At 36.6% G+C, this 103886-nt stretch carries 68 protein-coding genes; 21 read left to right on the forward strand and 47 right to left on the reverse strand.

Annotation, left to right across the window (positions count from 1 at the left end; all coding sequences use genetic code 11):
* Positions 1 to 493: 493 nt before the first annotated feature.
* The 5 genes from ACP6PM_RS13300 to ACP6PM_RS13320 form a co-directional block, all read right to left on the reverse strand.
* Positions 494 to 1117: a ribonuclease D gene (locus ACP6PM_RS13300; protein ID WP_426585310.1), complete on the reverse strand. Its 624-nt coding sequence runs from the start codon at positions 1115 to 1117 to the stop codon at positions 494 to 496.
* 176 nt (positions 1118 to 1293) lie between these two features.
* Positions 1294 to 1545 (reverse strand): hypothetical protein, encoded by a 252-nt coding sequence (locus ACP6PM_RS13305; RefSeq protein WP_426585312.1) that lies wholly within the window; start codon positions 1543 to 1545, stop codon positions 1294 to 1296.
* A complete protein-coding gene (locus ACP6PM_RS13310; protein WP_426585314.1) occupies positions 1511 to 1849 on the reverse strand; it encodes a DUF6972 family protein in 339 nt (112 codons plus the stop codon). Before ACP6PM_RS13310 ends, ACP6PM_RS13305 begins: the two co-directional genes overlap by 35 nt.
* Positions 1850 to 1976: 127 nt before the next feature.
* A complete protein-coding gene (locus ACP6PM_RS13315) occupies positions 1977 to 3602 on the reverse strand; it encodes a calcium-binding protein (protein WP_426585315.1) in 1626 nt (541 codons plus the stop codon).
* A gap of 1724 nt (positions 3603 to 5326) precedes the next feature.
* A complete protein-coding gene (locus tag ACP6PM_RS13320) occupies positions 5327 to 6544 on the reverse strand; it encodes an HhoA/HhoB/HtrA family serine endopeptidase (RefSeq protein WP_426585317.1) in 1218 nt (405 codons plus the stop codon).
* A gap of 1288 nt (positions 6545 to 7832) precedes the next feature.
* Between ACP6PM_RS13320 and ACP6PM_RS13325 the strand changes: the two genes are divergently transcribed.
* Positions 7833 to 8690, forward strand: a complete 858-nt coding sequence (locus tag ACP6PM_RS13325) for an ABC transporter permease (RefSeq protein ID WP_426585319.1) — start codon at positions 7833 to 7835, stop codon at positions 8688 to 8690.
* A gap of 574 nt (positions 8691 to 9264) precedes the next feature.
* On the opposite strand, the gene ACP6PM_RS13330 is transcribed toward ACP6PM_RS13325, so the two are convergent.
* The 4 genes from ACP6PM_RS13330 to ACP6PM_RS13345 all read right to left on the reverse strand — a co-directional run bounded on the left by ACP6PM_RS13330 (position 9265) and on the right by ACP6PM_RS13345 (position 15079).
* The gene (locus tag ACP6PM_RS13330; RefSeq protein ID WP_426585321.1) at positions 9265 to 12255 is read right to left on the reverse strand and encodes an SAV_2336 N-terminal domain-related protein; all 2991 of its coding nucleotides are present in this window, start codon (positions 12253 to 12255) and stop codon (positions 9265 to 9267) included.
* A gap of 92 nt (positions 12256 to 12347) precedes the next feature.
* Positions 12348 to 13289, reverse strand: coding sequence for an AAA family ATPase (locus ACP6PM_RS13335; protein ID WP_426585436.1), 942 nt, complete (start codon positions 13287 to 13289; stop codon positions 12348 to 12350).
* The gene (locus ACP6PM_RS13340; RefSeq protein ID WP_426585323.1) at positions 13289 to 15004 is read right to left on the reverse strand and encodes a VMAP-C domain-containing protein; all 1716 of its coding nucleotides are present in this window, start codon (positions 15002 to 15004) and stop codon (positions 13289 to 13291) included. Before ACP6PM_RS13340 ends, ACP6PM_RS13335 begins: the two co-directional genes overlap by 1 nt.
* A gap of 3 nt (positions 15005 to 15007) precedes the next feature.
* Positions 15008 to 15079 carry a hypothetical protein gene (locus ACP6PM_RS13345; RefSeq protein WP_426585437.1) on the reverse strand — a complete coding sequence of 24 codons (72 nt, stop codon included), beginning with the start codon at positions 15077 to 15079 and terminating at the stop codon, positions 15008 to 15010.
* Between the two features lie 420 nt (positions 15080 to 15499).
* Between ACP6PM_RS13345 and ACP6PM_RS13350 the strand changes: the two genes are divergently transcribed.
* Together ACP6PM_RS13350 and ACP6PM_RS13355 are read left to right on the forward strand one after the other, a co-directional pair.
* Positions 15500 to 15838, forward strand: coding sequence for a hypothetical protein (locus ACP6PM_RS13350; protein ID WP_426585324.1), 339 nt, complete (start codon positions 15500 to 15502; stop codon positions 15836 to 15838).
* Positions 15839 to 16027: 189 nt separating this feature from the next.
* Positions 16028 to 16540: an EF-hand domain-containing protein gene (locus tag ACP6PM_RS13355; protein ID WP_426585326.1), complete on the forward strand. Its 513-nt coding sequence runs from the start codon at positions 16028 to 16030 to the stop codon at positions 16538 to 16540.
* Positions 16541 to 16742: 202 nt separating this feature from the next.
* Here ACP6PM_RS13355 and ACP6PM_RS13360 read toward each other — a convergent pair whose 3' ends face one another.
* The 3 genes from ACP6PM_RS13360 to ACP6PM_RS13370 all read right to left on the reverse strand — a co-directional run bounded on the left by ACP6PM_RS13360 (position 16743) and on the right by ACP6PM_RS13370 (position 21762).
* On the reverse strand, positions 16743 to 18554 hold the full coding sequence (locus ACP6PM_RS13360) for a protein kinase domain-containing protein (protein ID WP_426585328.1): 1812 nt from the start codon (positions 18552 to 18554) through the stop codon (positions 16743 to 16745).
* A 756-nt stretch (positions 18555 to 19310) separates the two neighbouring features.
* A complete protein-coding gene (locus ACP6PM_RS13365; protein ID WP_426585330.1) occupies positions 19311 to 19484 on the reverse strand; it encodes a hypothetical protein in 174 nt (57 codons plus the stop codon).
* A 376-nt stretch (positions 19485 to 19860) separates the two neighbouring features.
* On the reverse strand, positions 19861 to 21762 hold the full coding sequence (locus ACP6PM_RS13370) for a WD40 domain-containing protein (RefSeq protein WP_426585332.1): 1902 nt from the start codon (positions 21760 to 21762) through the stop codon (positions 19861 to 19863).
* A gap of 316 nt (positions 21763 to 22078) precedes the next feature.
* Here ACP6PM_RS13370 and ACP6PM_RS13375 point away from each other — a divergent pair, with 316 nt between their 5' ends.
* On the forward strand, positions 22079 to 22216 hold the full coding sequence (locus ACP6PM_RS13375) for a hypothetical protein (protein WP_426585334.1): 138 nt from the start codon (positions 22079 to 22081) through the stop codon (positions 22214 to 22216).
* On the opposite strand, the gene ACP6PM_RS13380 is transcribed toward ACP6PM_RS13375, so the two are convergent.
* From ACP6PM_RS13380 to ACP6PM_RS13395, 4 genes are read right to left on the reverse strand one after another with little or no spacing between them, the layout of a single operon-like run.
* The gene (locus tag ACP6PM_RS13380) at positions 22213 to 23541 is read right to left on the reverse strand and encodes a vWA domain-containing protein (RefSeq protein WP_426585336.1); all 1329 of its coding nucleotides are present in this window, start codon (positions 23539 to 23541) and stop codon (positions 22213 to 22215) included. The two genes, ACP6PM_RS13375 and ACP6PM_RS13380, sit on opposite strands and share 4 nt — an antisense overlap.
* 6 nt (positions 23542 to 23547) lie before the next feature.
* Entirely contained in the window at positions 23548 to 23970 is a 423-nt protein-coding gene (locus ACP6PM_RS13385) for a hypothetical protein (RefSeq protein WP_426585338.1), read from the reverse strand.
* A 40-nt stretch (positions 23971 to 24010) separates the two neighbouring features.
* Positions 24011 to 24496, reverse strand: coding sequence for a tetratricopeptide repeat protein (locus ACP6PM_RS13390; protein WP_426585339.1), 486 nt, complete (start codon positions 24494 to 24496; stop codon positions 24011 to 24013).
* A 57-nt stretch (positions 24497 to 24553) separates the two neighbouring features.
* Positions 24554 to 24994, reverse strand: a complete 441-nt coding sequence (locus tag ACP6PM_RS13395) for a hypothetical protein (RefSeq protein WP_426585341.1) — start codon at positions 24992 to 24994, stop codon at positions 24554 to 24556.
* A gap of 309 nt (positions 24995 to 25303) precedes the next feature.
* Between ACP6PM_RS13395 and ACP6PM_RS13400 the strand changes: the two genes are divergently transcribed.
* The gene (locus tag ACP6PM_RS13400) at positions 25304 to 25594 is read left to right on the forward strand and encodes a UPF0175 family protein (protein WP_426585343.1); all 291 of its coding nucleotides are present in this window, start codon (positions 25304 to 25306) and stop codon (positions 25592 to 25594) included.
* 843 nt (positions 25595 to 26437) lie between these two features.
* Here the strand turns inward: ACP6PM_RS13400 and ACP6PM_RS13405 are convergent.
* The 14 genes from ACP6PM_RS13405 to ACP6PM_RS13470 form a co-directional block, all read right to left on the reverse strand.
* The gene (locus ACP6PM_RS13405) at positions 26438 to 27877 is read right to left on the reverse strand and encodes a protein kinase domain-containing protein (RefSeq protein WP_426585345.1); all 1440 of its coding nucleotides are present in this window, start codon (positions 27875 to 27877) and stop codon (positions 26438 to 26440) included.
* Between the two features lie 640 nt (positions 27878 to 28517).
* Complete coding sequence (locus ACP6PM_RS13410; RefSeq protein WP_426585347.1) at positions 28518 to 30443, reverse strand: cation:proton antiporter; 1926 nt, start codon at positions 30441 to 30443, stop codon at positions 28518 to 28520.
* An 801-nt stretch (positions 30444 to 31244) separates the two neighbouring features.
* Positions 31245 to 32198, reverse strand: coding sequence for a glycosyltransferase family 2 protein (locus ACP6PM_RS13415; protein WP_426585349.1), 954 nt, complete (start codon positions 32196 to 32198; stop codon positions 31245 to 31247).
* Between the two features lie 420 nt (positions 32199 to 32618).
* Positions 32619 to 32924, reverse strand: a complete 306-nt coding sequence (locus tag ACP6PM_RS13420; protein WP_426585351.1) for a substrate-binding domain-containing protein — start codon at positions 32922 to 32924, stop codon at positions 32619 to 32621.
* On the reverse strand, positions 32917 to 33705 hold the full coding sequence (locus ACP6PM_RS13425; protein ID WP_426585438.1) for a substrate-binding domain-containing protein: 789 nt from the start codon (positions 33703 to 33705) through the stop codon (positions 32917 to 32919). The genes ACP6PM_RS13420 and ACP6PM_RS13425 overlap by 8 nt, the downstream gene beginning before the upstream one ends.
* Before the next feature lie 266 nt (positions 33706 to 33971).
* The gene (gene mglC / locus ACP6PM_RS13430; protein WP_426585353.1) at positions 33972 to 34979 is read right to left on the reverse strand and encodes a galactose/methyl galactoside ABC transporter permease MglC; all 1008 of its coding nucleotides are present in this window, start codon (positions 34977 to 34979) and stop codon (positions 33972 to 33974) included.
* A 55-nt stretch (positions 34980 to 35034) separates the two neighbouring features.
* Positions 35035 to 36549 (reverse strand): sugar ABC transporter ATP-binding protein, encoded by a 1515-nt coding sequence (locus tag ACP6PM_RS13435; RefSeq protein WP_426585355.1) that lies wholly within the window; start codon positions 36547 to 36549, stop codon positions 35035 to 35037.
* A gap of 249 nt (positions 36550 to 36798) precedes the next feature.
* Positions 36799 to 37827 (reverse strand): galactose/glucose ABC transporter substrate-binding protein MglB, encoded by a 1029-nt coding sequence (gene mglB, locus ACP6PM_RS13440; RefSeq protein WP_426585357.1) that lies wholly within the window; start codon positions 37825 to 37827, stop codon positions 36799 to 36801.
* Between the two features lie 326 nt (positions 37828 to 38153).
* Positions 38154 to 38330 (reverse strand): hypothetical protein, encoded by a 177-nt coding sequence (locus ACP6PM_RS13445; RefSeq protein WP_426585358.1) that lies wholly within the window; start codon positions 38328 to 38330, stop codon positions 38154 to 38156.
* A gap of 96 nt (positions 38331 to 38426) precedes the next feature.
* Positions 38427 to 38756, reverse strand: coding sequence for a XisI protein (locus tag ACP6PM_RS13450; RefSeq protein WP_426585360.1), 330 nt, complete (start codon positions 38754 to 38756; stop codon positions 38427 to 38429).
* Positions 38744 to 39160: a XisH family protein gene (locus ACP6PM_RS13455; protein WP_426585362.1), complete on the reverse strand. Its 417-nt coding sequence runs from the start codon at positions 39158 to 39160 to the stop codon at positions 38744 to 38746. The genes ACP6PM_RS13450 and ACP6PM_RS13455 overlap by 13 nt, the downstream gene beginning before the upstream one ends.
* A 109-nt stretch (positions 39161 to 39269) precedes the next feature.
* Positions 39270 to 41351: a thioredoxin domain-containing protein gene (locus tag ACP6PM_RS13460; protein WP_426585364.1), complete on the reverse strand. Its 2082-nt coding sequence runs from the start codon at positions 41349 to 41351 to the stop codon at positions 39270 to 39272.
* Between the two features lie 468 nt (positions 41352 to 41819).
* Positions 41820 to 42137, reverse strand: a complete 318-nt coding sequence (locus ACP6PM_RS13465) for a hypothetical protein (protein ID WP_426585366.1) — start codon at positions 42135 to 42137, stop codon at positions 41820 to 41822.
* A 526-nt stretch (positions 42138 to 42663) separates the two neighbouring features.
* Entirely contained in the window at positions 42664 to 42921 is a 258-nt protein-coding gene (locus ACP6PM_RS13470) for a hypothetical protein (RefSeq protein WP_426585368.1), read from the reverse strand.
* Between the two features lie 107 nt (positions 42922 to 43028).
* On the opposite strand from ACP6PM_RS13470, the gene ACP6PM_RS13475 reads away from it, so the two are divergent.
* Positions 43029 to 44600 carry a hypothetical protein gene (locus tag ACP6PM_RS13475; protein ID WP_426585369.1) on the forward strand — a complete coding sequence of 524 codons (1572 nt, stop codon included), beginning with the start codon at positions 43029 to 43031 and terminating at the stop codon, positions 44598 to 44600.
* A gap of 898 nt (positions 44601 to 45498) precedes the next feature.
* On the opposite strand, the gene ACP6PM_RS13480 is transcribed toward ACP6PM_RS13475, so the two are convergent.
* The 5 genes from ACP6PM_RS13480 to ACP6PM_RS13500 all read right to left on the reverse strand — a co-directional run bounded on the left by ACP6PM_RS13480 (position 45499) and on the right by ACP6PM_RS13500 (position 51495).
* The gene (locus ACP6PM_RS13480; protein WP_426585371.1) at positions 45499 to 45918 is read right to left on the reverse strand and encodes a late competence development ComFB family protein; all 420 of its coding nucleotides are present in this window, start codon (positions 45916 to 45918) and stop codon (positions 45499 to 45501) included.
* 678 nt (positions 45919 to 46596) lie between these two features.
* Complete coding sequence (rbsK, locus tag ACP6PM_RS13485) at positions 46597 to 47517, reverse strand: ribokinase (protein ID WP_426585373.1); 921 nt, start codon at positions 47515 to 47517, stop codon at positions 46597 to 46599.
* 113 nt (positions 47518 to 47630) lie between these two features.
* Positions 47631 to 48056: a FeoC-like transcriptional regulator gene (locus ACP6PM_RS13490; protein WP_426585374.1), complete on the reverse strand. Its 426-nt coding sequence runs from the start codon at positions 48054 to 48056 to the stop codon at positions 47631 to 47633.
* 83 nt (positions 48057 to 48139) lie between these two features.
* A complete protein-coding gene (gene feoB / locus ACP6PM_RS13495) occupies positions 48140 to 50470 on the reverse strand; it encodes a Fe(2+) transporter permease subunit FeoB (protein WP_426585376.1) in 2331 nt (776 codons plus the stop codon).
* A 416-nt stretch (positions 50471 to 50886) separates the two neighbouring features.
* Complete coding sequence (locus tag ACP6PM_RS13500; protein ID WP_426585378.1) at positions 50887 to 51495, reverse strand: FeoA family protein; 609 nt, start codon at positions 51493 to 51495, stop codon at positions 50887 to 50889.
* A 1631-nt stretch (positions 51496 to 53126) separates the two neighbouring features.
* On the opposite strand from ACP6PM_RS13500, the gene ACP6PM_RS13505 reads away from it, so the two are divergent.
* The 3 genes from ACP6PM_RS13505 to ACP6PM_RS13515 all read left to right on the forward strand — a co-directional run bounded on the left by ACP6PM_RS13505 (position 53127) and on the right by ACP6PM_RS13515 (position 58057).
* Complete coding sequence (locus ACP6PM_RS13505) at positions 53127 to 55052, forward strand: heavy metal translocating P-type ATPase (protein ID WP_426585380.1); 1926 nt, start codon at positions 53127 to 53129, stop codon at positions 55050 to 55052.
* A 975-nt stretch (positions 55053 to 56027) separates the two neighbouring features.
* The gene (locus ACP6PM_RS13510) at positions 56028 to 56204 is read left to right on the forward strand and encodes a hypothetical protein (RefSeq protein WP_426585382.1); all 177 of its coding nucleotides are present in this window, start codon (positions 56028 to 56030) and stop codon (positions 56202 to 56204) included.
* 74 nt (positions 56205 to 56278) lie between these two features.
* Positions 56279 to 58057: an iron uptake porin gene (locus ACP6PM_RS13515; protein ID WP_426585384.1), complete on the forward strand. Its 1779-nt coding sequence runs from the start codon at positions 56279 to 56281 to the stop codon at positions 58055 to 58057.
* A 482-nt stretch (positions 58058 to 58539) separates the two neighbouring features.
* Here the strand turns inward: ACP6PM_RS13515 and ACP6PM_RS13520 are convergent, their stop codons facing one another.
* The 3 genes from ACP6PM_RS13520 to ACP6PM_RS13530 are packed head-to-tail and all read right to left on the reverse strand — an operon-like array spanning position 58540 to position 61898.
* On the reverse strand, positions 58540 to 59853 hold the full coding sequence (locus ACP6PM_RS13520) for a diguanylate cyclase domain-containing protein (protein ID WP_426585386.1): 1314 nt from the start codon (positions 59851 to 59853) through the stop codon (positions 58540 to 58542).
* A 3-nt stretch (positions 59854 to 59856) separates the two neighbouring features.
* The gene (locus tag ACP6PM_RS13525; RefSeq protein ID WP_426585388.1) at positions 59857 to 60249 is read right to left on the reverse strand and encodes a response regulator; all 393 of its coding nucleotides are present in this window, start codon (positions 60247 to 60249) and stop codon (positions 59857 to 59859) included.
* Between the two features lie 29 nt (positions 60250 to 60278).
* Positions 60279 to 61898 (reverse strand): sensor histidine kinase, encoded by a 1620-nt coding sequence (locus tag ACP6PM_RS13530; protein WP_426585390.1) that lies wholly within the window; start codon positions 61896 to 61898, stop codon positions 60279 to 60281.
* A 704-nt stretch (positions 61899 to 62602) separates the two neighbouring features.
* On the opposite strand from ACP6PM_RS13530, the gene ACP6PM_RS13535 reads away from it, so the two are divergent.
* A complete protein-coding gene (locus ACP6PM_RS13535; protein ID WP_426585392.1) occupies positions 62603 to 63859 on the forward strand; it encodes a hypothetical protein in 1257 nt (418 codons plus the stop codon).
* A 726-nt stretch (positions 63860 to 64585) separates the two neighbouring features.
* Here ACP6PM_RS13535 and ppc read toward each other — a convergent pair.
* Both ppc and ACP6PM_RS13545 read right to left on the reverse strand, forming a co-directional pair.
* Positions 64586 to 67681, reverse strand: coding sequence for a phosphoenolpyruvate carboxylase (ppc, locus tag ACP6PM_RS13540; RefSeq protein ID WP_426585394.1), 3096 nt, complete (start codon positions 67679 to 67681; stop codon positions 64586 to 64588).
* A gap of 2066 nt (positions 67682 to 69747) precedes the next feature.
* Positions 69748 to 69978 carry a hypothetical protein gene (locus tag ACP6PM_RS13545; protein ID WP_293094740.1) on the reverse strand — a complete coding sequence of 77 codons (231 nt, stop codon included), beginning with the start codon at positions 69976 to 69978 and terminating at the stop codon, positions 69748 to 69750.
* 825 nt (positions 69979 to 70803) lie between these two features.
* Between ACP6PM_RS13545 and ACP6PM_RS13550 the strand changes: the two genes are divergently transcribed.
* The 4 genes from ACP6PM_RS13550 to ACP6PM_RS13565 all read left to right on the forward strand — a co-directional run bounded on the left by ACP6PM_RS13550 (position 70804) and on the right by ACP6PM_RS13565 (position 77873).
* The gene (locus ACP6PM_RS13550; RefSeq protein ID WP_426585400.1) at positions 70804 to 74019 is read left to right on the forward strand and encodes a DUF1574 family protein; all 3216 of its coding nucleotides are present in this window, start codon (positions 70804 to 70806) and stop codon (positions 74017 to 74019) included.
* 476 nt (positions 74020 to 74495) lie between these two features.
* Positions 74496 to 75467, forward strand: coding sequence for an HpcH/HpaI aldolase/citrate lyase family protein (locus ACP6PM_RS13555; RefSeq protein WP_426585440.1), 972 nt, complete (start codon positions 74496 to 74498; stop codon positions 75465 to 75467).
* A gap of 10 nt (positions 75468 to 75477) precedes the next feature.
* Positions 75478 to 76230 (forward strand): SDR family NAD(P)-dependent oxidoreductase, encoded by a 753-nt coding sequence (locus ACP6PM_RS13560; RefSeq protein WP_426585402.1) that lies wholly within the window; start codon positions 75478 to 75480, stop codon positions 76228 to 76230.
* A gap of 140 nt (positions 76231 to 76370) precedes the next feature.
* The gene (locus ACP6PM_RS13565; protein ID WP_426585404.1) at positions 76371 to 77873 is read left to right on the forward strand and encodes an MmgE/PrpD family protein; all 1503 of its coding nucleotides are present in this window, start codon (positions 76371 to 76373) and stop codon (positions 77871 to 77873) included.
* Positions 77874 to 77928: 55 nt separating this feature from the next.
* On the opposite strand, the gene ACP6PM_RS13570 is transcribed toward ACP6PM_RS13565, so the two are convergent.
* Positions 77929 to 79038 (reverse strand): AbrB family transcriptional regulator, encoded by a 1110-nt coding sequence (locus tag ACP6PM_RS13570; RefSeq protein WP_426585406.1) that lies wholly within the window; start codon positions 79036 to 79038, stop codon positions 77929 to 77931.
* A gap of 662 nt (positions 79039 to 79700) precedes the next feature.
* Here ACP6PM_RS13570 and ACP6PM_RS13575 point away from each other — a divergent pair.
* The gene (locus ACP6PM_RS13575; RefSeq protein ID WP_426585408.1) at positions 79701 to 82421 is read left to right on the forward strand and encodes a zinc-dependent metalloprotease; all 2721 of its coding nucleotides are present in this window, start codon (positions 79701 to 79703) and stop codon (positions 82419 to 82421) included.
* Between the two features lie 607 nt (positions 82422 to 83028).
* A complete protein-coding gene (locus ACP6PM_RS13580; RefSeq protein WP_426585410.1) occupies positions 83029 to 84162 on the forward strand; it encodes an agmatine deiminase family protein in 1134 nt (377 codons plus the stop codon).
* Between the two features lie 210 nt (positions 84163 to 84372).
* On the opposite strand, the gene ACP6PM_RS13585 is transcribed toward ACP6PM_RS13580, so the two are convergent.
* From ACP6PM_RS13585 to ACP6PM_RS13595, 3 genes are all read right to left on the reverse strand, one after another.
* Positions 84373 to 85017 carry a hypothetical protein gene (locus ACP6PM_RS13585; RefSeq protein WP_426585411.1) on the reverse strand — a complete coding sequence of 215 codons (645 nt, stop codon included), beginning with the start codon at positions 85015 to 85017 and terminating at the stop codon, positions 84373 to 84375.
* A 1046-nt stretch (positions 85018 to 86063) separates the two neighbouring features.
* Positions 86064 to 87305: a polysaccharide deacetylase family protein gene (locus ACP6PM_RS13590; RefSeq protein ID WP_426585412.1), complete on the reverse strand. Its 1242-nt coding sequence runs from the start codon at positions 87303 to 87305 to the stop codon at positions 86064 to 86066.
* Between the two features lie 1253 nt (positions 87306 to 88558).
* A complete protein-coding gene (locus tag ACP6PM_RS13595; protein WP_426585414.1) occupies positions 88559 to 90097 on the reverse strand; it encodes an Ig-like domain-containing protein in 1539 nt (512 codons plus the stop codon).
* An 816-nt stretch (positions 90098 to 90913) separates the two neighbouring features.
* Between ACP6PM_RS13595 and ACP6PM_RS13600 the strand changes: the two genes are divergently transcribed.
* The 3 genes from ACP6PM_RS13600 to ACP6PM_RS13610 all read left to right on the forward strand — a co-directional run bounded on the left by ACP6PM_RS13600 (position 90914) and on the right by ACP6PM_RS13610 (position 97236).
* Entirely contained in the window at positions 90914 to 93856 is a 2943-nt protein-coding gene (locus ACP6PM_RS13600; RefSeq protein WP_426585416.1) for a glycosyltransferase family 39 protein, read from the forward strand.
* 796 nt (positions 93857 to 94652) lie between these two features.
* The gene (locus ACP6PM_RS13605) at positions 94653 to 94889 is read left to right on the forward strand and encodes a photosystem II protein, Psb35-related (protein ID WP_426585418.1); all 237 of its coding nucleotides are present in this window, start codon (positions 94653 to 94655) and stop codon (positions 94887 to 94889) included.
* Between the two features lie 943 nt (positions 94890 to 95832).
* Complete coding sequence (locus ACP6PM_RS13610; protein WP_426585420.1) at positions 95833 to 97236, forward strand: pentapeptide repeat-containing protein; 1404 nt, start codon at positions 95833 to 95835, stop codon at positions 97234 to 97236.
* Between the two features lie 238 nt (positions 97237 to 97474).
* Here the strand turns inward: ACP6PM_RS13610 and ACP6PM_RS13615 are convergent, their stop codons facing one another.
* A complete protein-coding gene (locus ACP6PM_RS13615; protein WP_426585422.1) occupies positions 97475 to 98197 on the reverse strand; it encodes a pentapeptide repeat-containing protein in 723 nt (240 codons plus the stop codon).
* Positions 98198 to 98322: 125 nt separating this feature from the next.
* Here ACP6PM_RS13615 and ACP6PM_RS13620 point away from each other — a divergent pair, with 125 nt between their 5' ends.
* A complete protein-coding gene (locus ACP6PM_RS13620) occupies positions 98323 to 99249 on the forward strand; it encodes a cobalamin-binding protein (RefSeq protein WP_426585424.1) in 927 nt (308 codons plus the stop codon).
* Positions 99250 to 99910: 661 nt separating this feature from the next.
* Here ACP6PM_RS13620 and ACP6PM_RS13625 read toward each other — a convergent pair.
* Positions 99911 to 100423 carry a hypothetical protein gene (locus tag ACP6PM_RS13625; protein WP_426585426.1) on the reverse strand — a complete coding sequence of 171 codons (513 nt, stop codon included), beginning with the start codon at positions 100421 to 100423 and terminating at the stop codon, positions 99911 to 99913.
* 1006 nt (positions 100424 to 101429) lie between these two features.
* Complete coding sequence (gene trxB / locus ACP6PM_RS13630) at positions 101430 to 102791, reverse strand: thioredoxin-disulfide reductase (protein ID WP_426585428.1); 1362 nt, start codon at positions 102789 to 102791, stop codon at positions 101430 to 101432.
* A gap of 156 nt (positions 102792 to 102947) precedes the next feature.
* Between trxB and ACP6PM_RS13635 the strand changes: the two genes are divergently transcribed.
* Complete coding sequence (locus ACP6PM_RS13635) at positions 102948 to 103751, forward strand: pantothenate kinase (RefSeq protein WP_426585430.1); 804 nt, start codon at positions 102948 to 102950, stop codon at positions 103749 to 103751.
* Positions 103752 to 103886: the final 135 nt, after the last annotated feature.

Below are 103886 nucleotides of genomic sequence, written 5' to 3' on the forward strand. Positions count from 1 at the left end.
GTTGTTTTCAGTTTGAAAGAGACCTCTCCCCCAACCCCTCTCCTACTCCGAGAGGAGAGAAGCTCCCCCTAGGGGGTCGGGGGGTTAGGTTTTACCCAATGATTGTGGGTAAAGAGCGAGTCAATGAAGACCTCTCCCCCAACCCCTCTCCTACTCCGAGAGGAGAGAAGCTCCCCCTTCTCTTGCAGGGAAGGGGGTCGGGGGGTTAGGTTTTAGCCTAGACGCGCTAGACGTTGCATCCAAGGTCCCTACAGGGTTTGCTAATGTTGGGTTTCACTATCGTTCTACCCAACCTACATTTCTATACCCAAGTCATTGCGACTGTAACGGAGTGGAAGGAAGCAATCTCAGGGGTGCGCGGAGATTGCTTCCTATCGTCGAATGACGATTGTTCAACCGGATTTTATATAACGTTCCTACAGGTGTTGCTAATGTTGGGTTTCACTATCGTTCTACCCAACCTACATTTCTGGTGTTGTCTATAAAAACATTATTAATGCTCAAAAATATCCTTATACTGTAATAAATCTAATCCCACAAACACAGGTAAACATTCAAAACATTGCTGTGCTAACTCCCATCTTTCCTCACGTTTTAACATCCCAATTAACTTCTCCCTAACACTCAATAAATACCGCACATCATTAGCAGCATAACTTAATTGTTCCTCTGTTAAATTCTCTGCATTTCCCCAGTCAGAACTTTGAGCAGATTTATCTAACTCTACTTTTTCTAACTCCATTACTAACTCTTTTAAACCATGTTTACCTGTATAAGTTCGTGCTAACTTACTAGCAATTTTTGTACAGAAAATTGGGGAAACTTTAATATCTAAATGATGCTGTAACATTGCTACATCAAACCTGGCAAAATGAAATATTTTAACTACGCCAGTTGCCTCCATTAATTGTTTTAAATTCGGCGCTTCTTGTTGCCCTTTTTCAATACGAATAGCTGTAACTTTGCCTTTATTATCACATAACTGGACTAAACATAAGCGATCGCGCGATGGTAATAATCCCATTGTTTCTGTATCAACTGCAATACTATCAGCTTGCAAATAATCAGATAACATAGCCTCGGTTAAATCGCGATCGCATACTTGAAAATCACTCATTACTCACCTAATAATTACTAAGATTTTTCTAGACTTAGCAATTATACATTAGAAAGTAACAAGTATTGGGTGCAGAAGGCCAATGATTTTCCATTGCTTAAAAATTCATGTATACCAGTCGCCATTACTGGCAGCGATCGCTTTTTGGATAGGTAAAAGGAGATCGCCTTATTTCCCTAAATTAACTCCGAAGCTTTAAGTCGTCCTTCCAAAGGTTCGTACTCATCCTCCAGCAACCAAAACTGAGCCTCATCATAATTATCGCTCTGAAAAATCAGACGATAGCCTTCAGCAGGATCGTAAATGTGACACCTTCCGTCTGAAGCACCGAGCAACAAAAGTAGATAAGGAGGAGACAAAGCAGGATCTATCCATACTTCGCTAAATTGCCAATTATCTTTTACTAGGTCGAGTTCTGGGGATAACATGGTATTGGTTTTTGTCATTTATTTTGATTTCGCCATAATAAAGTGCAATGCGACTACCGTCAGGACTAATTCTATAACCAATGGGTTCTGCAAACAGCATTCCATAGCGGTCATATCCCCTAACAGTATCAGTAAACTCTCCTCTTTCAATTATAGTCCGAGCAACCTGGTTCATAGTAGCTTCATCATTAAATACATGAGCTGCACGTCCTTTTCTCAAAAGTCTTTGCATTTGAGGAGTATCTGGCAAATGCTTGGCAACCTGTGTGGAGTCAAGAACAATTGGACGATTAATTCCGCTCATTTAATTCGTTAATTGGTTTCTCTTTGTAATGATTATAGAGGATAAGTAGGTCTTTGATTTCAGAACTTCACGTTCTACTACTACTACAAATTCCCGACTTCTTGGCGATCGCTATCCCTAACTCCTTCTAAATCACAATCAACCCACTTTGAAGCTCCAACTCCGTCACCCCAAGCACAATAGCAATTAAATCTCCATCTACAAAAATTCCCGTACCTTCTCCCGTACCTACAGAAGCAGGTCCTAAAACAATTCCATCACCACCAAATGCAATTATCCTATCATTTTCCAAATTATTCATATCGGTAATTATTGCATAGTCACTACTACCAGCAAAACTGTAAAAAGCAACATTGCTATTACCCAAAACAAAGGTATCAGTTCCCGCACTACCACTCAAAAAATCAATCTCATTTTCTCCAGACTCACGACCTGCACCAATAATAAAATCGTTACCCAACCCCCCAATAATAGTATCATCGCTCAGGTCTCCACTGAGAGTATCATTCCCCTCTCCACCATCAATAAAATCATCATCCTTACCACCAAATATTAAATCGTCACCCTCTCCTCCACTCAACTCATCATTACCCAACTCTCCTAGGAGAAAATCTAAATCAAAACCACCATCAATTAGATCGTTACCTTTTCCTCCACGAATAGTATCGTTACCTGAGTTACCTTCCAGACGGTCATTATCTCTGTTGCCGAAAATAATATCATTCCCTTCATTGCCAAAAACACTGTCATTAGCTTCATTACCCAAAATACTGTCGTTTCCTATCCCACCTTCTAGGCGATCGCTATCTTCATTACCAAAAATACTGTCATTACCGACATTTCCAAAAATAGTATCGCTGCCAACATTACCACGGAGACTATCATCACCAACACCCCCATCTATTTCATCGCTACCTGTATTACCCCGGATAGTATCATTCCCTTCACCACCACGGAGACTATCATTATCTTCATTTCCCAGAATACTATCATTACCACCTTGCCCATCAATAGTATCTATTCCAACATTGCCAAAAATAGTGTCATCATCTATTCCCCCAACAATACTATCACTTCCCGAATTACCAAACAGACTATCATTAGCTGCTTGCCCATCAATAGTATCATTGCCACCAAGGCCAAAAATGGTATCACTATTAAGAGTACCTTGAATAAATTGAGGAGTATTATTACCAATAATTGAACCTGGAGGAAATTCACCTTCGGGGAGAAAAGGAGGCTGAGTCGGAATATTTACACCATCTATAATGCTAGAACTATTAACATCAATTCTGCCATTTTCTAAGGTGACAGAACCAGAAATTGTAATAGGTTGATTTGGCTGTAAATCTAATGCTATGGCATTAAATTCATCTAATAAATTAATAAAGTATATTTGACCGTTAGAGTTGAGAATAAATTGATTATCATTAACTACAAAACCAACAGTTCCAGAGATAGTTTGTAGACCGACAATTGGTGGTGGTGGTCTTGTACCATCCGGATTAATTAGAATTGTATTAATTAGGTTAAGTCGGTTATCTTCTATGTTGACAAAACCTGTTACTCTAACTAATTGACCAACCTGTAAACCTAAGATTGAAGTATTTAGTTCATCTATGAGGTCAACAAAAAAGTTTTGACCATTATCTGCCGTCAGAATAAAAGTATCGTTACCAGTAATAGAAAATATTGTTCCTACTATTTCTGTTAATGTTAATTCTAACTGGGAGATGGTTCTGATGGTTATCATAATTGATTATTTGAGTTCATTCTCTTCTGAAACTTTTGTAGGGAAGTTCCATGGAACCTCCCTACTATTTTTATTGAGATATATAGCCTTCCTAAGTCATATGTAAAAAAGGGTAGAGATGGTATATTTATCCATTATTTGATTCCCAAAGTTTATGAAACTACAGGTTCAATAATTAATAATTAACAATTAATAATTAATAATTACCTCTTCTTAAAAAAAAGAGGATTGGTTAAAAGGAAAATTTTTTCTCCTTGAAAGAAGAGGCTTTAAACCTGATTTTTTCGGTAATTTTATGAAATTTAGGATTGCTATATTTTGTATGTAGACGTAAAACAAAAGCGAAATGTTTCATCAACTATCAAATATAGATAAGTAGATTATCCTGAAAATGTTTTTGGTGAGGGGAGGTAAGAATAAAAAATTTTTTTTGAGGTTTAAGAGTATTATTCAAAAACTTCTTTCCTTGAGCATAACTTCCTTATGCCTCTTGTCTTATAAGAAGGATAAATTTTAACGCCGACTCAGTTATTAATTAATAATTTTTCAGGCACAAACTATCATTATTAAAACATTAGATATGGTGAGTTGGATTAAGTAAAAAAACTATAATTATTTTTGGGTGATTCTACAGTTTAACCCAACCTAAAGGGCGTAGTTGCGTGGCACAGCTAAAAGTGTGCATTAATGTAGTGCCGTGTCAAGACTAAAATTGTGGTTTAGGAGCAAGCAACCTAGAAGACCTCTCCCTCAACCCCTCTCCTGCTTTTGAGAGGGGAGAAATCCCCCCCTTCCCTTGCAGGGAAGGGGGTTCGGGGGTTAGTTTTTTTTTACCCACATTTTCAAGCTTGACACGACAGTAGTGGACTGACACACCTAAAATAGTGCATTAGCTTTTTTCGTCTCGCACCCCATAACCCCATCTCCCCATCACCCCATCCCCCCATTTTCTAATGCACAAAATTAGCTGTGTCAGTTTAGTAGTGGACCGTTTCAGCTAAAATAGTGCGTTAGATTTGTCATTGCGAACGACAGTGAAGCAATCTCCAGACACTTTTCTATTGCAACATTTAAGATGAAACAGTCCAGTAGGGTGCGTTAGACAGCTAAAATCTAAGATTTGACAGAAATTTAACAATCTGTCGTAAGACACCATTTTAGATGTTCAGGTCTAGTAGTAGACTGACACACCTAAAACTGTGGAATAGATTTTTGTTTCTAGGTGTCTTTTTCTCCCTACCCTCCCCACCCTTCCCACACTTCCCACACTCCCCATCTAACGCACCATTTAAGGTGTGGAGCGTCCAGTAGTGGCGTGACACGCTTCAAATCTTGCAATAGTAGGGGCGAGTTCCGTGTCAAATTAATGAGGTTCAAGCATATTCAAATGAACCCAACCCCAAGGATATAATGCACCGTTTTAGATGTGTTCGTTTACTACAATATTAAGTAGATGAAAAAAATTATTTGTGTATCTACTAATCGGCTATAATCACAATTCTCTCTTGCTTATATTCTCCAAATATTCAATTAATTCTGTCGAGCTACTGATAATATCAATGTCATAAAATATGGCTACATTCTTGAATTATATGAAGTCCGGTTATACAGTTATCCTATTTGCTACTTCCCATCAATATAGACCTTACTCGATATACTCTTAAATAATTTCCTTGCTTAAATTATACCTTTTTTTCTAACTTATGACTTATGACTTCTTCTCCCTACTCCCCTACTACTGATTCGACTGACTGAGGAAAAGCATCAGGTTTAACTAAAATTTTGGCAATTTTTCGATTACGAATTACTTCTACTGCTAAACTCTCCCCAACTAAACTTTTTTCTACTTCTTGTTGAACTTCTATTGGACTTTTAACTGCTACTCCTCCTACTTTTTGAATCACATCTCCTTGACGTAAACCAGCTTTTTCTGCGGGAGAATTTTCTATAACTCGCGTAATTACTACACCTTGATTATCCTTAATTTTAGTCTCCAATTGTCTATTGATTTCATCCTTTACTTCCGGAGTTAAATCAACCATTGAAATACCTAAAAATGGATGTTCTACTTTCCCATACAGAAATAATTCATCAGCAATTCTTTTTGCCGTTTCTATCGGAATAGCAAACCCTAATCCCTGAGCATCCGCTCTAATAGCTGTATTAATACCAATTACTTCACCTCGATCGTTCAAAAGTGGCCCGCCGGAGTTGCCAGGATTAATTGCAGCATCTGTCTGAATAAAGCGAACTCGTTTGTCTGGAATACCTACTTGGGAACTGGTACGACCAATAGCACTAATAATTCCCACTGTGACAGTATTGTCTAAACCCAGAGGATTACCAATAGCGATCGCCCATTGTCCCGGAATTAATTGTTCTAATTTGCCCATAGACACCTCTGGCAAATCTGTGGCCTCGATTTTAATTATCGCTACATCAGTCAGTGAGTCTACACCTTTAACCACACCCTCAAAAACTCGGCCATCTTTTAGTGTCACCTTAACGGTATCTGCTCCATCAACAACATGAGCATTTGTAATTAAGCGACCATCAGCACTAAGAATCACCCCAGACCCAGTACCACGCTTAGTTCTTTCTTCTGGAACAGGCAAATTTTCGCCAAAGAAACGTTTTAATAGAGGATTTTTTAAAGCTTCTGGAACTTGATTTGTTAACTTTTTAGCTGCATCAATACGGACTACTGCTGGACCTACTTTTTCCACTGCTTCAGCAATAAAATTATGGTTAGTGGAGGAAACTAGACCATTTCCAGAAGTTGCAGCAGATGGCCGATCTGTTTGCTGCTCGACGACAGGTATTGCATCAGGGTCTATAACCAATTTTTTAGCTTCGATATAATGATGACCCAACCATCCTGTCCCACCACCAATAGACAATAGAGAAAAATACAGGGTTAATTGTTTGAAGGATAAAGTCATTTGTTTTTCCGCTAGATAATCCTATTTTTAAATATTTGGATAGGAGGGAAGGGGGCGGATATTACCACATTCCCATTAACAAAAACAATTTACTTGTTTATTTATTTAGTCAGTTGAGCACTGTAGATGAAGACTAACAATAAAAAAAATCATTAATAGTCCTACTTTAAATTAGATTTAAAGTTAATGAGAGTTTGGCTCAACTGCCATTGTTTAGGTTGACTGGAAGTTCCCAGTGATTTTTATATTAATATCATTATACTTCTACATAATCAGGTACGTACTTTCTGGCAAATATCAATAAGATTTACTATTTTACCTAAAAAAATAACGACATAAATGTTGAGTCTATATCTGAAATTACCATGATTCATCAGTAATTCACCCCTAAATTGGCTTTTCATGGACTTAAGATTTTTTAATATTGATTAATTCTCAGTAATATCATGTCTCTTTTGAATACCCACAATAAAAAATTGAGGGAACAGGGAACACTTAACTGGGAACAGGGAATAGGGATAAATTTATCAGAGAAAAGATTTTTATTATGGCTAATTAATGAGACTTGATATAAAAAGATAAATCGATTTTAATTTTATACTAAAAATTGGCGATGAACTTGTTTGAGTATGGAAGAGAAAGATATATCTCCAATAGACATCTCTGAACAAGATATATATTTTTTGTAATAGTAGGGAATACTTAACTGGGAATAGGGAACAGTTCATTAATGAATAATGGATAATGGATAATTGATAATTACCTCGGGTTTTAACCGAGAGGATTGAATTATCGGAAATATTATTTCTTTTCTCTTGGTCGATTGGATATGGCGTTAACGAAGTGGCTCTGCAAGAGCGGGAAACCTCGCCATCCCATCCTGACGCAATGCTCCGCAAACGACCGCTTTTTCTCCTTGCTGATGAGAGGCTTTAAACCATAATTATTTAATTATTAATTATTAACAATTAATAATTCGGTAAGATATTTTCAGGAAAAAGGTACGGAAAATGATGAGTATTCCGAACTTTTACAACTCTAGCTTATGCTAAATCAAGGGTAAGTTTATTTTCTGGAGATATTTAATAATCTAATAATATTGTTTCTGAATAATTAGTAATCAAAAAAAAATTATATTTTCTACTCTCTTGTACTTTATTTCTCCTCTCTATTCCCTCTTCCCGATCGCGATTTATTTATCAGGATTCAACCAGACATGAGATAATATATTATCTAGTGTTATTATTTGAGTTATATTAAATAAAATAAGTAGAGTTAATCTTAGATTATGCCGAGTGCTATTACCAAAAATCAGAAACAACAATTAACACAAATAAAATCAGAACATCAAATCCTGAATAAAATCTTTTCTATTGATATAATTGCTCCCATAATCTTAGGGATTATTGTATTACTCACATGGGAAATTTCGGTACGAGTAATGAATATTCCTCCCTATTTATTGCCAGGACCGATATTAGTAGTCAAGACAATGATTGAGGAATGGAATTCATTATTTACTTCTTTGCTAATTACTATCAAAATTACAGTTGTTGCTTTGGCTGTAGCAGTTTTTTCTGGGGTATTGATTTCTATGTTATTTGCTCAGAATAAATTGATTGAAAGAAGTTTATTTCCTTATGCGGTAATTTTGCAGACTACTCCTATTGTTGCTATTGCTCCTTTGATTATTATTTGGCTTAGAGATAATACTTTTGCCGCATTAATTCTTTGTGCTTGGATTGTAGCATTTTTTCCAATTATTTCTAATACAACTTTGGGATTAAATAGTGTTGATAAAAATTTGAGCGATATGTTTAAATTGTATGGAGCTTCTCGTTGGCAAACTCTAATTTATTTGAGATTTCCTAGTGCTTTACCTTATTTTTTAGGGGGCTTAAGAATTAGTGGTGGTTTAGCATTAATTGGTGCGGTAGTCGCTGAGTTTGTTGCAGGTACTGGAGGCGCTCGTTCTGGCATTGCTTATCAGATTTTAATGTCTAGTTATAATTTGCAAATTCCGAGAATGTTTGCTGCTTTATTTTTGACAACTGGTTTAGGAATAGCTATTTTTGTGTTGTTTACATTTTTGTCAGATTTTCTGTTAAAAGATTGGCATGAAAGTGCTGTGAAGAAAGATGGTTAAAATCAAAGTATAAGGATTAACTGATAACTAACAATTACAGCGCTTTCCGTTGTTATAAGGTACACCCATCCCGTGCAAGATGTCCGCACTACAATATTTTTATCATTGACCCCATACATCATTTCTCCGAAATTTGCTGTATATCTACTCAGCAATCGTTTTTTTCTAAAAATCAAAACTTATTTTATCTGTTCTATCCATACCTACTTGACTGTTTCATCTTAAATCTTGCAATAGATGTAGGTTGGGTTGAGAGACGAAACCCAACAACAATCTTTCTCCCCTACTCCCTAATACACTATTTTAGCTAAAACAGTCGATTACTGGCGCGTCAAGCTTGAAAATGTGGGTTAAAAAACCTAACCCCCCAACCCCCTTCCTATCCCCTCTCCTTGCAGGAGAGAGGTTGGGGGAGAGGTCTTCTAGCTAAATTCACTATTTTCCTATTTTTTTAATTAAATAAAAGGTCATATATTTAGTATACAATCAAATCAAATTAAACATTGATTAATTATTTTCTATCTCAACAATTTGCCTCACCTATTCTACTTCTAATTCCAAAGCTGTAACAATATTATTTATTAGGAGTTGGAAAATCGTCAAAAAATTTTTTGTAGAAGTTTTCAACATTTTGTTTATTATAGTCAGGATATCTCTTTAACGCTTCATAAGCAATTGGATGGCGAGTTATTTGATATATCTTGCGTAAAGCAGGTTCAACTTCTTCTCGAACACTACTAATTGGATCATTACGCCACTTGTCAATTAAAATATCAATAACTGGTTTTGGATCGATATCTTTATTTTTTTCTGAAAGTTTTGATTGTAAGTTTCCTAATGCTCTAATAATATACTCCCGTGCTATCCAATCTCCACGTTCTATTTTTTTAAGTTTACCAAGTAGAAATTTTAGAGCTTGTAAATTACCTATCTTACCTAGTGCATCAGCAGCAGCAGCAACTATATTTGGATTTTCATTTTCTAGCACTTTTATCAAAGTGTTATTTGCATCATCGATAAGTTCTGTATTTTGGCAACTACCAAGAACTTCAGCAGCTTCAATTAATAGATCGACTACTTCATCACTGAAATTACTATCATTACTATGATGTTTTAAAATTTCTATAGAGCTTTCCATATCTATTTCCAACTTTTGTAATCGATCTGGATGCATTAGTTTCAGGTAGCGCTGCGCTTGTTTTCCTGGCAAATTATCTAGATCGGCTATTTTTTCTAAAGCTTGAGAAGCTGCTTCGCGTACCTGCTTAATAACATCTTGACGATTTGCTTGATTGAGAGCATCTACAATATCCGTAGTCGGTGCTAATCTTCCTAGAGTTATTGCTGCTTCTTGTCGCAGATAGCGATCGCTACTCTTGTTATTAAAATCTAGAGCTTTAATCAACTCTGGCACTGCTCCATTGGCGGTTGGGGAACCTTGTTCTCCCAATTCTCTTGCAACAGCAGCTCTAATATCTAGATCGTTGCTCTGACTCAAGAACTCTGTAAGTAACTCTGTTGCTTTCATTTTATCCAAGGGAACTTTTGGTAAACGTTTGGAGAGTATTTCACTGTAAAATCTACTAATTTCCCGATCGTTTTCACGTCTCCAGGTTCGGTCAACTTGGATAACCTCTGGAGGTGGAGAAGGCAAATTTAGTTGGTCTTTAACTTTATGGTAAATTTTTCCCAGCGATTCTTTTGCTGCATCTCGTACTTGACTAATTTCATCCTTACGAAGAGTTTGAATTATTGGTTCAACTGTCTGCAATAAAATTTCTTGAGTGATATTTGCCTCAATTATTTTTCCTAAAGCATCTACAGCAGCTTCTCGAACATAACGATCTGGATGTTTACTTTTTAATGGATAGAGAAAATCAGCCAACTTTTGGACTAGGACTCCAGGATCGTCGCGGATTAATAATTCAATTTCCTTCCATTTTCTTTGACTCAGTAATTCCTCCAAATTTTCCAGATCGTTAGGCAAACCCCTATTTCCTTCCAACTGTTGTAAAATCTCAGTCTTCAAGCGAGCAAACGAACGAAGTTGAGGATCTGGAGACCATACAAGAAGAGCTTTAAACTCCCGCGAAGATAAACCCCTACGTTGAGCGAGGAACTCAGAAATTTTTTCTATAACCAAAAGAGTCTGACTTTTAGGTACAGACTGTAGCAACAACTCCCGTACTCCACCATAAAATTCATAAATATAGTCTGCTTCTATTTTTTCTGATGACACCCGTTTGAACAACCTACTCATAAAAACTTCTGCCACATGAACCTGGTTAGACTGTGGCAACATCGTCTGCTGAATTAAATTAACTATAGGAAAACTGACTGGTGCACCTGCTATTAATCCTGCTAACCGACGTGCTAACTTGGAGGCAGTAGCACGAAAGCGACTTACTCTTCCCTCTGGAGTTATGCTTTCTTCGAGTAGTTTAAAGGCAGAAGGTTCAGAATCTACTAAACTAGGAGAAAATATAAATCCGGCAGTCGTGTTACTGCTAAAACCTGCTATGACGCTAGACCAGGTAGCAAGAGATTGAGCTTCGAGAGTAATAACTGGAACTTTGATCGTATCTTTTAACTCTTCCTCTTCTAGTTCATCATCAAGTTGCACTTCTGCTTTAAGTTGAGAATTAAAAGCTCCAGGAGTCAAAGCTCTTAATTGAACGGGAATGTCTTGATTTAAAGCAGTACGATGCCACAGTCTTTCTGGAAATAATTGTAGAATTGTAAGTATACCTTGACTCCCCCACAAACGTATTAGGGGATAGATGGAACCATCTCGCCAGACACTAGAAACACAGTCACTCACCAGTAATATCAAACGTTGTCCTCGTGGATCGATAATTTCTTTGGGGTTACGGGGGCGTTGTTGTTTATTTTTATTAATATTAGGAAATAGTCGCGCTTTCTTGCCATTCATTTCTAGACGCCACACTCGCACATCCCGAAACGCTCCATGATACTCCAAAAATTCCTGGAGTTCGCGAATAGTTTGTTTCCAAATAATTGTAGAATCACTTTGTTCAATGACTAACCCTAATTCTAGCCATTTTTGCGGTGCTGGTTTGAGAACAGGTAACCAAATGTTTTCATCGACAATACGTTTAACTGTAGCAGTTTCATTCAGTACCTGTTCTGTATAAGAAGGAATTTTCTGCATCAAAGGGCGAATTGCTCTAGCTAAGGCCAAAGTATTTCTCAAAGCAGGAGCAGCAGGAACTTTAATCGGTGTGTCAGTGATGCTTGCTGTAGACGAAGAGGGGGTAGAACTATAAGGGTATACTTCAGCAGTTTCTTCTGCTCTTGCGTCAGAAGGAGAAGTTTCTGAAGATGATTTTTTAGGTAAAGGTGCTTCTTCTTTTTGGGCTTTAGTAGGTGTAGATATCTGTTGTTGCTCTGTCTCCCCCATTTGAACTGCCAACCAAATAATTTCTGCCAACTCTAAACCAGTTAAGTCAGACTTAACTTTTTGGAGAATATTTAGCAAACGTTGTAGTTTTGATTCTGGAAAGTCTATTGTACTCTCAGGAAGAGAATCATAATTTTGTGTCATATAGCACTACGTTAATTAGTTAGGACATTGATAAATGCTTAAACTCACTCAGGAATTACTTCAGAATTCAGAATTCTAAATTGCGCGTAGCACTACAGTTCTTCAGAGTCGCTCAAATATTGGAGGATTTTTTCTGTTAACTTTTCTTGTTCAGAAGTAGCTGTAGACTTTTGCCTTGTCAATAGATAAATTGCATTGAGTAGTTGGTCTGTCGCTAACTGTCCTTTGTCCCGTAGTTTAATAAATTTGTCAATAATATACTTTGCTTTCTCAACAATATCTTCTCCTAAATGTGCTATAACAATCTCTGTTAGCTCATCTTTATTTGGTTCTTTCAAATCTAAGCGCAAACATCGTCGCAGAAAAGCAGGAGGAAATTCTCGTTCTCCATTACTGGTCATAACTACGAAAGGAAAAGCCTTGCATTGTACTTTTCCCAAACTAACATTAGCAAACTTTTGGTCGTGGGTTCTGACTGTAACTTCTTTAGGCAGGCGATCGCTTATCCGTGCTAGTTCGGGAATTTCAAACCACCCCTCCTCAAAAATATTTAATAGATCGTTAGGTAAGTCAATATCACTTTTATCTATTTCGTCAATCAAAAGTACCCGGGGGCGATCGCTAGAAATAAAAGCTGTTCCCAAAGGGCCTATTTGTATATATCTACCAATCTCAGATAGATTATCTTTCCCCTGAGCATCTTGGAATCTACCAATAGCATCATAGCGATATAATCCTTCCTGAAGGGTAGAACGAGTGGTAATATTCCAACGTAATACTTCTCCTAGTTGCAATTCATTGGCCACAGCGTAAGCTAAAGAAGTTTTACCCGTACCTGGTTTACCAGTCACCAGTAGGGGACGGCGTAAGTAAAGGGCAGCATTAACTAAATCTACTTCTTCTCCTGTAGATTTATATGTTGCCCCCCGTTTTTCTTGGCCTCTTCTAAAGTCGCGCCAGCTAGGAGGATCGGGCAGACGTTTAATACCGTCATGGGGTTCTTCAGTTCCTTGAAAGATTTTCCAGGATGTCATCATGCCATTGAATAGTTAATGTTAGGTGGAATACGATATGGGTTTTCCCAGAATAATGATATATGATTTCCAATATGTTCTGGTTGTTCTTGATTAAAAGCTATTTTACGCTGTTGTCTCACTTGTTCTGGTAAATCTTGAACTTTTACTTGAAAAATATTATTTATACATTCAACATCTTCTATAGTTTTTCTCAACCAAATAGTTATTGGTATTGCTGCTTTGTCAATTTGTTTAAAATCTTCAATAGAAAGAGTTTGAGTAAGTTTTAAAATTAAAGCTTGATCATCAAATTTGTCGCTCAGGCAAGAACTACAAGCATCATGAAATCTTTGAGACAAATTATTCCAAGTAGTATTCCATGTATTTCGGTAGCGCTTTTTAGTATACTTTCCTTCAAAACGTTTACTAGAACGAATAATAACTTGGTTATTAATGCCAACAGGTTCCAAATCTTCAACAGGTTCAATTTCCCAAAATTCTATTGCTTGAGTTAATAATTCTCTTGGTAGGAATAATTCAACAATAGTTGTTTGTTTATCATTCCTTTCCGGAACGTATTGGTCACTTTTATCCCACAAATCTTTGAGCAATTCCTTGATTTCTGCTAATGAAAAATCATCTTTTTTAGTATCTAATTTATAACATTTTTCAGCAGTTAGATAATTATATTCATTAAGATCGGGAATAAACCAAGCCGATACTAAATATCGTCGATCTTCATATTGTATACTTGGTTTAACATAGACCATTAGGCAACTTTGCAAATTACTGGTTGGCGGTTTTTCTATAACATTTTCTAAGTCTGTTAATAGTTGCTCTAGATTGTCGTAATTACTATTCCCCCATATTCTTAATTGTTGATAATAGTCAGAATTTTTAATTTCTGCTTCTATCAATAAACGAGCAACAAATTCTATCAGTGAGCTATAAGAATTTCTGCCTTCAGGTATCTCCAGAAGATAATCTATAATTTCCTTAATATTCTGAGGCTGACTGTATGGCCAGTCTTTTGGGCAACAATTAAGATAGGCTTTTCTAAGAATTTTCCAGTATTTTTCTTGTAAAGGAAAAAGTATATTGGTTAGTATAAGTTCTAGAGAAATGGTAGGAGGCATTTCCAGCCAAATCTTGCTTAAAGCTTCTGTAGAGATGGCTCGTCCTACCGTTCCCTCTGCCTCCATATTGGTAGCAATACCCAGAACAAAACCAGTTTTTTTGTCAACAACAGGTGCCCCACTATAACCTTTGCGTAGGCGATCGTTTTGATTGATTAATAACTTCCAAACTGTAATATTTTCCGAATAATTCTCAACAATTTGAGTTGCCAAAACCTTTTTATCTAAAGTTCCATAAACAGTTTCCTGAATATATTTTTTCTCTTCACCATAGAGATAATAACCTGCTATCTGAAAATTTATATTTTCTGCTTCAGATAAACTTGTTAGCTGTAATAATGGAAGCTCTAAAAGCCCTTCAACTCTTAATACTGCTAAATCAAATCCCCTTGTGTCTCCTATTGCTACAATTTTTGCCGGAATATTATTGACCAATATATTTTCCTGTCCACCCACGTCCTGAACAACATGGGCACAAGTAAGTAAATATGTATAATTTTTTTCTCTATAAAAAGGAAACCCAGTACCAATAACATTTTTCTTTCTTTCATCGACGCTGGAAATTAAAACAATAGATTCTTCTAACTGTCTATTCATTCTCTAATTTTTTTTCAGTTTCAGCACTAATTTCAAAGTTAAATTTACACCTGCTTTTCCTTTGGTAATGTAGATATTATCTTCTCCTTCAAAATTAAAACCTACTTCTACTTTAGCTTATGAGATTTCAATTCGTCTAGTGGCCATGTGTTTTATTAGTCAATTAGACTTTGATTCTAGCAAATATGAGTAATTTTCAGAATACTAGATATATTTCCGTTAATATTTAATTTATTTAGCGATCGCTTTCTTTTATAACAATCAACATTCATCTAAAAATATTCTCTCAAAGTATCATTCAATAATTGATAATTGATAATTACCTCTCCCTAAAAGGAAGAGGATTGAATAAAAGGAAAATATTTTCCTATTTCTCATTTAAAGGAGAGGCTTTAAACCTTAATTATTCGGTAACTTCAGAAATATATTTTTTTTTCTCCAATTAATACAGAGATTTTGAGTGCATAATTAAATCAAATTACCAAGGATAAAATTATGCTTCAAACTATCGGAGCAAGAAATATTACATTCTACGAATTAGAAACAAACTTTAATCTACACTTAGTAGAGGATGAGCAATTTTTCCGGAAATGGCAAGATAATTTACTAGAAATTACAGACTCAGAAAAACAACACCTTAACAGAGTTAAAGCAAGTTATTCTAACTTAAGAAAATATCCACCGATCTTAGAAAATACTGTCAAAATAGTTGTCTTATCTCCTCTATTAGATTTAGCCGGATTTTATTTACCAAAAAATAAGGGTATGCGCATCCCCTTAAAAGGGGATGAAAAAAATATTTACTTCATTATTTCAATCCCAATGGTTCAATAGGAGGTACTGATAACTGATAACTGATAACTGATAACTGAAATGACTTCCTGTTCCCTATCTCAAGACAAATAATGATAATATCAAGAAGTTCATTCATATAGTTTTCTTTATTTGTCAGTAAAAATGTCCCCAGAACAGTTTGTATCATCCAGTTTTTGGCGTGCTAAAATGAAGACCTACTTCAAACTTATGGACGTCGATAAAAATGGGGTTTTAACCCTCTCCGACTATGAAGAAATTGCAAATCGTTTAATTCAACTTCAAAGTGATTCATCAAAGAATGAAGAAATTCGCAAAATGTGTCGTTCTCTGTTTCAGAGTTTTATGGCTGGAGGAGAACCAGTTGATGATAATACTCAAATTACTGAAGAAGATTTAATCGTTAAAGTTGCAAAGATGGTATCATCAACTGAACCATCAGTACTTGAAGTAGGTAGAAAGAAAAACGAAATTTTTTTCGATATCATTGACACCGATAGTTCTGGACAAATATCTCGTGAAGAGTACCGAAAGTACCTAGCAATATACACTGGAGTAGAGCAACCTGACCATGCTAACCAAGCTTTTGATAGTATTGACTCAGATAAGTCAGGTTCTATTAGTCGTGAGGAGTTTGTCGAAGCTCATATACAATACTGGTTTGAACCTGGCGACGATCGAGAAAATCGTCCCCTTCCCTATGGACTATTAGTCGATTCATAGAACTTTTATAAGATATCCTTGTCACAACCAAAACCCTGTAGGGGCGATTCGCGTTTGCGGAGCATTCCGTAGGAAATCGCCCCTACTGTGGTCTACCGAAATGAAAACTACTGTATTATCCATAAATTATCAATTATTCTTCCCTGTTCCCTATTCCCTACTCCCTATTCCCTAGCGCGTAGCGCTATAACTGATAACTGTTTTACTCGCACCGCCAAATTTTCACAGTATTGTCACTACTACCACTGACAATAGTATTATCATCAGCACTAATCGCTACAGAATTTACATCCTTACAATGTCCGGTCAAAGTATCAATAACTTTTCCAGTTTCCATATTCCAAACTTTAATAGTTTTATCTGCACTACCACTAATCATTGTTTTTTTATCCAAACAAATTACCGACCTAACCCAATCAGAATGTCCGGTAATTGTTTTGATTAATTCACATTTTTCTACAGACCATAATTTAATAGTTTTATCGCTACTGCCACTGACTAAAACTTTACCATCAGGACGAAAAGCAATTGTATTAATATCTCTCTTGTGCCCAACTAATTCACTTATTAATTTACCTGTTTCTACATCCCAAAATTTAATAATATTATCGCTACTACCACTAGCAAGAATTTTTCCATCAGGACTAAAAGCAACTACATTTATTCCCCGAGAATTTTTAATACTGTACAAAAGTTGACAAGTTTCTTGATGCCAAATTTTAATAGTTCGGTCGTCACTTCCACTAGCAATAAATGCTCCATTCGGACTAAATGCTACTGGCATTGAAACAATAGAATCAGAATGTCTAGATAAACTACAACTTACTGTACCTGTAGCTAAATCCCAAATATTAATAACTCCACCAACATTACCAATTGCTAAGATATTACTTTGATGATTAAAAGCAATTGATAAGACTACATTAGAAGCTACAAAAGAGTCTAATAATTCTCCTGTAGATAACTTCCATAATTTAATTGTTCGGTCAAAACTACCACTGGCAAAAATTTGATTATCTGGGCTAATAGCAACGGATGAAACTGAACTTAAATGACCGGAAATAGTTTGAGGTTTTCCCCAAGAATAAAGATGTAATCCTGGTACATGAATAGTATCTTTGAGAGAAATTTTTGGCTGTGAAATTTTGAGTAAATTTGGTGGAGGTGGGGGTGGGGGTGGTAATTTACCAGAATTCAAATCTTTTAAAACATCTGCTGCAAATTGATAACGTTTGTTTGTCGCTTCAGCAATTAATTTATCCAGAATATTTCCCAGTTCTTCACTTACAGGATTATCGACTAAATAATCTCGCCATACCCATTTATTTTCTCCAGTATCAAATAGTTGAAATGGAGAAACATTGGTCAGTAAATAAATACAAGTTACTCCTAAACTATATAGATCGCTAGCAAAATTTGCTCTACCTTTGAGTTGTTCTGGGGCGACATATTCAGGAGTTCCGATGATTGTACCTGTTCTTAATAATGCTGTACCTGTTAACTCTTTTGCTGCACCAAAATCTACTAATACTAATTGATTTCTGAATCCAGTTTTATAGGCAGAATTAGATTGTAAACGACGAATAATATTTTCTGGTTTAATATCCCGATGAATAATTTTATGATAGTGAATAAATTCTATAACTGGTAAAAGGCTATTTAATAGTTCTCTAATCTGGTATTCTGAAAATATTCCTTCTGTTTCTAAGATTTGACCTAAGTTTTTTCCGGGGATAAATTCTTGTACTAAATATTGACAATAATCATCATGTAAGTTTGCTAATAATTCAGCTATCTGAGGATGTTTTCCTAAACTATCTAATCTTTCTGCTTCTTGTTCAAATAGTTGGATTGCTTTTTTTACATCTGCATCATTTTGTGAAATAAAATAAAACTGTTTAATTACACATGGTGGTTTAGAGGGTTTATCTTCATCCACTGCTAAATAAGTTTTGCTAAAGCCTCCTTGACCAATCATTTTGATGGCTCGATAGCGGTCTTTTAGTATTAACATAGAATTACAATTTAGACAGATTCTTATATCAGATAGGTTATTTTGATTTTTGCAGTTTTCTTTGAGGCAGCAAATCAGATTTTTTCTTGGTGCTAACATTGTATTTGTTGCTTTAGTAGTTAGTAACATTTTCTCAGCACGCCTGATAATTTATTGCTGTAAAGTATTTATAGCAATCTTAATTTTAATTGTGAGTTATCCAAATAGAGAAAAGTGAAATTCTCACGAATGATTTAGGATTGATATATAAAAAAATACGTTTTAAAATGGCGACTGAGTATCCAATATTAGCTATTTTCTCTAGGTGAGGTTAGATGGCAATTTTAGTTGGTAATTTTATGAAATTATCCCTGCCGTTTCCCACTCTAAATAAAGATTAAATTTAGGTACTTTTCAAATAATAAGTAGATCGGAACTATTGAGTGAATCTGGTATTCTTTGTTTCCTGTTTCCTACTACCTATAATTACTTATTTAGCACTGCCTAAATTTTTTATTTATAGCGTTTCTCTACTTTTTTCAAGTACACTTTTTTTCTGAATTTTCTCATCCCAGTTAAGTAGGTAGACAAAATTAACAGTATAATAATTAATTGCAGCAAGTAAATTTGCTAAAACCCTGACTGAATACTGTAGGGGTTTGTAGTAAGGTTTTGCAGACAAAAACCCTAGGTACTCCTACACTTCAAAATTAATTGGAATTATGACTAGGTACTTAAGCTATTACCTAAAACTTAGAACTTTTTAGCTTTTAACTTTTAACTTTTGACTTCTGACTTCTGACTTTTAAAAGGTACACTTTTTTTCTGAATTTTCTCATCCCAGTTAAGTAGGTAGACAAAATTAACAGTATAATAATTAATTGCAGCAAGTAAATTTGCTAAAACCCTGACTGAATACTGTAGGGGTTTGTAGTAAGGTTTTGCAGACAAAAACCCTAGGTACTCCTACACTTCAAAATTAATTGGAATTATGACTAGGTACTTAAGCTATTACCTAAAACTTAGAAGCTATTACCTAAAACTTAGAATTTTCTAACTCACCAGGATGAGAATTTTTATCTATATAGATAAACTCTAATGAAAAGGTATTTATACAATAAGTAAAATACTCTTTTTTTTCTTATTCCTAAAAAATTTATTTCTTAAGAGGGTGAATGCACAAGCAAAAATTAAGACAGCTATAGTGCTTAATCTTCGGTATGTTCCGTACCCACCCTACGCCTTTATTAAGAACTTGATTTACATAGGAATTTCTCTAATTTTTAACTTCTAACTTTTAACTTTTGACTTTTGATTTTTAAATTTGTTACTCCTGTCGCCAAATTTTAATAGTATTATCGCTACTACCACTAGCTAAACTCTTTCCGTCCCTAGAAAAAGTAACAGAATTAACATATTTTAAATGACCTTCTAAATTTCCGATTTCCCGACCTGTTTTTCCATCCCAAATTTTAATAGTTCCATCCTCACTACCACTAGCAATAATATCTTCTTGAGGACTAAAAGCTACTTGACGAACATCACTAGAATGTCCCTCCAAAGTTTGTAATATTTCACCGCTTTCTATTTGCCAAATTTTAATATTTCTATCCCGACCGCCACTAGCTAATATTTTCCCATCCGGACTAAAATCAACTGCATAAATATAATGTACTCCCTGATAATAATTACATAGATTTTTGACAGTATTACCTAAACTTAAATCCCATATTTTAATCGTATTATCTTCACTGCCACTCGCCAAAATTTTGCCATCTGGACTAAAAGCGATCGCTCGCACTGGACGTGAATGTCCGCTCAAAGTCATTATCACTTTCCCATAGTTAGAATCATAAATATCATCCCCCAGTCGCCAAACTTTGACATTTTTATCTTTACTCGCACTAGCTAAAGTTTTCCCATCTGGGTGAAAAGCGATCGCCGTTACTGCTCCAGAATGACCAAAATATTCTCCCCGACCCCAGTCACCGAGAATGCAAAGAAGTTTTCCCGTTTTAACCTCCCAAAGTCTAATAGTTTTGTCATCACTCCCACTCGCTAATATTTTCCCATCCGGACTAAAAGCAACAGAGTTCACATAACCAGAATGTCCGAACATACTCAAAATTTCTCTGCCACTATTTACTTCCCACAACTTAATACTTTCATCCTCGCTCCCACTCGCCAAAATTTTTCCATCATTACTCCAAGCAACAGAGCAAACCCATTTTTGATGACCGATGAGAGTATGTAGGCATTTCCAAGTTTGGCTCGCTACAGGTGCAGGTGTAACTTCTGGTTTTTGGAGAGCAGTTTTATCTTGAATAAGAGTCAAATTAACACTAGCATCTGCATTTAAAGTTTTCATAACTTCATCAACAGACTGATAACGACGGTTAACTGCATTTTCCACCAGTTTATCCAAAACATCACCCAATTTTTCACTAACAGAATTATTCTGTAAATAACGTCGCCACACCCACGCACCCTCACCCACATCAAATAATTCAAATGGGGAAACTTTGGTTAATAGATGCAAGCAAGTCACTCCCAAACTATATAAGTCACTGGCAAATACCGCCTTGCCTCGGTTTTGTTCGGGGGCAGTATATTCAGGAGTGCCAATAGTTGTACCTGTTTTGAGCAGTGCTGTACCGAGAGCATATTTAGCAGCACCAAAGTCTACCAATACTAACTGGCGATCGCTATTTTGACGGCGAATAATATTTTCTGGTTTGATGTCGCGGTGAATAACATTATGAGAATGAATAAACCCCACCACTGGTAGTAAATTTTTCAGTAAACCCCTAATTTCCTCTTCCTTGTAGGGTGTTTCAATTTTCAGCGCTTCAGCTAAGTTTTGTCCAGGGATAAATTCTTGTACTAAATATTGTCGCCCATCTTGAGTAAAATGGGCCATGAGTTCGGGGATTTGGGAATGTTTGCCCAACTGGTCTAACCTCGTAGCTTCTTTTTCAAATAATTCGGCAGCTTTGTTAATATTATTTGTGCCTTGTGCAGCGGGAAAAAATTGTTTAATGACGCAGTAGGGTCTGGAGGGTTTGTCTTCGTCGATAGCTAAAAATGTTCTGCCAAAACCTCCTTGACCAATTAGGTTTAAGGCGCGATAGCGGTCTTTAAGTAATAGTTTTGCACCGCAATTTTGGCAATATTTATTGAAGTCTGGGTTTTGGGGAATTTGACAGTTGGGGTTGAGGCAATAACTCATGCCGATAGGTTTTTAGCTAACGATTATATTTATTATATTTGCAGGATTTTTGCAAGTTTTTTCCTTACTATATAATAGTTTTTGTCAGGATTGGCTGAAATTAAGCATAAATTAATTTTTCTGTTTTTTTGATAGAGTGATGATAATCTTTATCCTACAGAATTGCTTGGCCTTTTATGGATCTTTTGAAATGATTTTGTAGAGTTTGAAAAAATGTTTGAATAGTACGAAAATATTACACAAAGAAAAATATCTATAGAAAAAAAATAAGAGTTGTTAAGTCAATTCAAAATAATGAATAAGACTGACTGAGATATTGGGTGAAATTTATCAAAACTACTCTGATATTTTTGACCGTATAACTCCTGGTATTTATTTGTTTAATATTGAAAATTATGATTTACTCAGAGAACGAATTTTCCCAAAGCAAGGAATAATTAATGTTAATGATTAGGGATTAGAAACGTTTGTAGCAGCAGCAGAATAATTTCGGTTAAAACCGTTTCTAACTCTGCCAAAATCACTAACTGAATATTTGAAAAAATCTTGACGCTGTTGAGGAGAAGTATCTGAAGACGTTCCTACTTTTCCAAGATTTTGAGCAAGTGATAATAATTTTCTCAGAGTAATCACATCATCCTCTATTGGTTCTGAATCTAAATAAGAATTAGCAGATTTAAGAACAGTAATGTGATTTTCAATCCGCTTTTCAGCAGTTTCTAAATCTCTTGCATAAAAGTCATCAAGGATATAGAAAGCTACTTCACTTGTCCATAAACCTAAAGCGTGTTCGGTTACTAAATCAGGTGGTAAATTTCCTGATGGTGATAAGGCAAGTTGACGCTTTTGATTTTGGCGCTTAAACGTATCGACATACTGTACTGTTGCTTCCCCAATCGAATTTAGATTTTTTGGTTCAGGAATAGCTAATTCAAAAACTATCCAATAGGTTTCACCTACTGCTAAATCTGGTACGAAAATTCGGATACCTTTTTCCTGAGTTATCAAGTCAGCTTCCGATTTAACTCCAAATTCTCTTTCTGCTTTTTCTTTCGCCTTTCTAAGATTTTTTAAGACTGCTCTTCTGGTAGGTTTGTCTTTTATTTCATCGTGACCATACAAGTAAATAATTGGAATATCTGGATCGATATCTATCTTTAACTGAACATTAATTGCTGCTAGGTATTCTCTTCTATTTAATTCATCTTTAAGGCTAACTTTAATATCATTTGGCTCTATCACAAAAGTAGATTTTCCTCCCGTAAGACCAGCTAAAGCTTCAAGTTCTCTAGTATTAGCGTCTGAACCAAAAGCAAAAGTTGATAAGCGGATATTCCCTCGTGTTTTTTTGTCTATACTTTGTCGCATTCTAATCCATTCAGTTTCTCCTGAAGTCGGATTTCCATCAGAAAATAAATAGATATGATTCAGAGTATTGTTACTTTCATAACGACTAATTTCGTCTATTCCATAGGATATTCCTATGTTAATATCTGTTCCACCATCAGCAGTTATACCGCTGACAATTCTACTAAATTCATTAATTTCAATTTTTCTAACTGGAGTTGCTTTTAATACAGTTTTTGGCTGTTCATTAAATTCTATTATGCCAATAACATCGTCTTTCTTGAGACTTTTGAAAATTTCCTTGATTGAAAGTTTCACGGCATCTAATTTTTCTCCTTTCATAGAACCACTTGTATCAATTACAAAAATATAATTAACAGGTGGAGATTCGCTTTTTTGATGTCCTGCTGGAGCTGTATCGGAAGTTTTCAAGGCAATTTATAAATAGTGAGTAGCTTTCTGATTCCGTTTTTGTTTTAGGGTAATTGGAGTTATTCCATAGCTAACTGCAAGAGAATTACCTAATTTGGGTAGTGGTATTTGTTCACTATTTAAGGCGATGAAGTCATCGAAGCGAATGTTTCTCTGTTCAATTAAAACTCCTTGTTCAATTAAGTCTTTAATTCCTACATTTAATCTTGTACCAAATTGATTATTTCTTCTAATAAATAATCCATTATGAGGTAATGGTTTGTTGTTGTTGACTAGAGGAAAATTAGGAGAAGGTCTAGCTAGATTAATCTGCTCTGATGTAGGAATATTTGGTGATTTAACTCTTGCTAAGCTTATCCATACTAAGAACCCCAATAAACCTAATAAAATTCCTGAAATTACAAGTATCTTAATTTGATAATTTTTCACTTTATTTATATTCCTATAACCTAGAACTTACATGAAATCTTTAATTGACTTGATACGGAGTTTTAGGAGAAGGACACAATTCATCTAATTTAGATTCAGTATTAACAAAATCCGAAAATACATTGTTATTTTCCAAGCACTTCAACCATTGATTTAGAGAGTCTGATACACCATAACTTTCCTTGGCTTTTCTCCTAGCTTCTTCTGTATTAGTTCCTCCTTTTAGTAACAATATTTTGATTTGTAGGACTAAACTAGGTTCGTGATTTGCTTGAAGTTCCAAAGCCTTTTCAACATAAAAAATCGCAATGGATAGATTTTGCCTAGCCAGAGAAACTTTTGCTTTCCAATACCAAGGAGCTGCTAATTTTGGAGCTAATTTTTTAGCTTTATTAAACTTCTTTTCAGCTAACTCAAATTCTCTATTGTTTAGTAATTCCTGCCCTTCTCTAATTAATTTGCTTTCAGGTGTTAAATTTTGGGGGAACAAATGAAAACCAATTGGTATTGAAAGTAAGCATAGCAATATAATCAACCACCAAAACGATTTTTGAATTGGCTTATGCTTACTTTTTTCTAGCAGTCAAATATTGAAAGTGGCACCCCTTTGGTCAATAGTTTGATTTTGAGCTACGTTAATAGCCTTTTGGATATTTTGGATAAAATTGTCAGGGTATGAATGCTCAGATTTTTTTACAGTTTCTTCTATCTCTTTAAGAACTTCAGAAAAATTCGGCAGAGAATTTTTTTCTGGTAAAACTGCCAATTCCTGCATTGATTGAGCTATTTTACTATTAGCTTGAGCAGTGGATTCTATTTCAAGTAAAACTTCACCATAGTCAATAGGTTGTTCAGGAGCTTTCTCTATAGCAACTACAGTATTTGGGGAATATTCTCTTAGAAATGCTAAAAATTGACTACTTTTGTTCCATAGAGCATCTCCTACATTTTCACCCGTTTTTTCTAAAGCTTTTGTAGCTATTACAGTTGCTAGAGCAATAGCAGCAGTTGTTAAAGGTTCCATAAATTTCCTTATAAATAGAATAAAAGATATTAGTTTTATCTTGATGCAATACCAATATTATAGGCTAAACCTAGCCAAGCAATTATAATTATGGATTGCAAGATTTATAAAAGCTCCTACAACGTAACGATGTCAGAATCCGGAAATACAGCAGTTTCCAAAGCTATGAGGTACAGTTGTTTTTCTTCTTTTCTCTTCCCTGTTCCCTGTTCCCTGTTCCCTGTTCCCTCAAACCTAAAATTTTGTACCTCATAACAACGGAAAGCGCTGTAAGAGAAAATTCAACTTGAGAATTAGGAGAATTTGAGGATGGCTTTAACAATTTCCGATGAAGATTTGGAAAATATTCAGCTCTCAAGTGAGATTAGAGAAAAGGCTTTACAAAAAACGAAAGAGGGATATGTAATAGCTTTATTAGAAGTGGGAGAAATTAGCAGTGGTAGAGCTGCAAAAATTTTAGGTGTTTCTCGGATTAAAATGATTGAAATGATGAATAAATGGAGTATTTCTATTTTTGATGAAGAGCAAAATTTGGAGGAATTACGTCAAGAAGTCGAACAAGCAGAATTAATTTTAAATTATTCGACGAAGCTAAAATGAATTAGCCATTAATTCTCCAGATGATTTTAGAAATGGTAATCCGAAAGGCATTATTGCAATAAATTTTATCGGGTGGCAACCATGATTAAAAATGACAAATAATATCGTGTTACTCAATCTCCAGCTCAAAAGTTTGAAGAAGCATTAGTACAATTAGTTAGAGCAAAATTTGGATAGTAGTCAAGAAATTCATCCACTTCTTTTAAAAGCTCAAAAAGAAGCTTTACAAAGTCAGCTTAACGAGCTTTATGAAGAGTTATTAGAAGATGAAACCTTTCTTTAAAAATCACAACAACACATTTCCAAAAAATTATCAATTATCCAGAAATAGAAACTTTTACCTGACTTCGGCAGCTCTATTGCGATATACGCAATAGGAAATTTTACTCAGATTTGCCAATTCTATTGAGTATGTGGAAATAAGCATTTTTACTTATTGCGGTATACGCAATAGGAAATTTTACTCAGATTTGACAATTCTATTGAATATGTGGAAATAAGCATTTTTACTTATTGCGATATACGCAATAGGAAATTTTACTCAGATTTGACAATTCTATTGAATATGTGGAAATAAGCATTTTTATCTATTGCGGTATACGCAATAGGAATTTTTGCCTATTTATGACTGCGGTGGTCTATTTCAGAAACGCTAATCACTCAATTGTGTAAACCTATATTCTGCTGAATTATTTTTTCAACTTAAAGGAGTGTTAATTGTAAAGCTTTATTAGTTAACAAGAATTGTAGGGAAATTCTATGGAACGTCCCTACAAGGTTTTGATTATGGCAATGTAATTCATCTATCTTCTTCCTTCTTCCTTCTTTCTTCTTCCTTCCAAACTACTGAATCAATTTCTCCCAAGCTCGCCATAAAATCTCAGCAGTTTCTACCGGACTATTTGGCAAACATTGCCTCGCCTTTTCCAAACACATTTGTGCTTTTTGCTCATCTCCAGACTTCCTAATTGCCAAACTCAACCACAACCAAACTATCGGTTGCTCCGACTGAATATCCAAAGACTTAAAATAACTTTCCACAGACTTTTCATATCTATTAAATTGATAAAACAAAACACCCAAACTCCGCCACCCTTGCCAATGATTCGGTTGTAACTTTACCGTCTTTTCATAACAAAAAATCGCCTCTTCATAACGTTTCAACTGATAACAAACCTCAGCCTTCTTATACCAAGCATCATAATTATGAGGTCGAATCTTAATAGCCCGGTCATAAGCAGCGATCGCCTCCTCAGTCTTCCCAAACTCCTGCATAATTCGACCTTTAATAACCTGCGGAATTCCCCCTAACATTTTTGTCAACAAAGAAGGATTATTAACTCCTGTTTGAGAAGCCGAAGCAGCAAAACTTTTCTGATATTTGACAGATTCTAATTCTGTTAAAACCTCTGCAACAGACTGATACCTTTGATTAATATTCGGAGCCAAAAGGCGATCGATAATTATTCCCAAATCTTCACTAATATTAGACTGCAAATATTGTCGCCAAAGCCACTTACCCTCAACCACATCAAACAACTCAAAAGGTGCAACTTGAGTCAACAAATATATACAAGTAACTCCCAAATTATAAAGATCGCTAGCAGGAACAGCCCTTCCCGCTAACTGTTCCGGTGCCACATATCCCGCACTTCCTATCATAGTTCCAGTTTTCCCCAGAGAAGAGTCCGTAATTACCTTACTCGCCCCAAAATCCACCAACACCAACTGACCTTTAATTTCTCCTCCACCATCAGGAAGCGTAATAGACTTACGCCGAATAATGTTTTCTGGCTTAATATCCCGATGAATGACCTGCCGTTCGTGAACAAACTCCAAGACAGGCAACAAATCCCAAAGTAACTCCTGAATCTGACTTTCCGTAAAAATTCCATCAGCAACCAATTCCTGCTCTAGATTTTGCCCATCAATAAATTCTTGGATTAGATATTGTTGCTCCCCCTGTTGAAAATGAGCCATTAATTCAGGAATTTGAGGATGTTGACCCAACTCATCCAGTCTAATAGCTTCCCGACGAAACAACTCAGCAGCTTTTTCCGCATTAGCACTATTTTGGGGAAAAAACTGTTTAATGACACACCTCGGCAGAGAAGGTTTATACTCATCCACAGCCAAAAAAGTTTTACCAAAGCCACCTTGACCGATAGGTTTAATAGCACGGTAGCGATCGCCCAATAGCAATTTAACTCCGCAGCTTTGGCAAAATCTATTTTCAGATGGATTATATGGCTTTCGGCATTCAGAGTTGAGGCAGTAGCTCATTTCAGTTATCAGTTAGCCTCCTATCGGAGGAACTACATTAACAGTTATCAGTTATCAGTACCTCTATGGAATAGGGAGGCTTGAAATACTGAAGTTGATTTTTTCATCCCCTTAAAAGGTGAGACTTCAGGGCAAACGCATCTAATTTGCGTATTCCTGTATATAGTGTTTTTAAAATTAAATGCACACTATATGTGGAAAGTATATTCTCAACAAGCGCAATAAACCGGGGTTTATTGATAATTACCCCCAATTTATTGACAAGATGCGTTTGCCCTGGGTGAGACTTCAGGGCAAACGCATCTTATTTTGAAGTTCTGACAGGGCAAGGATGTCAGGCTTATAAGTATTTATACTCATTAATTCTCTAAAGCTTAACGGTAGAAGCTTCCAGAATTTAGATGCGTTTGCCCTGGGTGAGACTTAAGACCTGATTTTCTGGTCATCCGTTTAACTTGAAAATTTAGTTATACTATGTCTCTTTGAATACTCAGAATAAAAACTTTTGGGAATAGGAATAGGAAGCAGTGGGAAATTTGTTTGCCTAGCATTCCGCACCGAAAAATACTCTATAGAAAATTTTCCATACTTCAATATTCAATCTCCCCACTTCCCCATCACCCCATCACCCCCAACTATATTATTTAGTTGGTATTTTTTCAGAGTCAGTTTCTAGAACTACAGTAGGAATAGGTACTTCTTCAACTGCCGGATGTCTTTCCATAGTTAAACCTTTCTGCTGAGAACCAGATAATCGTTTTAGAAGTTTAGGTTTCGGGTCATGTAGCAAATAAATAATCTGGTCGCCTGGTTGCCAATTTTCAGTAGCAGGTAATACTTGAAGACTTCCTTGCCGTTCAATCAAAATTGGCATTAACTCCCCTGCTCGAATAAGTGCCTGAAGGTGAGTCTTTTGAAACTCAAATCCTAATTTCTTCAGCACTGTTTCACCTAATTTCACCTCTTTGTCAGAGAGATATTGATTCCAACTTTTCAGATTTAATTCTGTACTAAATGCTTGTTGAACCTTATCTTTATTATTATTATGATTTTTCTGCTGGGGACTTTTCGGATAAACAGCTAATACCCTTGGCGGCTTAAACTCTTCTGCTGCTCTTTGAGCCAAAACTAAATTTACTTCCCCATTCTTAGTCATTGCTAAAAAAGTTCCTACTGATTCTAAACCAGCTTCTTCTAGCACATTAGTATCTAAGGCACTACTTTTGTATGTTTGTAAACCTTCTGTTTCTGCCTGTTTACAAGCCTCCTCATCTGTATCAATAAGTACCACTGATTCACCTCTATCCTTAAATATTTTTCCAATTAATCGAGATAGAGGATTTGAACCGACTATAACAGCACCTTTAGCAGCACTAGAAGTAATTCCTAACATTTGAGCCACAAATCTTGCGGTCAGTCCTTGACTAAAAACCGTCATCATAATCGTCAAGAACACTAAAGCTTTAATAGAATCACCACCATTGATACCTTTCTGTGTTAACAATATGGCAAACAGGGAGGAAACTGAAGCGGAAACTATCCCTCTAGGAGCGACCCAACTCACAAACATCTTTTGTCGCCAATTAAGCTGACTATTCCAAGTGCAAAGTAATATATTAAGAGGCCGAACCAAGAACATCAAGGTTAAAACTGTAAATACACTTCCCCAACCTAGAGCAACTATACTTGCTAAAGATAGGTCTGCTGCTAGCAAGATAAACAATACCGAAACAGCTAGCATTGTCAGTTGTCCTTTGAAGCGCTTGATTAACCGCAACTCTGGTATTTCAGCTGCCCCAACTACCATCCCTGCTACTACTGTGGTCATTAACCCTGATTCGCTACGAATTTGTTCTGCTAGGCCAAACATTCCCCAAAGAGCAGCTAAAACTACTAAATTTGCCAATTCTTCAGAGAGAAACTTTGCTCTTTTCAGACTAAATCCAAGCAGCCAACCTCCTGCTGCACCAATGATACTGCCCATTCCTAAGCGTACAACTAGGTCTCTAAATAATCCTACAGGGTCAGCACCTTCATTTAAAACTATATTAAGTACCAATACGGCTAGAATTGCTCCTACAGGATCGATGAGAACTCCTTCTCCCTCTAGCAAAGTAGCTACTTTTCGGTCCACTGATACCTGTTTGAGCAATGGTCCTACTACTGTTGGCCCTGTAACTACTACTAGGGAGGCATAAAGAAATGCGATCGGCCAAGGAAATTCTCCTAACCAATGAGCAGCCATACCTCCACCAATGAGTGTGACTAATGTACCTATGGTGACTAAGTTGCGGATACTGCCGGAAACTCTTCCTAATTCTCTTAGTTCTAAATTCAGGCCACCCTCAAACAGGATTAGAGCTACAAATAGAGAGACTACAACTTCCAGACCACTACCTAATAGATTTGGATGTACTAGGCCCAAACCATCTTTACCTACTAAAATACCAAACAGTAGCAAAAAGACTATTGCAGGTACTTTGAGATAGGCGGCCACAACTTGGGAACCTATGCCACTGGCTACTGTCAGGATAATCAGCAGAGTTATATTAAACGGTATTTCCATAAGCGTTTTTTCCCAGGCTTACCAGCTTTTTTTCTAAGGGATCAGATTTTGCCTCTGAAATTTTCTCTTTTAATTTTTGCTGGTTAGTTTGACTAGATTTTTTATAATTTAGGGATAAAGTTATTATTTTTTTTTTGTGATTAGTTCTTTATTTAAAACCAGGTTTTTTACATGAATTATTTACATAAAACAATTTAACTACCAAGGTTTTTACTTTTTCATTCGTTTGTTTTCTTGCCTAATTTATTTTTGTATATATTGGCTAATTTTTGTCCATCATTCTCCCAAAAATATATAAATCTCTTTTGTATTATAACTACTATTAAGCAAAGTGCAACTATGCCTAATTTTTCACTGTTGCAGAAATAGGAATAATCTCTACATATGATACCAATTTGATAAAATAATGTTACAAAATAGTGTTGATAGGGAACACCTGATATGGATATGTAGCGCAAATATTTATCCAAATGTTATAATATCAACAAAAAAAAGAATGTTACAAGTAATTTGAGTGATTGAAAGACTTTACACAAGATGTCTCTTTGACTAATTAAGTACCTAAAAATAATTAATTGCACAGTTCTATTCCCTGTAATACCTATATGATGAGGGTTTTAGTATTCCCAAAATTGCAATTAATTTTGTGTACCAACTTAATAAAGAGAGCCTGACTCTAAGCATTTCTTAGAGTCTATTCATCCTGCCCCCTGACTCCTGTAAGTCGCCAAGGAGACGGCTCCCCTACCTGACCTCTGACTAGCTCCAGCCATCTCTAAAATTTACCGAGAATTTGGTAATTTACTCGTTAGTAATTTTCTCCATTTTATTTCCAGATAACCGCCGATTTATAGAAGAAATTGCCCTCACAGGTATATCGGCAAATTGAGCTAAAATCAAATTCCAGAGATAGCCATATTGGGGATTATTTTTCAGTAACAAAAGTTCGGCAAATACATAAAATCTTTTAGTTCTTTTATATTCAGGAGGATTATCTTCTATTCTAATTTGTTCTGGTTTAGGAAGTATATGACCAATGATTTTTTCTTGTTCATAATACTTAGCTTGAATAGAAAGTCCAAGTAATCTATCCAAACACCAGAAAGGAAAATATTTGAACGGTCCAGACAAAATCATAGCATCTCTAATATCTGCCAAAGTTGCTTGTACTATTTCATTTTTCCATACCTTTTTATCAAAGTTTTCTGTATGACGTCCATGATGGTCTTTTCTTCCCCTCAACATACAAAACGGATCGAATTTATTATGCAAGGGAGCTATGGGTATTTCCACCATATAATTTGGTTTTCCCTGTAATTTTTGATCTCCCGTACTTACACCACAAGTCTTCATATCATCAATATTAGATACTGTCTCCCAAGGAGATTTTAATCCTGCTTCATCACCATATGTTACATCTTTTCTATTAAGTCTTAAAACCCAACTATCAGGGAATTTTGTAAAATATTGTTTGGTTATTTCTGCAATATCTGGATGGAGCAGTTCATCACAATTTACTGTTAAAATATATTCTCCTGAAGCATTCATTAGTCCAGTCATTCTTTGAATTATTTCTCCACGAAATGAGCTATTGATTTGCTGCATTCGGGAGTCACTAATTGGGAGTTTTTTCATTCCTGGAGGATGAACTAATATTAATTCTACATCTCCGTTAATTTTTAACAGAGATTCGATCCAATATTCGGGAAGTCCTTCTCTTGTAGGAACTACAATTGATAATATTGTTTGGGTCATTTTAGTTATCAGTTATTAGTACCTCCGCAATATCGGAGGCAAGAAAATCCGAAATTTCCTTATTTTATATCCCTTGAAAAGGGAGGTTATTCACCTTATTTCTTAGTCATACTTATGTATATATGAGCTAAGAGCTTTAAGTGCATTTTAGCAAGTCTGTGGAGCGTAAGTCAATAATTTAATTTTTGAGTAGTGTTACTTATATTTTTTAGTAGGGAATAAATGGGATTTGATATAAATTTTCTTCAAAGTCTTTCTAACCATTTTTGGAATGCTAAATCAACTAGAGTTTAGTTGGGAAAAAACTGGTTTAGCTACTAGGGAGGTGATTCAGAATTATATCTAGTATCCTCATTAATTGTGTTTTTTTAAAAATTTTAATTATAGCCTAATTTCGTTTTTTCGATTGCTTAATTATCCTTATGGACAAGTTCCTTGTATCCCTTGACAAAGCTGCTTTTCTGTAATTATCCCATCTTCAATCAAAATTTTAATATTATCTTTAGTGACAGATTTAGGTTCCAATAAAAGGGAGGAAATTCTTTTTCCTTTGCTTGTTTCTGTATCTCTAGAATTATTACTCAAATCTTGGGTATCTTTACCATTTCCTTTGCTTGTTTCTATATCTATATACTTATTAATCAAATCTTGGGTATTTTCACCATTACTCAAAGCCACAACTAGCTCGACAGTTTTTTCGGCAAGAAGTTTAGTTGGTTTATACATTGTTATTCCTTGTTATTCCTTGATAATCCTTGACAATATTTCTTGCACTTTGGGCACTTCCATCTTGTCCTGTTATCAGTATTTTACCTATTTTCTCCCCTAAAACTCCAATTATTTTATTTGCCATTCCATTGTTAGCAACAAGAATAATTTGGATATCATCTTGATACTTATTCAATAACTCCTGAACTTTTTGTGCTGCTTTTTCAGCATCCCAATTATCTATAAAATATTCAGTATCGCCTGAACCACTAGGAAACATCAAGTTTAATTTTTGATTCTTAAAAAAAGTCTCTAATCTGAGAAACCAACCTTTTTCTATTGCTTTAGTATTTGGATCTTTAATGTCACCATTAATCATTACTAAATTTGCTCTAGGGTTTAATTTATATATACCTGTTTGTCCTTTATTTAACTCATCGATAGCATACTTTGCTTGTAATTCGCCTACTTTTTGACTATCAAAAGAGATGTAAAAACGTAAGTCATTATCTTTAATCAAGCGGTCATAAGCAATTACTGGTACTCCCTCATTTTTAGCTTTTTTGACTATATTAATACCTTCTTGACCGTCTACAGGAACAACAATCAAAATACAACTTCCCCCTTTGAGAGCTAAGTCTGCTTGTTTTTCTTGTAAACCTTTTTTGCTATTAGCATTAAAATAACGAATAGTAGCACCTGGTATATTTTCAATAATTTCTTTTTCTAAGAAATGGCGATCGTTTTGTTCCCAACGTGCTGCTTCTGCTCCGCCACAAAATTTTAAAATGAATACAATTGGATTTCGAGTGCTTTGTGTTTTTCGTAGCTCTTAAACTTGAATTTTAAGCAATTATTTCTCGTATAATTATCGTTATAAAGCTACGATAAATAAAATACAGTGGATTTGATTTTACTGAGGTATAACTGTGGCGGGCAATATGCCCGTTCTACAAAAGTTTTATTATTAAAATTTGTACTTCATGTACTTGAAATAGGCTTAATTTTCGGGAGGTAAATTTATGAGTTATTGGTTTTTTGTTACCATCTAATTTTTAATAAAAGTCAACTTTTTCTCACATATTTTCTAATGTCAATTGCCACTGCACTAACAATAATTAATCCCTTAACAATATATTGTAAATAAGTACCTAACCCAATAAATGTCAGACCATATTCAATAACTTTGAAAATCAAGACACCTGTCACAACTCCTGATACACTACCAATACCTCCCGAAGTAGAAACTCCTCCCATTACACAAGCAGCTATCGCATCTAATTCATACATATTACCAGTATTATTAGTGGCACTACCAACACGACCTGCTTCTAATACTCCAGCAAATCCGTATAATAAACCTGCCAAAGTATAAACAATTAATAGATACTTAATAACACTAACACCAGAAACAGTTGCTGCTTCAATATTTCCTCCTATAGCATACATATTTCTGCCCAAAAGAGTTTTATTCCATAAAACCCAAGTAATTCCGATTACTATAGCTGCATAGATAATTAAATATGGAATTTCAAATGAACCTAAAATCAAATCACCTTGAACAAAAGTAGTAAAATTTTCAGATAATCTACCAACTGGTTGTGCCCCTAAAGGAGGACGATCAACATAAATTGAATTTAATCCATAAATTATAATCATTGTTCCTAATGTAGCAATAAAAGGAGGCACTTTAAAGATAGCTACAATCACTCCATTAACTAATCCAAAACAAGCACAAATTACCATAGTAAATAACATCGGAATTATTAGAGGTAATTCCACTAAATTTGGGTACATACGGTCAGGATAATCCGTTGCTTGTAATAATGAAGCTGAGAAAACTGCTCCCAATCCTACTATACGTCCTGCGGATAAATCAGTACCTTGAGTAATTAAGATTCCCCCAACACCCAAAGCGATAATAATTCGAGTCGAAGCTTGAGCTAAAATCAGACGAAAATTATTAACTGTTAAAAAATCAGGTGAAATGACAGTTATGACAATTAATAATAGGATTAAAACTAGATAGATGGCATTATTCATTACCCAGTTTGTAATTTGTTTTTTTTTCACAGCCAAATCTCTCTTAATTTCAGTTTATTATATTCCCTATTACCAGAGCAAAGTGCTATAAATACAACCCAGATAAACGTATAATTTCCTCTTGAGTCGTATTTTTTGCTTCCATTATATCTGCAACTCTACCATTGCTCATAACTAAAATTCTGTCAGTAACTCCCAATAATTCTGGCATTTCTGAAGATACCATAATAATTCCCATACCTTCATTAGCCAAATCATTCATTAATTTATATATTTCATATTTAGCACCCACATCAATCCCTCTTGTTGGCTCATCCAACATCAAAATTTTTAGTTTAGTTAATAACCAACGTCCAATTATTACTTTTTGTTGATTTCCTCCAGATAATTTCCCAATTAAAGTTTTTTGTGAAGGTGTTTTTACTTCCATTGAATCAATAATGTCTTGAGTGTGTTGTCGAATTTTTTTTTCCGATAGTAAACCATACCTATTCACATAAGAATTGATGTTAGCAATTGTGGCATTAAAGCTTACTGATAAGCTATCAAAAATACCCGTGCTTCTTCTCTCTTCAGTTACTAAAGCAAATCCCTGAGAAATTGCTTTATGAGTTGTAGAATTATCAATTATTTGACCATCTAAAATTATTTCTCCTGAACTTAATTTTCTGATACCAAATATTCCTTCAAGAATATCTGTTCTTTTTGCTCCTACCAGTCCAGCTATTCCCAAAATTTCCCCTGCTCTTAATTCAAAGTTAATATCCTTAATTGAAGGTTGAGTATAAGCAGTTAAATTTTTTACTTCTAAAATAACCCTACCTAGTTGACCAGATCTATGAGGAAATAAATTAGATAATTTTCTATTAACCATCATCTCTATAATTTCATCTTTAGTTAAATTTTGAGATGGTTTAGTTGCAATACAAAAACCATCTCTCATAATAGTAATTTCATCAGAAATCTCTAAAACTTCCTCAATTTTATGAGAGATATAAATAACTCCTACATTTTGAGTCTTTAATTGATTAATAATTGCAAATAAATCGTTTACTTCTCTTACGGTCAAAGATGAAGTCGGTTCATCCATTACAATAATTTTAGAATTAGAGGAAACTGCTTTAGCAATTTCTACCAGTTGCATTTCTGATATACTCAAAGAACTAACACTTCGTTTAGGAGCAAGTTCTATATTGAGCTTTTCAAAAAGACTTTGAGTATCTTTAAGACACTTTCTTGTGTCAATAAATATTCCCTTTATAGGATATCTTCCTAGCCATATATTATCCATAATATTCATTTGCCTGACTTGATTAAGCTCTTGGTGAACCATTGAAACACCATGCTTTAATGCTTGTTGAGGACTGAAAAAATTTACCCTCTTTCCAGACAAATAAATTTCACCTGCATCCAACTTATAAATACCAAACAAACATTTCATTAAAGTTGATTTTCCAGCGCCATTCTCACCAACTAATGAGTGTACGGTACCAGGTCTAACTTTTAATGTAGCTTGAAATAATGCTTGTACCCCAGAAAAAGTTTTAGAGATATTAATCATTTCTAGAAGATAACTAGGCTCTAATTTTTCTCCAACCATACTATTATTTATTCTAATATTAATGCTAATATTTTTGGATTTTTATCCTTTAGTTTGAGGGTAAGTATTCAGGTGTAGGGGTTGACAAAATTATCCCAATTACTCAGATATAGGAATTAGAGATAATTCGTGAGGACGAGACTGTATTGCTAAAGAAAGCGATATAGCTGTCGCTAGGCTCCGCCAACGCCTGAAGAAATCAAGAGCCGAGCGACCCTAAGCGCGACAAGACTGTATTACAGCAGAAGTCTAATTATAAGCTTCTTCTGCTACATTCAAATTATCTTTTGTTATCAAAATATAAGGAACTCGCACTGCTTTATTAGCATCTAACTTCCATTTAGTACCCTCTAAAACATCTTTACCTAAAGCAGTATTGAAAGCTAAATCAAATGTAGCCTTGCCGTGATTCTTAGCATCATTTAAAACAGTGCCAATTATTTTTCCTTCTCGAATTTTTATTAAAACTTCAGGTATAGCATCAACCCCGACTATTGGAACTACTTTGTTATCTTTAAAATATCCAGCTTTTTCTAAAGATGATAAAGCTCCTAAAGCCATAGCATCATTATTAGCAATTACAAACTCAATTTTATTACCATACTTGGATATCCAAACATCCATTTTATCAGCAGCCTTTGTAGCATCCCACATAGCTGTATCAATTGCTAGTTCTTCTACCCCAATACCTGCGTTTTTCACTTCATCAATAACATATTTAGTTCGTGCTTCCGCATCTGGATGTCCGGGTTCACCTTTTAATAAAACGTATTGAATTTTTCCATCTTTATTTCTATCCCATTGTTCTTTATTTTTATTCCATGAATCAGTAACTATTTTACCTTGCATAATTCCAGATTCTTTAGAATCAGTGCCTACATACCAGCTCTTTTCATAACTATTTAAAACTTCTGATTCTGGCTCTTTATTAAAGAAAATCACAGGTAAATTTGCTTTTCTAGCTTTTGCTATTACTGTTGTCGCTGACTTAGGATCGACTAAGTTAATTGCTAAAGCTTTGACTCCCTTGGCAATCATGGTATCAACTTGCTCAAGTTGCTTGGCTTGATTGTTTTGTGAATCATTCATAAATAATGTTGCTTTAGCATTAGCACTTGACTCAATATAGCGACGTACATAAGACATAAAGTTATCATCATATTTGTAAATAGTCACGCCTATCTTAGTCAAGTCTTCCTTGTTGTTACTTGATGTTTCTCTACAACCTGTAAATAATAAAGATATTAGAATTGAAACTATTAATAAACTCTTTCTCATCACAAAAACTCCTAAATTGTAACCATTATTAGCCTCAATTTATGATCCAGATTTAAAAATTGAAACTATTAATAATAATAAACTATTTTAATACTCATAAATTCCTATGCTTAAGTTTGACCAGAACCTAAAAAAAGGCCAATCTACTAATCAGATAATTCAAAAGTCTGTATTAAATCCGGAGGTGCTATTCTCTTTGTTGAGAGTAAGAATAACTTAATATTATTGACGAAGACTGAAAATTATGGTAAAAACACCATCATTCAAACATACCTCTCGTACTTAAAAATATAGTATAAAGTGCAAGTAGTCATTAGGGAATGATTCTAGCTAATTATCTGGCTCCATTGAGTATTTATGCTTAATATTTGACTGAGAATTTGACTCAAAAGAAATGTCAATGAAGGTGATTTATAATGTTCATAAAGAAAATCTTCTAATATTTCCTCACTAGAAAATTCCCATCTAGAACCAGTCTTTTTTAAAGATGCGTTACTCAACATAATTAACAATTAATAATTTTGATATCGGCGATAGCTTTTTGCTTACCATTAAGTTCAATGCAACTTCTCACTTTAAAATATGAGTTCTGGTATCGCTTATTCCACTGCAAATTCAGTAAATTGACGCAAATAGGGAGCTTTAAAAGCTAAAACAATATCTTTTTTAGGAACTCCAGCAGCTACTAACTCATTTGCTATTCCTATTTCAGTTCTATCCCTCTGAATCAAAATTTTATCCTCTTTTATATCAACATGAATAACACAGCCATAAACTCGTTTTTGCTCTTTCCATCCTAAATTAATTACTTGATAATGCTCCCGTTTTGTGTCAAAAATTAATTGTACTTCTGTGTCTTTATCTAAGTCATTACCTGAGTGTTTGGTCAAAATAGTTTGAACTAATTCTTGATAATTTATTCTTTCCATAAAACGATTTCCTCTTTCATCACTTCAAAAATTACTAATTTTAGTTGATGTTCAGCAATTAATTCTTGAATAAATTGATTGCTGAAAAAATCACTGTAGATATCTTGGCTAATTGCTAAATATAAAACTCTCTCTGGTTGTTTTTTTCTGAGAGCAGAACGATAACTAAGAAATTGACCTAAAGCTCCATAAAAGCTGGTTAAATCTGATGCACCAATAAAAGATTTAATCTCTACAGCAATCTTTAGACCATCTTTCTCTGCTCCTATAAATTTTTCTCCTGCTAAATCTATAAAAAAATCTAGCTCTTCTACTTTAATAAATAAAGGATCGTGAGTAATTATCCATCCCTCTTTTTCTAAGGCTGAACGAACAGTATTATGGAATATATCTTTAGCTGACATAGATTGTCACAAACTCAAAAATTTTATTTTATTTGCTTTTTTTTATTGAGTAGTAGGTGTTAAATTATTTATTTCACATAACACCTACTACCTAAAACCTAACACATTCTTATTTAGCCCAACGATTTTGACTTTGCTCTAAATGTTCCAATAATTCCTGTTTACTAAAAGAGGGTTTTTTACATATCAAACCTTGACAAACTAATCCCACAGAATTTTCTGGTAAATCAGTTTCTCTCTTATAAATAGCAGTAGGAAAATACTGAGTAATTAAATTAGAAATTTCTGCTTCAGAAGTTTTGACTAAAGTTTGATTTCTGTACCAGTCTAGGGCAACAAATAAACTGGGACAAGCTTGGGGAGATTTTTTCATTATGCTGCTAAAAGCTGTTAATGCTGACTCAGCTCGGTCGAGATAATGTAATTCTTCAGTTAGCAAAGATAGACGTACTAAATTAGTAATTGCTATGCCATTTGCTGCGGGAGTTGCATTATCAATATAATTGCGTTCTCGTAATATTAATTCTCCACTAACATCCGTAGGAGCATTATAATAACCTGCTGCCTCTAGACTCCACAAAAACTCATCAAATTCATCTTGTAATTTGATTGCCGTTTCTAACCAAAAATTAGGATTTGATGAAGTTTCTAAACTAATCGAAGCTTGCTGTAAATCTAGCAATGCTTTAATAAACAAAGCATAGTCTTCCGACTGTGCAATTACTGCAGGTTTACCCTCATAATTTAGCCGTTGAAAACGTCCATCAACCCACTGATTTTTGATGATGAAATTAGCAGCATTAACTGCTAAGTCTAGATATTTGGAATTCTTAAATACTGTGGCTGCTCTTGCTAATCCAGAAATCATTAAACTATTCCAGGCAACAATCATTTTAGTATCTGTTACTGCGGGAATTCTGCCAGGCCAGTTATTATTTTTTGCCTCTTGATTATTTGTTGCTGGTGGAAAAGTTTCTACATTAACTACATTAAAAGGTTGAACACCATAGCGTACTTCAAATAATTTAGAGAGAGAATTTTCTACAGTTTCGCTTAACTCTCCTACTTGCTTTCTTTGCAAGACAATTTTTCCTTCAAAGTTGCCATTAGATGTAATAAAAAATTGTTCTGATAGTTCAGATAATTCTTCCGAGGTTAAGAAATTTTCTAATTCTTTATAACTCCAAACATAGAAAGCTCCTTCTTCTGGTTCGACTTCATCTGGAGTAGTAAAACTATCAGCATCTTGGGAGGCATAGAAAAATCCGGCAGGTGCTGTCATTTCTCTTTTTAGCCAATTTACTGTTTCAATAATTCCCCGTTTAAAGGCTGGTTCTTGATATCCTGCACTCCATAAATTAGCTAAATATTCAACAATTTGACCGTTATCGTAGAGCATTTTTTCAAAGTGAGGAACTGTCCAAGTAGCATCTACTGTGTAACGATGAAAACCCCCCGCTACATGATCGTAAATTCCGCCTAAAGCTATATTTAATCCCCTTTGTAAACAAACTTCATTGTTGTTATATTGAGATTTAAAATTAAACTTTGTTCCCTGTAAAGCTGCTTCAGCATAAGGCATCATCGGAAAGCTTTGTTGAGAATAGCAATCGCTAATAATTCCTGTACTAACTTCTAAACCTTTTTGTAATACTTCTTCGCTTAAATCTTCTGCTTCTGGTAATAAAACTGACTTCCTTAAACCCTCTAACATTTCCGCTTTTAAAGAGTCAAGTTTGTTTTTTTCAAGGTCATAAAAACTCCGAATCTTTTGCAAAACTTCTAAAAAACCTGGTCGTCCGTAACGAGGTTCAATAGGGAAATAAGTACCACCTACAAAAGGTATTAAATCATCAGGAGTTAAGAATATATTTAACGGCCAACCACCCTGTCCGGTCAACATTTGTAATGCCTGCATATAGATGCTATCTACATCAGGTCTTTCTTCTCGATCTACTTTAATTGGTAAAAATTTTTCATTCAAATATTGAGCGATTTTATCATCAGAAAATGCCTCTCCTTCCATAACAGTACACCAGTGACAACTTGAATAACCAATTGATAGAAAAATAGGTTTATCTTGTTGTTTTGCAGTTTCTAAAGCTTCCTCACACCACGGCCACCAATCTACAGGATTTTCTGCGTGTTTGCGGAGATAAAGACTTTGGGATTTAGCTAAACGATTAGTCATATTAATGTTTCCTTTAATTACGGATATATTGTCAATTATCTGAGTGTTTTTAAGAATGGATAATCAACTTTGCTGAAGATTATAACGTATTTATATTTTTTTGGACTTGATTTAGATAAACTCTTATGATTGAATTCTAATGTTTACTGTTTATTTAATGATAAAAATGTTGTTGCTTGCCTTCTGTCTGCTGGGTGTCAAACTAGATATTTTTGATAATTATCTATTTTTCCTGAGAGGTAGTAGAAGATATTTTTGAGGCAAAAAAACATTCTTTGACTCAGAGAAATTTATCTTGACCTTAACTCTCACAGATTCGGGAAAATAAAAATGTTTTATTTTTTCTTTGTACCTGAGATAAGGAGTGTTTTTCCCACCGCAGCTGTGGAATTGTTTTCTCTTTTTCCACACAAGGAGTAGACCAGAGACTTTTCTCACAAAAATCTTCTTTTTCTCATCAGAATTTACCTAGACATTAACTTCCAAATATTCCGAATCATGAAACATTTTTACTTTTTGCTTCTCCTGGAGATAACTGCTGGTTTTCCCACCAAAGCTGTTTGATTTTTTTGTGTTTTTAGTCAGAGGGAGTACACCAAAAATTTGACTTACAAAAACATTCTTTGACTCAGATAAATTTATCTTGACCTTAACTCTCACAGATTCGGGAAAATAAAAATGTTTTATTTTTTCTTTGTACCTGAGATAAGGAGTGTTTTTCCCACCGCAGCTGTGGAATTGTTTTCTCTTTTTCCACACAAGGAGTAGACCAGAGACTTTTCTCACAAAAATCTTCTTTTTCTCATCAGAATTTACCTAGACATTAACTTCCAAATATTCCGAATCATGAAACATTTTTACTTTTTGCTTCTCCTGGAGATAACTGCTGGTTTTCCCACCAAAGCTGTTTGATTTTTTTGTGTTTTTAGTCAGAGGGAGTACACCAAAAATTTGACTTACAAAAACATTCTTTGACTCAGATAAATTTATCTTGACCTTAACTCTCACAGATTCGGGAAAATAAAAATGTTTTATTTTTTCTTTGTACCTGAGATAAGGAGTGTTTTTCCCACCGTAGCTGTGGAATTGTTTTCTCTTTTTCCACACAAGGAGTAGACTAGTGCAGAATGGCGGAAATAACTGACCAGTTACAAAACCCTAAAAGCCTTGCCAATCAATACTTTTGACTTCTGACTTCTGACTTCTGACTTCCGCGTAGCGGCACTAGAGACTTTTCTCACAAAAATCTTCTTTGACTCAGAGAAATTTATCTTGACCTTAACTCTCGCAGATTCGGAAAAATCAAACATTTTTATTTTTTCCTTGTACCTGAGGTAAGGACTGCTTTTCTACCGGAGCTGTGGAATTGTTTTCTCTTTTTCCACACAAGGAGTAGACTAGAGACTTTTCTCACAAAAATCTTCTTTGATTCAGATAAATTCACCTTGATAACTGAAACGACCTGAACTCCCAAATCTTCGGAAAAATGAAATATTTTTACTGGTGAGTTGAGTATAAATAAGGAGTGTTTTTCCCACCAGAGCGGTGGAATAGTTTTCTCTTTTTCCACACAAGGAGTACACCAGAGATTTTTCTCACAAAAATCTTCTTTTACTCAGATAAATTCACCTTGATAACTGATAACTGATAACTGATAACTGATAACTGATAACTGATATGAATTACTCAAGAAGAAACTTCCATAAATTCACTATGCAATTTTCTTTAGGAATGGGAATTGCGCCAATATTGTCAAAATATCTGAATCTCAACTTATCAGAAAATTTACTAGAAAATAAACTTAAAGAATTTTTTGCTTATCTCGACCCAGAAATTGATTTATTAATTCCGACATATTTGGGAAATGACCAAAGAAGATTTTATGGTCGTGGTACACCAGAAAATTTTCAAGTTATAGATAAATTTAAACTAGGAACAGGTGTAACTTATGTTGGTAAAACTAGAAAAGTATGGAGTGGAGCTGGATGGACAGGACAACCCACTATTACTAAAGATAGGGGAAAAACTTATTTAGTTATTGGCGGTTATGATTATCTTTTGCGCAAAATAGATGTCGCGAATAATCAGGAAGTTTGGCAATATAAATTTGATGATGTGATTAAAGGTTCGGGTACTATTTATATTGATGAAACTGCCAATGAAGAGAATCGCATCGTAATTTTACAAGGCAGCAGAACAGGTAGACCGAAAAAAGGAATTGCTCCTAGTTTTCGCGCTATTTCTTTTAGAACTGGCAAAGAAATTTGGCAACTTGATATTAGGAAAACCCGTAGTTATAGCCGCGATAATGATAGTTCTGCTTTGCTACTGGGAAATGGTTTAATTTTTAATGCTGGCGAAAATGCTATTGGTTATTTCATTAATAGTTCTACCAATAAAACTAAAATTAAATCTGGTATTAAGCAGCCAGAAATATTATCTGAACTGAAACTTTATGTAGATAGTGACCGGAAAAGACAAGGCGGAAATATTGTTTCTGAATCATCTCCTGCTAGACTTAATAATAAAATATTTTTAGCAGCAGGTTCCGGGCATATTTACGGTATTGATATTGAGAGTAAAAAGATAGTTTGGGATTTTTATACAGGTTCAGATTTAGATGGTACAGTCGCTATTTCTAAATCAGGTAAATTATTCTGTGCCATTGAGAAACAATTTATTCCGGGAAATGGTGGAGTGGTAAAATTAAATCCTAATAAAATACCCCAGGAAAGTGTCGAATGGTTCTTGCCTACAGGTAATATTAAATTTAATAGTTGGTTAGGAGGAATTATTGGGTCAGTAGCATTGAATGATGAATATAATAATTATGGAGAATTCCCGGCATTATTTGCTACCAATGCTATTGATGGATATCTATATATTGGTTCCCAAGATTTAACCACAGGAAATAAAGTTAAAGGACCTTTGAAAAAATTTAATTATGATACTCCTGTAATTGCGTTTAAGCAGAAAATCGGACCTTCTATTTCAACACCAATTTTTACTGATGGAAATAAATTGGTAACTGCTGGATACAATGGGGTTTATATGTTTAATCTAAATTGGGAATCTGCTCAATCTAATGCTCAAAATGCTTTGCCTAATAACAAGGGAGAATTTTTCCGTTTAATAGTAGAAGAAGTTGGCAAATTTGCTGGTAAAGTTTCTTTTGAATCTACTCCTATTGTTTGGGATGGAATTGTCAGAATTTGTGGTCGAGATGGTTGGTTATATAGTTTTGGTTGAAGCGGTTTGCCAGACGGTTTTTTTTTGCACATATCTATGGATGATTAATATTATGTTCGGTAGAACAGTTATAATAAGGCTTCGTAGTTTTGCTTTAGCCCCAATATTAAGTATTGCAAGGGCTAAAGCCCAACTACAAACAAAAACTTTATTATAAGTAATTATCCGAACATGATATAAGTTGAAATTCATATTTAAAAACCAAAAGAATAACCTCTCTAAAATTAGGGGGTTAACAAAAATAATTACCAGATTAAAAATTACCAAATAATTAAATTTTAAAGCCTATCTTTGCCTTTGCCAGGGGCAGTCTCCCTACAAAGAGAAAAAGAGAAAAAAATTATTTTTAGTTAATCTTTTTCTTTTTAAGGAGAGGTAATAATTAATTATTATACCTCTCCGGAAATTAAGATTTAAGAACCTTTTTAGAGAGACTTCAGGTGAATTATCGGAAATATCTATTGAACAAATGTGTAATACCAAGCATGAAAAAAGAATGTTACGCATAATAAGTGTGATTAAAAGACACGTGCAGGAGATGTCTCTTTGATAAAAAAGATAATTTCCGACCTAAAAAATGGTATTGAAGCCATTCATTCTGACTCAGTCCTCCTTTACGTCGCCAATCCGACAGCTCCCCTACCTGACTCCTAATAAATAGCCTAGTCATTTGTAGCAAACATTTATTAAATTGGTATAAATTGTCTCAATCTTATGCCTATTCACTTATTTCAATTTTAACTACCCGTGACATTTTGGCGATCGCTATAATAGATTACTTATGCAAGTGTAGCCCAAGTTTATGAAATTGGTATGAAAAATTCTTTCTGTAGAATTTGTCTGGTAGATGCCATCCCGTAAGCTGATAGCTGATAACTGATGTCTAAATCCTGACTGCTTATCTAGCACACCCTGGGCGATAGTAGCTACTATGATGCCAACTATAGTTTTGATTGGTACTTTTTTGAGTTTCTGAAGTAGGTTTTGCTGTTGAGGAAGATACTTTTTTGATTTCCTCCTTAAATAGAGGAGTTGATTTTCTGAGAATATCTCTTTGTACGGCAGCAAAAGCATGATGTACTACCAAAGCAATCTTTTTTTCATAATCTTTTTGGGCTTTTTTTATTTGAAACTGCAAACCTTCCTTACTAGAAGCATATAATGGTGGGAGACGATTTAGTGCATAAGTTTCCACATCAGCTCGCTTAATATATTTTGCCAACTTTTCAGGCAACAACGTCATTTTCCGATTTACTTCCTCTGCAACCATCTCTTCCATGATATTTAGATATTTCTTTTTAGAATTAGTCTGAATCATTTTAGTTCTCCTGTTTATTTTCAAATACTGAATATTTTTTTGTGTTCATTAATTCTATGTGTAATAATCTCAGCTTTTTCTGGTTGTGGCAGTGACCTCTGAGTAAAATTACGGTGATTTTTGGGAAGCGCTCGAGTGAGTCAAAAAGTATTGATGGAGTGAGTTATTCAACTACAACAAAGTGAAGCAAATTAATGATTTGGGGTGATGAGGATCACAATCTACAGATGCTCATACCGTTTCACGGAAGTTAGAAGTTAAAACTCAGAAGTCAAAAGTCATATTTGAATGGCTTAAAAGTTAAATTATATAGCAGAGTTGTCGCTAAATAAATTAAGACACAGCAGTAATACCTGATGTTTTTATCCATAAATAGCTAAAATTATCACATGACAAGGGTTTGCCAGTTTTTTTAGTTATAAAGCGACAAGTCTAGTAATTTCAGCTTATGATTTCACATCATCGGTTGCCAAGTATTTGTGACATTTTTAAAGTAAATTGGTATTAGAGAAACATTTTATAGGATTTGCCCTTAAAGTTAACATATTAACACTCAATAATATATGAATATTAAGTAAAGATTTCACCTGTTTTATGAAGAGTTGATAAAGATACTAAATGGGTTCTATAGAACTCATATTTGCCACGTGAAATGCTTCCAAACCTACCACCTAAAATCTAATACCTTCTTAAAAGAAAATTGTCAAATGTTTTTCTATCTGGCATCGCAGGTTGAGCGCCTGATTTCGTAGCACATAAAGCACCAGCAGCAGCACCCCATTTTATGGCATCTTTTAATGACAAACCTGTATCTAATGCTGCTGCTAAACCACCATTAAAAGCATCACCCGCAGCAACAGTATCGATCGCTTCTACTGCAAAAGCAGGTTGAAAAAATGTTTCTTCAGAAGTTGCACAAACAACACCCTGATCGCCTATTTTCACCACAGCATATTTCACACCACGCTGACATAATTCAATAGCTGCCTGAGTAGCAGTTTCTTGATTATTTACTGCAAACCCAAGCAGTTGAGTTGCTTCAATTTCATTAGGAGTAATAATATCGATCAAATCATAAAAATCATTGGGAAAATTTGTTGGCATTGGTGCTGGGTCAAGAATAACTTTAACTCCCATTTCTTGAGCGACTTTTGCTGCACTCATAGCAACTTCCACAGGAATTTCTAATTGTAAAAGTAAAGCTGTAGCATCCGGTAGCAAATTTCTCAGACGTTCCACATCTGTATTATTAATACTATGGTTAGCACCCGGAATTACAATAATACTATTTTCTCCAAGAGCATCAACGGTGATAACCGCCACCCCAGTATGAATATTCTCATCAACTACCACACCTACTGTATCAACATTAGCAGTTTGCAAACTTACTAGAAGTTGTTGCCCAAAACTATCATTTCCTACTCGCCCCACTATTTTGGTAGGAATGCCAAGACGAGCACCAGCAACAGCTTGATTTGCTCCTTTACCGCCACCCGCCGTCAAAAAGTTATTGCCATTAATAGTTTCTCCTGCCATCGGTAAACGGAGAGTAGTGGTTACAAGGTCGATGTTGATGCTACCAAAAATAATGATGCTCATATTTACAGCAATTTTCAAATAAATAAACTACAGCAACCAAAATAAATAGTTGAGGTCGTCAAAATCTCAGATTCCCTCTCAAGGAGAGGTAATAATTAATTATTAATTATTAATTATTGAGACTGACTTAACCCAACCCATTCATAAAATTCAATCATTTCTGACGAACAGTGGCAGCATTTAGCACATTTTTCTCCTTTCATCAGACGAATTCTTCCTTTATTAATTAGTCGTTTGAGTAAGGGACGTATAGCATCAGTATCCATATGAAAATGCAAAGCCAACTCAGCTAAGGATATCTTGCCACATTTTTCTAAATAACCTTGAATATCAGTTAAAATCATAATCAGGGAATAGGGAATAGGGAATAGGGAATAGGGGAAAGTAATTGATAATTTACAGTGGTTTTCACTTCGGTAGACCACAGTAGGGGCGATTCGCGAATCGCCCCTACTGAGTTTTGGTTGTGACGTGAGGTCATCAATCTCAGAAGCGTTGTATGGATAAGAATTGATTTGATTTTGGATTTTTGGAGACATCTATTGGGAATCCACAACCAATTGATTCTGTCTCCTGTATTCTACCTCCTGACTGATAACTGATAACTGAAATGACTCCTTCTTCAAGTAATTTGTTGCTGACTTCTTAACCGAACAGGTTGAGCTAATTTCATCATAACCAAGGTACAACCCGTAAATACCAATGAACCTACAATCCACATCAAGGAAAATGCAGGATGTTGTCCAAAGGTACAAACTTGATAGAAAACAGTGGCTACAATGTAGGCTAATCCTGTTGTCCACAAAGCCACAAACAGCATCCATCCAATATTAGTTTCTCGATAAACAGCCGCCGTTGCTGAAACGCAGGGGAAGTAGAGCAGCACAAATAACAAATAAGAAAATGCTCCTACTTTGCCATCAAACCGCTTCACCATTGCCCCAAATGTTCCTAACTGTACTTCCTGTTCCTCAGCCGCCGTTTCTACGTCTTGAGTATCTCCAATATTTAACCCCAGGGGATCGAGTAGTTGATTCGGTAAATCGGCTAAATTAGCGGGAATTGTAGCAAATGCTTCTCCAATACCTCCCCAGAAGCTAAAACCTTCTTCTTCAGTTTCTGCATCAGGATTATCTTCTTTAGCTAATTGTCCGTAAATCGAATCGAGGGTTCCCACCATCGCCTCTTTAGCAAAGACTCCAGTGAAAATTCCCACTGTTGCCGGCCAATTTTCCTCTGTAACTCCCATAGGACTAAAAATCGGCGTGACAGCTCGACTGGTGCTACTGAGAACAGATTGTTCGCTGTCTTGGTTCCCAAAAGAACCGTCCATACCAATAGAGTTTAACAATCCTAAAACTATCACCATCAAGACAATAACTTTGCCAGCTTTCCACAAAAATGCCTTTAAGCGTTCCCAGGTTCGGATTAAAACACCTTTAATTCGGGGTAGATGGTAGGGCGGTAATTCCATGACGAAATGACTTACTTCTCCTTTGAGAAGGGTATTTTTCATCACTACTCCTGTAAAAACCGCTGCCAAAATGCCCAACAGATAAAGTCCAAACACAATATTTTGTCCGCCGATGGGGAAAAAAGCTGCAGCAAAGAGAGCATACACGGGAAGCCTCGCCCCACAAGACATGAAAGGATTCATCATAATAGTCATTAGCCGATCGCGGGAATTTTCTAAAGTCCGTGTAGCCATAATTGCTGGAACATTACAGCCAAATCCCACTAACATTGGTACAAAGGATTTTCCTGGCAATCCCACTAACCGCATTAACCTATCCATCACAAAAGCAGCTCGCGCCATGTATCCCGAATCTTCCAGAATTGATAAAAAGAGGAACATAAACCCAATTACGGGAATAAAAGTGGCAACAGTTTGAATTCCTCCCCCAACTCCATCAGCTAAGAGAGCAATTAACCACCCTGGTATACCCATTCCTTCCAAAAGATTAGCTAAACCATCAACAAAAATCGTGCCCGCAGCAATATCAAAGAAATCAATAAAAGCAGCACTGACGTTGATGGTAAAGAGAAACATCACATACATTACTAAGAAGAAAATGGGAATCCCTAGCCAGCGATCGAGGACAATCCGATCTAAGCGATCAGAAGTTGTACTACTGGCTTCGCCAATGCGTTCGGTAGCTCCTTGAGTTAATTGGCGAATAAAACCATAACGGCTGTCAGCAATAATAATATCAATATCTTCCCCCAATACCTGATGGATTTGGCGACGATTTTTAACCACAATTTTCACCAAGTCTTCACCCCCTAATTCTGGGGCAACTTGGTCTTCATATTGCAGTAAATTTAAAGCTGTCCAGCGAGGTTCGACAATGCGTTTGCTACTGTGTTCAATAATGTAGGGAACCAATTCTGCTAAGGCATCTTCAATCACTGCTGGATAAGCAACATAGCTCGGCGAAGGACTGATATTTTTCACCAGTTCTCCCACCGTATCCAATAAGGGTTTGATTCCGTCTTCTCTAGCAGCATTCATCGGGATAACTGGACACCCTAACCGTTCTCGTAAGAGATCGGCATTGATGGAAATACCTCGGTCTTGGGCGACATCCATCATATTGAGGGCAACAATCATTGGTAGCCTCATCTCCATGATTTGTGTTGTTAAATAGAGATTACGCTCCAAATTCGAGCTATCAATGATATTAATGATTAAATCTGCTTCCCCAGACAGCAGGTAATCCCGCGCCACCAGTTCATCCATCCCGGTTCCCTCTTCTTCTACATCAAGAGAGTAAACTCCAGGTAAGTCTACTAGGGTAATTTCTTTACCTTGGTGTTGAAACTGACCTTCTTTGCGGTCTACAGTTACGCCAGGCCAGTTACCTGTACGTTGGTTGGCTCCTGTTAGGGCGTTAAAAAGGGTTGTTTTCCCACAATTGGGATTACCAATGAGGGCAATAATGGGTTTTAACATTAGTTTTGAAGATTAGAAGTGAAAACTTGTTTTTACAGAAAAATTTAGGTGTTGTTGAATGACTTGATGATTTACAGTGCTTTCTGTTGTTATGAGGTACACCCGTCGCGGGCAAGATGCCCGCACTACAAGATTTTTATCATTAAAAAATTGAGGGAACAGGAAACAGGGAACAGGGAGGAATTGATCGGAGAAAAGATTTTTATTATGGCTAATTAATGAGATTTGATATAAGTAGTCAGTAGTTTTTTTCCTATTAGATCGTCAAACTTGAATTTTCATCTGACTAACTCAAATATAAAATAATCCCTTTAAATTCCTGTAAAGTCAAAGTTTTAAGTCTATCAAATCTTATTTTTGACTTTTAACTTGCGCGTAGCTCCATACCTGCGGAATCCCAAAATTTAGCTACGCACCTAGACAACCTCAACTACTAAAGCATCTGACTCTTCTTTGCGTAAGCTCAGATGAAAATCTCTGACGAGAATCTCTACGGGGTCTCCCAAAGGTGCTACCCGAATCACCTTAAATGTTACGCCAGGAGTCATCCCCATTGACAACAGTTTTTTCTTATAGCCTCGTTTGACTTCGTTGTAACCCACAACTCTGCCTTCAGTTCCCTCTGGCATTTCTCGCAATAATATTGTCTTTGTTTGATTTTTCCTGTTTTCTTGGTCACTCACTAAAATGTTGTTAGCCATTCCCGAACCCACACCGATGCGGTTATCTTCTATGGCGACTAGAACCGAACCACTAGGTTGAGCGCTGATAATTTGCAATTGAGCCCCTGGATTTAATCCCATTCCTAAGAGGCGATTAATTCCTCCTTTTCCCTGAAAACCAACTAACCAAACCTTTTGTCCAACTGTTGTTTGTGATAGGGGATAGGAGTTATTATCCTTCACTGTTGCCCTAACTTCATCATCAATTTGACCATTACTCAACTCATTAAAAAAGTCAAATTTCCAATCTATGCGATTAGGAGAGACAATGTTTTCATCAGTTTCATTCACTTTCCAATCCATCTCAAGCTCCTTAAACCTAAAGTTTTGTAATAACTAATAACTTAATTTTGGTTTATTTTTTAATCAAATTTTTTTAGTTAAAATTTGAGATATTAAAAAAAGTTGTTAGTTATATAGAACCCACATTCCACAGGTTTTATCTAAAATATAGGGGTTTTAAAAAGTTAATACACTACTGGTAATGTATCAGTATTACTATTTATACTGACCGTTCTTAGAAACCTACAACTATCTGTAAAAATCTATGATTTTCTGATAGTCTGTTCTATTCCCTATTCCACTGGTAATGTAGGCACTCACCAGTTCACAGTCTGTCACGGTCGATACGTCGCCAATCCGACGGCTCCCCTAGCCCGCCATAGCTAAATTTAACGCTGCATTCAAGTCTCGAATAGATATAGACAACAGTTAAAAACTCTACCCATAGTGGTGCAGAATGTGGGATAGAAAAATTGCTAAAACTTCACATATAGCAATCGTTTATGGTATTTTTTATTCTTTAGATAGCTACAAGATTGACAGAGCAAAGGTTTTCGCAATTTTTATCGCTCTATAACACTCTATAAAGTGATAAGTCTATTAGTAATTAACTAGGGTTGACTACTCCCCTGGCTCTTGCCAAGGGGATTCTAAGTTGATACTACGCAACAGGATAAATCCGTGTTGCTCCGTCTGTTCTTAGCTGACCAAAGATACACTCTCTGGGGACAAGTCAAAGTGCCCCTACACAGTCGGCTTAAGTCTAAACTTAGCTTTCTGCTTACTTTATATGATGATATTTGCAGTTCCATTACAGTCTGCATTCACAAAACAATTATTACCACTCCTATACAAGCCACGCTGTCGTACAGGCAGTCGCTCATGGGGGAAACCCCCTTTGGCGGCGCTGCATCGCTTGATTCTTTTTCCTGACGGTTTCCAATCATTGGGTTTTTCACCATAATTAGGTAGATAGTCACCATCTAAAAATGAAGCAATACTTGTATAGCTTTCCTCAGTTTATTTAGGTAATTGTGGTAATTAATTTAACCTGAATTTCAATTAATTAAAACAATTCTTAATAATTAATTGATTTGTTTTTTCATTAATACCTGTCGATTATATTATCATAATTCATTAGAATATTTTCTCCAATTAAGTTAAGAAATGATTAAGAACTAGGGTTGATAAAGATGAACTTATCCAACTAATGGGGCTTATACCATTTCTCAAAAACTTTCCTACATTTTATTGAGTAGGGGAGTAAGTAGGGACGTTGCATGCAACGTCCCTACCGAAGAAGTAAAAATAGTAATAATTGACATTAACCAGCGAGTAATTATCAAAAAAGTTCCATGTGCCTGTCTAAATTACTTAATAATTGAAGTTCCACTCAAGTGTAGTATTAATGCATGATAATTGGTATTACATAAAACAGATCTTGAAAAAAATCTAGTAGAAACTATAGCAATATGATTTGAGTTGTGAGATATTGAAAACTTTTAGGGAACACTTAACACTTAACACTTAACAGGGAACAGAAAAGAAGAAAAAAACGTATCATATTAATATAATAATTGCTATATTCTATACTTTTAAGGAACATCTCAATTCTCACAACTGATTCCTGATTGCTATATCTTGAAACTCCTATGAATCAAAAAAATTTTTCTCTGCCTCAATACCTCCAACTTGCTCAATATTATCCAGAAGCATTTGCTGCGGGAACCTGTGCTGTACTGATTTTTTTTAGTTGGTTTTGTTTACAAATTAATTGGGTTGGTTTAGCACTATTAATTCTAGCAACAGCTTATGTAATTGGTGGTTATGAAAGTGCTAAAGAAGGTATAACAACTCTCTGGTCAGAAAAAGAATTAGATGTTGATTTATTGATGATTGTTGCTGCTTTGGGAGCTGCTGCTTTAGGCTTATGGCAACAAGAATATCACTTAATAATTGATGGGGGAGTACTAATTTTAATTTTTGCTATTAGTGGCGCTCTCGAAACTTTTGCTATGGAGCGAACTGAACGTAACATTCAGAAATTAATGGCTATTACTCCTGATACTGCCAGATTAATAGTCGATCGTCAAGAAACAGAAATTCCGGTTAATCAATTAAAAATGGGAGATTTTGTCTTAGTTAAACCTGGAGAACTTATCCCGACTGATAGTATTATTATTGAAGGCAGTAGTACCATTAATCAAGCTCCAATTACAGGAGAATCTATACCTGTTGATAAGACTGTAGGAGATGAAGTTTTTGCAGGTACATTAAATGGTAATGGTGTTTTAAGACTAGAAGTAAATAAATCTCCAGAAAGTAGTTTAATTCAGCGTGTAATTCGTTTAGTTGAACAAGCAAAAACTGAAACTCCACCCTCTCAGAGATTTGTGGAAAAATTTGAGAAAATTTACGCTAAAGTTATAGTTATCTCAGGTCTATTACTCGGAATTTTACCGCCATTTTTATTAAATTGGAGTTGGGAAACGACAATTTATCGAGCCTTAATATTTTTAGTAGTTGCTTCTCCTTGTGCTTTAATGGCATCAATTATGCCTACTTTACTATCTGGCATTGCTAATGGAGCTAGACAAGGAATTTTATTTAAAAATGGTGCTCAATTAGAAATGATGGGAGAAATCAAAGCGATCGCCTTCGACAAAACAGGAACTCTGACTACTGGTAAACTACAAGTTGTTGATATTATCCCTAGAAAAGGTAAGTCAGAAAATGAAGTTTTAGAGTTAGCTGCTGCCCTAGAATCTTGTTCTGAACATCCTATTGGAAAAGCTATTACTCAAACAGCAATTACAAAAAATATTCAGTGGCAAGAAGCAACTAATGTTAGAGCAAAAACTGGCGAAGGGATTACAGGTATTGTTAATAGTGAAATTATTATAGTAGGCAAAGAAAATTTAATTAAGTCAGAAGTAAATAACTTTAGTTCCCACTTTTTAGATGAAAGTAATCGCCTTCAAAAACAGGGAAAAACAGTTATTTTTGTCGCACAATCACAAGAAATTATTGGCTTAATATCTGTTGCTGATACTGTCCGCTTAGAAGCTGGTGAAATGATAAATCAACTCAAGTCTATGAATATCAAATCTATAGCTATGCTGACAGGAGATAATCAACAAACTGCTCATAGTGTTGCTCAAAATCTCGGTATAAATCAAGTCTATTATGAATTATTACCAGAAGATAAATTAACAGTAATTAAGCGCCTACAACAACAAAATAAAAATGTAGCAATGGTAGGAGATGGTATTAACGATGCTCCCGCTTTATCTCTAGCAACAGTTGGTATTGCTATGGGTAATGCAGGTAGTGATGTTACCTTAGAATCAGCAGATATTGTGTTAATGGCAGACCGCTTAGAAAAATTAGTAGAAGCGATAAATTTAGGTCGTCGCGCTAACCGTATTATCAAACAAAATATTACTTTTGCTATTGGGTTTATTTTCCTATTATTAGTCGCTAACTTTACTGGAAATATCAATATGCCTCTTGGGGTACTCGGTCATGAAGGGTCTACAGTTTTAGTCACATTAAGTGGTTTACGTCTACTAAAATAATAGTCATTAATGAATATAAAGCTTCACTATATTAAGATTTGTCAGCCAACTTACCGAATAATTATTAATTGTTGAAATAGCGACAAATTTTAACGCTTACCTACTGGCGTGTCAAGACTAGAATTGTGGTTTAGGAGCAAGCAACCTAGAAGATCTCTCCCCCAACCCCTCTCCTGCGAGGAGAGGGGTGAAATCCCCCCCTTCCCTTGCAGGGAAGGGGGTTGGGGGGTTAGGTTTTTTTAACCCACATTTTCAAGCTTGACACAGTAATACCAAATTGATAAATGTTTGCTACAAATAGCTAGGCTATTTCTTATAAGTCACGAGTCAGGAGTCAGAATAAATAGGTTTGATACCATTTTTTCTGTCTTAATTTATCTTTAATGAAATGAGAAAAAAAATTTACAGCCTTAGAAACAGAATCAGAATTAAAAAGACTTTTTTTCCAAGAATATAGATGGCCGTATCAAAGAAAAATTACAAGCACTTTACTGTTTAAAAACGAAAAAGTTATATACTATTGGACAGATAAGCAGGTACACAAAATTAATAATTAATTATTAAATAATTCAGGTTAAAAGCCTCCTTTTTCAAGGATAAAAAGTGGTCGTTTGCGTAGCATTTCATAGGATAGGATGGATGGGTTACCTAACCATATCCAATCTCCCCTTGAAAAAAGAAAATATTCCTTATATTCAATTCCCGTAGGGTTTTAACCAGAGGTAATTATCAATTATCAATTATCCATTATCCATTAATGAACTGTTCCCTGTCTCCTTTTTATATTTCCTTTACAAACAGTCTCTTATATTCAATTCCGTTATGGTTTTAATCAGAGGTAATTATCCATTATCCATTAATGAAACATCTATACAAGCTGAATTCTTTGCCTTCTAAAGATTGCAGAGAATTAGAATAGGTAAATAATTTTGTTTACGTACTTATAGCAAGCAATCCGATCTGAATTGTGAGATATTGTCAACTTTTAGGCAACAGGCAACAAGTAAAAAGCAAAAAGCAACAAGCAACAGACAACAAGCAACAGGCAACAGGCAACAGACAACACAGATGACCGAGATTTATTATCTAAGGATACGCTCGGCGATCGGGGTGAAACTAGACTACAGCGCTCAAACTAAGTTTTGCCTTTAGATGTCTTTCCCCTGCAAATTCCGAGGCAATTAATTTTTTAAACTTGACACTTCCAAATAAAGAGTTAATAATAAATGAATTCAATAAGTAATTATCTTCTGACAAGTCTTGCAAAGCAGTCAGTTAGGATATTATTTGCTTTTTATCCTTTACTAAGTAGGGGATACCACGAACAATTAATAGGTGTGATTCAAAAATTAATGAAATTATTTCTTAATAAAGCGAGAAAATATAGCCCCGTTATTCTGAGTACCACCTTATTTATAGCCAATCCTGCTCAGGCAACTCCTCCAATACAAATTGCCCAAGCATTTCGTCCCCTACCAATGGATGACCCCTCATTAGCAGTACCTAGCGTATCTGAGCTAGAAGCAGAAGAGCCAATAGATCAGGTAACATCTGTCTCCCAATTATCAGACGTGCAACCTACAGACTGGGCATTCCAAGCATTACAATCATTAGTAGAACGTTATGGTTGTATAGCAGGTTATCCCGACGGCACCTACAAAGGCAACCGCGCCATGACTCGCTTTGAATTTGCTGCCGGATTAAATGCTTGCCTAGACAGAATCACAGAATTAATTGCTGCAGCAACCAGTAACCTAGTTACCAGAGAAGACTTAGCTATATTGCAACGTTTACAAGAAGAATTTGCCGCCGAACTAGCAGCATTGCGGGGTCGTGTAGATTCTTTGGAAGCACGCACCGCTGAACTAGAAAGCAATCAGTTTTCTACTACCACCAAACTCAATGGTGAAGTTCTATTTTGGTTAAATGATACTTTTGGGGAAAGAGCAGAAGCCCGTGGAGAATCTTCTGGTAATGACAAAACCGAGACTTCTCTTTCTTATCGTGTCAGGCTAGAGTTTGAGACTAGCTTTACTGGAGAAGATTTGCTCTTTACTCGTCTACAAGCTAATAATCTTAATGAGTTGAGCGAACCAGACCTCACTAATACCTTAATGACTCTTGCCTCTATTGATGAGGGTGATGCTAATGATAATTTTGGTATTGACCTGATGTTCTATCAGTTTCCCATTGGAGAACGTGCCCAAGCTCTCATCGGTCCTATTGGAGTTGACCTAGATGACGTTTCTGTAGTTCTAACACCCTTTGCAGATGAAGGAGATGGAACTATTTCTAGATTCGGACGACGCAACCCAACAAGTTTCCGAGGTCCTGCTAATGCAGGTGTTGGTTTTAGCTACGCATTTAATGATAAGTTTCAGGTAAATGTAGCTTACTTAGCAGACGATCCGGCAAATCCGACTGAGGGTGCGGGTGCATTCAATGGTGCTTATAGTGCATTAGGTCAACTTGTGATTGAACCTAACGATAGCTTGGCATTTACTCTGGGTTATGTGCGTAAGTATTGGGGTGACGATGGGGTTGATATTACTAATGGTACTGGTAGTTTTAAAGCTCAAGACCCCTTCGATGGTGTGGCGACAACTGCTGATAACGTTGGGTTGCAAGCTCATTGGAGAGTGAATGAAAAGTTGGAAGTGGGAGGTTGGTTTGGTTCTACCTGGGCGCGACCAGAAACTGAGAATAGTGATGATGATGATATTACTATCATTAATGGAATGTTGTATTTTGCTTTCCCAGACTTATTGAGAGAAGGAAATCTTGGTGGTCTGATGGTTGGCGTGCCTCCTATTGTTACTGATGGGGGTGATGATGATGCCTTGAAGGATGATGATACATCTATACATATAGAGGCAATTTATCGTATTCAAGTTAATGATAATATCTCTTTGACTCCTGGTTTATTTGTGATTACTAATCCTAATCACGATGATGTTAATGATACTATTTGGGTTAGTACATTCCGGACTCAGTTTAGGTTTTAACTAAAATCGGCGATCGCTAACATAGTTAGTGGAATCGCCGATCATTTTGATATTATGGCCATCTCAAAAAAAGGATTACTTTAACATATTTAAAACCAAAGAGATAGGTAACTTTTCTTATCCTTTGATTGAAATGCAATGTAAAAATTCTTTGCTAATTATCTCAACTAATCTTGAGTTGTCCAATGTGCGGTTAAATTCCCATTTTCATCTTTTAACCAAATCATATATAGAGGTAATTATCAATTATCCATTATCAATTATCCATTAATGAAGCTGTTTAGATTTCATAGCTAGATTCACTAACGCCCTTAAAAATTTAAGTGGGCAAGCAAATACTATTCCTCTATCAAATTGGTATAAGCTGTTGCCTACCTCCACAATAAATCACAATCATCAAAGGACTACCAAATTTCATGGGCTAAAGCCCTACTAAAAGCTATATCATAACCGCGCTTGAGAAAAACTTTCTTATATTAGTCTCAACAATAATTGTTGCGCCCAGATTTCTTGGCTTGGTACAATACCGTATCAGCACTCCGAAGTAATGTGCTACTATCTAAACCATCCTCAGGATATAAGGCAATTCCAATACTAGTTGTTACCTTGAGACGATGACCTTCTAAGATAAATTCTGGCTGCATGCTTTGAATCAATCTCTGGGCAATCTCAATCACGTTTTCTCGAGAGCGAATTTCCGGTAAAATAATTCCGAATTCATCTCCTCCCCAACGGGCAATCAAATCAATTTCTCTCAAACAACCGACAAGACGCTGAGTAACACTCTGTAACAATAGATCTCCCACTGAGTGACCGAATGTATCATTAACCTGCTTAAACCTATCTAAATCGAGAAACATTATCGCCATAATTTGTGAACTTTCAGCAGCATAGGTAATAGCTTCAGAAAGTTTCAGATCAAATAAAGCTCTATTTGGCAGGTTAGTGAGAGTATCATGCAATGCTTGATACTCAATAGTTGCTTGTTTTTGCTTTTCTCTAGTCACATCTCGAAAAGTCAATACCTGACCAACAATTTTATCTGATAATTTTTGAGGCTGGGAATCATACTCAATAATCCTACCATTTTTTAATACTAATAAATCCCGTTGTTTAATATTCTCTTGCATAAGTAATGCTTGAAAAAGCACCGCATCTGCTTTGATCAAAGCTGCTAAAATCAAATCAACTAGCTTTTGACTATCATCTTTTGAAGTTGAAGCAGGTAGATGCCAAATTTCAGCAAACTTTTGATTAAAAATGACCACTTTTCCTGAACTATCTAGGACAAGAATGCCATTTGCTGTTGCTTCTAGGGTGGCTAATAGCAGTAATAAAGAATTTTCTAACTTAGAATTAATTTCCTTGAGCAGCGTATTTTGTTCAGCAAGTTTTTGTTCTTGAGCAAAGCTTCGTAAAGCTTCAGTAACAGTGAGTATTAGATCATCTTTATTCCAAGGTTTAGAGATGTAGCGGTATAAAGCACCAGCATTAACCACATTCGCTACCGAATCAACATCAGCTTGACCAGTAAGCATAATTTTTAACATCTTGGGATAAAGCTTGTGGAGTTCAATCAACAAACTATCCCCATCCATCTCCTGCATATGGTGATCGGAAATTATCAAAGGAATTTTTAAGCCCTCTGCTGTCAATTCTGCACAAAGAGAAAGAGCTTCTGCACCACTGTTAGCCAACTCAATGTTATAGTCTTTGCCAAAATTGCGCCTAAGTTGCCGCCCCAAAGTTTCGAGAATTATCAACTCATCATCAACACAAATAATGACTCCTTTCATATTTTACTGATTCAAAGCTTGATTAATAATTTGCTGTAATTCTTCCTCTGACCAGGGTTTGTCAAGGCAAGCATAAAGGTTGGCTTTTTTTCTAGCCCGCTCAATAGCCTCCTGGTCAGCTTGCCCAGTCAGCATCACGGTAATAACTTCAGGAAAGCGTTGATGAACTTGAGCTAAAAACACATCTCCTTTGGTATTAGGCATGAGCCAATCAGAAACAATGGCCAGAATTTGTACGCCTTCTTCTTCTAACTCATCAATCACATCCCAAGCTTCTTGAGCACTTTGGGCAACCTCATAAATATATTTGTTGCCAAAACCACGTTGGAGTTGTTCTTTGAGAGCTTTCAGAATGGGCATTTCATCATCAACACAAATAATTGCGGTCTCAGACATACTTAACCTTTCTAGATACTTTTAAAGATTTAACGGGAGCCTACAGGCAACCCTATATAAAATATAGTATCTCCTGGTTGGCTGTCCACTCTTATATATCCCTGATGTTTGTCAATAATTTTCTGGCAAATGTGAAGTCCCAAACCACTACCTTCACCCGCCGACTTGGTAGTAAAAAAGGCATCAAAGATTTTCGGCAGCAGTTCTGACGGAATACCTGCTCCAGTATCCTTAATACTTACTTGAATCCCATTTTCCTCTTGATGGGTGGTAATAGTCAGTGTCCCTCCTGACTCCATAGCTTGAATTGCGTTGTGAATTAGATTTGTCCAAACCTGAATCAGTTCGTCAGGATATCCCCAGATTTCGGGAATATCGTGATAATCTCGAATCAGATGGATATTCCGTTTCAGTTGATTGTGATAGATTTCTAGTACAGTTTCTAGCCCATTAACGACTTTGATCAACTCCTTCTGGCCATTTGGTTGAAAACGAGCATAGCTTTTGAGGGCAAAAATTATCTTAGAGGACCGTTCAACGGCGCGGAGAATAATCTGATTGTTAGAAAAGGAGGAAGCCAGGTTGTAGGCAAACTCGATCGCCCATTCTCCATGTTCACTTTTGACCAGGGGCAACCACAAATCAGTTGTTTCGGGAACCCCCATGTCTGCTAAGAGGTTTGCAATATATCGAGGATTTTCAATGTTATGCTCTTTAAGTTGAGCAGTAATTTTACGTTTGAGGGTACGAGTTTCCTGAGAAGCAATTGAAAGTCCGTTTTCGAGTGCTTGAGCAATTAGCTGAAAAAGGCTTTCTTCTGCTTGACAACTGAGACGTTGATGTAAATGGGGGATTTCATCTAGAACTTCTTTTAAAGCCTGATCGGTATTGTTTGCTGAGGCTTGAATTGCGCCTAGGGGATTATTAATTTCATGAGCTATGCCTGCAATTAGTTGTCCCAAAGCTGCCATTTTTTCTTGTTGAATTAATTGATTCTGTGTTAGTTGGAGATTAATTAAAGCAGTTTCTAATTCCTGATTTTTATTCAACAATCTTTGACTAAATTTATAGGATAAAATACCAATAACAAGGGCTGCCATTATTAAAGCAAAGGTTGTTCCTATATCGGCAAATTTTCGGGTCTGGTGATACTGCTTAATATAGACTTCTTCTAGTATTTCAATTTCAGCATATAGCTCATCAAAAATTTTATTAATTTGAACAGCACCAATCTTGTTGGCCTCTGCAATTTTTTTCTGAGAAATTAGCTGCCAAGAATCGTTAATTACAGTTTTATAATTTGTATATAAATCCCAGATATTCTGCAGATTTTCTTGTTGTTCAAGTTTCCTAATTTCTTCAAGAAGAGTCTCAGTGATTTCCTGCTTTTCCGGAAGTTCTTCAGTGAAACTTTCATCAATTTCACCTTTAGAAATACTCTCCCATTCTAGACAATTAAGTCCTCTGACTTGCTCCTTTAATTTAATTAAGAGTAATCTGGCATTGCTACTCTCTTGTGTCATCTGATTGAGTTGGTAAATCACAATCGCACTGGCGATCGCTACTATCATTGCCGAAGCAAATATAAATCCTGCTGATAATTTGGACTTGACCTGGCGTAAAGGGGAAATCTGTGGCATATTTAGCATATTTTAAAGTTTTGTAAAACTGTCTATAACATAGCAATCCTATCTTAGTTGTAACATTTTGATGGCGACGAGGAATCAGAATTCAGCTAGGTTCTCCGTTATATTTAGGAGATCGAAAAGTCATAATTTCAAAAGTTTTATGTGAATATTTACTCTTTTTAAATAATCAAAAAAATAAGTGATTAATTAAGTTAATTGGAGAGATTTTTCACTCATAGTTATAATTTTACCATCTGGGAAATTATCTACAGGGCTACCTAAAATAATGACGGAAAATCATAGTTTATTGTAATATAGCAATCAGGAATCAGATGTGAGAATTTTACTGCTCTCTAAAAATCTAAAATATAGTGGTTATAATCTTCAGAAGATACAGTTTTTTCCTTCTTCTCTGTAGCAATAGTGCCTGTTGCCTGTTGCCTAAAAGTGTACAATATGTCACAATTCATATCAGATTGCTATAGTGACTAAAATCTAAAAGCGGTAATGCTTCAAGGGAGTGAAATCTGGTAGATACCAGAAGTGGACAAGGTACATATATTCCTAGATTTTTAAGTGACAAATAGTTGTCTTGATTTCTTCCTGATTATTCCCAATTCCCAATTCCCAATTCCCAATTCCCTGTTCCCTGTTCCCTGTTCCCTGTTCCCTATCTCCTTTTTATATTTCCTGATACATTCAATCTCTAAGGAAAGTCAAATTTAGTGCTAAATCAAATTATGGAAGACATTAACGATCAAATTCTTAATATGGTAGCAGACTTTTTTGGAACTTTTGGACAAAAAGAAGCCTTCACTCTACTACTAGCAATGGACAGAGAAAAAGTCTACAACGACTTCTTAAAAGCTGAAGCTGGTTTTAATAGTTATAAACTAGCTATTCTAGATAAAGGCATTCAAAATTCTCCCTATCAAAACCAGGTAGAAAATTATCCAGAAAATTTAACAATGCTACCTAGTTTAGCAATCCCAGGGGCAAAAGCTTTTCCCCATGTTGGCGAACTGCCTAACATTGATGAAGAGGGTCTTAGCTTTATTCATCCTGATATTAAAGAAGCCTGTATTTGCCTAGGTGGTACTGCTGGCGGACCGTTTAAATCTTATTGGTTAGGTAGAAATTCTCTTGACAAATGTCAGTATTGGAGTTCTACTAAAATCATCGCAATTTTAAATGTAATTTGTTCTCTTGATAGTAATATTAATACCTGTCAAATTCGAGGGGATGGCAAAAATATAGACTTTAATGAGGTTGTAGAAGATGTAATTACTTATGCCAAAAAGGTAGGTAGTTCTAATGCCTTAGCTGCAATGTTTAAATGCTTCCAAACTTATGTTGGTTTAGAATCATGGTTGAAGGAAATCACAGGTAATAATCATACAGAATTTCAAGGTTTATATGGTGAAGAACCCTTTATTATGTCACCTGAAATTGTACAAGATAACCAAGTTTTATTAAGTGCAGCATCGGAAAGTAAAAAGCGAGAAGACCAGACTGGAGAAAATACTGTTGCTACCTACGACCTAACTAGAATTATATCAATGGTAGGATGGTATTATCATTTACCAGAACCAGCCAAACTACCCACCCCTCTAACTCCCCTCCCAGGAGGGGATGGGGGTGGGTGGGAAAATTTGCAACCTTTTATTCGTAATCTGGGTAAAGATACTGCTCGTTATGTGGATGTTGCTCTAGCAAAATTGGGAATTCAAAATAGTATTAAATCTCCTGTTATTTTATCTAAAATGGGTTTTGGGTATAGCAGCAGTCGTAAGCGTACAGAACTGACTTATACTTGTTTTACTCAGTTTGAATATCAGGGAAAAGTTAGGTCTATAGCTATGACTTTGCGTGGTGCAAAAGCGTTAGGAGATTTTGACACAGAAGCAGTAGAAATAGATGCTAGGATGGCAGCAGAAATAACAGAAATTCTCAGACGTTTAGTAGCAGATGAACTGGGATAAGGAAGTTAGAAGTCAGAATTTAGAAGTCATATCAAATCCTGTTAAACAGCTATAGATTGGTTAAGTCTTTAGGAGTCAGGAGTCAGGAGGAGAGAGAATTACAAAGATTTAGTAGTTATGACGATTGGAGATTTTTTTTATGTTCAATCAAGCGGATTTGATATTATTTTTGTAGAAACCAGGAACTGGGTTTGTATATATTATATCATGTCCGGTTGAATAGTTATAATTAAAGTTCGTAGTAGGGCTTTAGCCCGAACTATTGAAAGATGGGGCTAAATCCCTACTACAAACAAAAACTTTTTTATCACTGATTATCCGGACATGATATTTAGATATCTCACAATACTGACATCTACTCACACAAACCTGGTTTCTCTAAAGTCAGAATTGAGAATTGAGAAGTTGTTTTTGTATAAACCAGAAACCGGGTTTGTATATATTAGATATCTCACAATACTGACATCTACTTATACAAACCTGGTTTCTGGGGTTTGTATTACTGACTCCTGACTCCTCCCTTGTTTTCGTCCTTAGTAGCTGTTTGTAAACTCATAAAACCTCTCTCCAAACCTCTCTCCTACAAGGAGAGAGGCTTATTAACCCCCATTCCCTCCTTCCCCCCTGGAAAGGGGGTTAGGAAGAGGGACAGGGGGGTTAGGTTTTTAGGATTCATACTCTTCCCTCCTGACTCCTGACTCCTGACTCCTGACTCCTCCCTTGTTATCAACCTGTATTCCGCATACCAGCAGCAATACCATTAAGAGTCAACAAAGCACCACGCAATAACTCACTCTTACTATAACGAGAATGAATTACACCTGGTGTACCCGTATCATGCTGGCGCAGACGTTTCAGCAAAGCTACCTGCAACATACCCAGAGGAATAATAGTCGCATTTCGTAATTGTACAGAACGCTGTAGATCTGGATCTCCATCCAAAGGTCGCTGATGACCAGAAATTTGTAGCACTAAATCCCGTGTTAAACGATATTCAGTCGCAATTTGCTCAAACAACTGCTCAAACCGTTCTCGATCTTCTGGTTTAGATAATTCGCGCACATAATAATGAGCAATTTGCAAATCTACCTTTGCCAAAGTCATCTCCACTTTAGAAATGACAGTAGTGAAAAACGGCCACTTCAGATAAAAGTATTGCAAAAGTTTCAGGTGTTCTTCTGGTTCTTGTTCCACAAACTCTTGTAAAGCAGTTCCCACCCCATACCAAGCAGGCAAAAGGAAGCGACTTTGAGTCCAACTAAATACCCAAGGAATTGCCCGTAAACCAGAAATTGTCTTCTTCTTATCATTCTTCCGCCGAGCTGGACGAGAACTAATCTGTAGTTGACTAATTTCCTGAATCGGAGTAACTTGATAGAAAAATTCTACTAAATCCTCTTGTTCATAAATCAAATTTCGGTAATGGGTACGCGATCGAACCGCAAACTCCTCCATAATTTGATTCCAGCTTTCAATTTCATCAAACCCCGTATGCAGCAAACTAGCTTGAATCACTGCAGTAGTAACATTTTCTAAGTTAAACATTGCTAACTGAGGCAGAGAATATTTAGAAGCTAGTACCTCACCCTGTTCAGTAATCTTAATCCGCCCACTAATACTCTTACCAGGCTGGGCCAAAATTGCTTTATAAGCTGGACCGCCACCGCGTCCTACAGAACCACCACGGCCATGAAATATCCGCAAGGCAATGCCATACTCCATACCTATCTTATGTAAAGCTTTTTGAGCCTTATGAATTTCCCAGTTACTACTCAAGAACCCAGAATCCTTATTACTATCAGAGTAACCCAACATCACTTCTTGCAGATAAGGAGTTTCTAACTCTGAGTTAAATTGAGAATTGGGTTGTTCTTGCAATTTCTCATACCCACCAGCAAGTGCAGCTTGATATAGAGGCAACTTAAATAAATCCTGCATGACCCGGGGAGCATTTCTCAAGTCTTCCACTGTCTCAAATAAAGGAACCACCTGAATGCTACTCGCACCAGTTGCCGGATCGTAAAGTCCTGCCTCTTGAGCTAACAACAACACTTCTAATAAATCGCTAACATCCCGACTCATACTAATAATATAGGTTTGGCAAATTTCTTGACCAAACTCTACCTGCAGTTGTCGCAGCATTCGGAAAGTGTTAATGATTTCGCAGGTTCTCTCAGAAAAAGGTAACTCTGTGGGAATTAAGGGGCGACGAGTAGGCAACTCTGTTGATAACCACTCAGTCCGCTCTGCTTCCGACATTTCTATATAAGGTTTAGGCAGAATTTGTAAATATTCAGTAACTTCCTGAATTACAGCCTCATGTACAGAAGACTCCTGACGAATATCAAGTCGCGCTAAATTAAAACCAAAAATTTCTACCTGAGAGATCAGATTTTCTAAGTCACTAGAACTTAAACCAGTTTCTTCAAGGTTACGCTGAATTAGTTGTAATTCAGCCAAAAAATCAGCACTAGACTGATAAATATCTGTTGTTTCTCGACCTTGAGAGAGAACTTCTTTTGCTCTTTGAATTTCATCACCATTATATAAACGCCAGTTACGATCGCGAGTATTTTCTAAACGCTTTTTCACGTAAGACAACTTCAAGCGATAAGGTTCTTGCCGATAGCGAATTGCCCATTGCTCGTATACTTCAGACATTTGCAAATGGTCACGATCTAAGGAGTCCAGCAATTCTGGTAAAACATCACTCCAATGCAAAGACAAACTTAAAAGTTCTTTGAGGCGATCGACAGCATGAATATATTTATCCAATACTATCTGACGTTGATAGCAGGCAGTTTGCCAAGTAACTGGTGGTGTACAAAAAGGATTTCCATCACGGTCTGCTCCCACCCAGGAACCAAACTTACAAAAATTGTAACTCGGTGGTTTCAGATAAGGGAAAGAACTATGTAAGGCTTGCTTAAACCTACGATGCAGTTGGGGAGTAGCGTCAAACAGAACTTCGTTAAAATAATGAAGAGTAGTTTCTACTTCATCTATTACAGTAGGTTTAAATTGGTGTAGTTCATCTGTACGCCACCACAAAAGAATTTCTTCTGTTAACTGTTTCTTGAGAGATTCTGTTTCCCAAGATGAAACCAAAGAATATTCCTCTTCTTCATCTACCTGTAGTTCAGAAAAGCTGTCATCTACTTGATCGAGTTCTTGGAGAATTTTGGCAATGCGTCGTTGTTTTGTTCTAATTGTTCGTCGTACAATTTCTGTTGGGTGTGCTGTAAACACCAAACGGATATCTAAGTTATCAATTAATCGTTGAATTAATTGATATGGTACATTGAGAGTCTGTAGTAGAGGAAATAGATAATGAAATGTACCCTCTCCTTCTGGTTTAGTTCTGTTATCGTTCCATATTGGTATACTTCCAACCCGCAGCGAACAACTCTCACCATCCTTAGCTACATCATCTTTAAAGATTAGTTTTCCTGAACTATTGTTGTGAGAGTAAGCTAGTTGTTGAATTCTTTGTTCATAATGTTGTTCTACAATATTGATTAGCTGAAAATATAGAGCAAAAGCGCGGGCAGCTCGAATTGCATCTTTGAGTTCTAGTTGTTCAATCAGTTGTTCAATTTCTGAACCTATAAAGTCAGGAGCTTGTCCTTCTGGGGAATGAACCGAGCGCATCTTCTGGAGTATATCCACCAATTCTTGGCCACATTCTTGCCTTAGCACTGACTCCCACAAATCTTCAACTATTTTGATTCGATTACGCAGAAACCGATCCGAGGCTGTTATTGTGGCATTTTTGAACCCTGATTCTAGCATTGTCTGTTCTGAGTGTAATAGTGAATTCATATTACTTGTTCCTCCATAACTGCTAACATCAAAAATCAATGTATTTTTTGATACTGTTTCCCTCATTAGACGGGATTTAATAGTATCAATGTCTGAAAATAGGCTGTACTAATATTTTTTTGTCTAATCTATAGTTAATATCTCCTTATTGCTAATTAAATTTTCCCGATTCAACTTTATTAATAAAAAGCAAATTTACTTTCTGGTTCCCCGTGTTGCAGGAGAGGAGCAAACAGGGTAAGGCATAGGCTCAAGAGTAGTTATATCATGTCCGGATAAGAGCGTGATAAAAAACTTTCTCCTTTTCCTCCTCTTTATTCTTTCTTCTTCTTTCTTGCTTCTTCTTTCTTCCCTCCTGACTCCTGAGTTCTGACTCCTGATGACTCCGTCGTTTATTTATAAGTATTCAACCGGACATGATATTAGTCTTTATTTATAAATATTCTCTCAAATTTCTCTTAAACATCAAGAGAATAGTTTTTTTATACTGCTCAAAAATTTATCACATCACCTTAAGAAAATTTAAGCCATAGACTTACTAAATTTTATAGTATAGTGAAATACTGGTCTTCCAACAGCCAACATTAGAGATTACTGTATTAAAACACTTTTAAACTACATCACTTCACCAGTTTGATACTAATTTTGTTAATGTTTTCCTAATATTTGAGCTATTCTTCAGTTCTAGTTTTCTCCCGATCATCATAAATTTTCGGTAAGTGGAAAACCAGACCGTATCTTTAGTGCGTCATATATCATGTCCGGATGAACAGTTATACTAAATCCGGTTGAGAAAGAAGGTTTATTATGAGGGTAAGGCAGAAGGCAGACGGGAGAAGGCAGAAGGGTTAGAAGGATTTGGACAAACTAGCTTTTCATAACCGGATTTGGTGTTATAAATAATTAGGGAGTCCTCCGGAGGGAGAAGTGGTGGAAAAAAGAATATATCAGGAGCAGAAGGAGAAGAAAGTTTTTTTATCACTAATTAAGCGGACATGATATTACATTATCGAGGAGCTATGTGCCCAATTACTTCCGCACTTTATAGTGGGAGACTCCAGAATTATAAACTCCCTTTTGACGGCTGGATGGAAATGACTGGGGCAGGTTTTAACCCATAGTCAAAAATTTGTGATAATTTAAGATTTAACACACGAAGACATATGAATCATGGTAAGATCATCGTTATCTAATGGACGCTTCAGTTAAATGAGGATTAACTAAAAAGGTTTTCTGGTGCTTGCCAGCACTCTGTTTCCAACTGTTAGCACGTTGTACGCGACTAGGGAGTGAATCAACCAATCAATACTAAAAGTAGCCTCAATGGTATGCATGACTGGAGAGAGTAGTGGCAATTGATAAAAAAAATGGGTTTCAAGCCTTGCCCCAGAAAGGCAACTTTTGTTATAATTGAAGTTTGTGGAAATTCCTACCGAGCACCTGCAGTTAATATACCATTTCGAGCCGATGTGAAACTAAGCTTGGGCTAGCAAGAGAGAAAAATAATCAAACCCATTGCTAACGCGTTTGATGTAGCCCAGCGAAACGAAGGGAAATTGCGTTGTCCAACCTGGAAACACAAATAGACATCTCCGGAAAAGAGGGAATACTTAACTGGGAACACTTAACCCACCCCTAACCCCTCTCAGGAGGAGAGTAATTGATAATTTCTGGATGAGAATTGATTTGATTTTTAATTTTCACGCCTATGTCTAATAAAGTATTGTTTAATTTGTGCTAGTAGCACTACCCAAGGAAGCGTCAACCCCATTCAAAGATCGCGTCAAAAGGTGACGTAGTCATATATTCCTGTGGCGAGGCCACGGGGTGAATGTCAATTATTCACAGCCTATTGATTAAGATAAACAAGACTTAGGCACCAGAACCAAGAAAAACTGTTTTTTCGTAGATGTCTATATGTTTGTTCAAAATGAATGTTTGTTCAAACCAAGGATTTATCGTAGCACCCGGGTTTCGCCTTTGTAAGTCCTAATAAAAATCAAAAAAGAATCTACCTAGATACACAAAGTTAAAGTTAGTAAGAAATATAATAAAATCAAATAAAATTACAACTCAGATGGATTTTCGGGAAAATTAAGCATTGGTAGGCGATCGCCCCGGAATATTTCCTCACTATACAGTCCAATTTCTGATAATAACTCATTAATGGCTTTATTACCCAACAAACCCAGCAAAACAGGAGCAGTGGCCAAGCTGAGTACAATATCTGAGGATATTTTCCAACTAGGGGTTGTAAGTGTAGGATTTTCATAGGAATTTTCTCGAAAAGATTGCATTTGTATTACCTCATTGACATACTTTCCGACGTGACATCCTGCCAACGCTGACCTATAAGAGCTACAGTCACGGGCTTCCAACATCGCTGTTAGAAATTTGCCCTGCGCCACTTATCTAGGCAGAATGCCCCTGACAGCCTGACTTGACAGCCAATTTATTTCCCCCAGAGTCCCTGGGTACTAAGTTGATCACAGCCAAGTATTGACATCTTCCCGACTTTGCGCAACTGCGACAACGCGGGATTTCTAACCATCGCTGATTAGGGCTTTTGGCTGCCTCTTGCAGAGGAACTGCGCTAACAATGCACCTGCCTCCAAGGTCGAGCCTCTTTTCGGTCTTACAGTCGCTCCACAGTACGTCGCCAATCTGATGGCTCCCCTTGACACTGCTTGCCCAGCAGCCTTAATTTAATTACTATAGCACAATATTAGGAAAACCGCAAAATATGAGGTTTTCATCCCGACGCTCCCTTATCAGGAGAGCACAGCAGGCCTTCAACCAACGTTGAGATAAATTAGCCAAATAGATAGGTTTTTCAAGAGGTTAAAACCTTTTCTACTTATTACCTGTTCTCAAATTATACACGAAAATTATCCTAAAAGGACAGTAGCTCTAGACCAATTTTTTTGGCAAACAAGAAAAGCTGATGACTTAGTGCTAATTGGTATATATTTTATAGTATAATAATTTGCCTATAATTTTTAGCAATATTCTACTGATTTTAGCAAGAGGCTTTTCTTTATATCTATATGATACGCTACATTCCAAAATGTCACCAATGAATAGTTAGGCCAATCAAGGGAGTCTCCCAAACAAAGGAGAAGATGAAAGGGAATAAAATTATATCGACGGAAAATAGATCCCCCCTAGGAATTTGGGCACAAAAAGCCTTGGGAATTCCAGAGGTACAAGTACAGGTAAGATTGCGTGGCAATCATTTACATATTCTCTGTGAAGCCGAAAAATGTCCCGACATGAACTTTGCCCTAGGTCAGTTTTCCCAGGCGCTGAGTCAGATAGATATAGAGTCTCTACTACCTCCTAATCAACCTCGGATTTACCAGATGTTTCTGTGTGGCCGCACTTTAGGACGGAGGCGACCTGACTGGACAGTAAAACTTGATAGTAATAAGGTAGCAACTCAGAGTCAGAGGATAAATACTACGGCTAATTCGGATGATTCAGGAACTAATTCCCACTTAACATCTAATTATGTTTCTCCTCAAAATTACTTACAAAATGATCGTGGCAGTCAAACTTTACCTGAAGAAAAATTAACAAAAGTTGGTGCTGGGCAATCTTCTAAATTGAATATGCAGGATAATATTGCCTCTGAATTACTGTTAACTCCTCATCAGACTTCTGTCTCGACAAATGACACATTAAACCATGTCAACTTTTCATCACCACAATTAGATTCAGAAACCTTTTCTCCCACTGAACCAGAAAAGTCCAAATTAGAAACACAGCCAGATAACCTTCAAGAATCCGATCGATATCTACTTGATTCTCCCCTGACAGTTTCTTCTCAAAAATTAGCTGAATATGGCCATCCAGATGCAATTGCAAGTTATTTGAGTGAAATTTTAGGTGAGTTAGGGGTCTGTGTAAATGTCAATATTCGAGAAAGACAACTTAAGGAAAAATTAACAGAAACCACCCCAAAATCAGAGGATGCTGCCAAAAATACTAAATTGAAAACCCAAAAAATATTATGGGTATCCTGTGAAGCAGCTTATAGTCCCGATCCATCTCTATTGGCGGAACCAATTACCCAAAAACTACGAGACCTCAAGCTTAAAGATTTCCATGAAGCTTTAATTTCTCTACTTGTTCAGGGTGAAACTGCACCTGACTGGATGTTGCGGGTGGATCTAACTCCACCTAATTTGATGCTAAAGGAATGGGCAAGTTGGGGGGATGTGGCCGCCATTGAACGGTTGCTTAAACAAAAGTTGGCTACCCTTGCAGTGGATATTCGAGCTACCCTAAAAGAATCAACTTTACATTTATTCTGCACTAATACTAATAATTCTAACCAACAAGCTCCAAATCAACAGAAAACAAAAGCAGCGATCGCTAGTAAATTAGCAAAAATCCTACCAAGAGGTATCCAAGCTGCTACCATTTATGGTTGTACTCTTAATGAAACCAACCACAAAAAATCAGAGTCACCTCTATGGATAGACTGGTTAAATTTACCAGCATCGGAAAATCCCGATCTATCTGCTGACGCTAAAGTTTTGGCAAGTCAGGGAAACCATGAAGCTATTAGTTTTCTATTAAATAGATTAGTTAATCCCGACCTAGATCAAAGATTGCAAACAGGTGGTATCCGGGTATTAATATTACCGAAGCAAGAATTATTGCACGTTATGAGCGAAGCTCCTACCTGTCCTTCTCAATCTCAAATAGGACCTATTATCTCCAATTTCTTGCGTCAACTTAAAATTCCTGGAGTTAGTGGGGTTAGGGTTTACGGTCGTCGTGCTGGTCAAAAATTGCCTTTGTGGCGCTACGGGATTAATTTTACTGGGAGAAGTCGCCAGCGTTCTGAACAAACTCCAGAGTTTGCTGCTTCTACGGAAATGGATTTTTTATCGGGTAAAAAAGCAGATCGTGTTTTCCTCAAATTAGCACCACAAACGACTGAAAAAACTGACTCAAAATTGTTACTTCCTAACAAATACATACTTACAGAACAACTGTGTACAGGTATCCAACAATTACTTATTGGTTCTCGTTTATTTCTTCCTAATGAAGAAGAATATACAAAAATTACTAATTCATTAACATATAACACTCGTAGTTATGGTAAATGGGTTGCTGCTTTTGCTTATGCTGCTCTGGGTATTTTCTTGACAGTTCAAACTGATTTAAAAGTAGGTGCAATATTAGAACGAGTTCCAGATGTTTCGCGATCGGGAAATAGTTGTCAAGGTCCGAATTGTCAAACTCCTACAGAAGAAACTTTAGATGAAAAAGCGAATTCAGAATTGACGACCTATCCTACTTTTAATAGTCCGCAATTAGATGAACAATTAGTTCGTTATCAACAATATTTACAAGTAGAAAAAAAACCACCAGATATTTTAATAGTTGGCAGTTCTAGAGCATTAAGAGGAGTTAATCCGACAGTGCTTGAGGAAAGTTTAGCAAATTCAGGATATCCAGATTTAAGAATTTATAATTTTGGGGTAAATGGAGCAACTGCTCAAGTAGTAGATTTGATTGTACGTCAGATTTTACCACCAGAACAATTGCCACAATTAATTATTTTTGCCGATGGAGTTCGCGCTCTTAATAGTGGCAAAGTTGATAGAACTTTTGATATTATTGCCAGTTCTGAAGGTTATCAAAAAGTAGATGCAGGCACATTTATAATTGGGGATAATATATCAGAAACATCAGTTAATTATCGGATCAATAAATACAAACAAATATTCAAAAATATCGAAGAAAAAACCGAAGAAATATCAGTTACTTATCAGCAACGCGATCGCCTAAAAAGCTTAATCGTATCAATTATTAATAATCCGAAAAATTGGAGTTTTTTGCATCAGCAAGAAAACCAGGCATTAGCAGCAGAAGATTCTCTGGAGTTAGACGAATTTCAAGTAAATGGTTTTCTGCCAATTTCGATTAAATTTGAACCAGAAAATTACTATCAAAATTATGCTAAAGTTTCTGGTGACTACGATGCTGATTATGCAGACTTTCAATTAACAGGAAAACAAACAACAGCACTAAAAAATTTACTACAGTATACTAAGTCAATAGGGATTAATTTTGTCTTTGTAAATATGCCTTTAACTACAGCATATTTAGACGAAGTACGAACTGCTTATGAACAAAAATTTCAGGAATATATGCAGCAGTTATCTGGGGAATATGCTAATTTTGTCTTCCGAGATTTAAGCAGTGCATGGCCGGAAACTTATGGTAACTTTTCTGACCCTAGCCATCTGAATCTTTACGGAGCGATCGCTGTTTCTCAAACATTAGCTGAGGATAATATTATTCCTTGGCAACAACCTTAAATAGGGTTGGCTGAAAAAAGCAGAGTATGGAGTGTGGGAAGGGTGGGAGTGTGGGAAGGATGGGAAGTGTGGGAAGGATGGGATATCAAAAAATATAGGGATAATAAAGTTGTTTAAATTGAATAGGAGCAGTTCTTTTTAAGCATCTCAGATCGAGATGTAATTTCTTGTAGCATTCTTTTTTTCAGGAATGCTATTATATCATGTCCGGATCGGAGCGCGATATAACTCCGTTCCGCTTGCGCGACCAAAAAAGTTTTTGTTTGTAGTTGGGCTTTAGCCCGATTTATAGTTAGGGCTAAAGCCCAACTACAAGCTTTAATTATAACTATTCAACCGGAGACCACATTATATCAAATCCGGTTGAATAATTATTATAAAAAATATAATAACATTTATATTAAGATTAAGTTTGAGCAAAAGTAAAATGCAATGATACGATTATAGGTTTAAATTACTTGGTAAAGTAAAGGGTGATGAGAAAATTTTCTCTTGAGTTTATACTGTACAACCATAAGTTCAGCTTATCTGAAAATACTTATCAGTATCTAAAAGGATATTGCTGCGATAGCCAGTTTAAACCTGAATTCAAAAGAAGGTCCCATCTGTTTGTGCCCCTAAATCAGCCTAGATACCGAGAAAAAGTTGGCAATAATGAAGTGCCAGCAGATGGCTTTATCTGGGATTTAGAAGACAGCATTCCAACTGGTCAAAAGCAAGTGGCAAGAGATAGTATTGCCAAAATACCTCCCAAGCCGGGAATAGTTGAATACAATGTTAGAATTAATGCTGGCGATCCTCAGGATTTAAAAGAGGACATCAAAGCGATCGCTCAATTTCCCTTTGATTCTGTCACTCTTCCCAAAGGAGAATCGGGCGCCGAAATAGCCCGACTGATGGAAGCAATTGGAGAAGAGAAGAACTACATCGTTACAATTGAGACCATCGCTGGTTTCAATGCTATGGAGGAGATTGCCAAGGTTCTAAGAAAAGACCGGGATGCACTGGGTTTTGGGGTCGGGGATATGTCAACCGACATTGGTGTAGAGAGAATTTCTACCTGTGAAAGTCCTCTGTTCCAACAAATTTTAGGTACGATTGCCCTCACAGGCAAAAAGTATGGACTGGCCTTATTTGACAGTGTTTCGGCAAAATTTAACGATCCAGAAAGTTCTCGCACAGAAGCAGAACTCTCCTGTAATATCTTTGGTTTTACTGGCAAAAAGTGCATAAATCCCAAACAGTTAGAATCAATAAATTTAGTCTTTTCGCCCACAATTTCAGAGATTGAAGACCATCTAGCAACCCTAGAGTCTTTCTTGGGTAGCGACAAGACTAACGCTCATGTAGTCGGTGGCGAATATAAGGGAAAGCCCGCTTTTAAAGCATCCGATCGCCAAATCAAGAAATACTTGAGACAAGGTTATTTAACTCTCATAGACTCTTAACGCTGGAAACATGACTCAAACAAATTTAGAAGGTAAAGTGGCCTTGGTTACAGGTTCGAGCAGAAATATTGGTCGGGCGATCGCTTTGGAATTGGGGCGACAGGGCGCTTCTGTAGTGATAAACGCTCGTAGTAGTGCCCAGGAAGCCGAATCTACGGCTAAGGAAGTGGAGGCTTTAGGAGTAAAGGCCATACCGATCCTAGCCGATGTTAGTGATGAAAACCAAGTCCAGGCAATGGTAAAACAGGCTTCTGATGAAATTGGTCCAATTAATATATTGATCAATAATACGGGATTGCGGCGATCGCGCGCCATAACTGAGATGACAACAGAGGAGTGGCGCAGTGTCCTTGGAGTTAATTTAGATGCTCCATTTTTCTGTTCTCGGGCTGTCGTTCCTGGTATGATAGCTACTGGGTGGGGTCGTATTATTAATGTATCAGGACTAAATGCCTTTATTGGTAGAACTGAATGGACTCACGTTTGTGCCTCGAAAATGGGGGCGCTAGGTCTGACAAGAGCTTTAGCGGTGGAATTAGCCACACAAAAAATTACAGTCAATCATATTGTTCCTGGACTCATAGACACAAGTCTTGGTACTTCTACAGATGAGAAAACAGTAAAAAAGATTGCCACTGTTCCTCTAGGACGTTTGGGATTACCTGAAGAGATTGCTAATATGTGCGTCTTTTTGGCGTCAGACGGAGCAAGTTTCATAACTGGTCAAACTCTTCATGTCAATGGTGGAGCATTGAGATACTAATAGACATCTCTGAAAATTAAAAATCAAATCAATTATCATCCAGAAATTATCTATTATTTCTTCCTGTTCCCTGTTAAGTGTTCCCTGTTCCCTCTTTTCCGGAGATGTCTAATATCCTTACTAATGTATTCAGATAAAAAATGAAAATTCATCAGGTCAGAACTTATCCCTCTAAAGAGTATCTTCCCAAGGAAGAACAACTTGCCTGGAAAATTGCCGCAGTAGCATCCGATCCAGTTGCACTTGAAGATGAGGTAGTTGAAATGATTATCAACCGCATCATCGACAATGCTGCTTCTGCGTGTGCTGCTCTCAATTATCATTCAGTTCAAACAGCCCGCGCTCAAGCCCTAACTCACTTACGCAATAGTGGTGCAACCATCTTTGGCGTTCCCCCAGAAACAAAAGTATGTGCGGAATGGGCAGCGTGGGCAAATAGCGTAGCTGTGAGAGAACTAGACTTTCACGATACTTTTCATGCTGCTGATTATTCTCATCCAGGAGATAATATTCCCTCAATTATTGCAGTAGCTCAACAATGTGGTTGTAACGGCGCAGCTCTGACGCGGGCGATTGCAACTGCCTATGAAATTCAGATCGATTTAGTAAAAGGAATTTGTCTCCACGAACACAAAATCGATCATGTAGCTCATTTGGGACCTTCTGTTGCTGCTGGAATTGGTACTCTGTTAGAATTAGATACAGAAACGATTTATCAAGCTATCCAGCAGGCAGTTCACACCACGATTACGACCAGGCAATCTCGCAAAGCTGATATTTCAAGCTGGAAAGCTTATGCTCCTGCTTATGCTGGTAAGAATGCCTTGGAAGCTGTCGATCGCTGCATGAGAGGAGAAGGTTCGCCATCACCAATTTACGAAGGTGAGGACAGTATTATTGCTTGGATTTTAAGCGGACCGAATGCCGTATATGAAGTTCCTCTTCCCGAACCTGGGGAACCCAAACGAGCAATTCTCGAATCTTACACTAAAGAACATTCTGCGGAATATCAAGCCCAAGGACTTATTGATTTAGCGTTTCGGATGGGAGAAAAAATTGATGACTTCGAGAAGATAAAAGAAATTGTCATTCACGGCAGCCATCAAACTCATTATGTCATCGGTACAGGTTCGGGAGATCCGCAGAAGATGAACCCCCAAGCGACGCGGGAAACCCTGGATCATTCGATTACATACATCTTTGCTGTTGCTCTGCAAGACAGACGCTGGCATCACTTTGATTCTTATACTCCAGAACGCGCACAGCGCGAGGATACGGTTCGCCTTTGGCAGAAGGTACGCACGCTAGAAGACCCTGAATGGACGCGACGCTATCACAGTCGCGATCCCAAAGAAAGAGCATTTGGCGCTCGCGTTGAGATTTTCTTTAATGATGGTTCTAAAATTGAGGATGAACTGGCTGTTGCTAATGCACATTCTTATGGGGCTAGACCGTTTCGGCGTCCTGATTATATTCGCAAGTTCGAGACTCTAACTGAGGGAATTATCGCTCCCAAAGAGCAAGAAGATTTTCTGACTCTGGTGCAACAGTTGCCGAAGCTAGTTCCAGAAGAGCTAATGCGACTGAATTTAATTGCGTCGCCTGGTTATCTTGTTGAGAATTCTGCTAAGGGAATTTTTTGATTTGATTAAAGCTCGTAGTTGGGCTTTAGCCCAACTACAAACCTTCCCGACACTTCTATGTTTCAGGCTGTTTTATGCTTCTATTTTGTGTAAGTCCCAATAGATAAAGACCTAGTAAAATCAACATTTGCCGTGTTACTTGTATTGCTAACACCATTCCCGTATTCCCTCCTAACTGATTAGCTGTTGCAATCATAGCTTCTATTCCTCCCGGTGTAAAACCAAGAATTGCTGTTACTAAATCTATTTTAGTTATCAAGTGAAATTGATATCCAATAGCAAGACAAGATAACATCAGTACAATAACAAGAATAATTTCCAGTAATATGGGTTTCCAAAGCTTGCGGACTGCTTGGAGATTAAATCTCAAACCGATGGAAAGTCCAACTAAAATCAATGCAAAAACCCACAACCAATGGGGCACGAAAAACAAGCCAGGCAGATTCCAAAATAATAATAGTCCTACTAAAAAGGCACCTAAAAATCCGGTTGTAGGCAGCTTGAGCCACTTACCAAGTATAATTCCCAAAATACAACATCCAGCCAATACAGGTAAATTAAAGAATATTGAGACCATAGAATCGTTAACTGTTGATTCTGCTGTCATTATGGGTTCCACTACGTTATCGGGAAATAGAAGAGTAACAGTTGTGGGTATAGTTAGTACCACAATAACCATGCGGATATATTGAAGCACAGTGACTGTTATTGGCTCTGCCCCAAACTCTTCACTCAGAAGAGCTAAAGTAGCAGCTGAACCAGGAATAGACCCTAAAAAACTTGTTAATTTATTCACTCCACCCCATTTCCACAGTAAGTAGCCATTAAACATACTTAAAGCACCCGTTCCTAAAATACACAATATTACAGGTATGGCGTGGGTTGTTGCTAACATTAGTGTATCAGGAGAAAATCTGGACGCTGAGTAAAGTCCGATAATTGCCTTGCCAACTTTAATAAAATCAGAAGGGAGAGGTTTGGGATTATCCTGAATACAAGCATAAACAATGCCAACTAATAGAGGCCCAAGTAACCATCCTACAGGAACTCCCAGCCAATCGCAGGCAAAGCCAACAATGGCTGCAAAGGCCAAAAGTAGAATAATTCTTGTCAGGTTCTGCCAGCTTGATGTAATTGATTGATGCCAAGAGGCCAAAAGTTCCATATCTTTATGTTTATTTTTACTTTGATGAGTATTTACCTTTTAGTCTAAGATTATAATCATATTTTTCTTTGTAGATTGTAAATAATAGGCAATAAATAAATTCTGCAATTATTATAGAAAAAGAGTAAATTTTACTAAAAAAAAGTCTAAAACTTCCCCTTTCAACGGGATGAAAAAGCGGTCGTTTAGCTAGCACACAACTTTCCTATCGGAATGCTACGCAAACGCACTTCGGCTGTCGCCGACATGAAAATCGGAGTTTCCCGAAGGGTGGGATGGCGTTTTGCTCCGCAACATATCAAGCGAAGCGGCTCTGCAAGAGCAGGTCTCCTTTCCCTCCGGGACGCTACGCGACATGAAACGCGTAGCGAAACGCCAGATCAAATCGACCAAGAGAAAATCAACTTCAGTATTTCAATCCTGATGCTTCAGCCAGAGGTACTGATAACTGATAACTGTTAACGTAGTTCCTCCGATAGGAGGCTAACTGATAACTGAAATGACCTAGTATGAAGTCCTGAATTAATTATATTATGTGGATTTTTAATCAAAATAAAACTCATAAACAGACAAAACAACTAAACAAAATAATTTTGCTAAAAATTAGTAAGGCGATCAGCATATTACTGCTGTTTTGTCTATCATTGATACTGGTTATATCAATGGTTCCTACGACCAGAGCTTCAATAACAAATATTTCAGCAGAAGCACAATTAATTAGTAATGCAGAAGCAAGAGATGATGCTTATGAAGAATTAGTTGATGGGTATGAAAAACTAGAAGGAATATTTACCCTTTATCGAGACCAAGAAACAGGTCAAACATTAATGGAAATTCAACCTGAACAACTGAATAAAAATTTCCTTTCTGTGATTACTTTAGAATCAGGTATTGGTGAAGCGGGTTTAATTAGTGGCATACCAATGAGAGATTTTGTATTCCAGTTAAGGAAACAGCAAGATAATATTCAATTTGTTCTGCCAAATCTCAATTTTAGAACTAACGAATTAGACCCACAAGCTCGTTCGATTAAACGTTCTTTTAGTGATTCAGTTTTATATTCTCTACCCATCAAAGCAATTCATTCTCAAACACAAACATTACTCATAGATTTAGAAAATTTATTGATAGGGGATTTTAACTTACCATCATTAGAAGAATACTTACCTTATGATTACTCAATAGATGAGACAAAATCTTATATTAGTGATGCTAAAGCATTTCCTTTAAATATAGAATTAGAGTCAGTATATGGTATCCTAAATGAAAAATACCCAGAATATTTAGAATCTGTACCAGATAGTCGTGCTTTTAACCTGAGAGTCCGTTACAGTTTTTCTGAATTACCAATAAATAATGGTTATATTCCTCGACTTGCAGATGAAAGAGTAGGTTATTTTATTAGTGCATATAAAGATGTTTCAGACAATAATCGTCGGGAACCTTTTGTTCGTTATATTCAGAGATGGCATCTGGAAAAACAAATTCCTAGCGCACCTTTATCACCACCCTTAGAACCAATAACTTTTTGGATAGAAAATACAGTCCCAGTCCAATATCGTGATGCAATTCGAGAAGGAATATTAATGTGGAATAAGGCTTTTGAAAAAGCTGGATTTATTGATGCTATTCAAGTCAAACAAATGCCCGATAATGCTACTTGGGATCCAGCAGATGTTCGTTACAATACGATTCGTTGGTCAACTACTTTTGAATCTTGGTTTAAAGGCATAGGTCCTTCCCGTTTCAATCCATTAACAGGGCAAATTTTAGATGCAGATATTATTTTAGATGCAGGAATTATTAGAGATATTAAATATGGTCAAATCGGGAGTCTAATTTTACAAAATCAATCTTTGGCTAAGGCTTTTAAAACTAAGGATGGAAAAAGTTATAATCCTTGTGTTTTAGATATGTATTCTCCTAATTTAGATGATTTAGAAATTGAGGCAGAAGCAAATATTTCCAACAAAAATAACAATATAGAATCTATAATTCCTAAATCTTTACAAGCACAATATTTATCTTCTCATAAGTCATCAGAACACCTTTGTTTTGCTTGGAACTCATCTCAACAGTTAGCAGTGGGAGCAATAGCAATGGATGTTTTGCAAAATGTCAGACCCTACAGTACAGAAATGGAAAAATATGTCAATCAGTTCCTCAAACATCTCACTGCTCACGAAGTCGGACATACTCTCGGTCTCAGACATAATTTTCATGGTAGCACGATGTTGGAACCAGAACAGTTGAATGATACTAGCATTACTCACACAAAAGGGTTGGTAGCATCTGTAATGGATTATGTACCAGTCAACCTCGCACCAGAGGAAACAACACAAGGAGACTACTTTCCGGTTGTAGTCGGTCCTTATGATGACTGGGCGATTGAATATGGTTACAAACCTAGTGGAATAGCTAGTTATATTGGTGAAAAAGCATTTTTACAAGACATTGCAAGTCGAGCAGTGCAACCAGAATTATCTTATGCACCAGATGAAGATTCCTATGACATCTTAGATCCAGCAGCAAACAGTTATGACCTCAGTAGCAATACTTTAATTTATGCTCAATGGCAATTAGATAATGCTCGGAAGATTTGGAGAAGTTTAGAAAAGCGCGTTCCCAGAAGTGATGAAAGTTATAGCGATATTAGAGTCATGTTCGATACAGTTTTATCTTATTATTTCCGACAAATAATAGATAGTGCTTTGTATGTAGGGGGTCAGTCGTTTAATCGAGAGAGTATCAAAAATGCTAATGGGAGATTGCCTTTTGAAACAATTTCTATAGAGAAACAGCGTCAAGCATTAAAAATACTAGATAAATATATTTTTAATGAGGATGCGTTTGAGTTCTCACCCGATTTGCTGAATAAGTTGGCACCCTCACGTTGGCAACATTGGGGAAGCCCAGTTTTGGTTTTTCCTTTAGATTATCCGATTCAAGATCGGATTTTATTGCTGCAACGAATAGTTTTACGATCGCTCCTTTCTGATACTCGTTTGACTCGTCTACGAGATTTGGAGTTGAAGACCACGCCAGAGAATGTTTTGAAATTGCCAGAACTTTTTGATACTCTGCAAAATAGTATTTGGAGTGAAGTTTTACAACAAACTGGGGGAGAAGTTCAAATTTCTAGTATGCGTCGTTCCCTACAACGGGAACATCTGAAGCTATTAATTTCAATGGTATTGCGTAATCGTACTGTGCCTGAAGATGCTCGGAGTTTAGCGTGGTATGAACTGCGACAACTTGATAAAGATTTGCAGAAGGCGATTAAAAAACGGGGTAAGAAGATGGATGACTATACTAGGGCGCATTTAGAAGAAACACGCGATCGAATTGTGAAAACTTTGAATGCACAATTGGAGTCTAATTAGAAAGTTAAAAGTAATATTTTAGAGGTTTTTAACCTCAACTGAGACCTCCAAAACCTTAACCGAGAGGTATGATATCAAGTCCAGTAGTATCGGTGTAATTAGATAATAGAGTTTGGGAATGGTGGGGAGTGTGGGGGGATGGGTAAATATAGAAAGATTTGGGGCGTTGCTGAATAAAAGTATGATTTTACAGTCCTCAGGAGTCAGGAGCTAGAAAGGTGCTTTTTCCCTACCTTAAAGAGGGAAAATAGGTCTGATTTACACATTATAAATTTAGGAATTTCATACCGTGTTTCAGCAACGCCAGATTTGGCATTATGTGAAGATGGAACATTTTTTTATACCGAATTAACCGGATTTGATATGAAAGCTCAACTTCCCCAAAATATATCAAATGGATTCTCTAAAATTAACGCGGGCAAGATGCCCGCACTATAGAGGTTTGAATGTTACAGCGCTTTTCAGATGGATGAACCACATTGTCATAACCAAAACCCTGTAGGGGCTTGCTGGCCATTCGCCCCTACTGTGGTCTACTGAAATGAAAACCGCTGTAATCTCTGGACTTGGAATCTACTGTAAATCATGTCAATCTAAAACCTACTCTATGAATAGACGTTCCTTTCTGCAATTAATGGCAACAACATCAGGTTTTATTTTCTCAGGAAAAAGTTTTGCCAACCTTTCAACAGCTAATGCTCAATTATCAAATAACATCTCATCTTCTATGCAATCTAATTCTTCCTTTTTTATGCCCGATGAAGCCGAACCTCATTTATGTAGTTGGATGGCCTTTAGTGCTAGTCCAGATATTTGGGGAAGGAAATACGCTTCTGGAGTACAAGATAATCTCGCCAGAATTGCTAAAGCTATTGTCAAATATGAACCTGTTAAAATGTTAGTGCGAGAAAAAGACTATAAGGTAGCTCTAGCTAAATGTGGTACTGATGTAGAATTGATTGTTTGCCCAATAGATGACCTATGGATGCGGGATACAGGTTGCGTTTTTGTTGTCAATGATGCTGGTGAGAAAGCAGCTATTGATTTTAATTTTAATGGTTGGGGAAACAAGCAATATCACGATCGCGATGCTAAAGTAGCTCGGTTTGTGGCCAAACAGTCTGGAGTACAATTGTTCGAGACAGACCTTATATTTGAGGGTGGTGGTATTGAAGTCGATGGTCAGGGGACGGCGATCGTGACTGAAAGTTGTATTATTAATGATAATCGTAATCCTGGTTGGAGTAAAGCTGACTGTGAAGCAGAATTGAAGTATTTATTGGGGTTGCGGAAAATTATTTGGTTGCCTGGTATCAGAGGTTATGATATTACGGATGGTCATACAGATTTTTATGCCCGTTTTGCTCGTCCTGGTGTTGTTATTGCTGGATACGATCCAGATCCTGATTCTTTTGACCATGCTGTTACGAAAAAACATCTAGAAATTCTGCGATCGACAACGGATGCGGATGGGAATAAATTAGAAGTTGTTGTACTTGAGGGTCCGAAAAAGATACGACCAGGATACGAAACTGATGACTTTGCAGCAGGATATATTAACTTTTACGTTATTAATGGCGCGGTTATTGCTCCACAATTTGGCGATCGCCAGGCAGATCGACGTGCAAAGGAAACTTTAGGGCGACTTTTTCCCGGTCGAGATATTGTACAAATTAATATTGATGAAATTGCTGCTGGAGGAGGTGGAATACATTGCACGACTCAGCAGGAACCAAAGTAATTTCAGTTATCAGTTAGCCTCCTATCGGAGGAACTACGTTAACAGTTATCAGTTATCAGTACCTGTGGCTAAACCATTGGGATTGAAATACGGAAATTGATTTTAAGTCCTGAGTAATATCATGTCCAGATCATAAGTGATCAAAAAGTTTTTGTTTGTAGTATTGTTCTAGCCCTATCTACAGTTCGGTCTAGAGCAATACTACAAGCTTTAATTGTCACTATATGAGGTTAGGCTCATGTTATTATGTCCAAGATATTCCTGAAACGGATGAGACAAAATAGCCAAAAGTTTTTCAGTATCTCTAATATAGTATTCACGCAGATCGATACAGAGGAGATTACCTTCTAAGAGAAGAAACTGCCAGATAGTTCCTGTTGTTACGGCTCCATAAATCGGTAAATTGATATTTTCTCTCAAGTTAAATCTTTGAGCAGCAATCATTTCAGCCATACACTGGGCTAAACCTCCTTTAATATTTTCATTCTTGGCTTCAACTAATGTCAGCACTGGTCGGCATATTTCATAAATTTCTCTTGAAGCTGTTAAAATAAAGTCACAATAACCGTTTAATCCTAACTCCGAATCGATATTGAATTCCGAACCAGAAAAAAAACCCACCTCATTTTTATACATCTGCCGAATTTCTAATAGGGTAGGCGCAATTAAAAGTTCAGAACGGGCTTTTTCTGTATTGATAGCATTTGCGAGAGGAATATTTCGTTCTAAGATTTGTTGCAGAAATTCGCTGACTTCTACAGGAGGAATGTCAGCAAATAAATTTTTTGACTCATCTACTCTCAGCTCAAAGCGATCGCGCACCTCAGCTATGGTTTTAAATTCACTATAAGACATGGCTTTCGGCTCCTTGTTTTATTATATCATGTTCGGTAGCATCGGTATTGTATAGAAGGTAAGGAAGAAGAAAGAAGTTTTAAGAAAAGGAAGAACTCCAAGAAGCTGTTTGAGAAGTATTGCATAGAACCGATGAATCCTAAAAACCTAACCCCCTGCCCCCTCCTATCCCCCCTGCCCCCCTTTGAAAGCTATGCTTTATAAACATCTTTCTTAACATAAAAATTGACTTTTAGAGACAAGTTGTGAATCAGTCTTTAAAAGGTTTTTGTCAGAGAAAAAGTGTATTCAAAAGTACATTCTTTTCGATAACTTAACTGGACTTTAGGAAAAAACAGGTTAAAAATAAGGTAAAACCTTTATACAGTAATGTTTTTACCTGAAATCAAAGGGTTTCTTGATATATCTAGGTTTCAGCCATTTTCAGCAAGTTCAGGTATTTCCCTTGCTAATACTGGGTTTGAAGCCATTTTCAGTGTAAAAAATCTAAAAGTCCAGTTAAGTAGTTTTTCCGATCTACTATGATTCTTTCTCCTTTCTCCCCTGCTCCCTGCTCCCCTACTCCCCTACTTCCCACAAGGTTTTCAGGAGTTCCTTATAAGGGATAGTTTTGAAAGGGGGGTAAGCAATGTGGGTTTCAAAGCCTCTCTCCTCGCAGGAGAGAGGTTTGGAGAGAGGTTTTTATGAGTTTACAAACAGCTTCTAACATAAGGTATGATGTTTCTCCAGCTTTTACACCAACGATACCAATGGACATAATATTAATTATTAAAATCTGGCTTTTTGTTTGGTTCTGAAGGGTTTATATCAAATCTAAGAAACCGGGTTTGTGGGAAGTAGATATTATACAGTGGGGCATTTACAGCGCTTTTCAGATTGATGACCTCACGTCAATAACCAAAACTCTGTAGGGGTGAATGGCCATTCGCCCCTACTTCATTCATACCTTAAAACTTTTTCCTCTTCCTTCCTGACTCCTGACTCCTCCCTCATTATTTATAACTATTCAACCAGACATAATATAACACAGGCATCTTGTCTATTCCCTAATCATTTTTATCCTCAGAACTTTTAGGAAAATTACCCTGTTGATAGGTATTAATTTGCTCCTCACTCAACAAGTCCATAAAATCTGCCAACTCGCTATAAGTTACGCACCGAACTTCGGGCAAACCGCAGACAGACTCAGCTAACCTAAACATAGCATTCCAGTATGCACCATTATTCCAAGCTGAAAAATGATGCCCGATATGTATGGGAGCGCGGTTGCCATTATAGTTTTTCTGAAAATACCTCATGTAAGTTTTATAAGTATCTTCCTCATAACGTTTAGCATTGCGAGGATTTGGTTTTGCCCGAGAATGCAGGTAATAGAAATTGTAATCCATTGATAACACGTTCTTGCCTCTGGAGTTAGTCAAACTAGCTAGGGGAAAATTCCAAATACCGTTTTCCTGACGTGGCCAATAGTTAGAAGAAGCGACTTTGCTTGTGTCGTAGCGGAAATTATCCTTTGCGAGAACCTTATACAAACCTGGACTTCTGGCTAATAAGGGAGCACGAAAACCTTCTATAGCATCGCGATCGAATACGAGTGAGCCTGGCAAACCGTTAATTTTATGAGCTTCAAACAGAAACTTATCAAAATATTCAAACTCTTCACCCCAGTCTTGCTCGCTCCATTTACTACCATTGAAATGACCGACTGCATGAGAAGCGATCTCGTGACCTTCCTGGTAAACGAGATTAACCTGTTCGAGTCGCAGACCAATATCTTCAGCTTTTCCTCCCCAACCAATATCCGAACGACCTTTACCTTTGCCACCGGGAGCGTTGTAGAGTTTCCGTTTGTCTTTGCTGACAAAATATACACCACTGACAAAATAAGTGAAGCGAACGTTAACGCCTTTTTTTTCCATTTCCTTGGCAAAATTACGCGACCTTTTCCAAGCATCTAGGGAACGGGAACCGTCAAATGCTAACATGACAAACTGGGGCGGTGTTTTGTTTGTTATCTCTATATCTTGCATCAGTTTGTAGAGAAAACGAGCATTCCAAAGGTTTAACTGACAGCTATTTCCTCCATTAGCTTTGATACAAGCAGAAATTAATTCTTGAGTAAAAGGACCCATGACTTGGTTATTTTCAACACAATAACCGATAATTTTATTGAGGCTAGCTCCCTCCGGACATCTTCCGTTTCCGTAAGCTTGGAGAAATAATTTTTCTGACCATTGGTTACTATTGCAACTGCCTCCACCTCCCCATTGTCGACATTTTTTAATCATTGTTTTGGTGAATGGTCCAAGAACGTATTCGCCGTTAGTATAGAAGTATCCACCTTTGTCGTTAACGGGCTTTTTTTCAAATTTTAATGTCTCTAATTTAGAAATTGTATTGTTGGTGGGTGTAGGATTGTCCGAAATATTTGATGTGTTGCTACAGGCAGATATTAAAATTAAAATACTATAGATAAAAAGGCTATAGTATAATTTTAGTTTTCTTAGCACTTTGATATTTTTCACTCCTCTCAGTAAAATCTGGAAATAAGTTATATTTTTAGGACTTACTTAAACACAAGACAGGAAAAACCAAAGAGTATTTGAAATTGCTTGTCTATGAGTCCCAAAAGAATAGAATAGCTTATAGGTGCGTAAATCCTAATCTTGCTATTTAAAATACATCAAGTGCTATCTCTTTGCCAATCCTACTCATTTGTAATCAAACCTTTGAAGACCTATACCAAATGGAGGAAGCAGTTTTTGAGCGATGTATTAACTTACTAAAACAGCCATTACTGATTGAAGGTCTCACTTGTTTTCACTGGTGGCCTACTGATAATTTGACAAGAGTTTGAAGAGTGGCGTTCGCGGTAGCGTTGCGTAGCAATATCGCTCGGATTTTACACAAACGATGCTACCGGACATGATATAATATCAAATCCGGTTGAATACTTAATTATATAGTTGGGGAAGATGGGGGGATAGGGAGATGGGGAGATGGAGACCCACCCCTAACCTCTCCCAGGAGGGGAATTTGGGCAATGTAGGGAGATTGAAGGCTTGAAGTAATTTAAGAAATTATAAACATATATCATATAATCGGATTCTATGTGCAATTAACCGGATTTGATATAATTGATAATTTATGAAAAATAAAATCTATTATCGTGAGAAATCATTAATTCTTTCCCTCTACTCCCTACTCCCTACTCCCTCTTTTCCGGAGAGGTCTAATGTTTACAATTGATTGGGGTTTTTAGAGGTGGTTCGACTTCTTCCTTCTTCCTTATATAGCACTACGCAAATAGGGCGCGGACATTTCTAAATCCTGAAACCTTTTGATAGTCAACTGTTCCCAGTTAAGTGTTCCCTATTCCCGATTCAAGTAGCGCTATATAAACAAAAAAAAGCGGTTCAATATTTGAACCGCAACCACAGAATCAAACCTTAATTTTGAAAAAGAGGGGTATCTTTAGAACGCTGGAGCGATCGTACTTCACTCAAGAAGCATAAGCATGCGATCGCACCCTGCACTCCGGTTAGATGAGCGGTAACGCTCCGTTGATGTTGTTGGTCGCTGTCAACATGAGTTGATCGTCTATGGTTGAGGGATTACCATCCAAATCTAAGGTGCCTGTTGCAACGATCGAGTTACTTGTGCCCAGAGAGGGGTCGAGATTATCTACCACGAATGGACCAAAGGAATAGCCCAAAGGACCAGAAATTAAGTCATCTTCGTCGATACCAGGCTGAACTGTACCGTTTACCGAAACCTCGAAGTCAATCACCTCACCCACAACAGGATTGTTGAGTAAGACTCCTGTGAGTTCATCAGGTTCTATGACCTGTTGGGCTCCTCCCGTATTATCTATTTCCTGGAGGGCGCTACCTGAGGCAATATTACTACCAGCAGTCACACCAATCGAATTCCGCTGAACACTCAAATTATCTAGGGCAGCTAACTCACTGGTGTAGTTAGTAGCGTTGGCGTTGTTATCACCTACATTTGTACCAGTACCAGATTCACCATCACCATCACCACCAATATTCGGTACACCATCTGATATGAAATACATCAGGTTAGTCGCTGTGTTTTTATCCGCTTCAGCATCAAAGAAATCGATTGCCTTGTCTAGTCCATCATCGAAATTGGTGAATTGGAAAGGCGAACTATCAGGTGTCGTTAAACTTGTGATTGCATTCACAAGATCTGGATTAATAGCAGTCGAGTCATTGGGATCTACAAGATCATAGTTACTACCGTTATCTGTAACCAAAGTTCCCTGTGTTCCAAAGGTGATCAACCCAATATCAACAGTGTCATTATCCAACCCAGGTGCGTCTACAATAGATTGAAGCAAATTAAGGGTTGATTGAATCTCATAATCGAGAACACTGTTAGACAGACCATCATTGTTCACATCACCAACATTACCATTATCCACTGTATTAAACAGTACTGTGCTTGATGAAACGTCGATAACAATACCGATGTTGAATGGAGGCTGGAACTCTGGTGTAGAAAGAAAGCCCTCTACAAAGGTTGTGCTGTTGGCAGTTTGCTCTTCAGTCGTCAAATCCAGCTTCACCGTTTGCGACCCAAGCGTGTCCTGATCCGAGGTGGTCTGGCGACCTGGATCAACGATGGTAATTTCCACCGTGGCGGTGTCAGTAAGACTACCATCGCTAACAGTGTATTGGAAGGTATCGCTGCCACCTGAGAAGCCGGGAGTCGGCGTATAGGTTAAGTCACCGTTGGCATCCAAACTGATTGAACCATTGTTGGGGTTTGTATTGCTGGTCACCGTTAAGCTGCCATCATCTATGTCGTTAGTGATGACGTTGCCGCTCACAGAGGAGTTGAAGCCGTCACCGTTGTTCTCATTTGCTTCCACGGTGAAACTGTCATTCTGTGCATTGGGTGCAGCATTAACGTTATCAACACTAATAGTTAATGTTGTGCTACTGGTATCCCCATCTACATCCGTAATAGTGTAGTTGAACACCTCTGTCAGACCACCTTCAGGAACATCACCTTGAGCAGGTGGTGTATAGCTGTAGGTTCCATCTGGATTCAAGGTAAATGAAAAAACTTCTTAATATTAACCCCCAACAACTAAGATTTAAAAACCTTTTTACAAGGGTTTGAAGTTTGTTATGCTAACCGGCTAATAATATCACATAGATACCGAGATTTGACTCTACACTAACAAATATTTTTTGTCTAGTATTTATGCATACATAAACTTCAAAAATATAAACAGGACTTACTCAACGACACTAATTGTATTGGTTATATCTAGAATAATGACCAAATAGTTACCATATATAGCGGTACTGTTTCAACAATTATTAATTATGAAAATTTTTTCTTGTTTCTCCTTTAAAGGAGAGGCTTTAAACCTTAATTATTCGGTAAGTCCTAATAAATAAAAAATCAGGTGGTGGTGCATAGTAATGGTAAAGGAAGCACTAGGAGTGTAGGGAGATTGGGAGATGGGGAGTGTCGGAGAAATTAAAAAATATATATCCTCACCATTACTATGCAGGACTACCAAAAGTCAAAGATTATCCAATTGGCCACAATCCGATGCATCAACTGAGTAGGACGAAAATAGTTTTCCACCCCATTGTCGTGGTTAATGTCTTTGTTGCAGAAAAGATGACTATAAGCTAAAAATAACAGGGTATGGCACAAAAAATCTGCACAGGTTAGAGATGAGTAAGTCCAAGTCCAAGTCTAAGCCTCAGTACAAGGTCAAAAATTGGTCTTCAGATGATACCTCCTTGAAGAATAAAGGAAGTCTGACATTTTGGGTAACTCCAGAGGTGATAGAGCAATTACTGAACCAAAAGAAAACAGGACTTTGATAGATCGTATCGAGAATTTTTAGATGATTGCCCAAGAAAAAAAACAACCCAAAGTTAATCATATCCTTACCTTAACTATTTTATGGTTATTGGGGGCGGTGAGCGATCGCCTCTGGTTTGCTTTTGATAATTCTGTTCCTGCTTGGGATCAAGCGGACTATCTTACGGGTTCTCTTACTTATTGGCGTGCGTTACAAAATGTACAATTGTTTTCTGGGGAATGGTGGCAGAATTTTTGGCAGCTTTCGCCGAAGGTGCCGCCGTTAACTTATATTCTTACTGTTCCGTTTCAAAATATTTTTGGTAGGGGTGCTGATGAAGCAACTTTAGTACATCTATTATTTAGTGCTATTTTACTGACTTCAGTTTACAGTTTAGGTGGCAAATTATTTAATCAAAAAGTTGCGTTTTGGGCAGCAGTATTATCAATATTATTTCCGGGATTATATAGATATCGTTTACAATTTTTACTCGACTATCCCCTCACGGCAATGGTAACTTTAAGTTTCTCTTGTTTGACATTTTGGTATTGGAATAGGGAACAGGGAATAGGGAGTAGGGAAGAGGGAATAGGGAATAGGGAACATAAAACGGGAAAAATTGATAAAGAAAAGTTGAATTTTAATTCTGAAACAACCTCTATTTTCGATAAATTATTGTCAAAAATCTCTACTCTAGCAAATACAGCGTATTTCATATTAGTGAGGTACACCAGTCGCGGGCAAGATGCCCGCACTACAAAAACTTTACGATTTATATTTGTACCTCATCTACCTGCAATCTGGTGTAATTTACTTATATCTTTAACTCTAAAGAATTGGCTTTGGGCGACTGCTTTTGGTTTGACTTTCGGTCTGGCAATTTTAATTAAACAAACTACAATATTTTTTCTCTTTACACCCTTGCTTTGGATAGGGGTAAATATTTTCAAAAAACGGCAGTGGTACAAACTAATTCAACTGATTTATTCTCTCTGCTTATCCGTCGCAATTTTTTACCCTTGGGCGAGAACAAATTGGCTGTTAATGTTAACTGCTGGTAAACGAGCAACAGTAGATTCTGCTATTGCTGAAGGAGACCCCAATCTCTTAAGTTTAGATGCTTGGATTTATTATGGAAAATTACTCCCTTACCATATTTCTTTACCTCTACTAATTATTCCGATTGGTGGATTAATTATTTACTTAATCGGGCTCAACAAAAAACAAGAAAATTTTTCAACTCAGCTCCATTCTTTTCAATTACTAGCTGTATTTTTAATAGGCGGATACCTAATTTGCTCTCTCAATATCAACAAAGATTTTCGTTACACTTTGCCATTATTGCCAGTTTTATCAATTTTATTAGCCTTTGGTTTAATGCAATTTCCTAGAAAAGTAGGAAAACAAATTCGCTACTTTACTGTTGGTTTAGCAATTATTCTAATGTTATTAAATCTCTGGCCGATAGCTGGAATTTTCCCTAGAAGAATTACTGCTTGGTTAAGTCCTGGTGCTACTTATTATGCTCATTTAGGCAAAGAATGGCCTCATCAAAAAGTAATTACCGAAATTATCAAAACTGACCCCTATTTACGGTCAACTTTAGGGGTTTTACCTTCCACTCCAGAAATTAATCAACATAACCTAAATTATTACGGCGCTCTACAAAATTTACAGGTCTATGGTCGGCAAGTAGGAACTAATTTAAAACAAGTAGAACAAGATGCGCGATCGCTTTCTTGGTTTGTCACAAAAACTAATGAACAAGGTTCTGTCAAAAGAATTAAAAAAGCTCAAGCTGCTATTGTTAATATCATCGAACAACACCCGAATTTTCAATTACAAAAAAGTTGGAAGTTGCCAGATAATAGCAACTTAAATCTCTATCATAATCAGTTTTTACCTGTAGAGGTTCATCCCCTGACTAAACCACAGGAAAAAGTTAAACTAGACTATATAATTTTATCGCCAAAAATCAGACCAGGAACTCCCATACCGATCACCTATAAATGGTCTGGTTCCTGGCAAGAATTACAGTCAGGTTTAGTCTTATTAACTTATCGCCGAGAAAATATAGCAATTCCCACAGTTACGAAGTACATTGAGAATCCCCCTAAATCCCCCTTAGAAAGGGGGACTTTGAACCCTCCCCCTTTACAAAGGGGAACTTTGAACCCTCCCCCCTTACAAAGGGGGGCAAGGGGGGGATATAAAACTGACAATAATGTCTCAGAAAAACCTGTTACCAAATTCATTCACGATCGCGCTATAGGAATGGGAAGTTTGCACTCTGGAATGTTTCAAGCAAATAAGTCTGAGGTCGGGTTTGAAGTTATTGAACGAATAGGAATGCTACCCCCAGCTAATATCGTACCGGGAACTTATCTATTAGAGGCGACCTATCTTAACCGAGAAACTGGGGAAACTTATCCTATTCCTGTAGAACCACCCGTGCGTGTAGAAGTTGACCCGCAAGCGCAAATATTACCAGCACCAGAATTAGATTTAGTGACCCAGTTGCGGATGTGGGGTCAAAAGTTACCCCAGGGAATAAAGGGGTTGGAAACTGTATTTCAGGAAGTGGCGCGAGTTAACCAATACGATCCAGTTCAAGATTATACTGAACAAGCAGAACAAACTTTAACCTATCGTTTGCAACAGGAACCAGATAATTTAGAATTGCTCTATAGTTTAGCTTTGGCACAAGTTTTACAAAAAGATGCAGAGGGAGCGATCGCTACTTTAACTAGGGTAACTGAGTTAGATTCCCAGAACCCCTTTTCTTATGCTTATTTGGCTTTTGTCTATTTATACAATCTTAATCCTGGGGCGGCAAAAATAGCTTTAAAGTCTGCTTTGGAAATTGACCCTCATCAACCAGAAATTAGGTCATTAAATGGTATTGCTGCTTTAATGCAAGGAAATTTAGTTCAAGCGTGGCAAGAGTTCAGAAGTCATAATTCAGAAGTCAAAAGTCATAAGTAATTTTATAAGTCAATAGTAGGGACGGGTTCCACGTTAAGTTAATGCTGTTACAAATTACTCAGATGAACCCGCCCCCACTCCCATAATCTAATGCACCATTTTATATCTGTCAGTGTCAGTCCAGTACGGTGTGTATTTATAGCGCTACTTGAATCGGGAATAGGGAACACTTAACTGGGAACAGTTGACTATCAAAATGTTTCAGGATTTAGAAATGTCCGCGCCCTATTTGCGTAGTGCTATACTACTAAAATTTAGACTCTGAAAAGGATTTAATATCATGTCCGGATAAGAGCGTGATAGAACTCCGTTCCGCTTCACGACCAAAAAACTTTCTCTTCCTTATAGCTTAAAATTCCCTCCTCTTCCATCCTGACTCCTGTAGGGGCGAATGGCCATTCGCCCCTACGACTCCTGACTTCTCCATTTTTATTTATAACTATTCAACTGGACATGATATAACAATCCGTCGTAACGCACCATTGTGGACTGTTTCATCTTAAATGTTGCATTAGAAAATGGGGAGATGGGGAGATGGGGGGATGGGGTGATTACTAAAAAAGCGCTCTGCACAGTTTTAGCTGAAACAGTCCAATTGCATAAATGTCAGTCTACTACTCACTTCAAGGTCTAACCCTTTTATTTATCATAATTTGAAATTTATGTCCATTCCGAACAAGTGTGGATTTCTATAACTTTTTATTCAGTTTGCCCTAATACATTAACTTGACACTTCAGGCAATAAATTGTTACATTTGTTTACAGTAAAGTTAAAAAATGTAAAGGAAAAAAAATTATGGTTATCTTAATCTCACTATTCGTAATCGCTTGGGTAGCTGCTGCAGTAATCGGAAGTCAAGCTTACTTCTTGGGCGAGCAAACAAAGCCTATCCACGAGCGTAACTGGAATTCTGAGTCTTTTGAAAATTTATCTGAATCTTTGACTGGCAATAGATTAGACTACAACAACCGAGTTCCGTCGTATAGTATGGATGCCTATGCTAGTCAGCGTGTTAATGGTTCAAATGCTTAGGTAATAGTCAAAGATAGTATCCCGTCATTGGGACAGAAATGTAGTAGAAGGAAGCAATCTTATTAGTTCCAAGCTACTACAAGAAAATCAACCTCTTATGAGAAGTCACAGTCGAATTTTTTTCTTCCTCTTGTTTCTGAAAGCTTGAATTATTTGATTTCCTCCCTAGCAGATATATTCTGTTGGGGCGATTTTTTTTGCTTCAATTTGGCTAAGTTCAATAATTAATAACCTACATTCCGCACGACAAAATGTAGCATGAAAAACGGAGACAGGAGACAGGAGACAGGAGACAGGAGGCAATCAAAGTGGTCAATAGGAGTAAGTAATTGAGTATTTATGCTTAATATTTTCCTGAGAATCTGACTCCTGAGAAAGGTCAATGAATAGGATTTATAGAGTATAAATACGAACCCGCGCTACCATTTTTTATACTACTTTTAATATTACAACTTGACGTGCGGAATATGGGTTAATAATGAATAATTAATAATGAATAATTAATTATTACCCCTCCTTGAAAACGGATAGGATTGACTAATCATGAAAATTTTTATTTATTATCCCCTATCCAAGGGGAGGCTAATTACCAAAATTTTTCGGTAATATGAATAACGGTAGTAGTATGGCACAGCAATAAATTGACGTGCGATCGCGTACTGTCAAACTAATTAACATGGATTAAATTACCCTATCTAAAAAAATAATAATGAGAAAATTCTGAGAAAACTATTAAAAAATTCTCAGAAAACTCTTACCTTTCTCTCATGCAGATTAAATGAATCCGTAATTATACTTAATTTGTATTAACTCCGGTATATAAAAACCTTTTATTTAAAAAGCTTGATGCTCTAATATCTAGAAATTCGGCATTTTTTAAAAGATAGTATATTAAACCGGATTTAGTATCAAATTAATATTTTAATAATTGGAGCTTTCTACAATGGCAGTTGAAAATTTTAATGAACAGGATTTAGATGGAAATGTTTTTGATGGTCAGAATCTAAATGGTTCTACCTTTTTTAAAGCTACTTTGAACGACGTCTCATTTGTTGGCACAAAGCTCAGAGAAACTGACTTTCGGGAATCTAATTGGCTGAATGTTGATGCCTCTGGTGCTATATTTGCGCCTAATAGCAGCTTTGGTATATCCGATCTATCTCTGGCAACCTTAGAAAATGTTAATTTCAGTGGAGCTAACCTCAGAGAAGCCAATCTGTTTAAGGTCAACACCAATGGCATTAACTTTTCTAACGCTAACCTAACTGATGCTATTCTCACAGAAGCTACCCTGAGTGGCGAGCAGTCTGAGCGTCCCAACTTTCACGGAGCAAATTTGACCCGCGCTGACCTTTCCCTAACAGACTTGAAAGCTGCTGACTTGAACGGAGCTAGACTGGTAGATGCTAACTTAAATGGCGCTAGCTTGGAAGCAGTCATTCTACAAGATGTGAATGCGAAAGGAGCGGATTTCAGAAATACCAACTTCACAGATATTTTTGTATTTGATGTTAATTTTAACCTTGCTAACCTCGAAAATGTTTCTGTGAGTGATGTCAATTCATCTCTTCCTGAAGGTGTAGTAATTCCTACAGGCACAACTGTAGATCAGTTTGGTCTCCCCACAGATTTTAACCTCAGATTTCGCGGTGCAGACTTGAGTAACTTCATTGCAGATGATGCTAATTTTGCTGGTGCAAATTTTCGTTCATTTGTTGATGCTAATGGTGTTGAAACTACTACACAATTAGATGGTGCTAGTTTTAGCGGTGCTAATCTCAGTGGATCTAATTTTAGAGATGTATTCGCCGAGAATATCTTCCTTGAAGAAGCTAATTTAAGTGGTGCTGACTTAAGAGGTGCTGATTTGAGTGGCGCTCAACTCAAAGGAGCAAACCTGACCGGAGCAGACCTCACTGGAGCAGAATTAGATGGTGCAGACTTAACAGGAGCTATCTTAGATGGAGCGCAATTTGATAATGCAATCCTAACAGGAGCAAACCTTAAGGAATCCAGTGGAGATATGCTGACTGATTTTCAAGGAGCAGACCTGAGTGGAGCTAGTCTGGAGGTAGCAAGCTTTATTGGTACTAACTTTACAGGTGCTGATTTCTTTACAGCAGGTACACCTATTGCCAATCTAGATAAAGCAGACCTCTCAAATACGATATTGACTGGTGTTGATGCACAAAACATTTCATTTATAGATGGTATAGCAATTGGAGCAACTGTAACTAATGCCGACTTTAGTAACTCTCAATTGATTAAGTCTGACTTCACTAATGCTGTAGATTTAAACACAGCTATCTTTGCGGGAGCTGATACTACAGACGCGATTGGTATTTAGTGTGCAAAGCGGGGGTTGCTAAACCAAGGGATAAATCTTTGCATAAAAGGTAAATCCCTTCTTTTACTTCCTCTTTCTCTAAAACTACAATTCATCCCCCAAATATCCAACGCTGCAAAGCGTTTAGGGTAGCGGAGGCATAGTGACAGTTATCCTATTTAATGGAATGCACCCTGTATTCAAAAAGAGGGCAAAATATATTTGGAACTCAAGTAAATCTATGAAACGGGATAACTTTTTAACTTTTACAAAGTGTTTGGTAGTCAATACCATCAGGTAGAATTGCATCAACTAACTTAGCACTACTCAAATCAACCAGACTCAAATTAGCATGAGAAAGATTAGCACTACTCAAATCAGCACCATTAAAATTGGCCTTGGTCAGGTCAGCAGCAGAGAGATTAGAACTATTGAGATCAACCTGACTCAAATTAGCGTGAGAAAGATTAGCACTACTCAAATCAGTAACAATTAAATACGAACCAGTTAAGTCAGCATAACTCAAATCGGCACCAACCAGATTAGCGCCAATCAAACTTATATACTTCATACTCGCCTGCATCAGACAAGTATAACTTAGACTAGCACTAAAAAGAAAAGCCCGATTTAGATTAGCTTGGGAAAGATTAGCACCAAAAAGAAAAGCCCGATTTGCATCAATTTGCGAGAGATTAGCACCACTTAAGTTAGCATTACTCAGGTTAGCTTCACACAGTTTAGCTCCTTTTAAGTTAGCTTCACTTAAATTCGCCCCCACCAAATTTGCCCCACTCAAGTTAGCATTACTCAGATTCACACCAGAGAGATTGGTATTCATCAGGTCAGCATCACTAAAATCGGAATTACTAAAGTCAGCACCACTGAGATTAATACCTTTAAGGCCAACTTCTTGCTGTTTTGTAGCAATAAAATTTCTGTTACCATTAGTATAATCTTGTAGCAATTGCTTGGTATTATTCATTATGGGTATCTACGCTATATTTTTTGCTCTAGTTACTATTTTCCCAAAATACTAATACTAATAGATACTCATAACTCTTAATTTTTTATTAAGAAAAGACTACGCCATGTACTCAGGAGAAGATAATGAATAATTACCCACTAAAGATTGTTTCTCTAATTCCCAGTGCTACAGAAATTATTGCAGCATTAGGACTAACGAAAGCTATTGTTGGTAGAAGTCACGAATGTGACTATCCTCCAGAAATTCAAAATTTACCTGTTTGTACTCAACCTAAATTTAATCCTGATGGTAGTAGTCGGGAAATTCATGACCGCGCTACGGAGTTATTACAGTCTGCTTTAAGTGTCTACCGTGTAGAACTAGAAACATTAGAAAAATTACAACCTACTCATATTATTACTCAAGCTCAATGTGATGTTTGTGCTGTTAGTTTGGCGGATGTACAAATAGCAGTCAAAAGTTTAACAAAAAGTCATCCTCAAGTTATCTCTTTAGAACCTAATTTATTGACAGAAGTTTGGGCAGATATAGCAAGAGTGGCAAGTAGTTTAGGAGTGGATAGGAATGAGGTAATTTCTCAGTTGAAAAAAAGAGTTGTAGCTTGTGAGGAAAAAACGCAAAATTTACCTGTTAATAATATTCCCAAAGTTGCTTGTATTGAGTGGAGTAATCCACTAATGGCAGCCGGAAATTGGATACCAGAATTAGTTAAACTTGCTGGTGGAAACTCATTATTTGGAGAGATAGGAAAGCATTCTCCCTGGTTAAAATGGGAGGAGTTATTAACTGCTAATCCAGATGTAATAATTTTTATGCCCTGTGGTTTTGATTTGGAACGTACTCGCCAAGATACTCTGGAGTTAATTAAAAGCTCAGAATGGCAAGATTTACCTGTAGTTAAGTCGGGAAAAGTTTATATTACTGATGGAAATTCTTATTTCAATCGTCCAGGACCAAGGTTAGTAGATTCTTTGGAAATTTTAGCAGAAATTTTACATCCTGAATTATTTAATTTTGGTTATCAAGGAATAGGTTGGGTGCAGTTATAGCGCTACGCGCAAGTCAGAATTCAGAAGTCAGAAGTTAGAAGTAATCCCTGTACTGAGTTTGAGTATTTTTAAATGTTATAACCTATTTGTGTAGTGCTATATATTAAAAATAAATAAGGAAGAATAAATAAACCCTCTCAATATAGAAATTACCATACTGGTGAGGTGAAAAATTATAATTTCTAGGCAAGAGTGAATAGGAAAAAAAAGATAAGTATGCCTCAAATTTACTAAGAAACCCTATATGTAGCGCTATATGCAAGTCAGAATTCAGAAGTAACTCCTGAGTGAGTTTGAGCATTTATAAAATCAAAATAATATTATGTCCGTTGGTATAGTCCCATTTCATTAATGGATAATGGATAATGGATAATTACCTCTTCCTAAAACGGATTTGATTGACGCGGTAGGGAAAATTTTTTCTTATTTATCCTTTAAAGGAGAGGCTTTTTACTTTAATTATTCGGTAAAAGTTAGCGTGAATATCTACAGGAAGTTTAAGTTTTTTATTCAACATTTCTGGAAAACTCCTACAATTCATTAATTTAATAATTCTGAATTATAAATTAATAAAAAGAAGTTTTGTAGTCTACCTTTGTGAAAACCGCTATAAGTCTTCTTGCTTCTTGCTTCTTCCTTTTTCCTTTGACTTGGTTAATTTTTAATCCCACCAATAAGAAATAACAACAGCATCTCGTTGGTAGGGTTTATTTTCGCTCATTAATGTTTCTGTTAATCGAGCTTTAAGACACCGTTGAAGTCGGAAAGCATATTCTTCATTTATGCCATCAATAATATCTACAGCATCAGCACGCCATTTTTTCCCCAAGTCTAAAAGTGACGATACTATTGTTGCTTGATTTTCAGTAAGGAGATAAAGTGTATCAGCAGGATAAGATACAAAGTGAATTATACTTTCAGGTGGCATAGGACGATAGTTAGCCATTGCTAAAAGTGTATCAATTAAACCACTAAAACTCAAGCCATTTTCATCGGGAGCAAAAATCGGTTTTGTGAATAAAAAACTTGCCCATAAAGTAGAATTTTTTATCAAATCTCTAATTACCTCTTCTCCATCAAATTGATTAAACTGACGTTGCCAAACAAGTGCAGCAAAAAGTTCTTGTGGGGAATAAGATTTCGCAATGGATTGGATTTTTTCGATTTCTAGCATAAATTTTGAAGAATAAAGAATTTTTAAAGAAAGTAAGGAAAAAGACTATAAATTAAGTTGCATTGGTAGGATTATAAAAACTAACATTATAATACCAATTCACTTTAAAGATGTCACAAATAGTTTCAAACTTTAAATGTCAAATAATTGCCTCAAACCTTTCTCTTATCAAAGTTTTTAGCCTATCCAATCTAAATTCTGAATTCTGAATTCAGAATTCTGTGAAATGGTATAACATTAGAGTACAGCAATTTCCAATTTCATCAATTGTAGCAATTATTATTTTCAGATAGTATTATTACAATTCCTATAACCTCTGTTTGTTTAGGGAATATAAAAGTAGTCTTATGACTGTACCTCAGCATCCTCAAAAGTGCTGTAAATAATACTGTTTTAGGAACTTATGAACATAAATTGACTCTATATCAATAAAATAGGGAATAGGGAGAAATAATTGATTTGATTTGGGATTTTTGGAGAGGTCTAATACCAAATTGATAAATGTTTGCTACAAATAGTTAGGCTATTTCTTAGAAGTCAGGTAGGGGAGTCGTCGGATTGGCGAGGGAAAGGAGACAGGAGTCAGAATGAATAGGTTTGATATCATTTTTATGTTGTAATTTCTCTTTTTCGTCAAATAGACATCTGGTGAAAAAGATATATATTTTTTGTGGCTAGTAGGGAACAGGGAACAGGGAACAGGGAACAGGGTATATATTTTCACGAAAAAAATACGAAAAATGATTTCGGAAAGTGAATTTTACAACTCTAGATTGTCTTAAATAAAGAGCAAGTTTATTTTCTGGAGAGGTCTAATAGATATTTCCGATCAAGTCTTTTAATACTGCTGATTAAATGCTATTCAAACTGTTGTAGAAGTGCTTCCTTCAACAGGGGATAAACACCTAATTTTATCCTTTGTTCCTCCTCTTCCCTCCTTCCGAATTATTTATAACTGTTCAACCGGACATAATATTAGTGAAAACTCCAAAACTACAACATTTTCCTAAATATTACTTTGAATCACTTTTCTATACTCACTCTTACGCTTCACACCTTTTAACTGTTCTACCAAACCCTTATCCTTAAAAAACTGAATCGTCGGTGTAGACATCACCCCCGCATTCTGAGTAATCTCGGGATCTTCCTCAATATCAATCTCCACATAATGAATTTTTTCCTCAAACTCCTGTATCACCTTCTCCAAAATAGGTTTCAAAGTATGACATGGAGCACAGGTAGGAGCAGAATACTTTACAACAATTAGGCGATCGCTCTGATGGTAAAGGCGACGCAAAGCATAACCCCCCAGATGGTGAGTAGCATTCGGGTCAAAACTCTCAACAGTATCAGCAACCAATCCATTTTCATATTCTTCCGGCGACTTCTCTACATTCTTTTCTGGAGCCAACTCTTGTGCCAAACCTTTTGACGACAACCATTTCTCTGCCAACATCGCCCCCATACAACCACTACCAGCAGCAGTTATAGCTTGACGAAACTCATAGTCTTGCACATCACCCACAGCATAAACACCAGGAACGCTAGTTTTGACTATCTCTTGAGTCACCACATAACCGACCTCATCCAATTCCAACTGCCCTTGAAAAATTTGAGTATTCGGAGTATGACCAATTGCATAAAACAAACCTCCAACTGGTAAATTCTTATGTTCACCAGTCTGACTATTTCTCACCTCCACTCCTTCCAAGCGACTCTTACCATAAACATCTACCACCTCAGTTTGCCAATGAACAGTAATTTTCTCATTTTCCAACACTCTGTCCTGCATCGTCTGGCTTGCCCGCATCTGATTCCGGCGTACCAACAAATGAACATGAGAACCATACTTAGTTAAATATATAGACTCTTCTGCTGCCGTATCCCCACCCCCAATAACTGCCAGTTCTACTCCTTGAAAACCTGGACTAGCTCCATCGCAGACAGCACAGGCGGAAATACCACTATTCCAAAATTTTTCTTCACTAGGGAGGTTGAGTCTTTTGGCAGTCGCCCCAGTAGCAATGATTATGCTGTAAGTTTTGATTTCGCGTTCCTCTGACTTAACAGTAAATGGGTGCTGAGTTAGGTTTACAGAAGTAACATCTTCTGTATATAGTTCTGCTCCCCATCGAACTGCTTGATTTTTCATCCGTACCATTAGTTGAGGTCTAGTAATCCCTTCAGGAAAACCAGGGAAATTCTCTACTTCGGTAGTTGTCATTAGTTGACCGCCTGGTATACCTCCCATTTGGTAGCCTTCAAACACAACTGGTTTGAGGTTGGCACGTCCGGCATAAATGGCGGCGGTATAGCCTGCTGGTCCAGAACCTATAACTACTAAGTTTTCTACTTTTTGCTTAGTCATAGTTAATTCAAAATTTGACTTTCGTGAAACGGTATAAGTATCTCCCATTATGCAACTTGAGAAGCTGTTTTGCTACACAAACAGTGAAACTTTCGACACTCTATACTATCGTAGAAAAATCAGATCGTCGCGACGATCAATTAACTAAATTTTTCTATGTCTGAAAATCAAGAATGGCTAGGTTTAATGATTGGAAATTCCCGGTTACATTTTGGTTATTTTGCGGGTGCAATACTTCAGAAGACTTGGGATAGTGAATATCTTCAACAAAAGGAAATTAAATCTCATATAAATCAGGAAAAGGCAATAGAAAAAAGCCTCAAAAGTATCTTAAAAACTAAGAATATAAACTTCAATCATGGGATGCCTTTGTTAATAGCATCAGTAGTTCCCGAACAAACAGCACTTTGGCAAACTTATACCAGGTTTGATATGATTACTCTAGATAAGTTATCACTGCAAGGACTTTATCCTACTCTGGGAATAGATAGAGCTTTGGCAGTTTTGGGTGCAGGCACAAACTTGGGTTGGCCTATATTAGTCATAGATTCTGGTACAGCAATGACCTTTACTGGTGGTGACGTCCAAAAAAAAATAGTGGGAGGAGCTATTTTACCAGGGCTAAGGTTGCAGTTATCATCTTTAGCAAGAGGAACAGCTATGTTACCATTAATTGAGATACCTTTAGAGTTACCTCCAAGGTGGTCAAAACAAACAGCAACAGCAATTCAAAGTGGGATAATTTATACCATATTAGCAGGTATGAAAAATTATGTTGTATCTTGGCTAGAAGAATTTCCTAATAGTCAAATAGTATTGACTGGAGGCGATCGCTCCATACTATTGAGTCATTTCACAACTCTATTTCCTGAGCTAGGTGCAACTTTTATAAATGCACCTGATGTGATTTTTTGGGGAATGGCAAGAGTGTGGCAGCAAATATTCAACCCAACTAAATGAAAAATTCCTGCCATAACTTAGTATGATTAACTACTCTAGCCATCCTATTTATAAATATTCTCTGAAAACTATAGTGCCAGATTCATTAATGGATAATGGATAATTGATAATTACCTCGGGTTTTAACCGAGAGGA

Source organism: Dapis brunnea BLCC-M229 (assembly GCF_050015995.1).
Classification (GTDB): Bacteria; Cyanobacteriota; Cyanobacteriia; order Cyanobacteriales; family Microcoleaceae; genus Trichodesmium.

Excerpts from the sequence above, each read along its gene's own strand:
- ACP6PM_RS13300 (WP_426585310.1), bottom strand. The coding sequence starts at position 1,117 with ATGAGTGATTTTCAAGTATGCGATCGCGATTTAACCGAGGCTATGTTA.
- ACP6PM_RS13305 (WP_426585312.1), bottom strand. The coding sequence starts at position 1,545 with ATGTTATCCCCAGAACTCGACCTAGTAAAAGATAATTGGCAATTTAGC.
- ACP6PM_RS13310 (WP_426585314.1), bottom strand. The coding sequence starts at position 1,849 with ATGAGCGGAATTAATCGTCCAATTGTTCTTGACTCCACACAGGTTGCC.
- ACP6PM_RS13315 (WP_426585315.1), bottom strand. The coding sequence starts at position 3,602 with ATGATAACCATCAGAACCATCTCCCAGTTAGAATTAACATTAACAGAA.
- ACP6PM_RS13320 (WP_426585317.1), bottom strand. The coding sequence starts at position 6,544 with ATGACTTTATCCTTCAAACAATTAACCCTGTATTTTTCTCTATTGTCT.
- ACP6PM_RS13325 (WP_426585319.1), top strand. The coding sequence starts at position 7,833 with ATGCCGAGTGCTATTACCAAAAATCAGAAACAACAATTAACACAAATA.
- ACP6PM_RS13330 (WP_426585321.1), bottom strand. The coding sequence starts at position 12,255 with ATGACACAAAATTATGATTCTCTTCCTGAGAGTACAATAGACTTTCCA.
- ACP6PM_RS13335 (WP_426585436.1), bottom strand. The coding sequence starts at position 13,289 with ATGACATCCTGGAAAATCTTTCAAGGAACTGAAGAACCCCATGACGGT.
- ACP6PM_RS13340 (WP_426585323.1), bottom strand. The coding sequence starts at position 15,004 with ATGAATAGACAGTTAGAAGAATCTATTGTTTTAATTTCCAGCGTCGAT.
- ACP6PM_RS13350 (WP_426585324.1), top strand. The coding sequence starts at position 15,500 with ATGCTTCAAACTATCGGAGCAAGAAATATTACATTCTACGAATTAGAA.
- ACP6PM_RS13355 (WP_426585326.1), top strand. The coding sequence starts at position 16,028 with ATGGACGTCGATAAAAATGGGGTTTTAACCCTCTCCGACTATGAAGAA.
- ACP6PM_RS13360 (WP_426585328.1), bottom strand. The coding sequence starts at position 18,554 with ATGTTAATACTAAAAGACCGCTATCGAGCCATCAAAATGATTGGTCAA.
- ACP6PM_RS13370 (WP_426585332.1), bottom strand. The coding sequence starts at position 21,762 with ATGAGTTATTGCCTCAACCCCAACTGTCAAATTCCCCAAAACCCAGAC.
- ACP6PM_RS13395 (WP_426585341.1), bottom strand. The coding sequence starts at position 24,994 with ATGGAACCTTTAACAACTGCTGCTATTGCTCTAGCAACTGTAATAGCT.
- ACP6PM_RS13400 (WP_426585343.1), top strand. The coding sequence starts at position 25,304 with ATGGCTTTAACAATTTCCGATGAAGATTTGGAAAATATTCAGCTCTCA.
- ACP6PM_RS13405 (WP_426585345.1), bottom strand. The coding sequence starts at position 27,877 with ATGAGCTACTGCCTCAACTCTGAATGCCGAAAGCCATATAATCCATCT.
- ACP6PM_RS13410 (WP_426585347.1), bottom strand. The coding sequence starts at position 30,443 with ATGGAAATACCGTTTAATATAACTCTGCTGATTATCCTGACAGTAGCC.
- ACP6PM_RS13415 (WP_426585349.1), bottom strand. The coding sequence starts at position 32,198 with ATGACCCAAACAATATTATCAATTGTAGTTCCTACAAGAGAAGGACTT.
- ACP6PM_RS13420 (WP_426585351.1), bottom strand. The coding sequence starts at position 32,924 with ATGTATAAACCAACTAAACTTCTTGCCGAAAAAACTGTCGAGCTAGTT.
- ACP6PM_RS13435 (WP_426585355.1), bottom strand. The coding sequence starts at position 36,549 with ATGGTTGGAGAAAAATTAGAGCCTAGTTATCTTCTAGAAATGATTAAT.
- mglB (WP_426585357.1), bottom strand. The coding sequence starts at position 37,827 with ATGAGAAAGAGTTTATTAATAGTTTCAATTCTAATATCTTTATTATTT.
- ACP6PM_RS13445 (WP_426585358.1), bottom strand. The coding sequence starts at position 38,330 with ATGTTGAGTAACGCATCTTTAAAAAAGACTGGTTCTAGATGGGAATTT.
- ACP6PM_RS13450 (WP_426585360.1), bottom strand. The coding sequence starts at position 38,756 with ATGGAAAGAATAAATTATCAAGAATTAGTTCAAACTATTTTGACCAAA.
- ACP6PM_RS13455 (WP_426585362.1), bottom strand. The coding sequence starts at position 39,160 with ATGTCAGCTAAAGATATATTCCATAATACTGTTCGTTCAGCCTTAGAA.
- ACP6PM_RS13460 (WP_426585364.1), bottom strand. The coding sequence starts at position 41,351 with ATGACTAATCGTTTAGCTAAATCCCAAAGTCTTTATCTCCGCAAACAC.
- ACP6PM_RS13475 (WP_426585369.1), top strand. The coding sequence starts at position 43,029 with ATGAATTACTCAAGAAGAAACTTCCATAAATTCACTATGCAATTTTCT.
- ACP6PM_RS13480 (WP_426585371.1), bottom strand. The coding sequence starts at position 45,918 with ATGATTCAGACTAATTCTAAAAAGAAATATCTAAATATCATGGAAGAG.
- rbsK (WP_426585373.1), bottom strand. The coding sequence starts at position 47,517 with ATGAGCATCATTATTTTTGGTAGCATCAACATCGACCTTGTAACCACT.
- ACP6PM_RS13490 (WP_426585374.1), bottom strand. The coding sequence starts at position 48,056 with ATGTCTCCAAAAATCCAAAATCAAATCAATTCTTATCCATACAACGCT.
- feoB (WP_426585376.1), bottom strand. The coding sequence starts at position 50,470 with ATGTTAAAACCCATTATTGCCCTCATTGGTAATCCCAATTGTGGGAAA.
- ACP6PM_RS13500 (WP_426585378.1), bottom strand. The coding sequence starts at position 51,495 with ATGGATTGGAAAGTGAATGAAACTGATGAAAACATTGTCTCTCCTAAT.
- ACP6PM_RS13505 (WP_426585380.1), top strand. The coding sequence starts at position 53,127 with ATGAATCAAAAAAATTTTTCTCTGCCTCAATACCTCCAACTTGCTCAA.
- ACP6PM_RS13515 (WP_426585384.1), top strand. The coding sequence starts at position 56,279 with ATGAATTCAATAAGTAATTATCTTCTGACAAGTCTTGCAAAGCAGTCA.
- ACP6PM_RS13520 (WP_426585386.1), bottom strand. The coding sequence starts at position 59,853 with ATGAAAGGAGTCATTATTTGTGTTGATGATGAGTTGATAATTCTCGAA.
- ACP6PM_RS13525 (WP_426585388.1), bottom strand. The coding sequence starts at position 60,249 with ATGTCTGAGACCGCAATTATTTGTGTTGATGATGAAATGCCCATTCTG.
- ACP6PM_RS13530 (WP_426585390.1), bottom strand. The coding sequence starts at position 61,898 with ATGCTAAATATGCCACAGATTTCCCCTTTACGCCAGGTCAAGTCCAAA.
- ppc (WP_426585394.1), bottom strand. The coding sequence starts at position 67,681 with ATGAATTCACTATTACACTCAGAACAGACAATGCTAGAATCAGGGTTC.
- ACP6PM_RS13545 (WP_293094740.1), bottom strand. The coding sequence starts at position 69,978 with ATGCAATCTTTTCGAGAAAATTCCTATGAAAATCCTACACTTACAACC.
- ACP6PM_RS13550 (WP_426585400.1), top strand. The coding sequence starts at position 70,804 with ATGAAAGGGAATAAAATTATATCGACGGAAAATAGATCCCCCCTAGGA.
- ACP6PM_RS13555 (WP_426585440.1), top strand. The coding sequence starts at position 74,496 with ATGAGAAAATTTTCTCTTGAGTTTATACTGTACAACCATAAGTTCAGC.
- ACP6PM_RS13560 (WP_426585402.1), top strand. The coding sequence starts at position 75,478 with ATGACTCAAACAAATTTAGAAGGTAAAGTGGCCTTGGTTACAGGTTCG.
- ACP6PM_RS13565 (WP_426585404.1), top strand. The coding sequence starts at position 76,371 with ATGAAAATTCATCAGGTCAGAACTTATCCCTCTAAAGAGTATCTTCCC.
- ACP6PM_RS13570 (WP_426585406.1), bottom strand. The coding sequence starts at position 79,038 with ATGGAACTTTTGGCCTCTTGGCATCAATCAATTACATCAAGCTGGCAG.
- ACP6PM_RS13575 (WP_426585408.1), top strand. The coding sequence starts at position 79,701 with ATGGTTCCTACGACCAGAGCTTCAATAACAAATATTTCAGCAGAAGCA.
- ACP6PM_RS13580 (WP_426585410.1), top strand. The coding sequence starts at position 83,029 with ATGAATAGACGTTCCTTTCTGCAATTAATGGCAACAACATCAGGTTTT.
- ACP6PM_RS13585 (WP_426585411.1), bottom strand. The coding sequence starts at position 85,017 with ATGTCTTATAGTGAATTTAAAACCATAGCTGAGGTGCGCGATCGCTTT.
- ACP6PM_RS13590 (WP_426585412.1), bottom strand. The coding sequence starts at position 87,305 with ATGATTAAAAAATGTCGACAATGGGGAGGTGGAGGCAGTTGCAATAGT.
- ACP6PM_RS13600 (WP_426585416.1), top strand. The coding sequence starts at position 90,914 with ATGATTGCCCAAGAAAAAAAACAACCCAAAGTTAATCATATCCTTACC.
- ACP6PM_RS13605 (WP_426585418.1), top strand. The coding sequence starts at position 94,653 with ATGGTTATCTTAATCTCACTATTCGTAATCGCTTGGGTAGCTGCTGCA.
- ACP6PM_RS13610 (WP_426585420.1), top strand. The coding sequence starts at position 95,833 with ATGGCAGTTGAAAATTTTAATGAACAGGATTTAGATGGAAATGTTTTT.
- ACP6PM_RS13615 (WP_426585422.1), bottom strand. The coding sequence starts at position 98,197 with ATGAATAATACCAAGCAATTGCTACAAGATTATACTAATGGTAACAGA.
- ACP6PM_RS13620 (WP_426585424.1), top strand. The coding sequence starts at position 98,323 with ATGAATAATTACCCACTAAAGATTGTTTCTCTAATTCCCAGTGCTACA.
- ACP6PM_RS13625 (WP_426585426.1), bottom strand. The coding sequence starts at position 100,423 with ATGCTAGAAATCGAAAAAATCCAATCCATTGCGAAATCTTATTCCCCA.
- trxB (WP_426585428.1), bottom strand. The coding sequence starts at position 102,791 with ATGACTAAGCAAAAAGTAGAAAACTTAGTAGTTATAGGTTCTGGACCA.
- ACP6PM_RS13635 (WP_426585430.1), top strand. The coding sequence starts at position 102,948 with ATGTCTGAAAATCAAGAATGGCTAGGTTTAATGATTGGAAATTCCCGG.